The sequence below is a fragment of the Brevibacillus sp. SIMBA_040 genome (genome assembly GCF_046535075.1).
Taxonomy (GTDB): domain Bacteria; phylum Bacillota; class Bacilli; order Brevibacillales; family Brevibacillaceae; genus Brevibacillus.
The window spans coordinates 230,686-346,028 of record NZ_JAWRXI010000004.1 but is presented as its reverse complement, the minus strand read 5'-3'; the positions used below and the strand labels follow the sequence as shown (position 1 = coordinate 346,028).

The 115,343-nt window shown below is 48.9% G+C and carries 110 protein-coding genes, 1 riboswitch and 1 other annotated feature (2 of these 112 only partly in view); of the genes, 85 read left to right on the top strand and 25 right to left on the bottom strand.

Annotation, left to right across the window (positions count from 1 at the left end):
* Nucleotides 1-944, top strand: the 3' portion of a protein-coding gene (locus SB752_RS09550) for a DUF2087 domain-containing protein (protein ID WP_410715422.1). Its footprint begins 217 nt before the window's first position; 944 of the gene's 1,161 nt are visible here — the last part of the coding sequence; the start codon falls outside the window, past its left edge; its stop codon occupies nucleotides 942-944.
* 45 nt (nucleotides 945-989) lie between these two features.
* Here SB752_RS09550 and SB752_RS09545 read toward each other — a convergent pair whose 3' ends face one another.
* The 3 genes from SB752_RS09545 to SB752_RS09535 all read right to left on the bottom strand — a co-directional run bounded on the left by SB752_RS09545 (nucleotide 990) and on the right by SB752_RS09535 (nucleotide 2,322).
* Nucleotides 990-1,298: a hypothetical protein gene (locus SB752_RS09545; protein ID WP_410715421.1), complete on the bottom strand. Its 309-nt coding sequence runs from the start codon at nucleotides 1,296-1,298 to the stop codon at nucleotides 990-992.
* 120 nt (nucleotides 1,299-1,418) lie between these two features.
* Nucleotides 1,419-1,871: a spore coat protein GerQ gene (gerQ, locus tag SB752_RS09540; RefSeq protein ID WP_410715420.1), complete on the bottom strand. Its 453-nt coding sequence runs from the start codon at nucleotides 1,869-1,871 to the stop codon at nucleotides 1,419-1,421.
* A 28-nt stretch (nucleotides 1,872-1,899) separates the two neighbouring features.
* Nucleotides 1,900-2,322 carry a cell wall hydrolase gene (locus SB752_RS09535; protein ID WP_103105719.1) on the bottom strand — a complete coding sequence of 141 codons (423 nt, stop codon included), beginning with the start codon at nucleotides 2,320-2,322 and terminating at the stop codon, nucleotides 1,900-1,902.
* Between the two features lie 182 nt (nucleotides 2,323-2,504).
* On the opposite strand from SB752_RS09535, the gene SB752_RS09530 reads away from it, so the two are divergent.
* From SB752_RS09530 to SB752_RS09520, 3 genes are read left to right on the top strand one after another with little or no spacing between them, the layout of a single operon-like run.
* A complete protein-coding gene (locus tag SB752_RS09530; protein WP_410715419.1) occupies nucleotides 2,505-2,966 on the top strand; it encodes a MerR family transcriptional regulator in 462 nt (153 codons plus the stop codon).
* A complete protein-coding gene (locus tag SB752_RS09525; protein ID WP_410715418.1) occupies nucleotides 2,917-4,479 on the top strand; it encodes a class I adenylate-forming enzyme family protein in 1,563 nt (520 codons plus the stop codon). The genes SB752_RS09530 and SB752_RS09525 overlap by 50 nt, the downstream gene beginning before the upstream one ends.
* Before the next feature lie 2 nt (nucleotides 4,480-4,481).
* Nucleotides 4,482-6,290, top strand: coding sequence for an acyl-CoA dehydrogenase family protein (locus SB752_RS09520; protein ID WP_410715417.1), 1,809 nt, complete (start codon nucleotides 4,482-4,484; stop codon nucleotides 6,288-6,290).
* 81 nt (nucleotides 6,291-6,371) lie between these two features.
* On the opposite strand, the gene SB752_RS09515 is transcribed toward SB752_RS09520, so the two are convergent.
* The gene (locus SB752_RS09515; protein WP_410715416.1) at nucleotides 6,372-6,944 is read right to left on the bottom strand and encodes a YqaA family protein; all 573 of its coding nucleotides are present in this window, start codon (nucleotides 6,942-6,944) and stop codon (nucleotides 6,372-6,374) included.
* Between the two features lie 369 nt (nucleotides 6,945-7,313).
* On the opposite strand from SB752_RS09515, the gene SB752_RS09510 reads away from it, so the two are divergent.
* The 4 genes from SB752_RS09510 (at nucleotide 7,314) to thrS (ending at nucleotide 12,189) form a co-directional block, all read left to right on the top strand.
* Nucleotides 7,314-7,532, top strand: coding sequence for a hypothetical protein (locus SB752_RS09510; protein ID WP_410715415.1), 219 nt, complete (start codon nucleotides 7,314-7,316; stop codon nucleotides 7,530-7,532).
* Between the two features lie 152 nt (nucleotides 7,533-7,684).
* Nucleotides 7,685-8,791 (top strand): cyclic dehypoxanthinyl futalosine synthase, encoded by a 1,107-nt coding sequence (mqnC, locus tag SB752_RS09505; RefSeq protein WP_410715414.1) that lies wholly within the window; start codon nucleotides 7,685-7,687, stop codon nucleotides 8,789-8,791.
* A 211-nt stretch (nucleotides 8,792-9,002) separates the two neighbouring features.
* Nucleotides 9,003-9,923, top strand: a complete 921-nt coding sequence (gene ytxC / locus SB752_RS09500) for a sporulation protein YtxC (RefSeq protein ID WP_410715413.1) — start codon at nucleotides 9,003-9,005, stop codon at nucleotides 9,921-9,923.
* Nucleotides 9,924-10,275: 352 nt separating this feature from the next.
* Complete coding sequence (thrS, locus tag SB752_RS09495; protein ID WP_410715412.1) at nucleotides 10,276-12,189, top strand: threonine--tRNA ligase; 1,914 nt, start codon at nucleotides 10,276-10,278, stop codon at nucleotides 12,187-12,189.
* A gap of 60 nt (nucleotides 12,190-12,249) precedes the next feature.
* On the opposite strand, the gene SB752_RS09490 is transcribed toward thrS, so the two are convergent.
* Genes SB752_RS09490 through SB752_RS09470 form a run of 5 tightly spaced genes read right to left on the bottom strand, consistent with a single transcriptional unit; the run spans nucleotide 12,250 to nucleotide 16,557 of the window.
* Entirely contained in the window at nucleotides 12,250-13,281 is a 1,032-nt protein-coding gene (locus SB752_RS09490) for a ThiF family adenylyltransferase (RefSeq protein ID WP_410715411.1), read from the bottom strand.
* A gap of 19 nt (nucleotides 13,282-13,300) precedes the next feature.
* Nucleotides 13,301-14,041: an ABC transporter ATP-binding protein gene (locus SB752_RS09485; RefSeq protein WP_410715410.1), complete on the bottom strand. Its 741-nt coding sequence runs from the start codon at nucleotides 14,039-14,041 to the stop codon at nucleotides 13,301-13,303.
* Between the two features lie 4 nt (nucleotides 14,042-14,045).
* Nucleotides 14,046-14,708: an ABC transporter permease gene (locus SB752_RS09480; protein WP_410715409.1), complete on the bottom strand. Its 663-nt coding sequence runs from the start codon at nucleotides 14,706-14,708 to the stop codon at nucleotides 14,046-14,048.
* 12 nt (nucleotides 14,709-14,720) lie between these two features.
* Entirely contained in the window at nucleotides 14,721-15,596 is an 876-nt protein-coding gene (locus tag SB752_RS09475) for an ABC transporter substrate-binding protein (RefSeq protein ID WP_410715408.1), read from the bottom strand.
* A 34-nt stretch (nucleotides 15,597-15,630) separates the two neighbouring features.
* Nucleotides 15,631-16,557, bottom strand: coding sequence for a substrate-binding domain-containing protein (locus tag SB752_RS09470; RefSeq protein WP_410715407.1), 927 nt, complete (start codon nucleotides 16,555-16,557; stop codon nucleotides 15,631-15,633).
* Nucleotides 16,558-16,796: 239 nt separating this feature from the next.
* Here SB752_RS09470 and SB752_RS09465 point away from each other — a divergent pair, with 239 nt between their 5' ends.
* Nucleotides 16,797-18,605, top strand: coding sequence for an aldehyde ferredoxin oxidoreductase family protein (locus tag SB752_RS09465; protein ID WP_410715406.1), 1,809 nt, complete (start codon nucleotides 16,797-16,799; stop codon nucleotides 18,603-18,605).
* Between the two features lie 58 nt (nucleotides 18,606-18,663).
* Here the strand turns inward: SB752_RS09465 and SB752_RS09460 are convergent, their stop codons facing one another.
* Both SB752_RS09460 and SB752_RS09455 read right to left on the bottom strand, forming a co-directional pair.
* Nucleotides 18,664-18,936, bottom strand: coding sequence for a MoaD-like domain-containing protein (locus tag SB752_RS09460; protein WP_410715405.1), 273 nt, complete (start codon nucleotides 18,934-18,936; stop codon nucleotides 18,664-18,666).
* A 1-nt stretch (nucleotide 18,937) separates the two neighbouring features.
* On the bottom strand, nucleotides 18,938-19,213 hold the full coding sequence (locus SB752_RS09455; protein ID WP_410715404.1) for a ubiquitin-like small modifier protein 1: 276 nt from the start codon (nucleotides 19,211-19,213) through the stop codon (nucleotides 18,938-18,940).
* 68 nt (nucleotides 19,214-19,281) lie between these two features.
* Between SB752_RS09455 and SB752_RS09450 the strand changes: the two genes are divergently transcribed.
* From SB752_RS09450 to leuB, 14 genes are all read left to right on the top strand, one after another.
* Complete coding sequence (locus SB752_RS09450) at nucleotides 19,282-20,514, top strand: molybdopterin molybdotransferase MoeA (protein WP_410715403.1); 1,233 nt, start codon at nucleotides 19,282-19,284, stop codon at nucleotides 20,512-20,514.
* A 52-nt stretch (nucleotides 20,515-20,566) separates the two neighbouring features.
* The gene (locus SB752_RS09445) at nucleotides 20,567-22,486 is read left to right on the top strand and encodes a molybdopterin biosynthesis protein (protein ID WP_410715402.1); all 1,920 of its coding nucleotides are present in this window, start codon (nucleotides 20,567-20,569) and stop codon (nucleotides 22,484-22,486) included.
* Between the two features lie 40 nt (nucleotides 22,487-22,526).
* Nucleotides 22,527-23,546: a GTP 3',8-cyclase MoaA gene (moaA, locus tag SB752_RS09440; protein WP_410715401.1), complete on the top strand. Its 1,020-nt coding sequence runs from the start codon at nucleotides 22,527-22,529 to the stop codon at nucleotides 23,544-23,546.
* 266 nt (nucleotides 23,547-23,812) lie between these two features.
* Nucleotides 23,813-24,319: a translation initiation factor IF-3 gene (infC, locus tag SB752_RS09435; protein WP_103105858.1), complete on the top strand. Its 507-nt coding sequence runs from the start codon at nucleotides 23,813-23,815 to the stop codon at nucleotides 24,317-24,319.
* Between the two features lie 26 nt (nucleotides 24,320-24,345).
* Nucleotides 24,346-24,543: a 50S ribosomal protein L35 gene (gene rpmI / locus SB752_RS09430; protein ID WP_012685334.1), complete on the top strand. Its 198-nt coding sequence runs from the start codon at nucleotides 24,346-24,348 to the stop codon at nucleotides 24,541-24,543.
* A gap of 87 nt (nucleotides 24,544-24,630) precedes the next feature.
* A complete protein-coding gene (rplT, locus tag SB752_RS09425) occupies nucleotides 24,631-24,990 on the top strand; it encodes a 50S ribosomal protein L20 (protein ID WP_103105736.1) in 360 nt (119 codons plus the stop codon).
* Nucleotides 24,991-25,276: 286 nt separating this feature from the next.
* A complete protein-coding gene (locus SB752_RS09420; RefSeq protein WP_410715400.1) occupies nucleotides 25,277-25,513 on the top strand; it encodes a hypothetical protein in 237 nt (78 codons plus the stop codon).
* 155 nt (nucleotides 25,514-25,668) lie between these two features.
* The gene (locus SB752_RS09415; protein ID WP_410715399.1) at nucleotides 25,669-26,370 is read left to right on the top strand and encodes a phosphoadenylyl-sulfate reductase; all 702 of its coding nucleotides are present in this window, start codon (nucleotides 25,669-25,671) and stop codon (nucleotides 26,368-26,370) included.
* Between the two features lie 23 nt (nucleotides 26,371-26,393).
* Nucleotides 26,394-27,545 carry a sulfate adenylyltransferase gene (gene sat / locus SB752_RS09410; protein WP_410715398.1) on the top strand — a complete coding sequence of 384 codons (1,152 nt, stop codon included), beginning with the start codon at nucleotides 26,394-26,396 and terminating at the stop codon, nucleotides 27,543-27,545.
* 601 nt (nucleotides 27,546-28,146) lie between these two features.
* Nucleotides 28,147-29,883, top strand: coding sequence for a biosynthetic-type acetolactate synthase large subunit (ilvB, locus tag SB752_RS09405; protein ID WP_410715397.1), 1,737 nt, complete (start codon nucleotides 28,147-28,149; stop codon nucleotides 29,881-29,883).
* A gap of 1 nt (nucleotide 29,884) precedes the next feature.
* A complete protein-coding gene (gene ilvN, locus SB752_RS09400) occupies nucleotides 29,885-30,391 on the top strand; it encodes an acetolactate synthase small subunit (protein WP_410715396.1) in 507 nt (168 codons plus the stop codon).
* A 57-nt stretch (nucleotides 30,392-30,448) separates the two neighbouring features.
* Nucleotides 30,449-31,471: a ketol-acid reductoisomerase gene (ilvC, locus tag SB752_RS09395; RefSeq protein ID WP_410715395.1), complete on the top strand. Its 1,023-nt coding sequence runs from the start codon at nucleotides 30,449-30,451 to the stop codon at nucleotides 31,469-31,471.
* A 58-nt stretch (nucleotides 31,472-31,529) separates the two neighbouring features.
* On the top strand, nucleotides 31,530-33,065 hold the full coding sequence (locus tag SB752_RS09390; protein WP_410715394.1) for a 2-isopropylmalate synthase: 1,536 nt from the start codon (nucleotides 31,530-31,532) through the stop codon (nucleotides 33,063-33,065).
* Nucleotides 33,066-33,149: 84 nt separating this feature from the next.
* Complete coding sequence (leuB, locus tag SB752_RS09385) at nucleotides 33,150-34,244, top strand: 3-isopropylmalate dehydrogenase (RefSeq protein ID WP_289134783.1); 1,095 nt, start codon at nucleotides 33,150-33,152, stop codon at nucleotides 34,242-34,244.
* A gap of 62 nt (nucleotides 34,245-34,306) precedes the next feature.
* On the opposite strand, the gene SB752_RS09380 is transcribed toward leuB, so the two are convergent.
* Entirely contained in the window at nucleotides 34,307-35,653 is a 1,347-nt protein-coding gene (locus SB752_RS09380; RefSeq protein WP_410715393.1) for a TrkH family potassium uptake protein, read from the bottom strand.
* A gap of 89 nt (nucleotides 35,654-35,742) precedes the next feature.
* A complete protein-coding gene (locus tag SB752_RS09375) occupies nucleotides 35,743-37,185 on the bottom strand; it encodes an aminotransferase-like domain-containing protein (protein WP_410715392.1) in 1,443 nt (480 codons plus the stop codon).
* 301 nt (nucleotides 37,186-37,486) lie between these two features.
* Here SB752_RS09375 and SB752_RS09370 point away from each other — a divergent pair, with 301 nt between their 5' ends.
* The 23 genes from SB752_RS09370 to SB752_RS09260 all read left to right on the top strand — a co-directional run bounded on the left by SB752_RS09370 (nucleotide 37,487) and on the right by SB752_RS09260 (nucleotide 61,182).
* The gene (locus SB752_RS09370; protein ID WP_410715391.1) at nucleotides 37,487-37,993 is read left to right on the top strand and encodes a MogA/MoaB family molybdenum cofactor biosynthesis protein; all 507 of its coding nucleotides are present in this window, start codon (nucleotides 37,487-37,489) and stop codon (nucleotides 37,991-37,993) included.
* 129 nt (nucleotides 37,994-38,122) lie between these two features.
* Nucleotides 38,123-39,901 carry a B12-binding domain-containing radical SAM protein gene (locus SB752_RS09365; protein WP_410715390.1) on the top strand — a complete coding sequence of 593 codons (1,779 nt, stop codon included), beginning with the start codon at nucleotides 38,123-38,125 and terminating at the stop codon, nucleotides 39,899-39,901.
* A gap of 22 nt (nucleotides 39,902-39,923) precedes the next feature.
* Nucleotides 39,924-40,589 (top strand): DNA alkylation repair protein, encoded by a 666-nt coding sequence (locus SB752_RS09360; protein WP_410715389.1) that lies wholly within the window; start codon nucleotides 39,924-39,926, stop codon nucleotides 40,587-40,589.
* A 172-nt stretch (nucleotides 40,590-40,761) separates the two neighbouring features.
* Complete coding sequence (locus SB752_RS09355) at nucleotides 40,762-41,379, top strand: DedA family protein (RefSeq protein ID WP_410715388.1); 618 nt, start codon at nucleotides 40,762-40,764, stop codon at nucleotides 41,377-41,379.
* Nucleotides 41,380-41,383: 4 nt separating this feature from the next.
* Nucleotides 41,384-41,740: a DUF1294 domain-containing protein gene (locus SB752_RS09350; RefSeq protein WP_410715387.1), complete on the top strand. Its 357-nt coding sequence runs from the start codon at nucleotides 41,384-41,386 to the stop codon at nucleotides 41,738-41,740.
* Between the two features lie 164 nt (nucleotides 41,741-41,904).
* Nucleotides 41,905-42,669, top strand: coding sequence for an IclR family transcriptional regulator (locus SB752_RS09345; RefSeq protein ID WP_410715386.1), 765 nt, complete (start codon nucleotides 41,905-41,907; stop codon nucleotides 42,667-42,669).
* Nucleotides 42,670-42,831: 162 nt separating this feature from the next.
* On the top strand, nucleotides 42,832-44,190 hold the full coding sequence (locus SB752_RS09340; protein ID WP_410715385.1) for an MFS transporter: 1,359 nt from the start codon (nucleotides 42,832-42,834) through the stop codon (nucleotides 44,188-44,190).
* Nucleotides 44,190-44,729: a 3-hydroxyanthranilate 3,4-dioxygenase gene (locus SB752_RS09335; protein WP_410715384.1), complete on the top strand. Its 540-nt coding sequence runs from the start codon at nucleotides 44,190-44,192 to the stop codon at nucleotides 44,727-44,729. Before SB752_RS09340 ends, SB752_RS09335 begins: the two co-directional genes overlap by 1 nt.
* Nucleotides 44,714-45,712, top strand: a complete 999-nt coding sequence (locus tag SB752_RS09330; RefSeq protein ID WP_410715383.1) for an amidohydrolase family protein — start codon at nucleotides 44,714-44,716, stop codon at nucleotides 45,710-45,712. The genes SB752_RS09335 and SB752_RS09330 overlap by 16 nt, the downstream gene beginning before the upstream one ends.
* A 14-nt stretch (nucleotides 45,713-45,726) precedes the next feature.
* Nucleotides 45,727-46,188 carry a RidA family protein gene (locus tag SB752_RS09325; protein ID WP_410715382.1) on the top strand — a complete coding sequence of 154 codons (462 nt, stop codon included), beginning with the start codon at nucleotides 45,727-45,729 and terminating at the stop codon, nucleotides 46,186-46,188.
* Nucleotides 46,189-46,202: 14 nt separating this feature from the next.
* Nucleotides 46,203-47,654, top strand: a complete 1,452-nt coding sequence (locus tag SB752_RS09320; RefSeq protein WP_410715381.1) for an aldehyde dehydrogenase — start codon at nucleotides 46,203-46,205, stop codon at nucleotides 47,652-47,654.
* A 32-nt stretch (nucleotides 47,655-47,686) separates the two neighbouring features.
* On the top strand, nucleotides 47,687-48,466 hold the full coding sequence (locus SB752_RS09315; protein WP_410715380.1) for a 2-keto-4-pentenoate hydratase: 780 nt from the start codon (nucleotides 47,687-47,689) through the stop codon (nucleotides 48,464-48,466).
* A 14-nt stretch (nucleotides 48,467-48,480) separates the two neighbouring features.
* A complete protein-coding gene (locus SB752_RS09310) occupies nucleotides 48,481-49,380 on the top strand; it encodes an acetaldehyde dehydrogenase (acetylating) (protein WP_410715379.1) in 900 nt (299 codons plus the stop codon).
* A gap of 16 nt (nucleotides 49,381-49,396) precedes the next feature.
* Nucleotides 49,397-50,395: a 4-hydroxy-2-oxovalerate aldolase gene (gene dmpG / locus SB752_RS09305; RefSeq protein WP_410715465.1), complete on the top strand. Its 999-nt coding sequence runs from the start codon at nucleotides 49,397-49,399 to the stop codon at nucleotides 50,393-50,395.
* 3 nt (nucleotides 50,396-50,398) lie between these two features.
* The gene (locus SB752_RS09300) at nucleotides 50,399-51,190 is read left to right on the top strand and encodes a 2-keto-4-pentenoate hydratase (RefSeq protein ID WP_410715378.1); all 792 of its coding nucleotides are present in this window, start codon (nucleotides 50,399-50,401) and stop codon (nucleotides 51,188-51,190) included.
* Between the two features lie 48 nt (nucleotides 51,191-51,238).
* Nucleotides 51,239-51,430, top strand: coding sequence for a 4-oxalocrotonate tautomerase (locus SB752_RS09295; RefSeq protein WP_410715377.1), 192 nt, complete (start codon nucleotides 51,239-51,241; stop codon nucleotides 51,428-51,430).
* A gap of 26 nt (nucleotides 51,431-51,456) precedes the next feature.
* Entirely contained in the window at nucleotides 51,457-52,740 is a 1,284-nt protein-coding gene (gene kynU, locus SB752_RS09290) for a kynureninase (protein WP_410715376.1), read from the top strand.
* A 57-nt stretch (nucleotides 52,741-52,797) separates the two neighbouring features.
* Nucleotides 52,798-54,201: an amino acid permease gene (locus SB752_RS09285; protein ID WP_410715464.1), complete on the top strand. Its 1,404-nt coding sequence runs from the start codon at nucleotides 52,798-52,800 to the stop codon at nucleotides 54,199-54,201.
* A 56-nt stretch (nucleotides 54,202-54,257) separates the two neighbouring features.
* Entirely contained in the window at nucleotides 54,258-56,012 is a 1,755-nt protein-coding gene (locus tag SB752_RS09280) for an LVIVD repeat-containing protein (RefSeq protein WP_410715375.1), read from the top strand.
* A gap of 159 nt (nucleotides 56,013-56,171) precedes the next feature.
* Entirely contained in the window at nucleotides 56,172-57,707 is a 1,536-nt protein-coding gene (locus tag SB752_RS09275) for a spore germination protein (RefSeq protein WP_410715374.1), read from the top strand.
* Nucleotides 57,704-58,864, top strand: coding sequence for a GerAB/ArcD/ProY family transporter (locus SB752_RS09270; protein WP_410715373.1), 1,161 nt, complete (start codon nucleotides 57,704-57,706; stop codon nucleotides 58,862-58,864). Before SB752_RS09275 ends, SB752_RS09270 begins: the two co-directional genes overlap by 4 nt.
* Entirely contained in the window at nucleotides 58,857-60,017 is a 1,161-nt protein-coding gene (locus SB752_RS09265) for a Ger(x)C family spore germination protein (RefSeq protein WP_410715372.1), read from the top strand. Before SB752_RS09270 ends, SB752_RS09265 begins: the two co-directional genes overlap by 8 nt.
* A gap of 13 nt (nucleotides 60,018-60,030) precedes the next feature.
* Entirely contained in the window at nucleotides 60,031-61,182 is a 1,152-nt protein-coding gene (locus SB752_RS09260) for a GerAB/ArcD/ProY family transporter (protein WP_410715371.1), read from the top strand.
* Between the two features lie 34 nt (nucleotides 61,183-61,216).
* Here the strand turns inward: SB752_RS09260 and sspI are convergent, their stop codons facing one another.
* Nucleotides 61,217-61,459 carry a small acid-soluble spore protein SspI gene (gene sspI / locus SB752_RS09255; protein ID WP_103105768.1) on the bottom strand — a complete coding sequence of 81 codons (243 nt, stop codon included), beginning with the start codon at nucleotides 61,457-61,459 and terminating at the stop codon, nucleotides 61,217-61,219.
* 169 nt (nucleotides 61,460-61,628) lie between these two features.
* Here sspI and SB752_RS09250 point away from each other — a divergent pair, with 169 nt between their 5' ends.
* The gene (locus tag SB752_RS09250) at nucleotides 61,629-62,282 is read left to right on the top strand and encodes a potassium channel family protein (RefSeq protein ID WP_103105769.1); all 654 of its coding nucleotides are present in this window, start codon (nucleotides 61,629-61,631) and stop codon (nucleotides 62,280-62,282) included.
* A 2-nt stretch (nucleotides 62,283-62,284) separates the two neighbouring features.
* The gene (locus SB752_RS09245; RefSeq protein ID WP_410715370.1) at nucleotides 62,285-63,109 is read left to right on the top strand and encodes a TrmH family RNA methyltransferase; all 825 of its coding nucleotides are present in this window, start codon (nucleotides 62,285-62,287) and stop codon (nucleotides 63,107-63,109) included.
* On the opposite strand, the gene SB752_RS09240 is transcribed toward SB752_RS09245, so the two are convergent.
* Nucleotides 63,106-63,822, bottom strand: a complete 717-nt coding sequence (locus SB752_RS09240; protein WP_410715369.1) for a DUF2225 domain-containing protein — start codon at nucleotides 63,820-63,822, stop codon at nucleotides 63,106-63,108. The genes SB752_RS09245 and SB752_RS09240 overlap by 4 nt on opposite strands.
* Nucleotides 63,823-64,040: 218 nt before the next feature.
* Nucleotides 64,041-64,325, top strand: a binding site (T-box leader).
* A 50-nt stretch (nucleotides 64,326-64,375) separates the two neighbouring features.
* Here SB752_RS09240 and pheS point away from each other — a divergent pair.
* The 5 genes from pheS to larB all read left to right on the top strand — a co-directional run bounded on the left by pheS (nucleotide 64,376) and on the right by larB (nucleotide 69,883).
* A complete protein-coding gene (gene pheS, locus SB752_RS09235) occupies nucleotides 64,376-65,410 on the top strand; it encodes a phenylalanine--tRNA ligase subunit alpha (RefSeq protein WP_410715368.1) in 1,035 nt (344 codons plus the stop codon).
* 15 nt (nucleotides 65,411-65,425) lie between these two features.
* On the top strand, nucleotides 65,426-67,849 hold the full coding sequence (pheT, locus tag SB752_RS09230) for a phenylalanine--tRNA ligase subunit beta (RefSeq protein ID WP_410715367.1): 2,424 nt from the start codon (nucleotides 65,426-65,428) through the stop codon (nucleotides 67,847-67,849).
* Nucleotides 67,850-67,930: 81 nt separating this feature from the next.
* A complete protein-coding gene (gene zapA, locus SB752_RS09225; RefSeq protein WP_410715366.1) occupies nucleotides 67,931-68,206 on the top strand; it encodes a cell division protein ZapA in 276 nt (91 codons plus the stop codon).
* 74 nt (nucleotides 68,207-68,280) lie between these two features.
* Nucleotides 68,281-69,144, top strand: a complete 864-nt coding sequence (gene larE, locus SB752_RS09220) for an ATP-dependent sacrificial sulfur transferase LarE (RefSeq protein WP_410715365.1) — start codon at nucleotides 68,281-68,283, stop codon at nucleotides 69,142-69,144.
* Nucleotides 69,137-69,883, top strand: a complete 747-nt coding sequence (gene larB / locus SB752_RS09215) for a nickel pincer cofactor biosynthesis protein LarB (RefSeq protein WP_410715364.1) — start codon at nucleotides 69,137-69,139, stop codon at nucleotides 69,881-69,883. The genes larE and larB overlap by 8 nt, the downstream gene beginning before the upstream one ends.
* A gap of 105 nt (nucleotides 69,884-69,988) precedes the next feature.
* On the opposite strand, the gene SB752_RS09210 is transcribed toward larB, so the two are convergent.
* Nucleotides 69,989-70,363 carry a phage holin family protein gene (locus SB752_RS09210; RefSeq protein ID WP_103105776.1) on the bottom strand — a complete coding sequence of 125 codons (375 nt, stop codon included), beginning with the start codon at nucleotides 70,361-70,363 and terminating at the stop codon, nucleotides 69,989-69,991.
* A gap of 201 nt (nucleotides 70,364-70,564) precedes the next feature.
* Between SB752_RS09210 and SB752_RS09205 the strand changes: the two genes are divergently transcribed.
* From SB752_RS09205 to SB752_RS09175, 7 genes are all read left to right on the top strand, one after another.
* A complete protein-coding gene (locus SB752_RS09205) occupies nucleotides 70,565-72,922 on the top strand; it encodes an endonuclease MutS2 (protein WP_410715363.1) in 2,358 nt (785 codons plus the stop codon).
* Between the two features lie 23 nt (nucleotides 72,923-72,945).
* A complete protein-coding gene (locus SB752_RS09200) occupies nucleotides 72,946-73,356 on the top strand; it encodes a DUF350 domain-containing protein (protein ID WP_410715362.1) in 411 nt (136 codons plus the stop codon).
* A 41-nt stretch (nucleotides 73,357-73,397) separates the two neighbouring features.
* Nucleotides 73,398-73,718 (top strand): 2Fe-2S iron-sulfur cluster-binding protein, encoded by a 321-nt coding sequence (locus SB752_RS09195; protein ID WP_410715361.1) that lies wholly within the window; start codon nucleotides 73,398-73,400, stop codon nucleotides 73,716-73,718.
* A gap of 247 nt (nucleotides 73,719-73,965) precedes the next feature.
* Nucleotides 73,966-75,264, top strand: coding sequence for a nucleotide sugar dehydrogenase (locus tag SB752_RS09190; RefSeq protein WP_410715360.1), 1,299 nt, complete (start codon nucleotides 73,966-73,968; stop codon nucleotides 75,262-75,264).
* Nucleotides 75,265-75,423: 159 nt separating this feature from the next.
* Entirely contained in the window at nucleotides 75,424-76,011 is a 588-nt protein-coding gene (locus SB752_RS09185; protein WP_410715359.1) for a sigma-70 family RNA polymerase sigma factor, read from the top strand.
* On the top strand, nucleotides 75,990-76,769 hold the full coding sequence (locus tag SB752_RS09180; RefSeq protein WP_410715358.1) for a DUF4179 domain-containing protein: 780 nt from the start codon (nucleotides 75,990-75,992) through the stop codon (nucleotides 76,767-76,769). Before SB752_RS09185 ends, SB752_RS09180 begins: the two co-directional genes overlap by 22 nt.
* 103 nt (nucleotides 76,770-76,872) lie before the next feature.
* Nucleotides 76,873-77,073: a cold-shock protein gene (locus SB752_RS09175; protein WP_410715357.1), complete on the top strand. Its 201-nt coding sequence runs from the start codon at nucleotides 76,873-76,875 to the stop codon at nucleotides 77,071-77,073.
* Between the two features lie 142 nt (nucleotides 77,074-77,215).
* Here SB752_RS09175 and SB752_RS09170 read toward each other — a convergent pair whose 3' ends face one another.
* The gene (locus SB752_RS09170; protein WP_410715356.1) at nucleotides 77,216-78,043 is read right to left on the bottom strand and encodes a M55 family metallopeptidase; all 828 of its coding nucleotides are present in this window, start codon (nucleotides 78,041-78,043) and stop codon (nucleotides 77,216-77,218) included.
* A 150-nt stretch (nucleotides 78,044-78,193) separates the two neighbouring features.
* Entirely contained in the window at nucleotides 78,194-79,327 is a 1,134-nt protein-coding gene (locus tag SB752_RS09165; RefSeq protein ID WP_410715355.1) for a glycosyltransferase, read from the bottom strand.
* 202 nt (nucleotides 79,328-79,529) lie between these two features.
* Between SB752_RS09165 and SB752_RS09160 the strand changes: the two genes are divergently transcribed.
* Together SB752_RS09160 and SB752_RS09155 are read left to right on the top strand one after the other, a co-directional pair.
* Complete coding sequence (locus tag SB752_RS09160) at nucleotides 79,530-80,891, top strand: glycosyltransferase (RefSeq protein WP_410715354.1); 1,362 nt, start codon at nucleotides 79,530-79,532, stop codon at nucleotides 80,889-80,891.
* 193 nt (nucleotides 80,892-81,084) lie between these two features.
* Nucleotides 81,085-82,233 (top strand): MFS transporter, encoded by a 1,149-nt coding sequence (locus tag SB752_RS09155; protein WP_410715463.1) that lies wholly within the window; start codon nucleotides 81,085-81,087, stop codon nucleotides 82,231-82,233.
* Between the two features lie 41 nt (nucleotides 82,234-82,274).
* On the opposite strand, the gene SB752_RS09150 is transcribed toward SB752_RS09155, so the two are convergent.
* Genes SB752_RS09150 through SB752_RS09140 form a run of 3 tightly spaced genes read right to left on the bottom strand, consistent with a single transcriptional unit; the run spans nucleotide 82,275 to nucleotide 85,981 of the window.
* Nucleotides 82,275-83,093, bottom strand: a complete 819-nt coding sequence (locus tag SB752_RS09150; RefSeq protein WP_410715353.1) for a hypothetical protein — start codon at nucleotides 83,091-83,093, stop codon at nucleotides 82,275-82,277.
* Nucleotides 83,086-84,714 (bottom strand): hypothetical protein, encoded by a 1,629-nt coding sequence (locus SB752_RS09145; RefSeq protein WP_410715352.1) that lies wholly within the window; start codon nucleotides 84,712-84,714, stop codon nucleotides 83,086-83,088. The genes SB752_RS09150 and SB752_RS09145 overlap by 8 nt, the downstream gene beginning before the upstream one ends.
* A gap of 4 nt (nucleotides 84,715-84,718) precedes the next feature.
* Nucleotides 84,719-85,981 carry an O-antigen ligase family protein gene (locus tag SB752_RS09140; RefSeq protein ID WP_410715351.1) on the bottom strand — a complete coding sequence of 421 codons (1,263 nt, stop codon included), beginning with the start codon at nucleotides 85,979-85,981 and terminating at the stop codon, nucleotides 84,719-84,721.
* Nucleotides 85,982-86,339: 358 nt separating this feature from the next.
* Between SB752_RS09140 and SB752_RS09135 the strand changes: the two genes are divergently transcribed.
* Complete coding sequence (locus tag SB752_RS09135; protein WP_410715350.1) at nucleotides 86,340-87,977, top strand: polysaccharide biosynthesis protein; 1,638 nt, start codon at nucleotides 86,340-86,342, stop codon at nucleotides 87,975-87,977.
* Between the two features lie 59 nt (nucleotides 87,978-88,036).
* Here the strand turns inward: SB752_RS09135 and SB752_RS09130 are convergent, their stop codons facing one another.
* Both SB752_RS09130 and csaB read right to left on the bottom strand, forming a co-directional pair.
* Nucleotides 88,037-88,885, bottom strand: coding sequence for a class I SAM-dependent methyltransferase (locus SB752_RS09130; protein ID WP_410715349.1), 849 nt, complete (start codon nucleotides 88,883-88,885; stop codon nucleotides 88,037-88,039).
* A 20-nt stretch (nucleotides 88,886-88,905) separates the two neighbouring features.
* Nucleotides 88,906-90,009, bottom strand: coding sequence for a polysaccharide pyruvyl transferase CsaB (gene csaB, locus SB752_RS09125; RefSeq protein ID WP_410715348.1), 1,104 nt, complete (start codon nucleotides 90,007-90,009; stop codon nucleotides 88,906-88,908).
* A gap of 375 nt (nucleotides 90,010-90,384) precedes the next feature.
* Between csaB and SB752_RS09120 the strand changes: the two genes are divergently transcribed.
* The 18 genes from SB752_RS09120 to SB752_RS09035 all read left to right on the top strand — a co-directional run bounded on the left by SB752_RS09120 (nucleotide 90,385) and on the right by SB752_RS09035 (nucleotide 108,922).
* The gene (locus SB752_RS09120) at nucleotides 90,385-91,308 is read left to right on the top strand and encodes a 50S ribosomal protein L11 methyltransferase (RefSeq protein ID WP_410715347.1); all 924 of its coding nucleotides are present in this window, start codon (nucleotides 90,385-90,387) and stop codon (nucleotides 91,306-91,308) included.
* A 66-nt stretch (nucleotides 91,309-91,374) separates the two neighbouring features.
* A complete protein-coding gene (locus SB752_RS09115; RefSeq protein ID WP_410715346.1) occupies nucleotides 91,375-92,550 on the top strand; it encodes a thiolase family protein in 1,176 nt (391 codons plus the stop codon).
* Between the two features lie 170 nt (nucleotides 92,551-92,720).
* On the top strand, nucleotides 92,721-93,713 hold the full coding sequence (locus tag SB752_RS09110; protein ID WP_410715345.1) for an LCP family protein: 993 nt from the start codon (nucleotides 92,721-92,723) through the stop codon (nucleotides 93,711-93,713).
* Between the two features lie 178 nt (nucleotides 93,714-93,891).
* Nucleotides 93,892-95,595, top strand: a complete 1,704-nt coding sequence (locus SB752_RS09105) for a long-chain-fatty-acid--CoA ligase (protein ID WP_410715344.1) — start codon at nucleotides 93,892-93,894, stop codon at nucleotides 95,593-95,595.
* A gap of 144 nt (nucleotides 95,596-95,739) precedes the next feature.
* The gene (fadR, locus tag SB752_RS09100; protein WP_410715343.1) at nucleotides 95,740-96,330 is read left to right on the top strand and encodes a fatty acid metabolism transcriptional regulator FadR; all 591 of its coding nucleotides are present in this window, start codon (nucleotides 95,740-95,742) and stop codon (nucleotides 96,328-96,330) included.
* Nucleotides 96,331-96,440: 110 nt separating this feature from the next.
* On the top strand, nucleotides 96,441-97,214 hold the full coding sequence (locus SB752_RS09095; protein ID WP_410715342.1) for an enoyl-CoA hydratase: 774 nt from the start codon (nucleotides 96,441-96,443) through the stop codon (nucleotides 97,212-97,214).
* Nucleotides 97,215-97,265: 51 nt separating this feature from the next.
* A complete protein-coding gene (locus SB752_RS09090) occupies nucleotides 97,266-98,033 on the top strand; it encodes an electron transfer flavoprotein subunit beta/FixA family protein (RefSeq protein WP_410715341.1) in 768 nt (255 codons plus the stop codon).
* A 20-nt stretch (nucleotides 98,034-98,053) separates the two neighbouring features.
* Nucleotides 98,054-99,013, top strand: coding sequence for an electron transfer flavoprotein subunit alpha/FixB family protein (locus SB752_RS09085; RefSeq protein ID WP_410715340.1), 960 nt, complete (start codon nucleotides 98,054-98,056; stop codon nucleotides 99,011-99,013).
* 119 nt (nucleotides 99,014-99,132) lie between these two features.
* Nucleotides 99,133-99,483 (top strand): hypothetical protein, encoded by a 351-nt coding sequence (locus tag SB752_RS09080; RefSeq protein ID WP_410715339.1) that lies wholly within the window; start codon nucleotides 99,133-99,135, stop codon nucleotides 99,481-99,483.
* Between the two features lie 169 nt (nucleotides 99,484-99,652).
* Complete coding sequence (trxA, locus tag SB752_RS09075; protein ID WP_212964625.1) at nucleotides 99,653-99,970, top strand: thioredoxin; 318 nt, start codon at nucleotides 99,653-99,655, stop codon at nucleotides 99,968-99,970.
* A 270-nt stretch (nucleotides 99,971-100,240) separates the two neighbouring features.
* A complete protein-coding gene (locus tag SB752_RS09070; protein ID WP_410715338.1) occupies nucleotides 100,241-101,425 on the top strand; it encodes an ABC transporter substrate-binding protein in 1,185 nt (394 codons plus the stop codon).
* A 212-nt stretch (nucleotides 101,426-101,637) separates the two neighbouring features.
* Entirely contained in the window at nucleotides 101,638-102,504 is an 867-nt protein-coding gene (locus SB752_RS09065; protein WP_212964626.1) for a branched-chain amino acid ABC transporter permease, read from the top strand.
* A gap of 4 nt (nucleotides 102,505-102,508) precedes the next feature.
* Nucleotides 102,509-103,480 carry a branched-chain amino acid ABC transporter permease gene (locus tag SB752_RS09060; protein ID WP_410715462.1) on the top strand — a complete coding sequence of 324 codons (972 nt, stop codon included), beginning with the start codon at nucleotides 102,509-102,511 and terminating at the stop codon, nucleotides 103,478-103,480.
* 1 nt (nucleotide 103,481) lies between these two features.
* Nucleotides 103,482-104,243, top strand: coding sequence for an ABC transporter ATP-binding protein (locus SB752_RS09055; protein ID WP_410715337.1), 762 nt, complete (start codon nucleotides 103,482-103,484; stop codon nucleotides 104,241-104,243).
* Between the two features lies 1 nt (nucleotide 104,244).
* Nucleotides 104,245-104,958, top strand: coding sequence for an ABC transporter ATP-binding protein (locus SB752_RS09050; RefSeq protein ID WP_410715336.1), 714 nt, complete (start codon nucleotides 104,245-104,247; stop codon nucleotides 104,956-104,958).
* 149 nt (nucleotides 104,959-105,107) lie between these two features.
* On the top strand, nucleotides 105,108-105,356 hold the full coding sequence (locus SB752_RS09045; RefSeq protein WP_410715335.1) for a DUF2164 domain-containing protein: 249 nt from the start codon (nucleotides 105,108-105,110) through the stop codon (nucleotides 105,354-105,356).
* Between the two features lie 28 nt (nucleotides 105,357-105,384).
* Entirely contained in the window at nucleotides 105,385-107,166 is a 1,782-nt protein-coding gene (uvrC, locus tag SB752_RS09040) for an excinuclease ABC subunit UvrC (RefSeq protein ID WP_410715334.1), read from the top strand.
* An 87-nt stretch (nucleotides 107,167-107,253) separates the two neighbouring features.
* Nucleotides 107,254-107,441: riboswitch (Lysine riboswitch) on the top strand.
* A gap of 242 nt (nucleotides 107,442-107,683) precedes the next feature.
* On the top strand, nucleotides 107,684-108,922 hold the full coding sequence (locus SB752_RS09035) for an aspartate kinase (protein ID WP_410715333.1): 1,239 nt from the start codon (nucleotides 107,684-107,686) through the stop codon (nucleotides 108,920-108,922).
* A gap of 68 nt (nucleotides 108,923-108,990) precedes the next feature.
* Here the strand turns inward: SB752_RS09035 and SB752_RS09030 are convergent, their stop codons facing one another.
* Complete coding sequence (locus tag SB752_RS09030; protein WP_410715332.1) at nucleotides 108,991-109,443, bottom strand: DUF2507 domain-containing protein; 453 nt, start codon at nucleotides 109,441-109,443, stop codon at nucleotides 108,991-108,993.
* A 402-nt stretch (nucleotides 109,444-109,845) separates the two neighbouring features.
* Here SB752_RS09030 and SB752_RS09025 point away from each other — a divergent pair, with 402 nt between their 5' ends.
* The 3 genes from SB752_RS09025 to sdhB are packed head-to-tail and all read left to right on the top strand — an operon-like array spanning nucleotide 109,846 to nucleotide 113,001.
* Complete coding sequence (locus SB752_RS09025; protein WP_410715331.1) at nucleotides 109,846-110,457, top strand: succinate dehydrogenase cytochrome b558 subunit; 612 nt, start codon at nucleotides 109,846-109,848, stop codon at nucleotides 110,455-110,457.
* A gap of 18 nt (nucleotides 110,458-110,475) precedes the next feature.
* Nucleotides 110,476-112,233 carry a succinate dehydrogenase flavoprotein subunit gene (gene sdhA, locus SB752_RS09020; RefSeq protein WP_410715330.1) on the top strand — a complete coding sequence of 586 codons (1,758 nt, stop codon included), beginning with the start codon at nucleotides 110,476-110,478 and terminating at the stop codon, nucleotides 112,231-112,233.
* 18 nt (nucleotides 112,234-112,251) lie between these two features.
* Nucleotides 112,252-113,001 (top strand): succinate dehydrogenase iron-sulfur subunit, encoded by a 750-nt coding sequence (sdhB, locus tag SB752_RS09015; protein ID WP_012685406.1) that lies wholly within the window; start codon nucleotides 112,252-112,254, stop codon nucleotides 112,999-113,001.
* 76 nt (nucleotides 113,002-113,077) lie between these two features.
* Here sdhB and SB752_RS09010 read toward each other — a convergent pair whose 3' ends face one another.
* Nucleotides 113,078-113,524 carry a MarR family winged helix-turn-helix transcriptional regulator gene (locus SB752_RS09010; RefSeq protein WP_410715329.1) on the bottom strand — a complete coding sequence of 149 codons (447 nt, stop codon included), beginning with the start codon at nucleotides 113,522-113,524 and terminating at the stop codon, nucleotides 113,078-113,080.
* A 199-nt stretch (nucleotides 113,525-113,723) separates the two neighbouring features.
* Here SB752_RS09010 and SB752_RS09005 point away from each other — a divergent pair, with 199 nt between their 5' ends.
* Nucleotides 113,724-115,343, top strand: partial view of a S8 family serine peptidase gene (locus SB752_RS09005; protein ID WP_410715328.1) — the 5' end (the start) only. 2,142 nt of this gene lie beyond the right edge of the window; the window shows 1,620 of its 3,762 coding nt (coding positions 1-1,620); it begins with the start codon at nucleotides 113,724-113,726; its stop codon lies off the right edge, out of view.

Genomic DNA, 115,343 nt, shown 5'->3' with positions numbered 1-115,343 from the left:
ATAAACGATTGACAGGCTTGTCCGATCATCAAACGAGTCTCTTGCGTTTGTTTTACCAAGGAAAAAATGATAGCGAGGTACAGGCGGAAATGGGGATCGGAAGTGCATCTACGATCCGAAATCACCGTTTTGCCTTAAAAGAAAAGGAACGTCAAGCAAAGGTGTTTCTGGTCATGATGGAGCTGCTTCGAGAACCAGATAAACAAACCTCCTTCTCGGCATCGTCGGGAGTAAAAAGCAGTAAGGCGTCGAAGGAACTTCCAGACTCATCCGCAGCAATGGAGGAAAAGGAAGCGGCAATGCTTGCAAGCAAGTACTTCCCGGAAGGAACAGATGGTCCATTGGCTAGTTTTCCACGCAAGCATAAGCATCGACTGTTTGTTTTGAGGCAAATTGCAGAGCGGTTCGACCCTGAGCGCTTTTACAATGAAAAAGAAGTAAATGCCATTCTCGAAGCCATTTACGCAGATCACGTTACGTTGCGCAGATATTTAATCGATTATGCATTGCTAGATAGAAAGCCGGATGGCAGCCAATATTGGGTGAACGAGCAGGAACGAAGTGAGGAACAGGAGGTAGCACCGATGAATCGAAAACAAGAGCTGAAGCAGATGTATAAAGAAGTGAAGACGGAAGCTGGCGTCTATCAAATAAAAAATACGAAGAACGAGAAAATCTTTGTCACGAGTAGCCGTAACCTAAAGACAATGAATGGAAAAAAATTCATGTTGCAGCATGGCTCGCATACAAACCGTGCCTTGCAAAAAGAGTGGAATGAATTTGGACCGGAAGCATTTGAATTTGAGGTGCTTGAAGTATTGGAGAAGAAAGATGTGCCTTTCTTTGATGAGGCGGATGAATTAGAAAAATTGGAAGACAAATGGCTGGAAAAACTCGCTCCTTATGGTGAGCGTGGATACAATCAGGAGAAAAAACGAAAATAGGCTGCCGATGGGCAGTCTTTTTTCATTCACACGGGGATTTGCCCTCTACCTGTCAAGTAAGCCAAAGCGTTCTAGCTGATCCCACTGCCCTTCCAGCTGCAAAATTTCCTTTTGCCGGGGACCAAGCAGATCAAAATGGGGGAAAGGAGGGCGGTCATGAATGTAGACGGGATTCAGTCCATGTGCGTGGCACCATTCCGTTAAGCGTTGACGGTTCGCGCAGCCTACCTTTGTGACTGTTTTTACCTCTGGGAAGCGTGGATCGAGCCAGTAATGCGTCAAAAAAGCGATCTCTTCCCGGATTACCGCCTGCTTCCACTTGTTCAATTCCTCTCTAGTTACCCCGAATGCCAATGCTCGTCATCCTTTTTCCGCTTTTATTTTCGTGCTCTTTATTATAACAAAGATCAGGACACACAAAAGAGGCAGCCTTTCTTCAAAGGAAAAAGAAGAAAGGCTGCCTACAAGCGGTACTTAACGAATACCTTGTGGGAGAGTGGGGGGAATGTAGTTCAATTCCTCATCTGCTGTAATATAGTCCGTATTAACCATGAGAAGCAGATAACGTTTTCCTGTTTGAGGATCGCTCAAAATGATATGGTCGCGTCCAGCCGTTTCCAGAACGCCGCGGAAAATCTTAGCGTTCCATTGACTGTTGTTTTCAAAAGTTTGATATACAGTGATGACTTTACCGCGATTCAAACGCAAAATGTTCTCGATATACGATTCCTCTACGAGTTGGCCTGGAGTGATGGGCATGCCCGGAATCCAGGCGCCGCTTGGCTGCATTGGTACCAATTGCGGCTGTTGCTGTTGAGGCATTCCAAATGGCTGCTGCTGTTGAGGCATTCCCATTGGAAATTGTGTGGATTGGTACATATCATACCCGTATTGTTGGTAAGAAGGGTATGGCATTTGTTGACTCATGATGAACTCGCTCCTTTATCTATCCTTACTAGTAAACGCGTGGGCATTCTGATGCTTTTGGTACGAAGAAGCAGTGTGCTTTATAGCGACCAGAGTTTTGCTGATCCCACCAGGTAGCTGGGCAATTGCCTGTCGGACGGTAAAACCATAAGGCATTCGAAGCGGGATGTGTTCGTTCTCCATTAATGGCACGCTTGGCTAGACGTTTTTCGCGATCGCGTGCACGCTGATAAAAGTACGGCTTTTGGACGGATTCATATCCCCCAGGCGATTGATAAACCATGTCACTCATCGAACGGATATTTTTAAAGTCCAGACAATTGCCGAGAATCCGGTTCACGCCGACGTTTCCCACCATCAGCATGCCAAGCTCGCCTTCGCCTTCAGCCTCCGCACGCAGTAACCGTGCAAGTAGTGCAACGTCATTTGCGTTTGCTTTGATGACAGCCATTGCTTCACCTCCTCGTAAAACTCACAATTACAATATATGGGCGACCCGCAGATGGGTGATTGACTGGGGAAATTTTTCCGTGGGAGGAAGGCTTAGTTGACGTTAACGTAAACGACAGGTAAAATATGTATAATCAGTTATTTCTGAATTTTTACTAAATATTTCGGGAGGACCTCCAAAACATGACCAGAGAAGATAGTGGTAGACAAGAATCATGGCCCATCTCTGCTCTTGCTCACGAATTGGATGTCAGCACCAGAACAATACGCTATTACGAAGAGCTAGGCTTGATTTTGCCTGGTCGAACTGAGCGAGGGATCAGATTTTACAGCCGCGGGGACCGTGCGAGGCTGCGACTGATTCTACGCGGCAAGCGATTTGGCTTTTCACTGGATCAAATCCGCGAGATGATCGAATTGTTTGCAGAAGACCGCACTGGCCGGATGCAGCTTATGCGTACGATTGAGTATGGGAATCAGAAGCTGGCGGAGATTGACGAGAAGATCAGCGAGCTCATGCAGCTAAGAGAAGACATTCTCGTCTACAAGCAAAGCTTTGAACAAAAATTGCTTGAAGAGACTAGGAGGATGACGGATGAATGTAGCAGCTCTACTGGCAGCAAATGGACGCAAATTTCCGAATAAGCCAGCGTTAATTGCGGGAGACGAAGAAATCAGCTACTCCAGGTGGAATCATGTATCCAACGGGTGGGCTTGCCATTTGCGTGAACAAGGCGTTGCGCCTGGTGATCGCGTGGTTGTGATGATGCCAAACTGTTTGGAATTTGCCTTTATGTACATGGCCGTCATTCGCTCAGGAGCGATAGTGGTCCCGATCAATGCTCGCTCGACCCAGGAGGAAGTTCGTTTTATTTGTGCGAACGCTGAGGCAAAAGCACTGGTCGTCCATGAAGCACTGGTCCCGGCAGTTAACGAGCTAGTAGAGGTGAATAGAAAGCTCGTGGCGATAAAAACCGGAAAAAGTCAGGGCGATTGGACAGGAACGGCGAATTGGGAGTTGGATAACATTTCTGAAAAGCTTGCTGCCCATCGTATCGACCCTGAAGCAAACTGGGCGAACGAAGACAGCGATGTCAGCATTTTGTATACGTCTGGTACGACGGGTCATCCCAAGGGTGTTTTGTTTTCCCATCGCAGCCTGCTGACAGTAGCCAAAATGATGTCGATCGAAATGGGCATGACGCACCGTTCGCGGGTTTTACAGCTGATGCCACTGAGTCATTCTGCACCTCTACACCTCTTCTTTATCCCAGCTCTGATGCTAGGGGCAACCCAAGTCACCGCTCTCACTTTTTCACCGGAATTGCTGCTGTCTCTTGCCCAAAAGCACCAAATCACACATTTTTTTGGGGCACCTGTTGCCTATTTATTGACGATGAAGCACCCTGCGTTCAATGAGTACGATCTTTCCTCTGTGGAGCGCTGGATTTATGGAGGTGCTCCCTTGTCCCAAGAAATGGCTGCACACATGGAGCAGGCCTATTCACGTGACAAGCTGACGTGTGTCTATGGATTAACAGAGGCTGGACCTACGGGGACTTGTCTGTTCCATCGTGAATACCCCGAAAAAGTAGGAAGCATCGGCAATCGTGGAGTACTGCTTGCAGAAATCGAAGTAGTAGATGAACGCGGAGCACAGACCCCTGCCGGTGAAGCGGGCGAAATCCGTGTGCGCGGAGAAGGAACGATGAAGGGCTACTACAATAATCCCGAAGCGACAAGTGAGACACTGCGAGACGGCTGGATTTATACAGGGGATATTGGGCGTGTGGATGAGGATGGATTTTTGTGGATTGTAGATCGCAAAAAGGACGTCATGATCACAGGTGGCATCAACGTTTATCCAAAGGAAATCGAGCTTTTGCTGGAGCGTCATCCTGCGATTCAGGAGGTGGCGGTTGTTGGCTTGCCGCATCCAGAGTGGGGTGAAACGATTACGGCGTACGTCGTTTTGCGAGCAGAAGCGGAGCCTGGACAGGATTGGAGCCAGGAGGTTCGCAGCTTTTTGGGAGGGCGCTTGGCTGATTACAAGCTGCCGCGCCAGGTAGTGGTTCTCCCGGCATTGCCACGCAACTCAAGTGGAAAGGTGCTGAAGCATAGCTTACGCGAATCACATTCATTTCAGGGAGTGGAGTAGATATGAGCAGTCTGCAGTCTAAAATTGACCGTAGAACGTACAGAGACAATATCCCTCACCCAAGAATGGCGAATGAGCAAAATTTTTACACGGCCGATCCAAATCTGGAGTACTTGCTTACGCGTCATTTGCCAGCCGCGATGCACGAATGGGCAAAAAGCCAGCTAACCGAGCTGGGCGCCTATGTTGCAGGTCCGATGGATGAACGGGCAGCTTTTACCGATCGTGAGGGAAAGCCGCTTTTGCGTAAATACAACCGGCTTGGCGAAGACGTTTCCGAGATCATCACGAATGAAGGCTACAAAGAGACAGTTGCCCATATATATGGGGCGGGGATCGTAAGTCATCTCTATCATCCTGTTCCTGAGCTGGGCACTACCGTTCCGTATGCGTACTCTTTTCTGATGGGATATTTGGTAAGTCAGACCGAGCCGGGCTTTTATTGCCCAGTGACCTTGACGATGTCAGCAGCCTATCTGATTGATCGCTATGGGGACGAGGAGCAGAAGCAGCAATATTTATCGGGTCTGACCACTAGTGATCGCTCTCGCTTGTATGAAGGAGCCACATGGCTGACGGAACGACAGGGCGGATCAGATGTAGGGGCAAATGTAACGGTGGCGCAAGCGGTCGAGGAGCGTCCGGGGGTTTATCAACTGACGGGTGAAAAATTTTTCGCGAGTAACGCAGGTGCGATGGTAGCGACTGTGCTTGCGAGAATCGACGCTGACAAGTCTGGAACAAAAGGGCTGGGACTTTTTCTTGTACCATGGATCAAGCCGAATGGGGAGAAAAACCAGATTCAGGTCCGCCGTCTGAAGGATAAGCTCGGTGTCAATGCAGTGCCATCAGCCGAGGTGCTGCTGGAAGGAGCAGAGGGCTACCTGATCGGACAGCCCGAGAATGGCTTCAAGTACATGGCAGAGGCATTGAATTTATCCCGCATCTGCAATGCAGTCGCATCTATCGGGATTATGCGTAGGGCATTGTACGAGGCACAGTATTATGCCCATGAGCGGCGTGCATTTGGCCATCCGATTGACCAGTATCCAATGGTGAGACAAATGCTCATCCAGCTTTTGCTGGATGTCGAGGTAAGCAGTGGAGCCATTTTTGATATGCTCCAGGTTCATGACCGGTTGCAATCAGCCGAAGTGACAAAGGAAGATTTAGCATTTGCACGGCTGCTCATCCCCATACTGAAATATCGCACAGGGGAGGAGGCAGTCGAGGCGGCGCACACCGCCATCGAAATTCATGGAGGGAATGGCTTCATCGAGGAATATGTGACTCCTCGCTTGCTGCGGGATGCGCAAGTTTTGACTGTTTGGGAGGGTACCTCCAATATTTTGGCGTTGGACCTGTTGCGAGTAATGCAAAAAGAGAACGCCCATCAAGTCTTTATTCAAAAGATTCGGGAGCGAGTCACAGGCTGGAGTTACGAATTATCGAAGCCGTTTGGGCAGCTCGTGCTAGCTGAGCTCACTGTACTGGAAGAAAATATCGCCTACCTGATGGGCCAATCGCCGGATTATTTGAGCTATAAGCTCAAGTCGCTTGCTGATCACATGGTCGATATATATGCACTCAGCTGCATTGTGAATGAAGCGGAGGATCAGGCGGTGAACCAAGGAAACGTGCGCAAGTACATTCTTGCCCGGCTTTATGCAAACAAGCATTTGCAGACGCAGCAGAAGCGAGGTGTTCAGGGAGATCCGCTTCTCGATGTTCATTTTTTCACCGAGCTGATGGAGTATCAACCGGTTTCGGTTGAAGCATGGGAGAGCCTGAATTCAACCACAGTGCGTTAGCTTCTCTTCCTTGTTTTCTGAACAAAAACGAAAAGCGCTCATTGCCGCGATTTTAGCGGGCTTGAGCGCTTTTTAGTCCCTTTATTTCATTGCGTAGCGCTTCCGCCGTTTGTTCCAAATGAACCAGGCGATTGCAACAAGAGCGGCTACTCCAAGCAGTGTTACCTCCAAATATTCATCCAAAAGCACCTTGGCGTGTTTTCCATAGAAATGAAACAGCGTCCCGATGAGGAAAAATTTCAGGCCTCGTCCCACGATGGCGAAAAACATCAGTTTGGTTAGCGAGTAGTTGAATACACCGCTAAGCACGGTAAACACCTTGAAGGGAATGGGGGTAAAAGCGCCAATCAAGACAGCGGCATCCCCGTTTTTTGCAAACTTCTCCGTTGCCAGCACAACCCATTTTTCTGGGAGCAGCTTTTGCAAAAGTGGTTTCCCCAACCATTTTCCCAGTATGTAACCGATTGGCGCACCGAGTATCGAAGCAGTGAAGGCGACTGTAGCATATCGGAGTGCAGACCCAGGATCGATCAGACTCATCGCAATTTGCATAAAAAAAGGTGGAATTGGACTAATGAACGAGTCCAAAAATGCCATGCCAAAAAGTCCCCATATTCCGTAATTCATGAAAAGTTGCGTTATTTGTTCGAGCATGAGCATCTCCTTACGACGTTTCCTCTCGTTTATGATTATACAGGAAAGATTCGGGTTTCTGTAGTTAGGTTATGCCACTTTGTCCAAACAAAGACCGACAGATGGCTCCCATATGCTGCACAAAATCTTTCATGAAGTAAGTAACAACAATAACAGATACGGTTGCCGCCTAGGTTGGGTTACATGCTTGAAAATTTGTGAAAATGGTAACTTTGTCCCGGTTTTTATTCAGAGGCAAACGGGAATGAATGTAAATAGGATTGGTACAGTTGTCAAATTGTGGTCGTTTAGTCCTTCGTTTTTTATTGACGCTAGGAAAGATTATCCATTAGTATGGAAAAATAGGACAAACAGCATTGGGAGGAACCCATGAAGACATTGGGATCGGGGAAAGTCGTTTACTATGCGCCAAACGGGACCAGCTTGCAGCTATCAGGGGAAATTGATGTTCGCGGAGATCGTGTATCTGTAACGGAAATTATTTACTTCAACGGACAGCCAAATGGAGCTCGTGAAACAAATCTGCCGCTCGCTCAAACCGTAATTTATTGGGAACCGGAAGTGTATGAGTCGATCGGATTCGAATAGAAAAGACATTGGAATATACAGACAGCCCTTGCCATCAGCAGGGCTGTTTTTGTTTGGGGATCGCTTCGACGGACACCTGTGGTATAGCCGGGGTGTTTGGATTGTGATATCATGTGGAGTGGAATTTACGTATGGTACAAGGAGTGATCCTTATGATCGACAACATACTGGAACGTGCCTTGAAAGGTGAGCGCTTGGGCCTAGATGACGGCCTAGCCTTGTTCGCAAGCAACGATATTGAAAAAATTGGGCATTATGCTAACCAAGTGATGCTGAAGCACCATCCTGATCCGATCGCAACATTTGTGATTAGCCGCAACGTGAACTACACAAACGTTTGTGACACGTACTGCCGCTTTTGCGCATTTTATCGAGCGCCCGGTTCTCCAGAAGGATATGTTCTCCCAAGAGAGACCATTTTCCAAAAAATTCAGGAGACAGTAGATGTAGGCGGAACGGAAATCTTGATGCAGGGCGGAACCAATCCAAACCTGAAGCTGGATTACTACACCGATCTGCTGCGTGCGATTAAAGAACGTTTCCCACACATCACCATGCACTCCCTGTCTGTTGCGGAAGTAATCAAAATTGCTGAAGTTTCCAATATGACCGTCGAAGACGTTCTGGGGGAACTGAAAGCAGCAGGACTGGATTCGTTGCCAGGTGCTGGCGGTGAAATTCTGGATGATCGCACTCGCCGGAAAATTTCGCGTCTGAAAGGCTCCTGGACGGAGTGGATTGACACGCAAAAAGCGGCACACCGCGCGGGCCTGCCTGGTACAGCTACCATGGTAATCGGCTTTGGTGAGGAAATGGAAGAGCGCGTACTGTCCTTGATGCGCATTCGCGAAGCACAGGATGAGACAAACGGCTTCAAAGCGTTTATTGTGTGGACCTTCCAGCCTGACAATACCAACATGAAAGCGGTAAACAACACGCCGGAAGAGTATCTGAAGACATTGGCGATTAGCCGACTAATGCTAGACAATGTAGAAAACTTCCAATCTTCGTGGGTAACGATGGGCCCGCACTACGGACAGCTTTCTCTGTCTTATGGAGCAAACGACTTCGGTCAAACCATGATGGAAGAAAACGTGGTATCCGCAGCAGCGTGTACGCACAAAGTAAATACAAACCAAATTCTCGAGCTGATTCGCGGAGCAGGCAAAATCCCTGCACAGCGCAACACTCAGTACGACATCCTGCGCGTATTTAAAGACGGCGAGATGGCGGAGAGAGATTTTGTCATGCAAAACTAATTAAGGATAAGGAGCACGCTTTTCTGTCATGTTTCCGCCGACACTAGGCGGACAACATGGGGGAGAGGCGTGTTTTTTTTGAATGTATGATTTTAACAAACGCTTGATCTGATGACTTTCTGCAACCTTCCCGTAGTTTCCAACCGTTTAAAAGTATATCGCTCCTAACGGGACATATACTGTAACTACAATTGCGGTTGGGGGGATGGATATGCAGACGTTTCGCGTATTGCTGGAGAATGTCCCTGCGCATTGTGGCACGTATCGCGCCATCGTAAACGAGATGACGGAACGGGTCAACACGGCGCCAGTGCGCATTACATACAAGGAGCAAGAGCAGGATGGCTACCACCTGTTTTTCTTTCAAAGCTGGTGCGAACAGGAGTATGATGCGCAGACGATTGAGTGGGCGAGAGCTTTTGTAGCGCTCACATTGGCTGAATGGGTGATTCGGGTAAAAGACCCGGAAATCCTCGAGGAAATCGCAGCTGATTTGTTGCAAGCCGAGCAGATTGAAGAAGAGTGGATCGAGATTTTTCCATACATTCAGCGCATGTGTCAGGAAGATGACCTCTATGGGCGGGATTTGTTGACTGCAACAACCCGCAAGGCAAATGTTTATCGCAAAGCATTTAACTACCTCGAGCACGAACGGTCGATTAATGTACTCGGATTCGTCCGGTTTCGTCTCCAAGAGCATTGGAATGATCTGTTTGAACTCGTGGAGGCTAGCATCGACGAATACTTGGAAGACAAGCAATACCAGGAGTTCGTGGAGCTTCTTCGTTATTTCATTGCTGTTCAGGAAACCAAGCAGGAAGTTGTTCACGTCATTCCTAGTGTGGACAAACCTTTCCACCTTTATGATAAAAATGGGGATCGACTTTGGCTCGATCAGCTGGATGCGGTTCTGAGCATGGACGAGCAAAAATGTCGGGAAGAGGACTATTTGGTCAGCGCTTTGGTTACACTTGCACCTGAGAGCATTGTTTTGCACATGGCAGTGGAAAAGCCGGGGCTGGCTCAAACGATTCGCAGCATTTTTGACAGTCGGCTTACCACCTGTCATTCCTGTGGGCTTTGTGTGACGCAAAGACGTGTACTTGACGTGCACAATCCGACTAAACTATAATAGCAACAACAAAACTTTACATGCCTACAAATACGATGAGAAGGACATGGACAATATGAAGGTCGCTATAGAGAGGCGGGACTAGGCTGAAAGCTCGCTGCGAACCCATATGGATCTACCACCTTCGAGTAGCAGTCGGGAACGAAGCATGGTTTGCTTTTACTATCGGCTAGCCGGTTAAATACCGTTACAATGACTTGAGGAGTTTGCTTGCAGGCGATGTTTTTTGTCGACCGTGTCTTTCGAAGCAGACTTGAACTAGGGTGGTACCGCGAGAATACACTCGTCCCTTTTTGGGGATGAGTGTTTTTTTATTTTCTCAAAATCAATATACAGGAAGGAAGAATCCAAGGTGGCACAAATTAACGTAACTTTCCCAGATGGCGCAGTACGTCAGTATGATGCTGGGATCACCATCGAAGAGATTGCAGGCTCGATTAGCGCAAGCCTGAAGAAAAAAGCAGTAGCCGGCAAAAAAGACGGCAAAGTAGTAGATCTGTATACCCCATTGGAAGAAGATGCAGCGATTGAAATCGTTACACTTGATTCTGCTGACGGAGTGGAAGTATATCGCCACAGTACAGCTCACTTACTGGCTCAAGCGGTTAAACGCATTTATGGCAGTGAAGTAAAATTCGGTATCGGTCCTGTAATTGAGGACGGCTTCTACTACGATATGGACATTCCAGTTTCTATTTCGTCTGAAGACCTCGGCAAAATTGAAGCGGAAATGGAAAAAATCGTGAAGGAAGATTTGCCAATCCGCCGTAAAGTAGTAAGCCGTGCGGAAGCAACCGAGATTTTCCAAGGTATGAACGACCACCTGAAATTAGAGCTGATTCGTGATCTGCCTGAGGATTCCACTATCACTCTTTATGAGCAAGGTGAATTCTTTGACCTCTGTCGCGGACCGCACTTGCCATCTACTGGCTTCATCAAAGCATTCAAATTGATGAGCGTGGCTGGTGCTTACTGGCGTGGAAAATCAGAAAACCAAGTGCTGCAGCGTGTATACGGAACAGCTTGGCCGAAAAAAGCGGAGATGGATGAATATCTGCATTTCATCGAAGAAGCGAAAAAGCGCGACCACCGCAAATTGGGTAAAGAGCTGGAGCTGTTCATGTTCTCCGAGGAAGCACCTGGCATGCCTTTCTACCTGCCAAACGGCTTCACTGTTCGCAACGAGCTGGAGCAATTCTCCCGTCGCCTGCAACAACTGGCGGAGTACACAGAGGTACGCTCTCCATTCCTCATGAACGAGCGTCTCTGGAAAGAATCTGGTCACTGGGACCACTACAAAGAAAACATGTATTTCTCTGAGGTAGACAACGCGACTTACGCACTGAAGCCGATGAACTGCCCAGGGCACATGCTCATTTACAAAAATGCGATGCACTCCTACCGCGACCTGCCGATCCGCTATTCCGAATTTGGTCAGGTACACCGCCACGAGTATTCCGGCGCATTGAACGGTATGCTTCGTGTTCGGACTTTCTGCCAGGATGACGCCCACGTATTTGTTCGTCCTGACCAGATCGAGGACGAGATCAAGAGCATGATCCAACTGATCGACAAAATTTACAAAGTGTTTGGTTTCGAATACAGCGTAGCGCTCTCGACTCGTCCAGAGGATTCCATGGGCTCCGATGAGCTGTGGGAAACTGCGGAAAGCTCCTTGAAAAAGGTGCTGGAGAACTTGGAAATGCCTTACGAGGTCAAAGAAGGAGACGGTGCGTTCTACGGACCAAAAATCGACTTCCAAATCACCGATGCGCTGAAACGCCGTCACCAATGTGGTACTATTCAGCTTGACTTCCAGATGCCAGAGAAGTTCGACCTGACTTATGTAGGTCAAGACAATGAAAAACACCGTCCGGTTGTCTTGCACCGTGCGATGTATGGTTCCATGGAGCGTTTCATTGGTATTCTGATTGAGCACTATGCGGGTGCATTTCCAACATGGCTGACTCCAATTCAGGCGCGCCTGATGAACATCAGCGAAGTGCACGTGCCATATGCACAAGAAGTAAAAGCGAAGCTGTCAGCAGCCGGTATCCGTGTCGAGCTTGATGCGCGCAATGAAAAAATCGGCTACAAAATCCGTGAAGCGCAAGTACAAAAAATCCCGTATATGCTCGTTATCGGAGAAAAAGAGATGGCGGATGGAACCCTGTCTGTTCGCAGACGCGGCGTAGGTGACGAAGGTGCGATGACCGTAGACGAATTCGTAGAAAAAATTCGTGCGGAAATCAATGAAATGAAGTAATTGCGTAGACGATGAATGGGAAAAGGGCAGTCCGCTAAAAGTGGATTGCCCTTTTTGCTATTAGTGCCCAACATATTTCGCATAAAGTGTCCGGGCAGTAGCTGTATCATAAGTCCCTTGAACAAGCACACGTCCATCTGCAAAAAAGACGAGGGTGTAGCCGTCTACATAAAAACGCAGCAGGAATCGGTTTTGTTCCACTTTCCCAAGAGCGGTGAAGCGCTGTGCAAGCGAGGAAAAATCGACGGTATATGGCTGAACAGGAGTAATTTGTACCGTATCTCGACCACAGAGAGTGATGAACTCCTCTGCTCCTGTTTCATGGAGATCGAGGTAATCGAACTGGTGATGTCCACAGGCTGTGCAGCTTGGATTTTTACCCTGACTGATAGGGAGTGAATCAAAATCGTTTTGCCATAAATCGATTTGCTCAAGATGCGGATTAAGCTGATCTATAGCTCCTACCAACAGCTTGAGCGCTTCTGTGGCTTGGTACGAAGCGATGACATAGACAAGTGGTCCGATGACACCGACTGTATCGCAAGTTTCTCCCCTTCCTGTAGGAGCGTGAGGGAAGAGGCAGCGAAAACAAGGGGTAGCTCCTGGTCTGATTACGGCAAACATTCCACGGGAGCTGACCGCCCCGCCGTATACCCAAGGGATTTGATGCTTGATGGCGACATCATTCATAATATAGCGAATCTGGAAGTTGTCAGAGCCATCCAGAATGACATCTGCATCAGCAAGCAAGGCTTCGGCATTGCCCGCGTGTACATCAGCTACGATTCCTTCGACAATGACAGAGGAGTTAATGGCTGTAAGCTTTGTGGCAGCAGCCATTGCTTTAGGCAGATGCTGCTGGGCATCCTCTTCATCATAGAGCATCTGTCTTTGCAAATTGCTTTCTTCTACGAAGTCTCTGTCAATGATGCGGATATATCCAACTCCAGCTCGTACCATATGATTAGCGAGAACCGTGCCTAATGCACCTGCACCAACGATTACCACCTTTTTTTGGGCTAGCAGCTCTTGACCGTGCCTACCGATAGGAGCAAAACGCATTTGCCTAGAGTAGCGGGAGGAAAAATCCATGGATAGCTCCTTTCTGCTTTCAACAGATCATACGGCCGGAGACAAAATCCTGGAGCTCATGGCACGCAGGCCGGTTAAAAAACGTTTCGGTTTCACTGTATTCCACGATCCGTCCGTGAAATAAAAACAGGCAAACATGTGCAAGTCGTCTTGCTTGTGGCAAATTATGCGTAATCATGAGAATGGTTGTCTTCTTTTTCTGGTTAATCATTTGAATGACCCGCTCGAAAATTTTGATGTTGGATGGATCGAGGCTGGCGGTAGGCTCGTCAAGCAAGAGCAGGGTCGGTTCGTAAACAAGTGCCCTGGCAAGAGCGATTCGCTGGGCCTCTCCACCAGAGAGCGTATTTGCTCTTTGGTTTGCCAGATGCGACAGCTCGACGTACTGCAACGCTTCGTGGACTAGAGCGTGAATCTGTGACCGATCCAATTTGCGATAGCGCAGTCCCAATGCAACATTGTCAAAAACAGAAGCGTGAAACATAGATGGCTTTTGCGCGACATAGCCCATCTGACGTTGAATGGACAATCCTTTGGCATGAGTCAGGGACGACAGCGCTACCTGCGATCCGAAGAAACCCATGCTGCCTCGCTCCGGTTTTTCCAACAGGTTGATGACCCTCAGCAGTGTGCTTTTACCTGCTCCGCTAGGACCTACAATCCCGTACATTTTTCCTCGTTCAAATGAGATGTGATCTACGTCCAAAATGGTGCGTTCATCGTACGTTACCGCGATATTTTGCAGCTCCAACTGATTCATCCGATCACCTTTTCCTTGCTTTCATCTGGTTCAGCATTCCGACCATCATAAAGCTGTTGAACAAAAAGCTGATGGCCAAGAGAACAAACCCCATTTGTAGTCCGCCGGAGAAGTTACCCGTTCTCGTCTCCAAAATAATTGCGGTTGTCATGACCCGGGTGTGATGCTCAATATTGCCGCCGACCAGCATGACGGCGCCGACCTCAGAAATAGCGCGTCCATAGGCGGCAGCAATACCAGACCAGATCCCGCCGCGAGCCTCCTTGATGATGGTGACCATCAGTTGAGACGGGCTTGCCCCCAGGCTTTTGGCTGTCTCCCAGTAGGCGTTTTCTTTTGCCTGTACGGCGGCCATTGTCAAGCCAGCGATAATGGGGGTTACCAATATCACTTGCGCTATAATCATGGCCTCTGTACTGAACAAAAGGTCCAGCGAGCCGAGTGGACCATAGCGAGAGAGAAGCAGATAGACAACTACACCTACTAAAACAGGCGGCAGGCCCATACATGTGTAAATCAGGATGACTATCAAACGCTTCCCTGAAAAGGAATACAATCCGAGAAAGGCACCTGCCGGGATGCCGATGAGCATTCCGATCAGCACGGAAGTAGTCGTAACCTGCAAGGAGAGCCAGATGACCTCCCATACTTCAGGGGTAAACATCATCGTCAAAAACTCCTATCGTTTTTTGGCATCAGGCACGAACAGACCTTTTCCATAGGTGGCTTGTCCGAATTCGCCGATGAGCTTTTGACCTTCTTCGCCTGTGAAAAATTGAATCAATTGCAAGCCCTCCTCTTGTTTGGCAGAAGATTTGACCTGAATGATGCCATATGGATTCAAAAGAGACTTGTCTCCTTGCATGACAATTTGAAGACCGAGCTTGCGAGATAAGAAGGTTGCTTCGTCCGTCAAGGTATAGGCTTTCTTTTCATCTGCCATTTGCAAGGTTTCGCCCATTCCTTGCCCGGAGGAGAGATACCAACTGCCCTCAGGCGTGATTCCTGCTTCCTTCCAGATGCTCTTTTCTTTTTTATCTGTTCCAGAATCATCTCCGCGGGAGACAAAGCTAGACTTGTTCGCTGCTATTTTTTCCATCGCTTCCTTTGCCGTTTTCGCCTGCTTCAATCCGGCAGGATCATCAGAAGGGCCAACGATGTAAAACTGGTTGTACATGACATCGTAGGCGTTGATTCCCAAACCCTTTTCCATGAATTCATCCTCGGATTTGCGAGCGTGCACCAGTAGTACGTCGGCATTGCCGTCTTCTCCCAATTTAATAGCTTGTCCAGTGCCGACAGCAACGACCTTCACTTTGATGCCGGTCTTTTGCTCGAAGACGGGGAGGAGGCTATCGAGAAGTCCAGAGTCTTGTGTACTGGTGGTGGTAGCAAGCACGATCTCCTTGGCTTCCTTGGAAGCTGTGGCGGGAGTAGTGGCTTCAGGCGTTGGTGTCGCAGAACTAGGTTGTGAAGATTGCGGTGAACAGGCGGACAGTAGCATCAAAACAAGCGCTAGGACAAAGGGATAGAACAAAGAAAACCTCTTCATCATGACGGGATTGCTCCTTTACCAAGAGATAGAAACTTCAATTGATTCTGGAAATTTGTTTGCCAGTCATCGAAATGTTGTATCCGCCTTGTGCAACGACGCCTTGTTTAAAGACAGGGTCCTGCAGTATGTTCAGCAGATCTTGGAAACGCTCCTGCTTGCTCAGATGAGCGGGGATGACCAAGTCGTAGCGTTCCTCATGAATGGGGAAAAAATCAAGTCCAAGCCCGCGTGCCACACTCTCGATTCCCAAAGCAGCATCCGCGGTTCCCTGAAGGACTGCTGAGCCAGTAGCATAATGCGTGGTTAATTCCAAATCGTAGCCTGGAATTTCTCCTGGCAAGACCCCTAACTGCTGCATGTTGAAATCAAGGAGGACTCGCGTACCGGAACCGCGCTGTCTGTTTGCAATGCGATGATGTCCACTTAATAATTCGCTCCAGCTTGTAATCATTTTGGGGTTGCTCCTCGGAACCATAAAGCCTTGCCAGCGACTGACCAGATTGATGACCAATACGCCCTCGTTTGGGAGCAAACAGCGAATATACGGCAGATTATACTCACCGCTCGCACGATCCAGCAGATGAGTTCCGGCCATCTCTACCCTGCCTTTGTACAACTCGATCAAGCCATCCAGGCTGCCGCAAAAAGCAGGTAGGAGAGTGATTCCGCGCTCTGCCAATTTACGTGTGAGCAGGTCAATTGTGAGGTCGTGACTGCCGGCAAATAGGATTTCGAGAGGCTGCTTTTGCAAATGCACGGCATTGGTCAATTGATAAGTCGTATGCTCCTCTCGTGATTTGTTTTTGTGCATAAAGCTGTCTAAATCGGTCCGTAAAATTCGCAGCGCTCGTCCAATTTTAGCGGCTGGCAATTCACCACGTTTGATCATTTCATAAACAGTATAGCGAGTGAGCTTGAGTGCGACGGCAACCTCATCCGGAGTCAGATACTCATTCTCCAAAACGTCACCCCTTTTTTTAGTTTGGTTGAATTGGTTTGAGTTAGTTCGAGTTAGTTTTACATGCTTTTACCTATAAATAACATACTTTACCACTAGGGAACTAGGCAAGAAATTAATCGAAATATTGCTAATTTTGCTGAGTTTCACTGGTATTTAGGGAGGATTTCCCACATAATAGTCGAACTAGGTACTTATTATTAGCGATTTTAATAAGAATGAAGAAAGGGAGGAGTCAAACCATGAATCTCGGTGGGTTTAAAAATCGTGAAATTTTGGTCGATCTTTCATCGGGTGCAGTCGGATATCAGGAAATCAATGAGGAACTGGCAAAGAAATATATCGGGGGACGCGGGCTCGGGGTTAAGTATGTGTATGACAATGGCCCTGAAGTGGAACCGTTTTCCGCTGAAAACATCCTTTGTATCATGACGGGACCGGTAACGGGCTCACGTTCGTCCATGAGTGGCCGTTTGTGCATGGTTACGAAGTCACCTTTGACTGGAACAGTTACCGATTCGCACATGGGAGGTTGGTCGGCAGCGCGTCTCAAATGGTCCGGTATTGATAACGTCATCTTCAAAGGGACCAGTGACAAGCCTGTCTATCTCTATATCGAAAACGGCCAAGGCGAACTGCGTGATGCGAGTGATTTGTGGGGACAAGGTACGAGAGCGACTGTCCGTGCGATGCAAGACCGCTATGGCAAAGAAGACCTCAGCGTGATCTGTATCGGACAAGCGGGTGAAAATCTCGTACGCTACGCTGGTTTTATGAATGAGAATGATCGCGCAGCTGGACGTGGCGGGACAGGTGCAGTAGCTGGCTACAAAAAACTGAAAGCGATTGTCATCAAGGCTGCGCAAAAAGGAAATATGCCACAGCCTGCACAGGATGAGGAATACAAGAAAGCAAATCAAAAGGCGCTGAAAGCCATTATGGAGGGCGGACTGACCGCTCCGAAAAAAGGCGGTCTCTCCGTATATGGAACGAACGTTTTGACGAGTATCATCAACGAGGTAGGGGCTCTCCCGACGATGAACTCAAAGTTCACCCAGTGGGATGCTGCTGAGGGACACAGCGGCGAAACCGTAAACGCTACCCTGCTTGTAGCTGACAACACCTGTCACGCCTGTCCAGTCGCTTGTAAGAAGGAAGTAGAAGTGAAGGAAGGCAAGTACAAGACGCGTGTAGAAAGCTTTGAGTATGAATCAGGCTGGGCGCTGGGAGCAAACTGCGGTGTAGGTGACGCAGCACCTATTTCTTATATGATCAACCTGTGCAATGAGCATGGCATGGACACAATCGAGCTGGGGAATACGCTCTCCTGTATGATGGAGGCGTATGAGCGCGGGTTAACGGAGGAAAAAATCGATTGGGGCGATGCAGATCGCATGATCGAGCTGACAGAAATGATGGTCTTCCGTAGAGGAATCGGTGATGTGCTTGCTGAGGGGACCGCACGCGCTGCGAAGCATTTTGGGGACGAAAACCTCGCGATGTGCGTAAAAGGTCAAGCGATTCCTGCCTATGATCCGCGTGGTATCCAAGGGATTGGCCTCGGCTATGCAACAAGCAATCGCGGAGCTTGTCATTTGCGTGGTTATACGGTTGCGAGTGAGATCGCAGGCATTCCGATGCCAACGGATCGCCTCGTGCCAGAAGGAAAAGGTGAGCTGTTGATGGTGTTCCAAGACCTGCTCGCTTTCTCTGATTCCATGAATATTTGCAAATTCTCCTCCTTCTCCGAGAATGCAGAGAATTATGCAGAACAATATTCTACGATGACTGGTGTTCAGGTGACAGCCGATGATGTGATGAAAATCGGTGAGCGTATTTACAATCTGGAACGCCATTACAACAATATGGCTGGATTTAATAAGCGTGAGGATGATCACTTGCCAAAACGCTTTACAGAAGAGCCGGCAACAGGAAACAGCGCAGGGCATGTGAGCAGAATGGATGTCATGCTGGATGAGTACTATCAAGTTCGCGGCTGGGTTGAAGGTGTCGTACCAGAGGATAAGCTGAAAGAATTGAACATCGTGTAAAACAGGCAAAAAGAAGGTGGAAACCTGTTTCCACCTTCTTTTCTTCCACTCTTACCGATCATCCGCCGACTCTCAAAAGCTTGGTGCGAAAACGTTTCATAAAGTGAGCAAAACGGTCTTCATCATCAGACCTGAAGTGGACAAACACGGCGTTTACGTGAAAACGGGAAGTAATCGTTACAGTCTCTTCTCGGAGTAAATCTGCTTGCCAGCAATCGCCAAGTATGCTGATTGGCCAAGCTTCGGATTGGACTATTCCCCCGCACTCCACCAGGTACAAGACTAAATGATTGACCGGAATGCCTCTGATCTCCAAGGTTGTATCAATCATCCTATCCTCCTGCCACCGGCGGGAACAGCGCAAACTGATCACTTTCCAATACGCGGGTCTGCAGTCCATCCGCATGAATGATGTTGCGTCCGTTGATAAATACATGTACAAACGGTTTGAATGTTCGCTCCGGTGTAAAGATCTCCTCTTCTAAAGCAGGATACATTTTGATCAGTGTCTCCATAATGTCGATGACCCGATTGCCATTATCCATCGGTACCTCTACCGATTTGGCTTGGCAAATTTCACGGAAGTTAGCGAATACCTTTACGATCATTTTGGAATATTCCCCTTTTTCTTTTTATTATAAAGGATTTTGACAAGTAAGAAACGATGGAGGCACTCATGAAATTTTTCAATGTGAAAACGGTAGCGGAAACGTTGGGTGTGATTGCAAATCACTTTCATCCGATTGCAAAGCCTATCGAGTTACCATTGACGGAAGCACTGGATATGGTTCTGTCCGAAGATATTGTAGCTGATGAGCAGGTTCCGCATTTCGACCGATCTACAGTAGACGGATTTGCCGTCAGGGCTAAAGACACGTACGGAGCGTCTGATTCATTGCCAGCCTTCCTTACCGTCACGGGCAAAATTGAGATGGGAAAGGAAGCTGCTCTGGCTCTGAAAGAAGGCCAGGCACAGGCTATTCCTACAGGAGGCATGCTTCCGGCAGGCGCAGATAGCATTGTGATGATCGAGCATGTAGAAGAAATAAATGATTTGCTCAACGTGTATCGGCAGGTTGCGCCAGGAGAAAACATCATTCGAGCAGGTGATGATGTGAATAAGGGCAACTTGGTCATGGAAGCGGGACAGCGACTGCGTCCGCAAGATCTAGGGGTCCTTTCTGCGATTGGGTTAACGACTGTGCGAGTGTATCCACGCCCTGTTGTTGCGATTTTATCGACTGGTGACGAGATCGTTTCTCCTGACAAAAGAGAGCTCGCTCCCGGTGAAGTGCGGGACATCAACAGTATTACAATCGGTGCAGCTGCCAGTCAATGTGGCGCCAAGGTTATTTATGGAGGCATTGTAGCTGATGATTACGAAGCATTTGCCGCAAAGGCAAATGAGCTTTTCAGTCAAGCTGACCTCCTGCTTCTTTCTGGAGGCAGCTCTGTTGGGACGCGCGATTACACGGAGCAAGTCATGCAATCGTTGGGTGATCCGGGGGTTTTGGTCCACGGTGTGGCGATCAAGCCTGGAAAGCCAACGATAGTCGCCAAGGCAGGGGAAAAGCCTGTCATGGGATTGCCAGGTCATCCTGCATCGGCATTAATCATTTTTCACCTGTTTGTCGCACCGCTGTTGCAAAAATTGCAGGGGCAAGCGCCTGCGCAGATTGATCAGCGTATCCGTGCACGTATATCCCGCAACATCCCTTCTTCGGTAGGGCGATCGGATTATATTCGCGTCAAACTGGAAGAGCGTTTAGACGGATTGTGGGCCGTACCTGTTTTCGGCAAGTCCGGCCTGATTTCTACCTTGGTTCGAAGCGATGGTATGGTGGAAATAGAGGCGAACAAAGAAGGAATTTTAGAAGGCGATCTGGTACAGGTTCATTTGTTTCAATAATGGATCGGGTAGATAGCACGTATGAAAACGATGAAATTTCAGGAGGAGTAAGATGCGTAAAATCTACTTAGAAGATACGCCGCTGAAGGAAGCGCAGGAGAGAATCGCAAGCCGCATCCGCTTTACGCCTATTGTAGAAGTGATCCCGACAAGAGAAGCGCTGGGGCGAGTGACAGCTGCTTCTATCTATGCTAATGTGTCCATGCCTAATTTTCATGCCTCTGCCATGGATGGGGTCGCAGTTCGTGCAGAAAAAACGTATGGAGCGTGTGAGCAGCAACCTGTACGACTCATATATGATGTGGACTATGTAGAGGTAGACACAGGTGATCCGATCCCTGATGGCTATGATGCTGTTATTATGATTGAGCATATTCATCAGGTCGATGCGGAGACGATTGAAATTCTTGAGGCTGTAGCACCATGGCAGCATATTCGCCCGATCGGCGAGGATGTTGTCATAGGAGAGATGATTGTCCCCAACCGGCACAAGCTGAGGCCCGTTGATTTGGGAGCGCTGCTAGCGGGCGGGAACGTAACAGTACCAGTACTGAGGAAACCACGCGTAGCGATTATTCTTACAGGAACCGAGCTGATTGAGCCAACTGCGGAGGTCGCCTCTGGAGAAATCATCGAGTTCAACGGAACCGTCTTTGCGGCGTATTTGCAGGAGTGGGGGGCAGAGCCCGTTTACTGTGGCATTGTGAAAGATGACTATGAGCTGATCCAAAATGCAGTAAAAGCCGCCCTGGAGGACGCAGATATGGTACTCTTAAATGCAGGATCATCTGCAGGGCGAGAAGATTTTACAGTTCATGTAGTAGAGGAGCTTGGCGAGGTGCTGACGCATGGCGTAGCGACCCGTCCTGGAAAGCCGGTTGTGGTAGGCGTCGTGAATGAAAAACCAGTCATTGGCTTGCCTGGCTATCCGGTTTCCGCCTATCTGAATCTGGAGTGGTTTGCCCGCTCTTTGGTGTATCATTATTACGGATTGCTGGAGCCTGGGAGGCAGCGCGTCAAAGCGATCATGGGACGGCGGATTGTCTCCGTCATGGGCGCGGAGGATTTTATTCGCGTGACGATTGGCTCGATAGACGCGCGATACATCGCGAATCCTTTGACTCGCTCAGCCGGGGTAACCATGTCGATGGTGCGAGCGGATGGACTCTTGCGTATTCCCCCGGGAGATTTGGGATATGAGCAGGGGGAGGAAGTAGAGATTGAGCTGTATCGTCCGCTTGAGCAGATTCAAAATACCATGGTAGCAACCGGTAGCCACGATCTGGCGATGGACGTGCTTCATTCCTTGGTTCGCAAGACGAATCCAAAGCGTTTTCTCGTTTCGTCGCACGTAGGGAGCATGAGTGGCTTATTGGCGATTCAAAAAGGAGAGGCTCATGTAGCGGGTGTTCATCTGTTTGATGAACATACTGGGGAGTACAATCAACCCTTTATTGAAAAATACCTACGTGATAAAGAGGTTGTGCTGATTCAGTTGGTCTACCGACAGCAAGGGTGGTTTGTGAAGAAGGGAAATCCGCTTGGAATCACATCTGTTCAAGATTTGATCAAACCAGGCGTAACGTATATGAATCGACAGCGAGGAGCAGGCACACGACTGTTATTTGATTACTTGTTAAAAACAAGCGATATAGATCGGGAGCTCATCTATGGCTATTCGCGTGAAGCGGTATCTCATCTGAGCGTGGCTGCCGCAGTAGCAGGCGGGACGGCGGATGTCGGACTAGGCATTTATTCTGCCGCACACGCGATGGATCTCGATTTTATTCCTGTCTCTGAGGAGCGATACGACTTGGTGATGAGCGCCTCTTTTTACCGAAGCAGTCAAGGTCAGGAGCTGCTCGCTTGTATTCGCTCTAACGAGTTCATGGAAGAAGTCGAGACATTGGGTGGCTACAGCTGTCGAGATTCAGGAAAGATTCTCTATTCATCGTTTTCCTTGGGAGAGTAGTGAGGGTATCAAGGTAGTAGATAGAAAGGGGGACACTGCCATGCAAGATCAAGTGCTTGATTTACGAAAACGGCCTCTTCGGGATTTGCGCATTTCCGTAACGGACAAATGTAATTTTCGATGTCGTTATTGCATGCCTGCCGAAATTTTTGGTCCGGATTTTGAATTTTTACCACAACATAAGCTGTTGTCCTTTGAAGAGATTACCCGTCTGACAAACATTTTTACCTCCCTTGGTGTTGGCAAAATTCGCATTACCGGTGGTGAGCCATTAATGCGGAAAAATCTCCCTGATTTGATTCGCATGATTCGGCAGGTAAAAGGCGTTCACGATATCGCGATGACGTCTAACGGCTCTTTGCTGGCGCGTCATGCTCAGGCTTTGAAGGATGCAGGACTGGATCGGGTTACGGTCAGCCTGGACAGCTTGGACAACGAACGCTTTGGACAATTGAACGGTAGGGGCTATCAGGTTGAAACGGTATTGGAAGGAATCCGTGCGGCAGCAGAGGTAGGACTATCGATTAAAATCAATATGGTTGTTCAACGCGGCGTGAATGATCAAGACATTTTGCCAATGGCTCGCTATTTCCATGAGACGGGACATACCTTGCGCTTCATCGAGTTCATGGATGTGGGCAATAGCAACGGCTGGAAGCTCGATCAGGTCGTTCCATCCAGCGAGATCGTACGCATGATTCATGAGGAAATGCCGCTTGAGGCGATCGACCCTAACTATTTTGGCGAGGTGGCGTCGCGTTACCGCTATGTTGGATCAGATCAGGAAATCGGCCTGATTTCATCTGTGACTCAAGCGTTCTGCTCCACCTGTACAAGAGCACGCTTATCAGCAGAGGGGAAAATGTACAACTGCTTGTTTGCCTCTACGGGTGAGGATTTGCGTGAGCCTTTGCGTGCGGGGCACAGTGATGAAGAAATCAGGGAACAGATTCGCTCCATTTGGGAAATGCGCGATGATCGCTATTCAGAAGAGCGGCTGAAAGAAACGCCGGGTCTTGCCAAACGATCAAAAGTAGAAATGTCCCACATCGGGGGATAAATAGTGATATGCCTTGACAAAGATAATTTGACCCTGTATTATAAAAGGCGTGTATAAATTAACACTTCATACTTCGAGAACAAGCAGAGGCGCCCAGCTTCTCACCTGGGTCGACGTCACTACCGACTGTTGACAGGTAACTCTTATGCAAAGATCTTTGGATCTGATGAAATTGCTAGGTGAGATATGTGCGGGCGCAGAATGCGTTCGCACATTTTTGTTCCTTCTCGAAATTGACGGGGGTGGCAAGTATTAGCAAGGATCAAATGTTGATTAACGAAGCGATCCGTGCCCGTGAAGTCCGACTAATCGGCGCTGACGGGAGCCAATTGGGAGTTGTGCCCTTTAGAGAAGCACTACGCATCGCCCAAGAAGCCGAATTGGATCTGGTGAACGTTGCTCCTACAGCCAAGCCGCCTGTATGCCGTATCATGGACTACGGAAAGTTCAAGTACGAGCAGGCGAAGAAGGAAAAGGAAGCACGTAAAAACCAAAAGATCATCGAGCTGAAAGAAGTGCGTTTTTCTTCCAACATCGAGGAACACGATTTTCAAACAAAGCTTCGCAACGTCCGTAAGTTCTTGGAGGATCAGCACAAGGTGAAGTGTTCGATCCGTTTCCGTGGACGTGAAATCACCCACTCCGAAATCGGACTTGCCGTTATGGAACGTGTAGCTGCCCAGTGTGAAGATCTTGCTGCGCCTGAGCGCAAACCGAAGATCGAGGGCCGCAGCATGATCATGATTTTGGCACCGAAAGCGGAAAGTAAGTAAGTAGTTTAGACAGGAGGATTTTTCAGATGCCTAAAATGAAAACCAACAAGGCTGCTGCGAAACGTTTCAAGAAAACTGGAAGCGGCCAATTGAAGCGCGACCGCGCATTTGGTAGCCACTTGTTTGCCAACAAATCGACAAAAGCGAAGCGTCACCTGCGCAAAGCTGCACTCGTATCCAAAGGCGATCAAAAACGCATTGAGCAAATGCTCACATACCTGTAAGTATATTTATTACAACCATCACGCAGCATGAGCTCCCTAAGCGCCTAGCAATAGGCCGCCATGCTGGAAAGACCAGGAGGAGTTAGTATGCCAAGAGTAAAAGGTGGCATTGTTACACGCCGTCGTCATAAGAAAATCCTGAAGCTGGCGAAAGGTTATTTCGGTTCCAAACATCGCCTGTTTAAATCTGCAAACGCTCAGGTAATGAAATCCCTGATGTATGCATACCGTGACCGTCGTCAAAAGAAACGTGATTTCCGCAAACTGTGGATCACTCGTATCAACGCACAAGCTCGCATGAACGGTCTGTCCTACAGCCGTTTGATGCATGGCCTGAAAGTTGCTGGCATCGAAGTTAACCGCAAAATGCTGGCTGACTTGGCTGTTAACGACAAAGTTGCGTTCAACGAATTGGCAACTGTTGCTAAAGGCAAACTGAACGCGTAAGTAGCGTATCAAGTAAAAGTCGATCTTTCCTTTTGGAAAGGATCGGCTTTTTTTGTTGCCAAAATAAGCTTTTACCGAAAAGCATCTGTCCACACGTGAAAAGGAAAGCTGTCATACAGTGTGATGGAAGCCATTTATTACTTGCGCAATCAACAGGTTGGAGGGGGATTTTTGAATCAGACTTAAGTAGGAGAGAAAAACAATCCCCCGTCCGTGTCGAGCGGATTACCTGATGCAATACAATGAGAAGCGTAGAAGGAAAACATTGGATAGGGGAGATTAATATATGAAAAAACAAAAATGGATGATGATGGGTGCTACTGCAATCGTTTGTTCGGCGTTGCTCGCTCCGGGAGCATTTGCAAAATCTAAAGACAACGTAGACGCGCCACCTCTTTTCTTTGGCAGCGGACAGACTACACATGCAAAGCTTGTGGACACGACTCCAAATACGACTGTGACGACTCCTACTGGAGCAGCCTTCTTATTTCCGGCAACAGCTGAAAGCAAAAAAGATAAATAAGCCATGTACCTTCGAGAAGGCCGTCAGACACTTGTCTGATGGCTTTTTCATTTGGAAAGCACTTGTCGTCAAGATTTGTCAAAGGGACGAAGCGCCACTTCGGGCGAACCCACATATGATGATGGATGAATCCTCGCAAGAAAGGAGTTTCGCTGATGAGTAATCGCCACATGATGGCGGATGAGGAATTACAGGTGTGGGCGTACCGTCTGGAAGCGAAATCGCCGCAGGAAGTGTTGGTAAAAGCGGTGGAGAACTATGCCGGTGGACTTGTTCTCGCTTCTAGCTTTGGTGCAGAGGATGTTGTGCTCATTGATATGCTGCACAAGTTGGCGCCGACCATGCCTGTTTTTTACCTTGATACCAACAAGCATTTTACTGAAACGTATGCCACACGTGACAAGCTGCAGGAGAGATACAGTACGACGTTTATTCAGGTTTTGCCAAAGCTGACGCTGGCTGAGCAGGCGAGTGCGCATGGGGACAATTTATGGGAGAAGGATCCAAATCTTTGCTGCCAAATCCGCAAAGTAGAACCGCTGCAGCGGGTACTTTCGGGCTATCAGGCATGGATTACGGGGATTCGGCGCGAGCAGTCTCCCACGCGCGCGAATGCCAAAAAAGTAGAATGGGATGAAAAATTCAATTTGGTCAAGTTTAATCCGCTTGTGGATTGGACGGATGGCCAGGTGTGGGAATATATACATGCAAACGATGTTCCATACAATCCTTTGCATGACAACAACTATCCCAGTATTGGCTGCAGCGTCTGCACCCGGGCAGTTCTGCCTGGTCAGGACCCGCGTGCAGGACGATGGGCCGGCTTTGAAAAGACAGAATGTGGACTGCACAAATGAGAGAGACAGGAGGGGGATACCAGATGCATACAAGCTTGCCCCATGGCGGGTCTCTCGTTCATTTGCTGACAGACCGGCAGGATGCAAACAGGCTGCATGGGATAAAAAAAGCCATTACCGTTGACAGATGGACGTTATCGGACATTGATTGCTTGGCAATCGGGGCTTTTTCTCCATTGACGGGCTTTCTCGGTGAAGCTGATTATCATTCGGTTGTAGAGACGATGAGGCTTGCGGACGGTACGATTTGGCCGTTGCCAGTCACGCTGGCGGTAGATGCAGCGGAGCATGATGATATACAGATCGGTGATCAGGTCCTTTTGCGTGGAGAAAATGGTGTCGATTATGCGGTGCTTCAGGTAAAGAGCCGCTATCAACCAGATAAAGCCCGCGAAGCTGTGCAGGTCTTTCGCACGGATGATCTCGCTCATCCGGGTGTGAAGAAGCTATTTGACAAGCCTGATCTGTATTTGGGTGGACCGATCGAGGTATTGGAGCGACCACGCCCGGAGAGGTTCTCTGACTATTATTTGACTCCGCTCCAGACGAGAGAAATATTTCGTTCAAAGGGTTGGAAGACGGTAGTGGGCTTTCAAACGCGCAACCCCGTGCACCGTGCTCATGAGTACATTCAAAAGGCGGCACTGGAGATTGTAGATGGTCTCTTTCTTAATCCGCTGATGGGAGAAACAAAATCGGATGATGTTCCAGCAGAAGTACGCATGAACAGCTATCTGACGCTTCTTGAAAACTACTATCCGGCAAAGCGCGTGCTCTTGGCGGCCTTCCCTGCAGCGATGCGATACGCAGGTCCGCGTGAAGCTGTTTTTCATGCAATGGTACGTAAAAACTACGGCTGCACGCACTTTATCGTTGGACGTGATCATGCAGGAGTAGGCGATTATTACGGAACCTACGATGCCCAGCATATTTTTTCCGAATTTGCTGCAGAGGAGCTGGGAATACAGCTGCTATTTTTTGAACACAGCTTTTACTGCACGGCCTGCCAGGGGATGGCGACTACGAAAACATGCCCACACGAAGCGAATTACCATCTGACACTTTCTGGAACAAAAGTAAGGGAAATGCTGCGAAACAAGAAGACGCCACCCCCGGAATTCACTCGTCCAGAAGTCGCTAATATTTTGATCGAAGGTTTGCAAAACAAGGGGTAAAAAGCCTGAGAAAGTCGACGGAGGGACACCAAAGCCCCTCCTTTTTTCTGTACAGACGAGGGACAAGAATAAGATGAAATGTATCCGCTTACAGCTAAAACCCGCGCTGTTAAGCCGTTTCCTACTGAGCATTCGTTCGGACGAAAGTCTAGAAAAATCTTTTTGTTTCCGTTGACACCCCCTAGGTGCCTAGCTATAATCAGACGTAACACTTTATATTCTGACAACAGCAATATTGAAAATATTGTTTTAATAGTAGGCTAAGACGAGGATGGTGCACGTTACCCCTTTTACAGAGAGCCCTGGTTGCTGAGAAACGGGTATAGGGTACGATGCATTGCTCACCTCCGAGCCGTTTTGCTGAAATCTACATTACGTAGGCAGTAGGCCAAACCGATTAACACCCGTTAGCGTGTTACAGTCCACATTAGTTGTGACTGGCTGAGATCGGCTGCCGCGAGGCGTCGATAAAGTTGGGTGGTACCGCGAACCCTTTCGCCCCAAAAGACATGGAAAAAGAACCGTGTCGGGGCGAAAGGGTTTTTCTATGTGTCTATAGTTATTTACAATACCTGCTTAAGAAGTGGGAGGAGGAGAAGAAATGAGTGTTGAAATGGCCGAATTGCAGAAAAAGAACGGCATTCCACCGATTCAGTTCGGTGAAGAAGTGACAGGAGCAGAAACGCTCTTGCGCTGTCTCATTCTGGAGCAGGTTGAATACATCTTTGGTTATCCGGGTGGGGCTGTACTCCCCATTTACGACTCGCTGTACGGGAGCTACTTCAAGCACATCTTGACCCGACACGAGCAGGGAGCCATCCACGCTGCTGACGGGTATGCTCGTGCAACCGGCAAGCCTGGTGTATGTATCGCCACTTCTGGTCCAGGGGCAACGAACCTGGTGACCGGGATCGCTACAGCCCAAATGGACTCGGTTCCACTGGTTTGCATCACCGGTAACGTAGCACAGTCGCTCATTGGAACAGATGCTTTTCAAGAGGCAAATATCACAGGGATTACAATCCCGATCACGAAGCACAGCTATTTCGTTCGCGATATCCGCGATTTGCCGCGAGTCGTGAAAGAAGCATTCCACATCGCGACAACTGGTCGCCCTGGTCCAGTTCTAATCGACATTCCAAAGGATGTCGCCAATGCAAAAGCGCCGTTCACGTATCCGGACAAAGTGGAGATTCGCGGTTATCACGATACGCTTGTCCCAAGTGATGCAGAGGTGCAGGCATTTGTCCAGGCGATTGGTGAAGCGAAGCGACCTGTTATTTTGGCAGGTGGAGGGATCATCTCCTCCAAGGCGGAAGAAGTGCTCCTCGCTTTTGCAGAAAAAGCGCGCATTCCAGTGATCAACACCTTTATGGGACTGGGTGGATTCCCAGGTACACATGAATTGTCACTGGCGATGCCAGGCATGCACGGTAACTATACAGCAAACCAGGCATTGCTCAATGCAGACTGTGTGATAGGTCTGGGTGCTCGCTTCGATGACCGGATCACTATGGGTCGCACAAAAGAGTTCGCTCCGAAAGCGCGCATCGTACACGTTGACATCGATCCGGCAGAGCTGGGGAAAAACGTGGAAACACTCGTGACGGTAGCTGGCGATGTAAAAAGCACACTGGCAAAAGCCATCCCATTGGCGCGTACATGTGATTCCGCAGAGTGGATCAGTCAGCTGAAAGAATGGCAGGCACAGCACCCGTACAAGTATAAAAAAGATGGCGATGTATTAAAGCCACAAGCAGTTATCGAGCTCTTGTACAGCTCCACAGATGGGGAAGCGATCGTCACAACAGACGTTGGACAACACCAGATGTGGACAGCTCAATACTACAAGTTCAAGCATCCGCGCTCGTTTATCTCTTCAGGCGGTCTAGGCACGATGGGCTTTGGCTTCCCTGCTGCGATTGGCGCACAAATCGCTCACCCAGAACGCACGGTTATCTCCGTAGTTGGGGACGGAGGCTTCCAGATGACCAATCAGGAGCTGGCGATTGTCTCCCAATACAACATTCCGGTGAAGGTAGCGATTGTGAACAACCAATGCCTGGGAATGGTTCGTCAATGGCAGGAGCTGTTCTACGATAACCGCTACAGCCAGATCGACCTGACCTGCAGCCCGGATTTCGTCAAACTCGCGGAAGCATATGGTGTCAAAGGCTTGCGTGCAACCACTCCACAAGAGGCCGAAGCCGTTTGGGCAGAAGCACTGCGTCACGATGGTCCGGTAGTCGTCGACTTCCGTGTAGCACAGGAGGAAAACGTATATCCGATGGTAGCATCAGGCGACACATTAGATCAGATGGAATTGGGGGACGACTAGGATGCAGCAACATACCATTTCCGTTCTCGTCAACGACCAGCCAGGCGTTTTGACCCGAGTAGCAACACTGTTTGGTCAGCGCGGTTTCAACATCGACAGCATTACGGTGGGAGGCACAGAGGAACAAGGGCTTTCCCGAATGATCATTTCTACCGGGGCAGATGACCGTCAGATCCATCAATTAATGAAGCAGCTCTACAAATTAATTGATGTAATCTCCGTAGTCAACCTCAGCGAGAACCCTTATGTATCGAGGGAGCTTGCACTGATCAAGGTGAGTGCATCACCTAGCCAGCTTGCAGAGCTGAACGGGATTGTGGAGCCGTTTCGCGCAGCGATCGTTGATGTGGGCCCAAGCTCGCTGATCGTACAAGTAACGGGAGATACCGAAAAGATTGACGCGCTTCTTGTTCTTTTGCAAAGCTACGGTGTTCTCGAACTGACGAGAACAGGTTCTGTAGCCATGGCGCGTAGTATTGTTCCAGCAACAGCCGCAGCAACGGTTTAAATTGCAAAATTCAGAATTGAAATTCAAACTAACATTATTTTTAGGGAGGCTATACAAATGGTAAAAATGTATTATGAAGCAGACGTAAAACAAGAGGCACTTCGTGGTAAAACAATCGCAATCATCGGCTACGGTAGTCAAGGTCATGCGCAAGCACAAAACCTGCGCGAAAGTGGTTATAAAGTAGTAGTAGGTCTGCGCCCAGGGAAATCTTGGGATGTAGCGGTAAAAGACGGTTTTGAAGTACTGACTGTAGCAGAAGCTGCAAAACGTGCAGACCTCATCCAAATCTTGCTGCCAGACGAGCGCCAAGCAGATGTATACCGTCAAGAAATCGCTCCAAACCTGAAAGCTGGTTCTACTCTGTGCTTCTCCCATGGTTTTAACGTACACTTTGCTCAAATCGTACCACCAGCTGACATTGATGTTATCCTGGCAGCTCCAAAAAGCCCGGGTCACCTGGTTCGCCGTGTATACCAAGAAGGCTTTGGCGTTCCTGGCCTGATTGCAATCCATCAAGACGTGACTGGCAATGCGAAAGACATCGCTCTCGCATACGCAAGCGGTATCGGTTGCACACGTGCTGGCGTAATCGAAACGAGCTTCCGTGAAGAAACCGAAACAGACCTGTTCGGTGAGCAAGCAGTATTGTGTGGTGGCGCAAGCGAGCTGGTTAAAGCTGGTTTCGATACATTGGTAGAAGCAGGATATGCTCCTGAAATGGCGTACTTCGAGTGCTTGCATGAGCTGAAGCTGATCGTTGACCTGATGTATGAGGGTGGACTCGCTCGTATGCGTTACTCCATCTCTGACACTGCAGAGTATGGTGACTACAGCATCGGTCGTCGCATCATCACAGACGAAACTCGCAAAGAAATGAAAAAAGTTCTGACAGAAATTCAAGATGGTACATTCGCACGCAACTGGATCTTGGAAAACCAAGCTAACCGCCCTGGCTTCACTTCCCGTCGCCGCCTCGAATCCGAGCATGGCATCGAAGTAGTAGGTGAGCAGCTGCGTGGCATGATGTCTTGGCTGAACAAAGACACCAAAAAAGAAGAAGCGAAAATCGGTCAATAATAAATAGGCTCACAAGATATATATATCATGTAGGAAAAAATGTGGAGGTGAAAAGTTCATGCGGACCATTGAGATTTTTGATACAACACTACGTGATGGGGAGCAGTCTCCAGGCGTCAACATCAGCACGAACGAGAAGGTGGAGATCGCCCTTCAACTCGAAAAGCTGGGAGTAAACAGGATTGAGGCGGGCTTCGCAGCTGCTTCCCCAGGTGACCAAAAGTCTGTGGCCGAAGTGGCGAAGCGGGTGAAGAATTCCACCATCGTCAGCCTGGCACGTGCCGTCAAAGACGACATGGATAAGGCATACGAAGCGCTACGCAACGCGCAAAACGCATCCCTCCACGTCTTTCTTGCAACATCACCGATCCACCGTGAGTTCAAGTTGAACATGAGCAAGGAGCAAGTCCTTGCTCGTGCAGTGGAAGCAGTCACCTATGCGAAAAAGTACTTCACGGAAGTACAATTCTCCGCAGAGGATGCAGCACGTACTGAAATTGACTTTTTGGCGGAGGTAGTAGAGGCTGTCATCAAGGCAGGCGCTACGACAGTAAACATTCCGGATACGGTGGGCTACATGACACCGTATCAGTACGGAAATATTTTCCGTGAGTTGAGACAGCGTGTTCCTGCGACCGAAAATATTCGCCTGAGCTGTCACTGCCATGATGACCTCGGTATGGCTGTAGCAAACAGCTTGGCTGCGGTCGAAGGCGGGGCAACACAGGTAGAAGGTACGATCAATGGTATCGGTGAGCGTGCGGGTAATGCTGCTCTGGAAGAAGTGGCACTTGCACTCGAAACACGCAAGGATTACTATCAGGCAACTACTAAGCTGCATCTGAAGGAAATTGCTCGTACCAGCCAGTTGGTGAGCCGCTTGACAGGTATGATCGTTCCGGGGAACAAAGCAGTAGTAGGGGCGAACGCCTTTGCACACGAATCTGGAATTCATCAGGACGGCGTGCTGAAGGAAGTTACGACGTATGAAATTATTCGTCCTGAGTCCGTTGGCTTCAAGTCGAACAAACTGGTTCTTGGCAAGCACTCCGGACGCCATGCGTTCAAGGAAAAGCTTGTAGACCTCGGCTATCACCTCGAGCAGGAAGAGGTAAACGCAGCATTTGCAGCGTTTAAAGTGCTGTGCGACAAGAAGAAGGAAATCAGTGACGACGATATTCTCGCTCTCGTCGATGCCAAAATGGTACGCGGTCCTGAAGCATTCCAGCTGGAGTCCGTTCAGCTTGCCTATGGCAACATTTCTGTACCGACAGCGAGTGTACGTCTGGCTCGTCCGGACGGCTCTGTTGTGGAAGAGGCAGCGTGCGGCAATGGTTCGGTCGATTCGATCTACAAGGCGATTGACCGTGCAACAAGTGAAGATGTAACCCTTGTTGATTACAAAATCCTTTCCGTTACTCATGGAAAAGATGCACTCGGTGAAGTATTCGTCCGTCTGCAACAGGGTGATTTGACTGTAACAGGACGCGGTGTGAGCACAGACGTACTGGAAGCGAGCGCGATTGCTTACGTCAGAGCAATCAACAAGATTTTGGAGCGCCGTGGAGAGTCCGTGCCCGTAGCTGCGAACTAACACATATTGATCGGCAACTGGATACGAACGACAAGAGCCAGTAGGAACTGCAAACCACTACAGAAAAGAAAAGCGGGATAAACGATGAAGAAAAATTATCGCATCGCCGTTCTTCCGGGAGACGGTATTGGGCCGGAGATTATGCAGGAAGCGGTCAAAGTCCTCACCCTCGTTGGGGAACGGGAAGGCGTCACTTTTACATGTGAAGAAGGTCGTATCGGTGGTATCGCGATCGACACGGATGGAACACCATTGCCAGAAGAAACGATCACGCTGACCAAACAGGCAGACGCTGTTCTGCTTGGAGCGGTTGGCGGGCCAAAGTGGGACCAAAACCCGGGACATTTGCGCCCGGAAACAGGTCTGCTCGGTATCCGCAAGGCACTGGGGCTGTTTGCCAACATTCGTCCAGCTACCATGCACAGCTCTCTGGTAGATGCTTCATCTCTGAAACCAGAAGTCGTTTCGGGTGTAGATCTGATCGTCGTTCGCGAGCTGACCGGAGGCATTTACTTCGGTGAGAAAAAACGCTACGACGGTCCGAACGGTGAAGTGGCCGAAGACCAATGCATCTATAATGAAGCGGAAGTAGAACGGATTATCCGTGTCGGCTTTGACATTGCTCGCAAGCGTCAAAAGCGACTGGTATCTGTTGACAAGGCAAACGTGCTGGAAAGCTCCCGCCTCTGGCGCAAAGTAGCTGAGCGTGTAGCAAAAGACTATCCGGATGTTGAGCTTTCTCACCAGCTGGTAGACTCTTGCGCGATGCAGCTGGTACGTGCTCCAAAACAGTTTGACGTCATCGTGACGGAAAATATGTTTGGCGATATTTTGAGCGACCAGGCAGCCATGCTTACAGGCTCCATCGGTATGCTGTCATCCGCAAGCCTCGCTGCTGGTAGCTTCGGATTGTACGAACCGGTACACGGTTCTGCACCTGACATTGCGGGTCAAGGCATTGCCAACCCACTCGCAACCATCCTCTCCGTAGCGATGATGCTTCGTCTCTCCCTGGAGATGGATGAAGCAGCAGCTGCTGTCGAGAATGCAGTGTGGTCCGTGCTCGAAGCAGGTCATCGCACTGGCGATATCGCTTCTGACCGCAGCAAGGCCATCGGTACGCTTGAGATGGGACAGCTGGTTCGTGACGAGCTGGCGAAGCTACTGCCACAGAAATAAAAGCAAAGACCCTGCCAATCATCCTTCTCTTGAGATGGTCGGCAGGGTTTTTTCGTGCTCACTTACCCGATTGTGATCTTTCCTTTGGGGTAACGGTAGTATTCTTTTTGCTTACGCTGTGCTAGTGCAAAAGCGATAGTCAGCGGTCCAACCCGACCTGCAAACATCGTGAGGACGATCAAGCATTTTCCAATCGGCGAAAGCATCGGAGTAAGCCCCATAGATAGACCGGTTGTTGCAAAAGCTGACGTTACTTCAAACAGTACCATCTGGAACGTGGCTCCAGGCTCCGTGATAGACAGCACCATCGTCATCGCCATAACGATGAAGAGTCCGATCATCGTCACGGTTAACGATTTGTAAATTATGTGCGGTAAAATCCGCTGGCGAAAAAAGATCACGTCTTCTTTTCCTTTTATTTGCGCGATGACAGCACCAATCAAGGTAGCAAACGTAGTCGTTTTGATACCGCCCCCGGTCGAACCAGGAGAAGCGCCAATAAACATCAACAGAATGATCAGAAACAGGGAAGACTGATGCATGTCACCGATACTCAGCGTATTAGACCCCGCCGTACGTGCGGTGACAGACTGATATAACGAGCCGAGCACTTTGCCCATGGGCGACAGAGGCTGCAAGGTTTTTGTATTTGTATACTCAAGCAAAAAAATAAGGACGGTACCCCCAACTACCAAAAAAGCGGTTGTTGCCAAAACTACCTTTGTATGTAGAGAAAGTCGATGTGTGCGTGGGTAATCGTACACTTCGCTAACGACGAGAAAGCCGATCCCTCCCAAAACAATCAATGCGCACACAACGAGTGTGACGAGCGGATCATCTACATAGGCAGTCAGACTTGAAAATTCGCCCATCAAATCAAAGCCAGCATTGTTGAAATTGGAGATCGCATGAAAAAAGCCGAAGTAAATCGCCTTGCCGAGCGGAAAATCAAAGGCAAACCGGATGGAGAGAAGAACGCCACCGATAAACTCGGCCAAAGCAGTAAAAATCAAAATCATTTTGGCCAAACGAACAACACCCTCCATGGAGATATGATTCAACGATTCTTGAAGGATGAGTCGCTCGCGCAATGAGATTTTTTTACGCATGATCAGGGCAAAGAAGGTGGCTACCGTCATAAAGCCGAGGCCGCCAATCTGAATGAGTGACAGGATTACGAGCTGACCAAATACCGTAAAGGTCGTTCCTGTATCTACTACGACCAGGCCAGTCACACAGGTAGCCGATGTCGCGGTAAACAAAGCATCCAGCCAGGGCAATCCGAGCCCGTTTTCTGTCGCAGAGGGAAGCGTTAAGAGTGTAGTCCCGATAAGGATAATTAAAGCAAATCCAATCACCAGTGTCTTTGGGGGATCAAGATGAAGCTTCTCTACGATTTTTTTGATCATCGTTGGTTTTACCTCGACTTTTTATCGATTCATTGCTTGTAGCGGAATAGAAAATGCAAGCCTCTTAGTATGACACTTTTTTCAACAAATTACCGGATGAGTGCAGCACCTAACCGATGCAGCCAGTGCTTGAGCTCACGCTCCTCCATTGGTGCCAGCGGGAATCGAACGGCTGGGCGACGCAAGCAATCGTCTGGTTCATCTGCAACCCGAAACGCATGGCCGCCAGTCAGCTCAAGACCTTCTTCCTTGAGTATGGCAATCACTCGATCTTCCACTTCTGTAGCTTTGGAGGTAGGATTCCCCCATTCAATCCACGTATTTAATCCGCCTGAGATCGGATACATGCTTGCGTGGGAAGGGAGAGCCTGACGTTTTTCCTGCCAGAGACGTAAAAAGCGTTCATGGAACAAGGCGCGCCTGTCAGCAAGGTACACCTCGGAAAACCACGGATCGTCGAGCAGGCGGACAGCAGCCTCTACGACGAGCAGAGAAGGCTCAGCGCCTGTCATCGAGACGATTTGACGGTACCGCTCCAGCTCATCCTCTTTTAGATCAGAAGGCAGGAGCAGGACACCCAGCTGTAAGTCGCGGGCCAAAGTTTTCGATAAGGAATGGAGGTAGTATACCTCGACAGAGCTTTCCTTTTCTCGCGCCAATTGGTAGAGCGGGTGACTCGGCTGTTCAAACCATAAATCTCCGTAGTGATCATTCTCCACGAGCCTGACGTTATGCCGCTTGGCCCAGTCGAGAATCTCTTCCTTGCGTTCTTCGGAATAGCTGATTCCGGTAGGGAAGTGATAATGCGGGTTGATTAAAAGCCAGTTGGCAGGATAATGCTCCTGTTCGTTATCCAGTGCTTCGATCGATACACCCTGGTCATCCATTTTGATCGGACGCACCGTAATCCCGCATTGACTCAGCAAGCGTAGAAAGACAGGATAGCTGTATTCCTCGACGTAGACGACATCACGCGCATTCATGATGCGTTGCGCGAGAAAGGCAAAGCCGCTCGTGCTTCTGTTAAACAGCAGCAGCCGCTCAGGATAATGCGGCAGTCCGCGACGACGGAGGTGATCCGCAAACACCTTGGCAGCCTGAGCGCGTCTTATTTTCTTTTGGGCCGATGGTTCATCCAAGACTGTCAGACTTTCGTAAAAAGCTCCACGCAGACGCTTAACGAGCTCTTCGCCAGGCCTTGGGGACGAATCTGCGAGTGAAGCGATGGGGATATCTGTAAGCGGCAAGCGGTTTTCCAGACGAGCTTCCTTTGCCTGCTGAGTCAAATAGTACCCCTTGCCATGCACGGCCTCCAGCCAGCCCTCCATAGCGAGATGATCGTATGCTTTTTTTACTGTTTCCAGCGAGCAGCCGCTGACTGTTTTCATATCACGCAGCGAAATGAGCTGTTGTCCGTCCACGAGAAAGGCCCCACGTAAAATGGCTGTTTGCAATTGCTCTGCAAGCTGTACGTAAATGGGCGTGTGGGATTGTTTATGGAAATGAAAAGAGAAAAAAGGGCGGTTTGTCATCCGGCCACGCCTCCTTGTCGATCAAAAATAGCAGTCATCAGCATTATATAGGAAAGAGAACCAACTAGGGTATAGGGCTAGCATAATTTCTTAACGTGTAAGAAGGTTTAAGTGCCACGCCGTGCGAAAGCAATCTTTCTTAAACTTTCTGGAACGCATAAAAACTTTCCACTATAACGCGGTCGCTCCTCCTTGAGGAGGCATCGAAAGAGGTTTTTTTAGGGGATGTGCCACAGGTAACAGGCCTCAGAAAATGGTATCATAAAGGAAGAGAAAGCCCAAGGAGCAGGAGGATGGCAGGATGAGCACTCAGGAGCACAAGGCTCTTTCACCAAAACAAGTAAGCTGCATGGTCATTACAGTTTCAGATACACGAACAGAAGAGACGGACAAGAGTGGACAGTTAATGAAGCAGCTGTTGACGGAAGCAGGGCACGAGGCTCTCTTGTATCGAATCGTAAAGGACGAGCCAGCACAGGTAATTGCCGCCATAGAGGAAGGCATTTTACACAGCAGTGTTCAGGTTATTCTACTAAATGGAGGAACAGGCATTTCTCCGCGAGATAATACGTTCGAGGCAGTCTCGGGCCTGCTGGAGAAAGAGATGCCGGGATTTGGAGAATTGTTCCGCATGCTGAGCTTTACAGAGGACATCGGTTCAGCGGCTATGTTGAGTCGAGCAGTGGCTGGAACACGTCAAGGGAAGATGATCTTTTCTACACCGGGCTCGACGGGTGCTGTGCGTTTGGCGATGAACAGGCTGATTATTCCTGAGCTGGGACATGTCGTTCGAGAATTGAATCGGTAAGACGGAAATTTGCCGTTTTCTTGCTACGTATGGTACTGTTACGAAAGGAATCTGATCGGACATGCATAAAACCATCCATATAAGCGATGGTTTTTCGTGCCGGATAGCGCAAGGGGAGTAGAACCACACATGAAGATCTTACTATCAACGCTTAACGCGAAGTTTATTCACTCGTCGCTGGCATTGCGATATTTGCGCAGCTACGCACAGTCATCTTTTCCAACGATTGATCTGGTTGAATATACGATTAACGATGTGACCTTAAATGTAGTAGCGGACATTTACAAAAGACAGCCGGATGTTGTTGCATTTTCCTGTTACATCTGGAATATACGTGAGACATTAGACGTGATTCGCAATCTGAAAAAGATATGCCCGGATTTGCCAGTAATTCTCGGCGGTCCTGAGGTCACCTATGATGCAGACGAATGGATGAAAAAGCATCCTGAGATCGACGTGATTGCCATTGGCGAAGGCGAGCAAACCTTCCTGGAGCTTTTGCAGGTCTATCAGGAAGCTTTGGAGACTAAGCAGCCTCCTCGCTTGCAGGATGTAGCTGGAATCGCCTACCGCGACGGAGAATATGTACGTTTCTCCATGCCACGGGCACAAATCGAGGAAATGGACAGTATTCCTTCCCCCTACGCGGATCATTTGGACGAGCTCAACAATCGTGTCGTCTATTTCGAAGCGTCTCGTGGCTGCCCATTCAAATGCCAATACTGTCTGTCCTCCATTGAGGATGGCGTACGCTACTTCAGCCTGGAGCGGGTAAAGGAAGAGCTGCAACGATTGATTAACCATGGTGTTAAAACGATTAAGTTCGTTGACCGCACATTTAATATTAATAAAAAGTACGCTTTGGAAATCTTTCAATTTCTGATCGATAACCATAACGGAACGGTCTTCCAATTTGAAATCACAGCGGATATTTTGCGTGCAGATGTCCTGGACTTCCTGACCGAGAATGCACCGCCAGGCGTGTTCCGCTTTGAGATCGGGGTGCAGTCCACGAACGATGAGACGAATCGACTTGTTCAGCGTATCCAGCGTTTTGATCGTCTCTCCCGAACGGTTACCCAAATCAAGGAGTCGAAAAAAATCGATCAGCATCTGGACTTGATTGCAGGCTTGCCAGAGGAAGACTATCAATCGTTCCGCAAAACGTTTAATGACGTGTTTGCTCTGCGGCCGGAAGAGCTCCAGCTCGGGTTTTTGAAAATGCTGCGTGGAACAGGCGTGCGTGCGCGAGCAGCGAATCACGGCTACGTATTTATGGATGAGGCTCCTTATGAGATTTTGGGCAACAACGTTCTCTCGTTTGCCGATATGCAAAAGATCAAGCGGGTAGAGGATGTGCTCGAAAAATATTGGAATGCTCACCGTATGGATCATACGCTGGAATGGATTTTGGCAAATCAGTTTGAGTCGCCATTTGATTTCTTCCAATCGTTTGGCGATTATTGGGAAAATCAAAACTGGAGCCGCATCGGGCATCAGCTTGAGGATTTGTTTACCCGTCTTCAAAGCTTTTTGCAGGTTCAACAGCTGGAAGGGCTTGACCATGTTGTCAGTCTGATGAAATTTGACTTCCTGAGCAACCAGAAGCACCGCCCACGTAAGCTATGGTGGGAAGACGTGATGGAAAAGGAAGAAATGCAAGAGACGTTTTCGACGGTTTATGAGCAGCGGGATCGACTTCGTGAGGATTTCGCCCTGCACGCATCAGTGGAAAAGGACTACTTCAAGCATACGCTCGCGACAAAGGTTTCGTTTGATATCGAGGCTTGGCTAAAGACTGGGGAAGTCATCGAAGGTGATTTTACACTCGTTGTGTACTATCCGTACAAGGATGAGTTGCAAAATGCCTTTACCATCGTAGAGCCCAGCGTGAATGTAGCAGGCTAATGCGGCAAGGGGGGAGATAGGTATGTCCAGCCCATTTACAGATGCTGCCGTTCAAAAATTTCAGGCTCACGCTAACGCGGACTTGGCTGGGCCAATGGAAAAGTATATGAAAAATCTCTTCCCCTTTTTAGGGATCAAATCCCCCGTGCGCAAAGAACTGAGTACGCAGCTGTTTCGCGAGCAGGGGTTACCTGACAACTGGGAAGAGGTCGTGCTTCAGCTATGGGCGCTTCCAGAGAGGGAATACCAGTATTTGGCACTCGATGTAGTGAGTAAGGTAAAAAAAAGGATGACGGACAGGCACATTCATCTGCTTGAGGAATTAGTTACAACAAAGTCGTGGTGGGATACCGTAGATTTTCTTGCGTCCCATATGGCGGGTACAATTCTACGACGTCACGCTGAGAGAATCGGACCTCGTACCTCTGCATGGATGGAGAGTCAAAATATGTGGCTGCAACGGACTGCCCTTCTGTTTCAGCTTTCCTATAAACAGGAAACGAACCAAGAGCTCTTGTTCACCTATGTTTCAACATGTGCAGCATCCAAGGAGTTTTTTATCCAAAAGGCAATCGGCTGGTCATTAAGGGAATATGCCAAAACAAATCCCGAAGCAGTACGCGATTTTGTAGAAAAGACTCCTTTGGCGAGCCTCAGCAAGCGGGAAGCGCTCAAGCATTTGGCCTGAACGAGGATAGGCGATTTCTTGCTTGATAAAAAGCGTGCATCTATTGCAAAATAGACAAGTAGCTTTTTCGAGGGTTCGTACGTATTAAAAGGTGTCATATAGATCGCTAGTAGCCACTGACTGTCATCTTTGAAAGCAGCTGAAAAGTGGCGAGGATAGGGGATTTTGCCTGATGGAAATCAACCTGCTGATGTCAATCATAGAGCAATACGGTTACCTGGCCATTTTCTTTTTGCTATGGCTGGGAATTGTGGGTTTGCCCATTCCTGATGAGCTAGTCGTAGCTACAGGGGGATTTTTGGCATCCATCGGCCTGCTCAACCCATTTTACTCCTTTTTAGCGGGGTATTTAGGTGTGGCTTCAGGCTTAACAATCGGATTTTTGCTTGGAAAATACTTCGGAAGGCCCATATTACGGTGGCTTTCAAAGAGCGAAAAAATGCGCCATGCAGTAGACCGTTCGACAGTCATGCTGGAAAAATACGGGACGACGGCTTTGTGCATCAGCTACCTGTTCCCAGTCGTGCGTCACGTGGTACCCTATTTGGTTGCATTGGGTGGAATGAGCTATCGGCGCTACGCCCTGCTCTCCTATCCAATCGGTCTCGTTTGGACAACAGCCTTTTACTTTTTAGGCTACGTTTTTGGGAACAACGTGGAAGCGATCATCGGGATCATTCGGAAATATGGCTTTTACGCATTGCTCGTCGTAGTAGCAGTTTTGGCGATCGGTTTGATTGTGCGCAAGGTCGTTTTGGGGAATCGGGCTTACCGAGCAAAAGGAGAGTAAGCTTATGTTCCATAAACAAGTAACGCGGCATAGAAGGAATCGCAATCTGCTTCTTGGTATCGGGTGGGTCATGCTTTTGGCCGGGTCTGTTCTTGCTATCTGGTGGTTGGCAGTGGCTGGCGGCGTGCTCCTCAATGGATACGCATGGAGCCTGATGAAAATTGACAAGCACTTAGCCCCAAGAAGAGGATTTCGGATTCCGGAAGCGAGCTTATTGCTCGTTGCTTTTTTAGGGGGAGGATTAGGGGCGCTGGCAGGTATGCTCACCTATCGTCATAAAACGAAGCATGCCCGCTTCCTTATCCTCGTACCCGTATTCTGTATATTGCAAGTTGCGCTCCTCGTTTGGCTAATAGGATAGGCCTGAGTAATCCCGTGTCGATCTAAAGACGCGGGTTTTTTTGTGTGAAAATGACAGAAAACTCTAAATTGTGTATTGCGTAGTTGGAAAAGTCAGCCTATAATAAGAAATGTATTCAGTATTCACGAACGTCGTTCGATAATGTCGAACGAAAGGGAGGGATCATGAGCGAGAAGTTTATTCAGTCGGTGGACCGAGCGATTGACATTATGGAGTTGTTCTCACTAACCGATACGGAGCTGAGTGTCAAAGAAATCAGTGACCGACTCCAGCTATCCAAAAGCACGGTTCATGGGTTGATCAAAACGTTGGAAAACAGAGGCTACCTCGAACAAAAACCAACCGATCAAAAGTACAAATTGGGCCTTCGCCTGTTCGAGTTGGGCAATTTGGTTGGAGGAGGGATGGAGCTGCGGAATCTCGCCTATCCGGTCATCCACGATCTGGTGGCAAAGCTGCAAGAGACTGTCCATTTGGTTGTTCTCGACAAAGACGAAGTTGTGTACGTGGAAAAAGTAGAAGGGCCCGGATCACTTCGCATGTACTCGATGCTGGGAAAAAGAGCACCGCTGTACTGCACCGGAGTGGGAAAGGCGCTATTCGCTCATTTGGACGAGGAGACAGTGGATCGCATTTTAAACGAAGTCGAATTGAAAGCGTTTACCTCTCTTACTTTGACGGACCCGGAAGCGATCAAGAATGAGCTAGCAAAAATCCGGGAGCAGGGGTACGCAGTTGACGATGAGGAAATTGAGATCGGATTGAAATGCGTGGCAGCACCCATTTTTAACCATGAGGGCAAAGTCATTGCTTCTATTAGTAGCGCTGGGCCCAAGCATCGATTCTCCGATGAAAAAATGGCAACGTTCATCAGCGAAGTGAAACTTGCGGCATTAGCGGTTTCTAAACGGTTTGGTTATCGAGGCTGATGGACACGAAAAAGAGACTTCACCCCCTGTAGAGTCAGTTTTCAAGCGGCCAGCCGGAAAACACTACGGAGGGAAGTCAGAATACTACCATTCGCCGACCATGCCCAAACTACCTGCAACAGACAAAAAGAAATTTCATAATTCGCTGGGGGTAGGTTGTTCGTGCGATCAGTCAATGCGCAAACGGTCATGGCAACAAGCAAGTTTTCCAAGTTTCACTTAGGTGTTTTTTTCTGGTGTGCATTCAGCATCATTTTTGATGGCTACGATCTGAACCTGTATGGCGTGGTACTGCCTGTCCTGATGCAGGAGTGGAATTTGACTCCGGTGCAGGCAGGGGCAATGGGCAGCTACGCACTGCTTGGGATGATGGCAGGGGCTTTTGTCTTCGCTCCGCTTGCAGACAAGATCGGAAGGAAAAAGGTACTGATTATTTGCATCACGCTCTTTAGTATTGCAACAGCGCTGGTTGCCTTTTCTCCCAATCCTACGATTTTCTCCATACTGCGGATCGTGGCAGGACTTGGTCTGGGAGGACTGATGCCCAATGTCATTGCTTTGATGACAGAATACTCACCGAAAAAAATCAGAAGCATTTTAGTAGCTGCGATGTACAGCGGATATGCGATCGGTGGAATCATGGCAGCCCTGCTCGGTATGTACGTCATGCCGGTACTTGGCTGGCAGTCTATCTTTTGGGTAGGCGTGATCCCTCTGCTCGTGCTTCCATGGTTTATCAAGCACTGCCCGGAATCAATGAGCTTTTATATTTTGAAAAGGCAAAACAAAGAGCTTTGCCGGATACTGAACCAGGTCGATTCTTATGGACAGTACAAGGAGACGGACGAATTTCAGTTTGAAGCGGAAAAGGCAAAGGCACAAGGCTCACCTGTCAAAAAGCTGTTTGAAGAAAATCGGGCACGCAGCACGTTCCTGTTCTGGCTTTCCACCTTCTGCTGCCTGATCATGGTCTACGGTCTCAATACCTGGCTGCCAAAGCTGATGCTGCAAGCAGGTTACCCTATGGGCTCCAGCCTGTCGTTCATGCTGACACTCAATCTCGGGTCAATAGCAGGCTCGCTTATCGGTGGCTGGCTCTCTGACAAACTGGGTGCAAAGAAAGTCATCATCGCGTTTTACCTTATTGGTGCCCTGTGCTTTGTTCTCCTCGGCTTCAAATCTTCTACGCTGCTTTTGTACCTATTCGTTGGAGTGGGTGGCGCGTGTACGATTGGCACACAAAACCTCGCCAATCCTTACATCACAGAATTTTATCCGAAGGAAATGCGCTCTACCGGCATCGGCTGGTCACTTGGTATCGGCCGGATCGGTGCGATTCTTGGTCCAACACTAGGCGGATTTTTACTATCACTAAGCCTGCCTCTGCAAAGTAATTTCCTCGTGTTCGCGATCCCGTGCTTGTTCGGAGCAGTAGCGCTTACATTTATCCAAGAGAAATACGGAAGCTTTGATTCGAAAAAAATCGAAACCAATGAATGGTCAAAGGAGAGTGTCATCTAATGAGCAAAATCGTTAGTCCTGTTCATATTTGGAAATTTATTGAGGAAAATAAAGACAGCCTGAAACCACCTGTCAACAATAAAGTCGTTTGGAAAGACGCTGAGCTGATGATGATGGTGCTAGGCGGTCCGAACAAAAGACGGGATTTTCACGTAGACCCTTCGGAAGAGATCTTTTATCAGCTAAAAGGCGATTGCTATGTCGAAATCATTAATGAAGAGGGCAAACGCGAGGTCATCACCGTGCGTGAAGGCGAAATGTTCCTCCTGCCAGCAAACGTGCCGCATTCCCCTCACCGTGTAGCGGATACGATTGGGCTTGTCATCGAACGCAACCGCGACCACGGAGAGCTGGAGGATTTCGTCTGGTTCTGCGATCAATGTGACCAGGAAATGCACCGTACGCGTGTTCAATTGACTGATATTGAAAAGCAGGTAAAAGAAGCGATTTACACATTCAACAGCAGCGCCGATCTGCGCGCGTGCAAAAATTGCGGACATGTCATGTCAGAGGAAGTGAAAGAATGGCAACCAGAGTAGATTTTCATACACACATCATCCCGGCTGATTTGCCTGATTTTTCAGGGAAATATGGCGGTGATCGCTGGCCGGTACTGCAACCGACCTGCTCCTGCGGTGCCAATATCATGGTAGGCGGCAAGCTGTTTCGTGAAATTACCGATCAGTGCTGGGACCCGAAAAAACGCATCGAGGACATGATCGCAGAAGGTGTAGATGTTCAAGTGCTCTCACCGATTCCTGTGACCTTCTCTTACTGGGCGCCTGCTGAAGCAGCGGAAGCGATGGCTCGCCTGCAAAATGACTTTATCGCTGATACGGTGCGCATGTATCCGGATCGCTTCATCGGACTGGGAACCGTTCCACTGCAAGACGTGGAGGGCTCTATTCGAGAAATGGAACGCTGCATGCACACGTTGGGCTTGAAAGGGATCGAGATCGGTTCCAACATCAATGGCTTGAATTTGGATGATCCAGTTTTTCTCCCGTTCTTCGAGATGTGCGAGAAATGGGAGGTGCCATTGTTTGTCCATCCGTGGGAGACGCTAGGACGGGAGAGAATGCCCCGCCACAACTTCATGTATACAGTTGGGATGCCAAGCGAAACGGCACTTGCAGCAGCGAGTCTGGTCGGAGGCGGCGTCATGGAGAAATTTCCGAAGCTAAAGGTGTGCTTTGCACATGGCGGAGGCTCCTTCCCGTACATTTTGCCTCGTCTCGACCAAGGCTGGAAGGTTTGGCCGCACCTGCGCGTGACTGAACACCCACCTAGCTACTATGCGAAAAACTTTTACTTTGATTCTCTGAATTACGAGCCGAACAACATCAAGCTTCTGATTGAGCGATTTGGTCATGAAAAAATCTTGATGGGTACGGATTACCCGTTTTTGCTCCGCGAGCTTCCACCAGGAAAAGTCATTTATGATACCCCTGGACTGACAGAGGAGCAAAAGAGTGCGATGCTCGGGGGCAATGCCCTCGAATTCTTGAAAGTATCGCGATGAGAGGAGACATAGGAGTGGCAGAACAATTACAGACACCCGAACAAAATTTAGCTGAGCTGGGTCTTCTACTTCCACAGCTTCGTACCCCTGTTGGCAACTATGTAGCGAGCGTTCGTACAGGCAATCTCCTGTTTACCGCAGGACAGGGAGTCGATCAGTACAAAGGTAAGCTTGGTCATGACCTCACGATTGAGGAAGGATATTTGGCTTCTCGGCAATCCATGCTCAACCTGCTCGCGGCGGTCAAAGCGGAAATTGGCGATCTTGGCAAAGTGAAGAGAGTCGTCAAAATTTTGGGATTTGTCAATTCTACTGAAGATTTTACGGATCAACCGAAAGTGATGAACGGAGCTTCCGATTTGTTGGTAGCCGTTTTTGGAGAAAAGGGCAAGCATGGTCGATCCGCGGTCGGGATGGCGCAGCTGCCGGGTAATACAGCCGTAGAGATAGAGATGGTACTGGAGATCGAGGAGTAGACAGGAGGGGAAACATGAACAGCATTCAACTGCAAGATGCCAAACTGTTTATCAATGGTGAGTATGTAGACGCGATGTCTGGGGAAACGTTTGACACGATCAACCCGGCGACAAACGAAAAGCTCGCATCGGTAGCCTGCGCTGATGAGCGGGACACGAGCAAGACAATCGAGATCGCGCAGGCCGCTTTTGAGAGCGGGGTTTGGAGCAATAAATCAGTAGAAGAGCGCTCTGAAATCTTGTGCCGCATGTCTGATCTGGTTCTGGAGCGCGTCGAAGAGCTCGCGACGCTGGAAACGATGGATGTCGGCAAGCCGATCAAGGAGAGTCTCGGCTTTGACATTCCGCGTGCGGCCCAAAACCTGCGCTTCTTTGCAGAGATGGCGAAGTACGTGAACCATGAGCATTACGACAAAGGAAACTTCATGTCCTATGCCAAATATGCGCCAGCAGGCGTAACCAGCCTGATCATCCCGTGGAACCTGCCATTTATGCAGATGACCTGGAAAGCTTCGGCAGCATTGGCAGCAGGGAACACGATCGTAGTAAAACCAGCATCCTACACTCCGCTATCTGCGCTCATGCTGGGGGAAATCGCCAACGAAGCTGGTTTGCCACCAGGAGTTCTGAATATTTTGACCGGTCCAGGTGGAACCGTCGGCACAGCCATGACCACAAATCCGCATGTGCGACGTATTTCGTTCGTAGGAGAAACCACTACAGGCAAAACGATCATGCGCAATGCGGCTTCGGAGTTGATCCCGGTATCGCTGGAGCTGGGCGGCAAGTCCGCGAACATCGTTTTTGCAGATGCCGATCTCGATGAAACGGTAAAAGGCTCAGTGGAAGCGATTTTCCGCAACCAGGGCGAAATTTGCCTCGCAGGCTCGCGACTGCTGGTTGAGGAGTCTGTATACGAGAAATTCCTTGAAAAGTTTGTTGTCGCTGTACAAAAGATCAAGGTTGGCGATCCTCTGGATATGGAAACAGACATGGGGGCGCTCGTGTCAAAAAGTCATCTGGAAACCGTCGAGCAATATGTGCAGATCGGATTGTCCGAGGGAGCAAAGCTGGCGCACGGCGGAAAGCGCGTCGCTGGACTGGATAAAGGAAATTACTACGAGCCGACCGTCTTGTATGACGTCGATAACAAAATGAGGGTGGCTCAAGAGGAGATTTTCGGCCCTGTGCTGGTGGTCATCCCGTTCAAAACAGAAGAAGAGGCTATCCGAATCGCGAATGATTCGATTTACGGTCTGGCTGGTGTAGTCTGGACAAACGATCTGCGTCGTGCCCATCGCGTGGCAGCAGGCATCAACTCCGGCTTGCTCTGGATCAACTGCTGGTATGTGCGTGATTTGCGCACACCGTTTGGCGGCTCAAAGGCAAGTGGAATCGGCCGCGAAGGTGGTCGTCACAGCTTTGAGTTCTATACCGAGGCCAAAACAGTGACGATGAAGCTGTAATTGCAACGCGGAAGCGAAAGGATGGACATGACATGGAACAAATAATCGAAAGCGTAGCACAGGAACTGCTCGCAGCAGAACAGATCCGTCAGCCAGTAGCGCCGATTACCACGCGTTATGAGGGCTTGCAGACAATCGATGCTTATCGTATTCAGCTCAAGGTTTTGGAAAAAAAGCTGGACAGCGGAAGAGAAGTCATCGGCAAAAAAGTCGGTTTGACTAGCCTGGCTATGCAGCGAATGTTGGGGGTCGATGAGCCAGATTACGGACATTTGCTGGACAACATGGTCGTAAAAAATAACGACACGGTTCAAGTTGATCAACTGCTTTTGCCAAAGGTTGAAGCGGAAATTGGTTTCGTGCTTAGGGCTGATCTAGTTGGTCCAAATATCAACTACCTGGATGTATTGATGGCAACCGAGTATGTGGTGCCGACACTTGAGATTATTGATAGCCGCATCGCAGACTGGAAAATCAAGCTGGTCGATACCGTGGCAGACAATGGCTCTTCTGCACTTGTCGTCGTCGGGGATCAGCGCACTCGTCTGGATGGTCTCGATCTGAGAAGCGTAGGCATGGCGCTGTACAAAAATGAAGAAGAAGTCGGTACTGGAGCAGGCGCAGCAGCATTGGGTCACCCAGCCCATGCGGTTGCCTGGCTGGCGAATAAGCTTCATGAGTTTGGGATTGGTCTGAAAGCAGGCGAGTTGATTTTACCAGGTGCTCTTAGCGCTGCCGTAGCAGTCAGAGAGGGAGATTTCGTCACAGCCAGTTTCGGGTCATTGGGGTCCGTTTCTGTGACGTTTCGGTAGAGAGGAGACTTACTTTGAAAAAAATCAAGGCAGCCATCTTAGGATCAGGCAATATCGGCACCGACCTGATGTACAAGTTGGAGAGAAGCAGTGTAATAGAGATAGCAGCTGTTATCGGGATTGACCCGGATTCTGATGGTCTCAAGCGGGCAAAGGACAAAGGGTATCCTGTTTTTGCAAACGGTATTGAGGCGATTGTGAACCAGCCGGATTTGGCAGAAATCGTGTTTGATGCTACCTCTGCAAAAGCACATGTTCGTCATGCAAAAGTGCTGAAAGAGCTAGGCATACGAGCAATCGATCTAACTCCAGCGGCACGGGGACCATTCGTGTGCCCGGTCGTCAACCTTACGGAGCAGCTGGAATTGGAAACGACGAACCTCAACATGATCACATGCGGCGGTCAGGCGACGATCCCGATCGTATATGCGATCAATCGCGTAGCCAATGTCAGCTACGCAGAAATTGTAGCGACGATAGCAAGCAAGAGCGCTGGCCCCGGTACACGCGCCAATATCGATGAGTTTACAATGACGACTCGCCAAGCACTGGAACAAGTAGGCGGAGCAGATCAAGGCAAAGCGATCATCATACTGAACCCTGCAGAACCGCCAATTTTGATGCGGGACACCATCTATTGTGAAGTGGCTCAGATGGATGAAGCTGCGATCCGCCAGTCTATTTTGGATATTGTTCAGGAGGTTCACCACTATGTACCCGGTTATCGCCTCAAGCAGGAGCCGCTGTTCGAAGAGAACCGGGTGACGGTGTTTCTGGAAATCGAGGGAGCGGGAGACTACTTCCCTCCATATGCAGGCAATTTGGACATCATGACGGCAGCGGCTATGCGGGTAGGAGAACAGATCGCTCGTCATCTACTGGATGGGAGAGGAGTAAGCCTTGGAACGGAATAGGAATCTACCAATCAAAATGACAGAGGTTTGCTTGCGCGACGGAAGTCACGTCGTAGCTCACCAGTTTACTACAGCGCAAGTGAAGTCTATTGTAGCTGGTCTCGACGATGCAGGCATGCACTACATTGAAGTCAGCCATGGAGACGGATTGGGCGGCTCGACGATTCAATACGGGCGCTCTCGTGTAAACGAAATGGAATTGATTGAAACGGCTGTTGCAGCTTGCAAGCAGGCAAAGGTAGCGGTTCTGCTGATTCCCGGAGTGGGAACAGTAAACGAGCTGAAGCAAGCAAGACAGCTAGGGGCTAGTCTCGTTCGGGTCGCTACGCATGTGACGGAGGCTGATGTATCTGCTCAGCACATCCAGATGGCGCGCGAGCTGGGCATGGAAGTCTGCGGTTTTCTGATGATGGCGCATTCTGCACCAGTCGAAAAGCTCGTGGAGCAAGCAAAGCTGATGCAAAGCTATGGAGCAGAAGCTGTTTACGTGACGGATTCAGCGGGAGCGCTCTTGCCGGATCAGGTACGAGAGCGTATCCGCGCCATGCGTCAGGCTCTCAATATCGAAATTGGCTTCCATGCTCATAACAATTTGTCCGTAGCGATTGCCAATACGCTTGTAGCGATTGAAGAGGGGGCTACTCGAATCGATGGCAGCATGCGCTGTCTGGGGGCAGGGGCTGGCAATGCACAAACAGAGGTATTGCTTGCTGTTCTGGATCGGATGGGCATACAGCTCGGGATCGATCTCTACAAAATGATGGATGTAGCCGAAGACATCGTGGGTCCGATCCTGCCACAATCACAGGAAATTCGCAAAGGCAGTCTCGTCATGGGCTATGCAGGCGTCTATTCCAGCTTCCTTCTCCACGCCGAGCGTGCGAGCAAGCGTTTCGGTGTTGATGCCAGAGACATCTTGATGGAGGTCGGCAGACGAAAAGCAGTGGGCGGACAAGAAGACATGATTATTGATGTGGCAGCGGAGCTGGCGCAGATCCGAAGAGCGGGGGTATGACAAATGGCGATCACACAGGAAGTACGACGAGAGCTGGTCGACTATTTGCTTTCAGCGGAGAGGGAGAAGAGAGAGGTAGAGAAGATCACCTCCCGTTATCCTGATCTCCCGATTGAGGTAGCGTATGAGATTCAGCAGCAATTGATTGAGCGCAAGGAGCAGGCTGGTGAACGCTGCATCGGCTTGAAGCTGGGACTTACCAGCAGGGCAAAGCAACAGATGATGGGCGTGCACGAGGCGATTTACGGTTACTTAACCGACGGGATGCTTGCACTAGAATGGGAGCCTCTCGCTTATAGCCGCTTTATTCATCCAAAGGCGGAGCCGGAAATCGCCTTTATGATGGGAGAAGATTTTCAAGGGACAAATGTTACGGCAGAGGATGTGCTGCGGGTAACCAAATACGTTGCTCCAGCGATTGAGATTATCGACAGTCGTTATGAGAATTTCCGCTTTACACTGCCAGATGTTGTGGCAGACAACTGCTCCTCCTCCGCTTTTGTCGTAGGGAGCAAGTGGGTGTCTCCTCACGAATTCGATCTCGCTTTGACGGGCGTGGTCATGAGCAAAAATGGAATGATCCAAACGACAGGCTCAGGTGCAGCTGTGCTTGGTCATCCAGCGGCGTCCATGGCGTGGGCAGTCAATAAGCTGGGCGAAAAAGGTCTCGGCCTGAAAAAGGGCCAGATTGTCCTGAGCGGGGCCATTACAGAGGCGATCGCTTTTGAGCCAGGCGATGTCATTCAAGTAACGGTCGATGGGATGGGCAGTGTCACATTCGGCTGCCAAGGATAAGAGGTAACCTATCCCGATTCTAGAGTCAGTCAATAGCGAGGTGCTAGTATGCCGATTGTTCAGGTTTCCATCCTGCAAGGCAGAGATAAAGAGCAAATCAGGAATTTGATTGAGGGCGTGACCGCAGCAATCACTACAAGCTTGGATGTCCGGCCTGAGCAGGTTCGCGTACTGGTTACAGAGCTTCCCCCCTCCCACTGGGGTGTGGGGGGAGTCACCAAAGTAGTGCAAAGCCGGTAAATCAACGAATTTCCAAGGAGGTAGCTATGCCATACGCATCAATCCCACTTACCAAAAACTATGCCGGGGAGCTAGACGCACAGGATAAACTGGCGAAATACCGAGACGAGTTTTACCTGTTGCCCAGTATGTATCTAGATGGAAATTCGCTTGGTCTCATGTCCAAGCGAGCGGAAAAAAGCTTGTTTGATCTGGTGCAGTCATGGAAGGAGCTCGGGATCGAGGGTTGGACGACAGGGCAGCATCCATGGTTCTTCCTTTCTGAAAAACTGGGAGTGTTGAGTTCGTCTCTCGTTGGTGCAAATCCAGAGGAAGTGATTGTAACAGGCTCCACTACGATCAATTTGCATCAAATGGCAGCTACTTTTTATCAGCCAGAGGGGAAACGGACCAAAATCATCGCAACAGAGCTCGACTTTCCTACCGATATTTACGCACTGCAAAGTCATATCAAGCTGCATGGGCTAGACCCTGACGAGCATTTGATTCGAGTAGCCAGCCGCGATGGTCGCCTGATTGAAGAGGAAGACATCATTTCTGCAATGACAGACGAGGTGGCGCTTGTTGTCCTGCCAACGGTACTCTATCGAAGCGGTCAGCTACTGGATATCGAGCGCTTGACAACGGCTGCTCATGACAAAGGGATCTTGATCGGTTTTGACGGCTGCCATTCTGTTGGAGCAATCCCGCATTATTTCAGCAAGTGGGGCGTGGACTTTGCTTACTGGTGCAACTACAAATACGTAAACGCAGGCCCGGGAAGTGTCGGCAGCATTTATGTGAATCGCAAGCATTTTGGAAGAACTCCTGGACTTGCAGGGTGGTACAGCTCGAAGAAGGACAAGCAATTTGACATGGAACACACGCTGGATGTATGCGAGACAGCTGGAGCGTACCAGACTGGAACTCCGCATATGTTCAGCCTGGCACCGCTGCTTGGTTCGCTGGAAATGTTTGAAGAGGTGTCCGTCGAAGTGCTCCGCGAAAAGTCACTGAAGCTGACCCGCTATATGATGGATTTAATTGAGGTGGAGCTTGCTGGCATGGGATTTGTCATTGCGAATCCGCAAGAGGATGAGCGTCGCGGCGGCCACGTAAGCCTGGAACACGAAGAAGCAGTACGCATTTGCAAGGCACTAAAGGAAGCTGGAATCATTCCTGACTTCCGCGCTCCTAACATCATTCGTTTGGCTCCGGTTGCTTTCTACACGACATACACCGAGGTATGGGAAAGTGTGCAAATCTTAAAAACCATTATGCAAGAAAAGAGCTACGAAAAATTTGAAAACAAGCGCGGAGTTGTAGCCTAAGCGCTTGATCAAAAGGAGTGAGTGCATGTGTCAAGCAATAACAACTTTCAAGACATCATGGAGAGGGAGAAAGGGCTGCAACGCGGGTTAACTACCCGCCAGCTCGCGATGATTGCCATCGGCGGTGCGATCGGTACCGGATTGTTTCTCGGCAGCGGGATGGCGATTGGCTTTGCAGGACCGAGTGTCATTGTCAGCTATCTGATTGGTGCGGTCATTGCGTTATTACTGATGGGATGTCTGGCTGAGATGACTGTCGCTCATCCGACGACCGGATCATTTGGTGCCCACGCAGAACGCTACATTAATCCATGGGCAGGCTTTTCCGTCCGCTATGCGTATTGGTTTAGTCTGGTATGTGCAGTTGGGACAGAAGTATCGGCGATGTCCGTTTATATGAAGTACTGGTTCCCTGATGTACCAGGCATCATCTGGATCGTCATCTTTTCCGCAGTACTCCTTTATGTAAACGCTACCAGTGTAAACTTGTTCGGTACTGTTGAATATTGGTTCTCCATGATTAAAGTAGCAGCTATTATTTTGTTTATCGTATTTGGAGCTTATGTTGTATTCGGTACTTCAAACCCAGAAGTCGGTCCGCAGAACTTTACTAATAATGACGGCTTCTTCCCGAACGGGGTATGGGGCATGTGGATCGCTATCTTTATCTCCTTGTTCAGCTACCTCAGTATTGAAATGATCGCAGTCAGTGCCGGTGAAGCAAAAGAGCCGGAAAAAGCGGTTCCGATGGCTTTGAAAACGGCTGTTATCAGGCTAGTGCTGTTCTACATTTTGACTCTCGCCCTCATGCTCATGATTGTTCCGTGGCAACAGGCAGGAAGCGATGCCAGTCCTTTTGTAAAAGTTTTTGAAATTATCAATATTCCGGGCGCGGCTGGCATTATGAACTTCGTTGTATTGACGGCAGCCCTCTCTGCCATGAACAGTCAGCTCTACATTTCTACTAGGATGGTATTTTCTCTGTCTCGCGCAGGCTTTGCACCTGCCAAGCTCGGTGATTTAAGTAAAAAAGGCGTTCCGGTCAAAGCGCTGGCCCTATCCACGATCGGAATTGCGATTGCGACGATCATCAACATTGTCGCTCCTGATCAATCGTTTGTGGTCATGATTTCCCTCTCCAGCTTTGGTGCGATGTTCGCATGGTTCATGGTTTTCATTACACACCTGTTCTTCCGTCGTAAATGGGAAAAAATGGGCGGTCGAAAGCTGCCGGTGAGAATGATTGGCTTTCCGTATCTGACAATCCTGGGAGCAGTTCTCTTGGCTTGCGTCGTACTCTCTACATGGTTCCAGCCAGAATTTAAAGATACGCTGACTATGGGCTTCCCGCTTCTGCTCATCATTTCGATTGCCTATTTCATCTGGAAAAAGGCAAATCCGAGTGCTTATGAAGCATCTGCTAATCAAGGGAAGGAAGACAACAAAAACATTACCTCGTAACATCCAGACTTTCATATAGGGGCGATTCCATCTAGTAGATAAAGGGGATTGATTCAATGAAAAAAGAGAAGAAGCAGCGAGTAATGAGTACGTTTCTTGCCACGACCCTTGTATTAGGCTCACTTGTGCCGATTACAGCGGTAGATGCCTCGACGCCTGCAAAGTCAGATGCGTTTGTGGCACCGCGAACCGGACTCAATGTAAACGCACCAGATGCACCAGCAGCCTATCCGAAAGAAGAGCACAAGCTATTGCCGGGGGAGCCAGCCGAGCCAGCGCCTGGAACCTGGGGATATGATGGGAAGACAGGAATATTCACTCATCCAACGGCGACACCAGACAACGAGGGGCCACAGCCTTTCAATGGAAGCCTGCCTTATTTGGATCAGAACCAGTACGTGAAAAATATGAATGTCGAAGCATTTTACCCGTATGTGGCAGGGTGGGGCCACAGTTGGCAGGCGACTTTTGATCTGAATGGCAAGAGGTACCTGTATGACTATGAAACGACCATGTACAACGTCTTTGATATTACCGATCCGAAAAATGCCAAACGGATTGCGTACAAAAGCTTCGATACAAAAGTAGAGCATCAGTTTGGTCCCATGACGATCAAGTATAACAAAGAGCTGGGCAAGCTGATCGCCGTTCAGGTATACGAAGTGCCTCGCTATGGTGTGCTGTCTAATAAATACACCAATCCAGAAGAGGTTCAAGCGATTAAAGATCGAAAAATGCTGCGCGGATTCCGTATCTATGAAGTAACGAGCCCGCTGTTCACAGAATGGAAGCTGCTCTCCGAAACAGCACTTGATCCGAAAGCAAATCCGGGTGACGAGGTCCAGGAAGGCTCTGGTGGCTTGGATGTGCCTGTATACAACGGCGACAAGTATTTGTTCATTGCAGGTGCGCCGGATGACAGCTTTTCCAACACCGAGTACAAAAGCTATCTATACTCCGCAGGTCAAATGGCTTTTGACGTCTCTGATCCTACCAAACCAAAAAGATTAGATACCTGGTGGGTACCTGGACAGCGCAAGGGCGAGGAAGAAGCCTACAACAAAAACCCGCGTGCTGGTAACAAAACGACCTGGATGGGTGCCAGAATGCCGCTGTTCATTCCAAAGCCAGTGGAAAAAGGCGGAAAATACGGGTATGCAGCCATGGGAGGCTACGGCTTCTGGGTCGTCGATATTACTGATCCAAATAATATGAAAGCTGTTTCTCATATTGACATGCCGATCAGCGCAAGTGGTACTGAGGGAGACAATATCGATGTTACGAAGGTTGAGACGACAGGCATGGTTTACTACAGTGGCTACCCATTGGGTGAGGATTGCCACGAGCCATACAAAGACATTTATGCGATTGATGTCCGTGATCCACTGAATCCAAAAATTGCTTTCACTATGCCGCGTCCAACCCCACCTGGCGATGCGCCGTTCACAGATTACTGCCAACGCCGTGGAAGCTTTGGACCAAAGCGCAGTGGTTATGCTGCGATCCAGCCGGGAACACCGAGCCAAACGGTAATGCCGTATGCATTCTACAATGCTGGCGTGCAGGTGTTTGATCTGAAAAATCCGAGCAAGCCAACGATCGAAGCGTACTTTGTTCCAAAAATGTCTGGTGAATACTTGAGCAATGACGGCAGTGGCAAAGAAATGAGCGAGCATTCAAACCCGGTCCACAGTATTTTTGTAGAATGGGATCGTAATCTCGTATGGGCATTTTCTAATCACGGCATCTACGTCTTGTCTACGCCTCTCTTAGGTGAGGCGAAGAGCGGTGTGCCGATAGATAAACGCTAACATATAAAATGAAGGTTTATTCGATTTACAGGTCCGGCTTATTGCTGGATCTGTTTTTTGCTTTATGCAGAACATATAAAAAGGGATTTCATTTCCTTTCTTGGGTACACTATCCGTACTTGTAGACTACGCAGAATAAGGAACCGAGGGGGGAGTGTGTTGAGCCAATTTTGGAAAGCGTGGCAAAGACGGAAGGATACTCTTCAGGAGCAGACATTGCAGCAGCACTCCAATAAAAGCATGGAAAGCGTGTCAGATTTAGAACTCACGACTAGTGTAGACGACAACATTGCCTTGATAGAGCGACAGTTGGGAAAATGCGATGACTTGGTCGTCCGGCGTTTTCCAGATAAGTTTGGAGTAGATTGTGCCATCGTTTTTCTTGATGGAATGGTCGATCGGAATATCATCAGTGAGTTCATCATCACCAATATGACCAATCCCCAAATTACGTATGATCATCCAGCATCGAATGAACTGGAATCGACTGACGGTTTACGACAAGTCATTCGCAACATCCTGTCAGGAAGCGCCGTCCTCATGCGTAATGGAGAAAAAAAGGCGTACTTGAATAATACGCGAGGATGGGATCGCAGAGGTGTGGAGGAACCGCAAACGGAGTCAGTTGTTCGGGGGCCGCGAGACGGTTTCTCCGAGACTCTCTGTGTCAACTCTGCATTAATCCGATTTCGCCTGAAGGACCCGAATCTTAGGGTACGCCATCTCGTAGTAGGACAACGTACACAGACAGACATCTACGTAATGTACATCGAGGGCCTAGCTCATCCGCCTATGGTAAAAGAAGTGTTGTCACGTATCGAGAAAATCAATGTAGATTCGGTTCTGGAAAGTGGTTACATTGAGCAATTGATCCAAGACCGCAGATGGTCGCCTTTTCCCCAGATCCAGAATACGGAAAGACCGGATAAGGTCGTAGCCAACCTGTTGGAGGGCAAGGTTGGCATCCTGGTTGATGGGACGCCTTTTGGACTAATCGCTCCAGCTGTTTTCTCTCAGTTTTATCAGAGTCCCGAGGATTATTACGAAAGGTTTTACATTGCGACTTTAATCCGCTTAATCCGGATCATTAGTATCTCGATTGCACTTTTGCTGCCATCTCTGTACATCGCTTTTAGCGCTTTTCACCCAGAGATGATCCCGTCCCGTCTAGTGATCGCCATGGCGGCAGGCAGATCTACCGTACCATTTCCTTCTCTAGTGGAAGCTTTATTCATGGAGCTTGCGATCGAGATTTTGCGGGAAGCGAGTGTACGGCTACCTGGTCCCATTGGACCTACCATCGGAATCGTAGGGGCGCTGGTTGTAGGGGAAGCGGCCGTATCAGCTGGTCTAGTCAGTCCCGTCATGGTCATCATCGTGGCGGTGACTACAATCGGATCATTTGCCTCCCCTAGCTATAGCGCAGCTATTGCGATTCGGATGCTGCGCTTTCCGGTCATGCTCCTAGCGGGGATGTTTGGCCTGTATGGGATTATGCTTTTTTTGATCGTCATTCTGGTTCATTTATCATCGATCAAGTCGTTCGGTGTACCGTATATGTCCCCACTAAGTCCGCTTAATATGAAGGGGATGAGGGATCTATTCGTGCGCGTACCCCATCATTTGATGAAAACCCGCCCAACCATGTTCCATGTACATGATGAAGTACGTATGAGAGAGGATGAGAAACCGTGAGTAAGCAGGACGTGAGCAGCCAACAACAAACGTTTTCCTTATGGCAACTGACGTCCTTGATTACAAGCACACTAATTGGTGTAGGTGTTTTAACCTTGCCACGCTCTACATCTTCCGTCTTGTTTGAAGCAGGATGGATGTCTCCTGTTTTTGGTTCCGTTGTCGCGATAATATCCATCTGGATGATTGCCAAGCTAAGTCAACGATTTCCCGGAATGACGTTCATTGAATACAGCCCCATCGTCTGGGGGACGAAAAACTATCCGAAAATCGGAAAATGGCTCAGTATGCCATGGATTCTCGGTTACCTCGTCTTCCTTTATTCAACAACGGCCATCGTCGCCCGTATTTTCGGAGAAGTAGTGGTCACCTCCGTCTTGCTCGATACGCCGCTGGAGGTCATCATCATCTCCATGTTTCTTCTTGCATTTATCTTATGCCTTCATGACGTGGAAGTGGTAGCAAGAGTCAATGAGCTTCTATTTCCAATGATCTTGTTCCCAATCCTGTTTATCGCTCTTGCTTCCTTCCAAAAAGCGGAGTGGAATAATATCCTTCCGCTTTTTCGCGTACCAGCCAAGTCTCTTTTACAGGGTAGCTACGAAGCGATTTATTCTTTTTCAGGTTACGAAATCATGCTAATCTTCTTCGCTTACTCTCACGAGAACAAAAGCAAAGTAAAGGCAGGCTTTTACGGAATCGGCATTGCGATGATTGTATATACCTTGATTGTGGTAGCAGGCATCGTTGTGTTTGGGTACGAAGAGCTGCAGCGGGTTGCTTGGCCTACTCTTGAGCTGGTGAAGACCACTAAGGTTCCAGGGCTTATCCTGGAACGGCTGGAATCAGCCTTCCTGGCAGTATGGGTAACTGCCGTGTTCACTACGGTTGCAAATGCTTATTACGCTGCTATGTATGGTATACGCCAGCTGTTCAATAAAGGCATCGTGTTTCAGAGGGTCATCTCCGCAATCCTGTTCATCCCTTTATACTACATTGCCCTGTGGCCGCAAAATATCGTGGATATTTTTCGAGTGAGCTCCTTTGTGGGTATATTAAGCCTCTTCCTCAATCTTGGCATCCCTACTCTTTACCTGATGGTAATCATCATTAAAGATTTTGCATCAAAACAAAAGGAGAGAAATGCAGATGGCTAGATGGTGGCTTCATTTGGCAGTTCTGATGGTTAGTCTCTCTCTTCTGACAGGTTGCTGGGACAGGCGAGAGCTTGAGGAACGCACTTCCGTACTTGCTATCGCGGTTGATGTGGTAGAGGGAAGAGAGGATTTGTACAAATTGACGGTGCAGATTCCAATTCCAATCAAAATTGCAGGAAGCAGTGGGCAGGGCGGAGGAGGAAATGCCGATGCGGTGAAAATCATGAGCGTGACCGGTAAGACCATTCTCGATGCCAACAACAACTTGCAGCTGCGCTTGAACCAAAAGCTGTTCCTGGGTCATACCCGCGTACTCGCTCTCAGTGAGGAGGTGGCAAAAAAAGGAATTGGGGACATTATGGACAGCTTTCGGAGGGAGCCACAAATTCGTCGACTGATGTGGCCAATCGTCGTCAAAGGAGAGGCTGCAACCTTGCTGAAGATCAAACCCCAGTTGGCGCAAATCCCCGTTGTGTTCCTGATGGACTTAATTGAGAACGGTTCTAAAATGGGAACCATCCCCGATCAAACCCTGGGAGATTATTTCAACCAGACCTCCAACAAAACAATGCAACCGTTTCTCAATTATGTGCAGGCGAGTGAAACGGAGGTAAGGTGGAAGGGCATAGCTGTCTTTCGTGGGCATAAAATGGTGGGGGCACTTAATGATATCCAGTCATGGTCGCTGCTGCAGCTCAGAAATGAAGATCGCGGAGGAGATATCATCATCCCGTTGCCAAATCAAAAGGGTGGTTACGTCACTTTCCGTCCCCATTTCGTAAAAAAGAAACTAGAGCTGAAAGGAAGCCACATAGCAGGGGAAAAAAACCACAATGGACATGCAGCAACCTTTTTCTGCGAGCTTCAGGGGGATATCGTGGAAGTCACGGCAGATCTCATGTTGCCCCCTGAAAAATTCATTAAGCAAATGCAGGTTTTGGTCAAAAAAGAAATGGAAAGCAGAGCCAGAAAGCTGTTCCAGCAGTTGCAAAAGGATTACAACAGCGACATTCTGAAGCTCGGACTTGCTCTTAGAGCCCACCACTACCGAGATTACTGGGAAAAGCACGACTGGGAACGCGATTTCAAAAATTTCCCAGTTCGTGCTGTCTATACGATCAAGATTCGCCGCTTAGGTATGGAAATGCAATAGGAGCGCGATGGAAATGGGAAATCAAACGCGATACATCAGCACATGGCAATTAATATCCATTCTGATCAGCTCGATGATCGGGGTGGAGATCCTAACTATGCCGCGTACAACTAGCGCGACTTTGCATCAGATGGGATGGCTGGGTCCGATTGTTGGCGGGATGATCACCCTGTTTCCGCTGCTGGCGATCGTCTACTTAAGCAAGCAATATCCGGGGCTCACCTTTGTCGAATACAGCCCGCTTGTTCTTGGCGGACGTCGTAATCCCCGATTGGGAAGAATGCTCAGCTACCCCTTGATGTTTTTGTTCATCTCGTTTCAATTTATGAACGCTGGAATGGTGGCGCGCGGATTCGGGGAGGTAATCGTCACAGCGGTGCTGTTGGAAACGCCGCTTGAGATGATTCTGCTTACCTTATCCCTGATTGTTTTGTACCTTTGTATGTTCGAACCGGAAGTGTTGGTCCGGGTCAACGAGCTCTTGTTTCCGATCATGCTCATTCCCATCTTCCTCATCCCGTATGTGACATTCAGCTCCGCTAGCTGGTACAATTTACTGCCGCTGCACATTGATTCGTGGAAAGATGTCATCGGAACAGGGTTAGGTACATTTTCACTGTATACGGGGTTCGAGCTGATGATGATTTATTTCGGGTTGGCGATGCCGGGAGCCAGGATCGCTTTGACTAGCTGGATTGGCTTGTGTTTTGCTGTCCTGTCGTACGCCCTTACCGCAGCAGCGGGCATTGTCGTATTTGGCTACGAGGAACTGCAGCATCTCATCTGGCCCACGCTAGAGATAGTCAAGACCGCGCAAAGTACCGGGTGGTTTTTGGAAAGACTGGAGTCCGCCTTTCTCACGATCTGGATGGCGTCGGTGTTTACTGCCTTCGGAAATATGTATTATTCAATGATTTTCGCCATTCGTTTGTGGTTTGGAAAGGGGATAAGGTTTCAGCGAGTCACCGCCACTATCCTCATGTTCCCCCTCTTTTACTACTCGCTGTGGCCGCAAAACATCGTTACGTTTTTTTCTTACGCCAAAAAGCTGACTTACTATGGCTACCTGACAACGGTGTTTATTCCTATTCTCTTGGCTCTCCTGCACTGGAGCAGGCAGTCTACAGATTCTTCGGTGGCAGAAAGCAAAAAGGGAGAGACATAGCATCTCTCCCCTTGCTTTTTTTCCATATTCATCTTTATGATAAGATGGGTTTTTCCGCTTGCTCAGGCAGGTGGGAGGCAATAGTCTGTACGATCTCCTGGCGAGAGGAAGCATCACTGTTCTGCCACAATACTTCAAACAGGACGCCCAGCCCAGGCAAGGTCTTTTCCTGACCACTGCTGATAGCATCACTGATGGTCTCCTCCACAGCACCTGAATCTGAGCCCTGCATTTTGTACATAATGGCTTGACGCAAATTGAGTGAGGCAATGTTCATAACCGTTCTAACACCTCTCTTATCGGAATCAATTCTGGTTTAGTATTTGTCATGGGTAGTTTGCTCATACCCTTTTGTAGCACTGGTTTGGGTTATGCTATACTAACTGAACGTATGATGATTTCCTTGGCCCCTAGGGCAGTCGGCAAGATAAAGGAGTAGATAAGGGATGTCTAAGCAATTTGCCATTATTGGAATGGGGCGCTTTGGTGCCAGTGTGGCTCGTACCTTGTACGAAATGGATTATGAAGTAATGGGCATCGACGAGAATGAAGAGCGTATCAATGAAAATATACAATTCGTGACCCATGCGGTAGCAGCCGATTCCACGGATGAGCGAGCTTTAAAAGAAATCGGCATCCGCAACTTTGATGTGGTGGTCGTTGCGATCGGGGTAGATATCCAGGCAAGCATCCTGACTGTTCTCACGTTAAAGGAGCTTGGTGTGAAAAAGATTGTGGCAAAGGCGCAAAACGAACGCCATGGACAAGTCTTGTACAAGGTCGGAGCAGACCGAGTAGTGTTCCCTGAACGAGATATGGGTGTGCGGGTTGCCCACAATTTGATCTCCGCAAATGTCCTGGACTTTATTGAGCTGGCTGAGGATTACAGTGTGGCTGAGGTAGTGGTCTCGTCCAAAATGGTTGGGAAAAACATGCGCCAGCTCGACATTCGTAAAAAATATGAAGTGAACGTGATTGCGATCAAAAGCGGTGATAAATTCAACATCGCACCAAGCCCGGATGATCTCATCCAATATGGGGATGTTCTTGTCGTGATCGGAAATAACAAAGACCTAAAGGCATTTGAGGAGCGCGCGTAAGCATGGCACATGAACTGATAACTTCTGTACAAAATCCGCTGGTGAAAAGGCTGCATCAGCTATTGGATCGAAAAGGGCGAGAGGAGCAAGGGCGATTTCTCGTGGAAGGAGCCCACCTTGTGGAGGAAGCGCTGAAGAGTGGGGCACAGGTGGCTACTATTTTATATGACAACGATCGTGACCTGGACCCGGCATGTCGCCGCGCGATGGAGAATCATCCACAAGATGTTCAAGTAGTGGCGGCCTCTGCTGCAGTGCTGGGCAAGCTGTCCGAAACGAAGTCGCCACAGGGCATCGTGGCCGAAGTGAAAAAAACGGCAGCAGACTGGAGCGAGTGGCTGGCTCAACAGGGAAGCTCGGGGGATAATTTGCTGGTCCTGTTTCTCGACGAAATTCAGGACCCTGGTAATTTGGGGACGATTTTGCGAACTGCCGAGGCAGCTGCGATAGATGCTGTAGTGCTGGGCAAAGGAAGTGTAGACGTATACAACGGAAAAGTCGTCCGTGCTACGATGGGAGCGTTGTTCCGCTTGCCTGTGTTTACCCGCTCCTTACCGGAGACCGCATCGGAATGGAGAGCGGATGGAGGGCGTCTGCTTGTCTCTTCTCTGCAAAAGCAGAGTGTTTCTTATGACGAGGCAGATTATTCGAAACGGACTGCGATTGTTATCGGCAACGAGGGCAGAGGTGTTTCGCAGGCACTGATGGATGTGGCTGATCAATTCGTACATATTCCGATTTACGGACAAGCAGAATCGCTAAACGCTGCGGTGGCAGCAGGCATTTTTGTTTTTGAAGCGCAAAGAACAAAAGATCGGCTGCGTTAGCCGATCTTTTGTTCTTTTTTCTCTTTATACTCCTCGCGTGCAACCTGCCACTGATCCTGAGCCATCCGGATGATTCCGCTTTCGATCGTATGATTGCGGAAGGCAAGTGCTTTCCCGAAATACTTGATGGCGAGGTCAAATTTCTCCAATCGGCGGTACAGCTCGCCAATGAGATACAAGAGACGTACCTCCGACATTTCCTTGTCACTGCGCAAATAGTCGGTATGTATGTAAGATTGCTCGTATTCGTCGACGGCCATGTCGATAAAACGGATTTCTTCTTCTGTATTTTCCTGCGAGCGGTACAACCAGGCAAGTCGCAAATACAGTCCTGCTTTTACAGCGTGAGGCTGGTCTGTCAGCTCCGCAGCATATATCGCCAGCTTGTAGCTGACAATAGCTTCGCCCAGCGCTCTGATGTGACCGAAGTCCTTTGGGGTCCATTTGGCCGAAATTTGTTCGTCTACGACCTGCTTTTGCCAGGGGGCGAGCTTGTCTCTGAATTGATCGGTAAAAGCAAAGCCGCACTGCGGACAAACACTTACCGTATAATAAATCGGATTTAAGGATTGCTCCGTGAAGGTGGTGTAAAAATCGCTATCTCTTTTGACCATCGTCAACGTGCCGCTTCTGATGCGCTTGGTAGTAAAGGTAGCCTCACAATGACGACAGCGGCAATTCTTATCGTAGAGGGCGGAAACATTAACAATCATGTCAAAAGTCCCCTTTCTGAACGTATAGGAATTTATAAGCGTGACGCTTATGAATTCTGGAGCGCATGGAAACCTTCCACTAAAACGCGGTCGCTCCTCATGCAGGATGCCTCGTAGAGGTTTTCTGAATCAAAAAGATGTGACTCGGGCATACTAACAAGATGAGAATTGAAAGTTCCCTCTTGTTGCGCTATAATTTTTCTACGTCTTAATTATAACGCAAAGCGATGACGGAGACTAGTACGCAGGACCTATATGTTTTTCAGGGAGAAGATGCCGTAGACTGAAAGCATCTTTAACATCGTAGCTGCAGAAATTCACTCCAGAGCCGCACTCTGAACCGCTTTTGGCGCAGTAGGAGCAGCCGGGTCATTCCCGTTACCAATGATCTTAAGTGAGACAGAAGTCTTGCCCTGACTGGTGATATTGTCACAGACATGTCACAGCTGGAGCTTTTGTCTAACAAGGGTGGTACCGCGAGAAAAAAGTAACTCGTCCCTTTTTGGGGCGGGTTTTTCTTTTTTTCCAACACATGATAAAGGAGCGATATGAAGTGCAAACTCGGTTGCATGAAATGAAAGAGTCCGCACTGGGCCAAATCAGCCAGGTGACGGAAAGCTCACAGCTGCAGGATTTGCGTGTCAAATATCTGGGGAAAAAAGGGGAGCTGACAGAGCTGCTCCGCGGGATGGGAAGTCTGTCCCCAGAAGAGCGTCCTGTGGTCGGCCAACTGGTCAATGAAGTGCGCGAAGCTTTGGAAGCGGCTTTTTCTGGTAAACAGCAAGCGTTTGAACAAGCAGAGCTGAATGCCAAGCTTTCGTCCCAAACCGTAGATGTAACGCTGCCAGGCAGACCAGTCCCAGCTGGAACGGTACATCCACTCTCGCGCATTATTGAAGAAATCGAAGACATTTTCATCGGATTGGGCTTTGAGGTAGCAGAAGGTCCAGAGCTTGAGACAGACCATTTCAACTTCGAAATGCTCAACCTGCCAAAAGGTCATCCGGCGCGTGACATGCAGGATACGTTTTATGTAACAGACGAACTGTTGATGCGTACGCAGACCTCCCCGGTGCAAGCACGTACCATGCTGAAAAAAGAAGGCAAGACACCGCTCAAAATGATCTGTCCGGGTAAAGTGTATCGCCGTGACGATGACGATGCTACTCACTCCCACCAGTTCACACAGATTGAGGGACTTGTTATCGATAAAAAAATCGGGATGAGCGACTTGAAAGGAACCCTCTTGACCTTTGCTCGCCAAATGTTTGGAGAAAACCAACAAATTCGCCTGCGTCCGAGCTTCTTCCCGTTCACGGAGCCAAGTGCTGAGGTTGACCTGCAATGCTTCAACTGTGGTGGAGACGGCTGTCGTGTATGTAAGCAGACAGGCTGGATCGAAATTTTGGGCTCCGGTATGGTGCATCCGCGCGTATTGGAAATGGCCGGTTACAATCCAGAGGAAGTTAGCGGTTTTGCCTTCGGGATGGGTGTAGAACGGATTGCCATGCTGAAATACGGCGTAGAGGATATCCGCCATTTTTATACCAATGACGTGCGTTTCTTGCGTCAGTTCAACCGAGGATAGAGAGGAGAGGCGAAAATGAAGGTATCATATCAATGGTTAGCGGAATACGTGGATTTAAGTGATACGAACCCGCAAGAGCTGGCAGAGAAGCTGACTCGTTCCGGGGTTGAAGTAGATGCAGTGGAATCGCGCAATGCAGGGGTCTATGGCGTTGTTATCGGTTATGTAAAAGAGCGGAGCAAGCACCCGGACGCAGATCGTCTGAATGTGTGTGTGGTCGATGCAGGACAAGGAGAAGACCTGCAAATCGTGTGTGGCGCACCAAACGTAGACAAAGGACAAAAGGTACTGGTTGCCCTGATCGGGGCAAAGCTGCCAGGCGGCTTGAACATCAAGCGCTCCAAGCTGCGCGGTGTAGAATCCCAAGGGATGATCTGCTCCGCAAAAGAATTGGGCTTAAACGACAAGCTACTCGCAAAAGACCAGCAAGAAGGCATCATGGTCTTGCCGGGCGATGCTGAAATCGGGAAGGACGCGATTTCTTACCTCGGATTGGATGATTATGTATTGGAGCTTGGTCTTACACCGAACCGTTCCGACTGCCTGAGCATGCTGGGAGTAGCGTACGAGGTAGCTGCAATTTTGGGCAAAGAAGTACTGCTGCCACAGATTGAACTGAACGAAAATGGTGGAAACAACCCACTGCAAGTCAAAATCGAAGCGACAAACGAAAGCTATCAATATAACGGACGTCATTTCACGAATGCAAAGATCGCTTCTTCTCCACAATGGATGAAAAATCGTTTGATGGCTGCAGGCATTCGTCCCATCAACAACGTAGTAGACGTTACCAACTACGTATTGCTTGAATACGGTCAGCCGTTGCATGCATTCGACGCAGCTCAGGTAGAAAATCGCTCGATCATCGTGCGTCTGGCTGGCGAAGGCGAAAAGCTGGTAACCCTGGATGACCAGGCGCGTACGCTTGATGCTGGGACATTGTTGATTGCTGATCCGACAAAAGGCCTGGCGATCGCTGGTGTCATGGGTGGAGCCAACTCCGAAATTACAGGAGAAACAACCGAAATCATTTTGGAAGCTGCTTGGTTCACGCCACAAACCGTCCGCCGTACAGCCCGTTCTTTGGGAATGCGTACGGAAGGCTGCGTACGCTGGGAAAAAGGTGTTGACCAGACGCGAGTAGAAGAGGCTGGCGAGCGTGCTGCTTCCTTGATTCAGCAATTGTCTGGAGCAACGGTATCTAAAGGCATCGCAAAAGCAATCGTAAAAGAAGCAACACCTGCTGTCGTAAGCGTCTCTCTGCAAAAAATCAATCAGCATTTGGGCACCTCGCTGATTGCTTCTGATGTATCGCCGATATTCGATCGTCTGCAGTTCCCGTACGAGGCCTCCAATGATACATGGACAGTGACGGTTCCGACTAGACGCGGAGACATTACCCTGCCTGAGGATCTGGTAGAAGAGGTTGCGCGTCTGTATGGCTACGACAACATCCCGACCAGCTTGCCAACTGGCTCTACTACACAAGGTCAATTGACGCCCGAGCAGCAGCTGCGTCGCATTATCCGCCATCATTTGATTGGAGCTGGTCTGAACGAAGCGATTTCTTATGCATTGGTTCACCCGGATCGTGTAGAAGACGTATCAGGGCTGCATCAGGAAGCTATTAAGCCAATCAGCTTGCTCATGCCAATGAGTGAAGAGCATAGTGTACTGCGTACGAGCCTCATTCCGAGCTTGCTCCAGACCATCGCGTACAACAAAAACCGTCAGAACCATGACATCGCTATTTTTGAGCTGGGTCGTGTGTTCCTGACAGCAGAAGAGGCCCTGACACAGCTTCCTGACGAGCGACTCTATGTAGCAGGTGCCTTGACTGGCCAATGGCTGCCGCCAAATTGGATGGGTGCCAAGCAGCCTGTAGACTTCTATCAAGCAAAAGGCATTGTAGAGTCCCTGCTTGCACGTCTTGGAATCAAAGCTGCTGAATACAAGGCAACAGCTGAACTGGCTGGCATGCATCCAGGCCGAACTGCCGAAGTATGGGCAGGCGAGCAGCGTCTCGGATACTTGGGGCAGGTTCACCCGGGAACAGAAAAAGCGTATGATCTGTCCGAAACGTACGTATTCCAGCTGGATGTAGCAAAGCTCATCGCAGTTGCAGCTGAGGTAGGACATTACAATCCATTGCCGAAATTCCCGGCAGTGACGCGTGACCTTGCACTTGTTGTAGATCGCAGTGTACCTGCTGGAAGCTTGGAAAAGGCGATTCGCGGGGCAGCTGGCGACCTGCTTGAATCCTTGACGCTGTTCGATGTATACACGGGAGAGCGGATCGCAGAGGATAAAAAGAGCATGGCTTTTGCACTCGTTTTCCGTCATGCTGAGCGGACTCTTCAGGATGAAGAGATTCAACAAGTGACGACTGCTGTCATCGAAGCTTTGAAAAATGATACAGGTGCAGAACTCAGAATGTAGTATGGCTTGACGAAATCTGACATTTTCAGTAACCTAAATAGGATACAGTAGAGCAAAGGTCGCAGTAGGGAGGAACCCCTCGTGCAAGGTGATGGGAAAAATCGTTTGACGGTGGATATCTTCGGCCAACAATACCGGCTCAGTGGCAAGGCTAGTGTCAATCACATACGCATGGTGGCCGGTTTCGTTGATGACAAGATGAACGAAATCGCAAACGGCAATCATCGTCTAGACACGGCCAAGATTGCGGTACTCTCTGCCGTTAATATTGCGGATGAATACTTCCGCTTGCGTCAAGAGTACGAAGAACTGCTGAAGATCCTTCAGGAAGATGCAAATGGAAAAAAGATAGATTAAGGGAAAAGAGGGGCTTTTTGCCTCTCTTTTCACTTTATACATAAACCAGCTTGGAAGAGGGGGAGGAAAACGCCATGAGTGCAAATGACCAACAAGCGCTAGAAACTGTTGCGTCCCTCAGCGAAAAAAATAACCAGCTAGGCAGGATTTTACGAGAAATGGGTACAGTGCTCGTCGCTTTTTCGGGTGGTGTGGATAGTACGTTATTGTTGGCGCGGGCTGTAGAAGAGCTGGGAGATTGTGCCATTGCAGTGACAGCTGCATCCGAAACTTTCCCGACCCGCGAGTTTGAAGCAGCGAAGCACTTGGCAGCCCAGCTCGGTGCTCGTTTTGTGACCACCGAAATTCGTGAAATGGAAAACCCCAATTTTGTCTCCAATCCAGTAAACCGCTGCTTTTTTTGCAAGGATGGGCTATATGAGCACTTGGGATTACTAGCTGAAAAAAATCAATGGCAGGCCATCATATGCGATGGAGCAAACGTGGATGATCAGGGAGACTATCGTCCAGGGCGCGTAGCAGCAGCAGAGCGAGGCGTGCGCAGTCCACTGCAAGAGGCTGGTTTTTATAAGGAAGATATACGTGCAATATCAAAAGAAATGGGATTGTCAACGTGGAACAAGCCGTCGTTTGCCTGCCTTTCCTCCAGAATTCCCTATGGCTCGCAGATTACGCTGGAAAAAATCGATCAAGTCGATCGAGCAGAAGGGTACTTGCTCAGTCTAGGCTTTCATCAGGTAAGGGTCCGTCATCATGATACGATTGCCCGAATCGAAGTAAGTCCTGATGACTTCAGTCGAATCCTTGAACACCATGAACAGATTAATCAGGAATTGCAGAAAATTGGCTTTTCGTATGTGACACTTGATTTGTTTGGCTATTTAACTGGAAGCATGAACTCGGTACTAGCAAAGGACGTGAAAAAGCTGCATGGCTGATATCAAAGCGATCTTGGAGCAAGTAAAGGCAGGTCAATTGAGCATCGAGCAGGCCGAAGAACAGTTGACTGGAGCAAGTCGACTGGATTACGCCACGTTGGACCTGGATCGGGCAGGCAGAACGGGCTTTCCTGAAGTCGTATACGGAGCAGGAAAAAGTGTGGAGCAACTCATCGGGATCATTGACAGGCTGCAAGCCCATCAAGAGCTAGTTTTGGTTACACGGGTAAATGATGATCAGGCTAAGCAAGTGCTGGAGCGGTTGCCTGATGTACAATACATTGCGGATGCGGGGCTGCTTGTTTCAAGTCGTGGACCAATCGTCCCGCAGCGACCAGGCTATGTAGCGGTAGTTGCCGCAGGGACATCTGACTGGAAGGTAGCCCAGGAGGCTGCCTGGACGGTACGCTGCTTTGGCAGCGAAGCCAGGGTCATCGCAGATGTAGGGGTGGCTGGCATCCACCGCCTGTTTCACCGCTTGGAAGAGATCAGAGGGGCATCTGTCATCATCTGTATTGCAGGGATGGAAGGAGCGCTCACGAGCGTAGTGGCTGGCCTTGTAGACAAACCGGTAATTGCTGTCCCTACCAGTGTTGGGTATGGTGCCAATTTTGGTGGTGTGGCCGCACTTCTCGCCATGCTCAATTCCTGTGCAAACGGAGTTGCCGTCGTTAATATTGACAATGGATTTGGTGCAGGCTATATGGCTGGCATGATCCATCGCCAAACAGACAGATAATATCAGCTTAGAAAACCTGGCTGCGCCAAGCCTTTTGACGAAGCTTCAGTTTGTGCAAAAAAAGAGCCAACCCGTTTGATCCGGGTGGCTCTTTTTCCCATATCATTACGTTTCTTGTTTATTGCCGGCGTCTCCATTGTGCAGGTCCATATGTGTTTTGATCGGGATAAAGAGGTCGATAATCCCGATGACCAAAGAGGCAAGGAGCGCTCCCAATATGGTGACGTGGAAACCGGAAACAATAAACTGAGTCAGGTAAATAACTACGGCACTGACCAAAAAGCCGATGATGCCACGGTTATAAGGGGAGATGCGATCCCCGAACATGGCTTCTACGACCCAGCCCAAGAGGGCGATGACAACCGCGGCTAGAAACGCAGTCCAGAAGCTGCTTACAGAAAAGCCGGGAACTAAAAACCCGACAAACATCAGGACTACGGCAGCGACGATAAAGCGGACGATATGGCGCATGATCGTCAAGTGTACTCCTCCTTTGGGATTGTTTCATCTTCATTGTGGCTATTTGGGTGTCGAACTATGCTAGGGTCATGCGTGTAAAATTATCCTTCAAACGGTTGGCGTGATATAATGAAAAAATCATAAGGATTGCCGGGTTAAACCGCGGCCTTTTGTCTGCATGAAATGATCGGTCGCAAGCTTGCGGATATAAGGAGGATCAAAGTGGAACAACGGGTATTAAGAACGTTAGAGTACGATAAAATGGTTGCCCTGTTAATCGACAAGGCATCGTGCACATATGGAAAGGAAAAGGCAGCGGAGCTGGTTCCGTTTTTACGGCTGGATGAAGTAGTGACGGCACAGAAAGGAACGGCTCAGGCTGCAATAGTATTACGCTTGAAAGGTAGTGTTCCGCTCGGGGGAATTCGCGACATCCGTGGACCCGTGCAGCGGGCAAGACTAAATGCCATGCTTGCTCCTATGGAGCTTTTGGACATTGCCAGCACCATTATGGCAGGACGGAGACTCAAGTCGTTTTTGCTGGATATGTGCGATGACCACGAGCTGCCGCTGCTAGAGCAAGAGGCAGAGCGTATAGAAGGTTTGCGTGAGCTGGAAACAGAGATCCGCCGTTGTGTGGATGAGAATGGCGATATTTTAGACAGCGCGAGTATCGAGCTGCGTCAGGTGCGTCAGGAAATCAGACAGGTAGAGTCCAGAATTCGGGAAAAACTGGATCAAATGACACGCTCCTCCTCTTACCAAAAAATGCTAATGGAGAACATCGTGACCATTCGTGGAGACCGCTTTGTCATCCCGGTAAAGCAGGAGTATCGCCATGTATTTGGCGGAATTGTACACGACCAGTCTGCATCTGGTGCTACATTATTTATCGAACCAGAAGTTATTGTAACCATGAATAACAAATTGCGCGAGCTGCGTCTTCGTGAGGAGCGCGAGGTGGAGCGAATTCTTTACGTTCTCACTGAGCAGGTTTCCTTTGCTGTAGAAGCGCTGCTTGAAAACGTAGATGCGCTAACGGAGCTTGACTTTATGTTTGCCAAGGCACAGCTGGCTTGGAGCATGAAGGCCATTTGTCCGCGTTTTAATGACCTGGGCTATTTGCATCTGAAAAAAGCCCGCCATCCGCTCATTCCCCGGGAAGTAGTTGTGCCTGTGGATGTTGAGCTGGGCGGGGAGTATCAGGCCATCGTCGTGACTGGTCCCAATACAGGGGGAAAAACGGTTTCCTTGAAAACGATTGGGCTTTTGTCCCTGATGGCGATGTCCGGGCTTCACATTCCGGCTGAGGAAGAAAGTGAGATGACGGTCTTCTCCTCCGTATTTGCCGACATTGGCGATGAGCAATCCATCGAACAGAGCTTATCGACCTTTTCCAGCCATATGACCAACATCATTCACATTTTGGCGAACATGGATGAAAAGAGTCTGGTGCTGTTTGACGAGCTGGGAGCAGGTACAGACCCGACAGAGGGGGCAGCTCTGGCAATGTCGATTATTGATCATGTGATCGAATCGAAAGCTCGTCTGGTTGCTACGACTCACTACAGCGAGCTGAAGGCTTATGCCTATGACAGACCAGAAGTGATCAATGCGAGCGTGGAGTTCGATGTAGAGACACTCAGACCTACGTATCGGCTGCTGATCGGCGTGCCAGGACGCTCCAATGCATTTGCAATTGCCCGACGTCTGGGACTGCCTGAGCACATTATCGAAGTAGCTCGCGGCTCAATCAGCGAAGAAGATAATCAGGTGGAAAGCATGATTGCTTCGCTGGAGCGCAACCGCAAGACAGCAGAGGCAGAGCGCCAGCAGGCTGAAGCACTCAGACGCGAAGCCGAGGACCTGCGACGTCAGCTGGAGGAAGAGCGAGCCGAGTTCGCTGAGGAGAAAAACAAGCGGATGGAGCGTGCCGAGGACGAGGCGCGAATTGCTGTTCAGCTGGCAAAAGAAGAGGCAGATACCATTATTCGTGAATTGCGCGAAATGATGGCAGAAGGCATGGAAATCAAAGAACACCGTCTGATCGATGCCAAGAAGCGACTCGGCAATGCTGTCTTGGAGCTGGAAAAGGAAAAGGTCAAAAAGCCAGCGAAGGCTGTACGTGCGACTCAAATCAAAGTGGGTGATGAGGTTATGGTCACAAGCTTTGGGCAAAAGGGAACCGTACTGGAAAAGGCAGGAAACGATGAATTCCTGGTGCAAATCGGCATCATGAAAATGAAAGTAAAACGTGAGGACATGCACGTTCAAAATACGATGCAGCAAAAGCCTCAAGCTGCACCCTATACTTCTGTCAAACGCAGAAGCGACAATATTAAGATGGATCTCGATTTGCGCGGCTACAACGTAGAGGATGGTATCAGGGAGATTGATCAGTTCCTTGATGATGCTCTTCTCGCAGGTCTGCATTCGGTATCCATCATCCACGGTCATGGAACGGGTGTCCTGCGCAAGGGTGTTCATGAGTACTTGAAGCATCACAGAAACGTCAAGTCATTCCGCTTGGGCGGGCAGGGAGAAGGCGGCGTAGGTGCTACGATTGCCGAATTGAAATAACCAGATAAGTGGGGAGGGGTATTATGGCAGGCCTTCTGCACAATCCATACTTTGCTGCTGCCGCTTATTTTACCGTGACTGGACTGGCGATGATTTTATTTTTGTCGGTGTTTGAGCTGGTGACGCGTTATCGGGTTTGGCATGAGCTAAAGCAAGGGAATCTGGCTGTTGCAATGGCAACCGGAGGAAAAATTTTTGGCATCGCCAATGTATTTCGCCACTCGATCCAGGCTCATCAATCGCTTGGTCAGGCATTGATTTGGGGCACGTTCGGCTTTTTGCTACTGCTTGTGAGTTACTTCGTTTTCGAATTCATGACACCTACGTTCAAGATTGATGAGGAAATTGCGAGGGACAACAGAGCAGTCGGCTTTATTGCGATGGTTTTGTCCATCGGGTTTTCCTACATTATCGGAGCAAGCTTGGCGCGCTAGAGAAATAGCTTTTCACCTGCAGATTAGGGGAGGGAGAGCAGATGGATCAGGAAAAACAACCTCAGATTGTGATCACCGTCTGGGAAGGGAACAAGCAGCAGCAATTCTATGTGTCGCGTGGAGAGAACCTCCTCATGGCATTCGTGCGTGCCAAGCTACCCGTATCATTTTTCTGTACAACTGGTAAGTGCAGATCGTGTATGCTGCGCCTGCAAGCTCCAGAAGGCTCTGTCTCCTTCGCGTCTGAAACCGAGCAATATCGACTAGGGAAGGAAGCCCTTGAAAAAGGGTACCGCCTAGCCTGTCAGGTATATCTGAGCGGTCCGTTGACCGTTTATTTGGATGCACCTGCCTCTGTATGAAAAAGAAACCCTTATTGAACGATATTTTAATCAAGAGTATAATTAGGATTTGGCAGAGGCCAAGCCTAGACTATGAGCATGGGGAGGAACCGCCTTGGAAACTTTATACAAGGTCCTCATAGGATTGTGCGTCGTATTTATTGCAGCAGGTGTTTACTACCTGTCGTAAGCAGATTGTAACCTGGCCCTGTAACTATTCGTAGTTGCCTGGACCTTACCTAGAGAACGTGAAAGAGGAGATACGAGAATGACTCAGCCTGTACGCGTAGCTGTTGTAGGATTGGGGTTTGTTGGCTTACCGTTGGCGCTTACCTACGCTATGAAGGGAGCAAATGTCGTCGGTGTCGATGTCGTACCTCACGTTGTTGATGAGATCAATGCGGCCCGTTCCCATCACCTGGAGTCCTATCAGGGAAAGACACTAGCAGAAATTCTTCGCGAGCAAATTGAAGCAAAACGCTTCCGGGCGACGACTTCTTATGAAGAGGCTGCAGCGGAAGTAAATCACTATATTGTAACAGCGGGCTTGCCCGTTCATAATGGCGATCCTGATCTCGGACCGTTGAAAAACTGTGCGCACACCTTGGGTAGCGTACTGAAAAAAGGCGATTCAGTCATGATTCGCAGTACAGTCGTACCAGGAACAACGCAAGAGGTAGTCCTGCCGATTTTGGAAGAAGTGAGCGGTCTTACAGCAGGATTTGATTTTTACTTGACCTATTGCTCAGAGCGCATTGCCGAAGGACGAGCTTTCGAAGAGTTCATCCATATGCCGCTTGTACTCGGCGGAATTAATGAGGAAAGCGTTGTAAAAGGAAAAGAGCTGCTCTCCTTTATTAATGAAACAGAAATTACGATTTCGGACATTCGGGTTGTAGAAACAGCGAAGGTCATTGAAAATATTCAGCGCGACGTAAATATTGCAATGGTTCAGGAATTCGCCCGTTTTTCCGAGGCGTTTGGCATCGATACGTTCGAGCTGATCAAGGTTGCCAATACACATACGCGTGTGAACCTGTTGACGCCAGGACCGGGTGTAGGCGGCTTCTGCTTGCCTAATGCGCTTTACTATCTCCAACCAAAAGCGCGCGAGCTAGATGTGGCACTTCCGCTGATGCAGCAAGCTCGCTGCACGAATGACGCTGTTCCTGAGGTTCTGATCGGCATGCTGGAAAAAGCATTGCAAGAAAAAGGCAAGACACTGGCAGGCAGCCACGTAGCTGTTTTGGGGATGGCCATGAAGGACTTCTCCAATGACGACCGTGTCAGCCCTGTTCATGACATGATCAAGCTTCTTTTGGCAAAGGGCGTAGATGTGCGTTCGTACGATCCTGCTGTGCCGACCGCATACGAGCACAAGACAAGCAGTCTGGAGCAAGCAGTCAAAGGAGCAGACGCATTATTCCTGACAGCTGTACAAAAAGAATTCGCAGAAGCAGATTGGGCGGCTATCGCAAGCCAAATGTCTGACTCCCCCATCCTGTTCGATACGAAAAACCGCATCTCTGGCGAATTGCCTAGCCATGCTACGCTGATTCGCATCTAAGTTGCGCAAACTATTCAAGAGACTCTTACCGAAAACTTCTATAAACGTGCTACGGTGCGTTTATAGAAGTTTTTTTTGCAAAAAAAAGTTTGCAAACAAGTGAACGATTCAAAGTGAGAGAGCCAATACATGGTGTATACAATTTCAGGGGGCCCTCCGATGAATGATCAAATGTTAGACATATGGTTGGACCGATTGATGGATGGAGACCAGGAAGCATTTGAAGTGGTCTACAGCCTGACACGTACGAAAATCTACGGTACGGTGGCAGCCATGGTCAGTAATAAAGAAGATGTACACGATATCGTAAACGAAATTTACTATCAGCTGTGGAGAGCGTTGCCGAGCTACGACCGCAACAGGCCGTTTCTCTTCTGGCTGAATGGGATTGTCATCAGGCAAGTCAAAAACTGGCGTAGACAAATATGGAGAAGATTCCGTTTGCTTGAGCGGAAAAACCGCTTGCGTGAAGAACCACATGTCGAGACGCCGGATGAACCTTTGCTGGAAACAGAAGCATCACAAGAAATGCAACGCGCGATTATGGCACTGCCTTTTAAGCTGAGGATCGTCATTCTCTATCGATATTACTACGAGTACTCTTACGATCAGATTGGCGAATTGCTTCAGATTCCATCAGGTACTGCCAAATCGAGAAGTCATCTGGCGTTAAAGCGCATACGAGCATGGTTCAACACCGAAATGGACGGGGAGGAACTCCAACAATGTCTATCTCCAAAAAGCTGAAAAAATCATTAGCAAACCAAATAGAGAAAACCGTGGTTCCGGAAGAGCTCAACGAACAAATCAGAGCTTCCTTTCTTCGCTACCACGAAAAAAAGGAGAAGTTTTCGATGAAAAAAAGAGTCCTAACGATATGCTTGGCTGCTGCGATCTTGCTTCCAACAGGAGTGTACGCCGCACTGAACAGCTCCTCTTATTTTACGGGAGAGAACAATTTGAACGGACTGGTCAATGAGGGTGTCAAACGCGCGGTAAGCGAGGGGCTGTCTGTCCCGATCGATCAAAAAATAACGGATCAAGGCATTTCCATTCATTTTAAAGAAGTGTACGTAGAGGATACGAAAATCCTCATCCATTACAGCATTGAAAAAGAAGATGGCGGGCTGGTTCCTTTCGAGTTCGATACGTCTGGTCTGGATGTGATCTCGGGCGAGCCAGAGGGCAGCAAGTATGTGGAGAACCCAACCTACCAGGAAAAAGGCGTAGAAGGATTTAGTGTATTGGGCTTTATCGGAACAGCTCGGGAAGACAACATTCCATATTATTTGACAGATGCTGAAGGCAAAGAAATCATTACGGGAATTGCGGACCATGATCGACCAGAAGGCATTCTCGCGTTTGTGACAGATGGAAGCAAGCTGCCACAGTCAATTACGCTGAACGTTGATGCCAATCGGATCGGAAAAACAAAAGGAAAATGGAGTGGAAAGGTAGTCATCGATCAAAGCAAGGCGAAAGAAGCGACAAAGGTCGCGAAGTAATAAAATGCTCGGAAAAAAGTATAAGAACTAGTTTAGCTGGGGATACTAGCAGGGTAAGACAAAATTTCAACTTCATGTTATGGGTACATGCTAGGAGGCTAAAATGGAACGTGGTAAAGTAAAGTGGTTTAACAGTGAAAAAGGCTTTGGCTTTATTGAGCGAGAGGGCGGCGAGGATGTATTCGTCCACTTCTCCGCAATTCAGGGCGACGGATTTAAAACATTGGACGAGGGACAAGAGGTTACATTTGACGTAGAAAATGGTCAACGTGGCCCTCAAGCGACGAACGTTCAAAAAGCATAAAACCGACACCGACAAACAGACTCAGAAATTGAGTCTGTTTTTTTCATACGAAGGGAAGACGCAAATTAAGCACCAGAATGTTAAAAAGGAGGGCACAAGCCCGCCTGATGACGAGCCTGTGCCCTCCTTTTTGTTTACATGATTAGAAAAACTCAGCGCCGCCGGCTAGGTTCAGCATGGCACGCATCGTTTTATACATATCCTGTTGATTGGACGTACTGTAGTACAAGGTGTTCGTTTCCGTCTCATAGCGAGTGCCTGGAACAATTGCGGCCAGCTCAGCTTGTCCCGCGTGAGAAAATTCAACGGCAAGCTCCAGCGGGAGCGAGGTGCGGTACGGCTGAATTTGCTTCAGGCTGCCAAGTGCAAGCGCGGTTTGACGCTTCAACTCAGCAGTTGCTTCCTCGCGGGATAAACAGATGGCTGCTGTACGGGACACAGCTTCTTTCACGATGGCTGTATGGATGCCTGGAATCAAGTCACCCGCTTCTTTAGCGATGAGATTGTCACCGGAAACCATCACTACCGGAACATTGTACATGCCAGCATAGGCTGCGTTGAATCCGAATTCGCCGACGATTTGTCCATTGATATACATGTTGCGGATGACGCCTGACATCGTATGGCTGAGTACACCTGGAATGCCCTGACGTGTGTGGTACCCGATGAACATAGCTGCATCAAAGCTTTCATCCAAGCCCTGTACCATCGAGGAATCGCGGGGGGTACCTGCCAAAAGCTTAGCTTTTGGATGAAGAGACTCCCACAAAATGTTGTTCATAGTATTATGGCTGTCGGCTACGAGAATGTCCGTTACGCCATTTTCCAGAGCGGCTTCAATAACAGCGTTGGCGTCAGCTGTCATGAATTGGCGTCCACGCTGATAATTGACTCCAGAATCAGGGTTGATGTAGCTGGTGTCAACAATGCCGGAGATACCTTCCATGTCTACTGATAAAAATAGCTTCATCTTTTTCATCCTCTCACATGCGAATCAAAATCGTTCCAATTCTATGTAACCAGATTGCGAGAAAGTAGGCAACCATGAAAACTGATTCTTCAAACAAAAGCAGCAAGGAAAAAAGCACGACAACGCTGCAAAAAGCGAGTCGTGCTCTTGTTACTTCAACAGCTTGCGGTAGAGGGCAACAATTTTTTCTGTCATTTGCTGGATCGTGAACGTATCCTCGACTTTTTTCAAAGCGCGGCTTGTGAGTCTGTCACGCAGCTCTTCCGAAGCGTACAGTTCTTGCATGGCGTTCGCCAATAAGCCGGGATTGCCGGGCTCTACGACTAACCCGGTCTCCCCTTGAAAGACGAATTCCTTCACACCACCCACATTGCTTGCGACTACAGGCACCTCCGAAGCCATGGCCTCGATGATTGTGTAGCCAAGCCCTTCGTACAGGGAAGAATGAACAAAGCCGTCTAGCGCATGAAGACAAGTAGGGATGTCCTGGCGAAAGCCGGTAAACCGGACATGGGACTCCAAATTCAGCTCTCGTACCTTCGCTTCCAAAAGGCCTCGCTCTGCACCGTCGCCAATCATGACGAGAAAAGGAGCTTTTTCCTCTTCACGCACAACCTGTGCAAATGCATCGAGGAGAATAGGCAATCCTTTTACCGGAACGAAGCGAGCTACCGTACCAAACAAAAAGACGTCATCGGGAATGTCCCACTCGGCTCGGAGCAGGCTTCGATCGGAAGCGCGGTTCTGCTCTTGGCGGTAAGGAGATATGTCCATCCCGTTGTAGATGACACTGACATCAGAGGCAGGAACACCATGTCCGCGAAGATTTTCAGCGAGAGCCCTACTAACGGCAATATAATGCCGGTTCCAGAGTCTGGTCCCTCGTTCCATGATGCTCACGATCACATAGGCGAGTGCACTCGAATAATCGTAACGCAGGGCACTGTGAACGGTTGTCACGAGGGGCACATTCATACCGCGTGTGGCCAGCCGCGAAAAAAAGTTGGCTTTAATTCCATGCGTATGAATGATAGCCGGTTGAAACGAGAAAAACGTACTCCGCAGGGCACGGAGCAGTCGTACATCGAATCGCCCGAATTGATTCAGTGTGATGACCGTAATTCCTGTCTCTCGCAGTTTGCTCGCAAAAAGAGAGTCATAGAAACAAACTACTGCTACTTCTACTTCGTCCACAGGGAAGGTAGAGACCAAATTCAGTATATGTTGTTCCGCACCGCCAAATTCCCCCCCGCCAATCACGTGGAGGACTCGTAATTTGCTCATGTAAATTCACCCGAATCGTAATAAGAAAACCTCGATCGCAGTGGGCGCATATATAAAAAAAGCGCCTCTGTTCAAGAGGAAAGAAATGCCGAAACAAAACGAAGCCATTTTCACTATAGCAGATGCAAGGTAGATTCGCAATAAGACAGCACTTGTGGTATCGTTTATGAAGGAAAAGACAACGTGAAGGACGGTTACAGAAATGAATACGCGCAATGTGTTGATTATATGCTACAACTTCCCTCCAATCGGTGGTGGCGGCGTCCCGAGGCCACTCAAAATGGCAAAATATTTGGGGGAATACGGCTGGGGAGTGCATGTTCTTACAGTCGATCCTACCTACCATGCTACATTAGATCCGTCCTTGCTGGCACAATTGCCTAGTGAGGTATCGATTCATCGGGCAAAAGAGTGGTCTGTGTTCCCACGAGGTGGACAAGCAGCACAGCCTGACGCTGCCCCTGCTGCTGCGAGTGATGACGCAGCGGCTCCTCGAGTCTCTATGAAATCGCAAGTCAAGAAGCAGCTCGTTCAAGTATTAAAAAAGGCGAAGCCGTACCTTATGATTCCTGACGATCAAATACTGTGGATGCCAGGTGCGCTTAAAGTGGGTCGGGAAATCATGCGTCGTGAAAAGATCGATGTCATTTTTTCTACATCGGGCCCAGTGACGAATCATCTTGTGGCACGAAGGCTTGCTAGTGAGTTTTCTTGCAAATGGGTTGCGGATTTCCGCGATCCATGGACGCAAAACATGCATACCTCGGGAATCGCCTGGCGTGAAAAATGGGAACAGCGCATGGAGGAGCAGGTCATGGCTGATGCCGATGCGGTCACCACAGTCACGGCAACCTTTGCAACGAACTTCCTGAAGAAGCACAAGCAGCGGATCAAGCGCATGGAGCTTATCTACAACGGGTTCGATCAGGGTGATTTTGAAGGATTGGAGCCAAGCTATGAGGTTCCGGGCAAATTCCATGCCGTATATGCAGGCATCCTGTACAAAAAAAGAAATCCTCGTCTCCTCCTCCAGGCGATTCGAGAATTGATCGATGCAGGCGAAGTTAATCAAAAGGATCTCTTGCTCAGCTTTGCTGGTGTCTTTGATTATCCGGGCTATTCCGAAAACCGCGACTGTGTGGAAGCGCTCGGACTCGGAGAAAATGTCCGGGTGCTCGGAAATCTGCCGCACAAGCAGGCGCTTGGATTGATGAAGGGCGCGGACGCCCTGCTTTTAATTGGCGATGTCTCTGCAGATGCTGGTGCCTACATTCCGGGCAAGCTCTATGAGTACATGGGCATCGGGAATCCGATCCTCGCGCTGAATAAGCCAGGCGAAGCGACCGAGATCATTAAAAACTTCCGCTTGGGACAGGTAGCGGACCCTGAGCAAAAGGATGCGATCAAGCGTGCGTACCTGGAGTTGTACAAAGAGTGGAAGATAAGCGGTCAGACGAATGGGGAAGATCGCGGATCGGACTTTGCCGAGAGGGTTAGACCGTATGAGCGCCGCGAACAAGCGAGACAGCTTGCAAAGCTGATGGATGAATTGATCTCCAACTAAATAAAGGAAAGCAAGCCTCGGAGCCGCCAGTGGTTGCGGGGCATTTTTCAACGTATAGGAATTTATAAGCGGGATGCTTATGAATTCCGGAGCGCATGGAAACTTTCCGCTATAGAGCGGTCGCTCTTCCTTGAGGAAGCCTCGATAGAGGTTTTCTTATAAAAAACCATTGTGGGTGAGATGAAAGGTGAACATGGGAATTACTAGCTTACGCGCGTACAATTTTTTCTATTTTTCTTTGTTATCCATCTTCATATCGTTTTTGCCGGTCTACCTCACTTATCGAGGCGTAACACCCGCCCAGATTGGCATTTTAATTGGTGTCGGCTCCTTCATCGGCATATTGTCTCAGCCATTTTGGGGAATGGTAAGCGATCGTTATAAAACAATCAAGAGAGTCATTTTGTTTACACTCGGCTTCTCCATCGTAGCAGGTGTGCTCTTATTTATTTCTGCTCCGTTTTACTTGCTGTTTCTACTCGTTGGGGCTATGTACTTTTTCTTGCTTCCGACTGACCCGTTAACCGAAAGTCTTAATTTTCGGATTGCGGAAAAGCACGCGATCAGCTTTGGCTCCATCCGCACGTTTGGTGCGATCGGCTACGCCACGGCTTCCCTGATCATTGGATGGACGATTGATTTGGTCGGAATGGAGCAGCTGGTCTGGCTTTTCCTCGGCTATGGCATACTGGCATTTATATTTATCGCAGTAGTCTCTGACGCTCCGGCGAGCGGTAAAAAGCTGTCATGGAATGAGTTGAAGCAGTTTTTTCTCTATCGCAAGACATTGCGTTTTTTTCTGCTTGTATTGCTTGCAGCAACCCCGCACCGCACGAATGACAGCTTTCTCGGCGTTTATGTGCAAAGTCTGGGAGGGAGCACCGGTGACGTTGGGCAGGCATGGTTTTTGGCAGCGATGAGCGAGGTCGCCTTTTTTGCCATCAGCGCCAGAATTTTGAGCCGTTGGAGTGAAATTAAGCTGATTATGGTCGCTTCCGCTCTTTATACGATCCGTTATTTCCTTTGTGCGATCGTGCCGTCAGCCGAGTGGGTCGTTTACTTGCAGCTAATGCAGGGGATTACCTTTGTCATCTTTTACACGGCAACGATTCAATATTTGTACAAAATCATACCGGAAGAATGGAAAGCTACGGGACAAACCGTCCTGGCGGTGTTGTTCTTCGGGATTTCTGGGATTATCGGATCGATCGCTGGAGGTTGGGTCTTTCAGCAATTGGGAGGATCTGCTCTCTACATGGCGATGGGTGGCTTTTCGTTGGTTGCCTTCGCGTACAGTCTGTTTTTATGGAAGTCAAATGGGGTAGGCGAACGAATAGGTTAACGAAAAAAGGATCTGACTGTAAAAGCCAGATCCTTTTTGCTTTAGTACAACAAATATTTTTCGACGTCTTCAGGCTCACTGAGGTTGATGCCGCCTGTATCGCCGTACTTGAACATGTTGAAATGAACTTGCTGGTCCATCGTTCCTGCCCCTGGGAGCGGCAAAATGATCCAGGTCTCATACTGGTGAATCAAGTGGTCTTCCTTGCCGAACCAGAACGTCGTCTTGATCGTGGATTCCTTCAGGATGTAATCCAGATCAGGACGGTTGCCGAGTTGCTTTTTCAATGGCTCGAGCAGAGGGCTTTTGCTCGTTTTCAACCAATCTGCTCCAGTCATTTTTAATTGGAACGGAACAGAGAGGACGCCAATTATTTTTTCGTCTGGCAGCTGGACAGCCTGATCCATAAAGGGCAGCCAGTCATCAAAGCCTGCAAGCACATCAAAAGGGAGAGGCTCGTCTGTTGCAGTCACCCAATTGTCGTTTGCACGGATGTAGTGCTTGTCGTTGACGCGATAGTACGAATAAGGCTGAGCTGCGATGCGGGCATCCACATTGTAGCCTTTGCCGTTGATTACCGCACCGCTGAACATACTCGTCGTCGAGCGAGAGAGAATCATGTTCTTGACATGCCCCTTGTACCAATACGTTTGCGCCTTTTTATCCGTTTTTGCATTCGCTAATGCGTTTTTCAGCCACTCGGCACCCGATTCGGTTTGGGCTGTGGTCGTTTTTTCAGGTGTGGTGCCAAAATTGGTGGTGGCAAATGCCTTTGTTCCTGACTCGTATGTGCAGCCGCCGAGTAGGGACGCCGTGCAAATGGCAGCCAGCAATGCCCATGCCTTCGTCGATTTACGCATGACGAAACCTCCTTACCACGCCATATCCTAGCAGTCCGACAAAAATGATGATCGTCAGTGTCAGAACCGGAATATGATGCTGCTTGAACACGAGAATGCGATGTGTATTGTAAATGCTGGCGACGATTTCGTTTTCATTGTCGCCATCGATATCACCAATTTGTACATTGATCAGCGGCAAGTAAATCCGCCAGTTTTCTTTTAACCCATCAGGTGTGTATTCAAAGCCGGACAAGTAGCGAGTATCGTGACTGCTAACCCAGCTTCTGGCCTTTGCTACGATTTCTGGCTGCTTATTACCGCCGATCGCAGCAAAGTTGGAGAAGCGGAAGCTCTTATCCTTTTCGCCGCTAGCCCACTTGATATCCCATGTGCCATCAGGCATCGGCTTCAAGATGTAGGACGGCGTAGCTGCCACTAACAGCTCGTCTACCTTGTCGTTATCGATATCGCCAGGAATGAATTCTCCTGTCGCGAGCTCAGCTTGCTTACGCGTCAAGGTGTATGCTTCTGTAAGGGAACCATCTGGCTCTACAACCATTACGCTCAGATGCTCGCCCATAATGATCAGACCTTCACGACCATCCGGCACCATCATCGTTGTAAGAATTTTGGTTGCTTTTGTCGTGCCTGCAAAAGCCTTGCCATCGTAGGTTCCAGTCAGGATACCGTCCTTGATATGCAAATCCTTGTAGTTTTTCCCGAGCTCATGGCGAACGTCCATACTGCCTTTATTTTCTTCCAGCTTATCGGCGATGTTGGCCATGTCCAGCATGAAAGCACGGTAAGGCGCCGTTCCGATTTGCAGCATACCTTCGGCGTACGGCTGACGTTGTACGTTCGGTACGAGCTGATCGTCCTTCATGGTGTAATACGGGAACCCAGGGTAGTCAGTTGGCAATTTTTCCTTGATTAGCTCCAGCGTTTCAGGGGAAATCTGATCATTTGGCATGCGCACCATTTTGCCGTCTTGCCAGGTCAGTACGTAAAGGGTGACAGGCTCAGCATGCAAATGGCGCAGCTTTTCTGCCAAAGCTTTCTTTTCTTCCTCTGTTTCCGGTTTTTCTACCTTTTCAGGCAGTGGGAGTTCTTCAGCATTTCCGTAAGTGACGATCTCCATTTTGCCGTCATTGTTGACATCGTACAGGGCCATTGGGAAATAATCGACCCACTCACCGTTGTACAGGCGATCGGATTCATATTGAATCGTAAAGTGATTCAAGGCTTTGAGTGTATCCCGATTAAAGGTTACATTCACGAGCACAGCGATGAGCACAAGGGCACCAACAGCACGCCAATTCAGACGCCCATACCACTTGACTAGCAATGCCACGACAATGACAGCTACAGCTCCGCTAATGACCAAGGTTGCCGTCGTCCTTATGTTGACACGAGTCAGGGCAAGGTCCAAAAGCAGGAAGCCGATGGTAAATACGAGCACCTGGCGCCGTTCCGACGGGCGGATAATATAGTAGCAAAGTGCCAGCAAGGGTAAAAATATAAGCAAAGCGATCCAGCTCAAATCAAGGAACGCTGGCTTGACGAGCAAATGGTAAATCAGAAACAGGGCAATGGCGTACAGCGCCCAGCTCAGTGTGGATAAAATAGGATTGCGGCGCATGGGTTCACCACCTTTTTGTTTGTGTCTGGTCGGCGAATAACGCGCAAAGGAAGCCACCAAACAGCCAGAAATAGAGAGCCATGAATGGCACCTCGAAAATGTTTTCCGCGAAATTGTGCGCAGCTACTGCGACCAGTCCTCCGAGTACGCCAAGGACAGGGAAGAAGTGCGGCGAGCCGTGCATCTTGCTGACCGCTCGTGCGCTGTAGCGGAGCATGGTGAGGATCAGACCAACGAGCATGATGGTCCCGATCAACCCGTATTCAGCCAGGCTCTTGAAGAAGTAGCTGTCGGTGTAAGTCGTTCCAAAGCGTCTCGCTGCAACTGCTCCGCCATGGTGGCCAAGCCCGGCGCCAAAGAGCGGCTCCACCCGCATCTGGTCATACGCTTTGCCCCAACGTTCGACACGACCACCTTGACTGCTTGCATAGAAGTAGTCAGAAGTAAACAAGGTAAAGATACGGTTTTTGACAGTACCTACCATCGGAACGGACTCAGGCACAAAGAATAGGGCTACCATGCCGATGATCCCAGCCAGAACGAGATAGCCGGCGATCCGTTTTTTCCAAATGTAGCAGCAGACAAAAATAGCAAACGCCAGAGCAAACCAAGCTCCGCGTGAGCCAGTCAGGAGCAAAGCGAGCAATGAGGTCAGTGTGATGGCAGCCCAGAGCCACTTTTCTATGCGTTTGGGTGCTTTCATAAACAGGCCCGCTGCAACTGGCACAATCAACGCCATGTAGCTTCCGAGAACGTTCGGACTGGTGACGAAGGAAAAGGCACGCGTAGTAATCGCTTCGCCTTCCTGTACCCATGCTTCAGGTGTTTTTACACCTACCACAACCTGCAAGACACCGTACGCACCAGCTACAAAGCCGATCAGCACAAGTCCTTTCAAAAGCTTGTCCAGATCTTCAACAGACTTTAATAAATAAAAGCCCATTAAAAAGGCGATCAGATACTGGTAGACAGAGCGGAACCCTTCCACACTTGCCTGCCAGTTTGTCATGTCCGTAACCGTCAAGGCCAGACCCAGGACAAAAAAGGCGCTGAGCAAATGCTTGATTCCAGGCATGGTTCGATTCGTTTGCAAGAAAGCACCAAACGTAAACACCAGCAGGATGATGAGCAGAGCCTCATCCCAAAAAGACGAAACGACTGGAATCGGTAGAATTTTCCGCATGACAAAATCAATTACCGGATAGGCCAATAACAAATACAACCACGTAGTTGATTGGCTTCCCCACTTCAACACGGTTTCTCTCATTTTGATTGTAGTCCTCCTACACGCAGGGATTAACCCATCCATTATAATGAATACTTCATCCAAGTAGCAAGCCGGGCGGGAAAGAGGTTGGTAGGAATACTAGAAATAAGATATGATAGCAAGTGGTTAAAGCTGTTCACAGCAGGCTGTCCCCAGTATTCCTGTCAAATTCCATCGTTATACCTGTTTGCTGGAACGGTGATTTGATAGTAGGATAGAGAGTGGGTTCATGTCGATAGTGGCAAGCCTTACGTTTGGGATATAAGAGGATGTTCAAAAAAGTCCGGGAAGCATCTAGCGTATCGAGGTGTCGACACATTCCCTTTTTGAACGGGCTCTATAAGCAAAGGAGTTACCCATGCTGAAAAAAAGTCATTTTCTCGCAGGTGCGTTGATCTTAGCTATTGCGGGGATTTTGTCAAAAGTGATCGGGATGTTTTATCGTATCCCGCTCCAGGAAATCGTAGGTGATAATGGTCTTGGGCTCTATCAGGAGGTTTATCCACTTTACCTCACCTTCCTGATCCTCGCCACGGCGGGTGTGCCCGTGGCCTTGTCCAGAGTGATCGCGGAAGCATTAGCGGAAGGAAAGCAAAATTCGGTCGGTCAGATTCTTGCTCGCAGCATGGTGATGATGGGGGCAATCGGAATTGTCTTGTTTGCCATCCTGTACGTGAGCTCTCCACTGATTGCCAAATTGATGGGCAATCCGCATCTGGTGGAGCCGATCCGTGCCATATCGCTCTCCTTGCTGTTTGTTCCATTGATTGCGGTCATTCGCGGTTTCTTTTACGGTCATCAAAAAATGTTGTATGTAGGTCTTTCCCAAATCGTAGAGCAGACGCTGCGGGTGGCTTTTATCCTGATTGCGTCCATGTATCTCGTTTCACTCGGAGAGGATACAGATACGGTCATTACGGGCGTCAATTTCGGTACAATGATCAGTACACTGCTAAGCCTCGGTTTTCTGGCGCTTTTGATGTGGCTGCATAACCGGAAAAACTCGGTATTTACAGGAGCACAGTGGAGCCGATTGGACTATTGGTATGATCGGTCCTTCTTCCAATCCATGTGGCGCATTGCCTGGCCGATTTGTGTCAGTGCGCTAGTTATTCCGATCTTTAGCTTGACCGACTCGTTTCTTGCGATCAACATTTTCCGCTACATATGGAATGTCGATGGCTTGACGGCAGATACGTGGTTCGGGATTTACAGCCGGGGTGGTCCACTGCTCCAAATGGCGAGTTTGTTCGGTTCCTCAATTGCCCTCTCGATCGTGCCTGCTATCGCTGAGGCGAAGAGACAAGGGGATGAGGAGCGCGTCACGACGCTTACCAAGCTGTCACTGCGTTTCGCCTGGCTTATTGGTCTTCCGGCAGGTCTCGGTCTCACAGCCGTGGCTGAGGGCGCCAACCTGGCTCTGTACGGAGACATGGAAGGGACACGCGCAATGGCGATTCTAGGCGTCACAGCGATTCCGTTGTCATTGCTTTTGGCTACGAACGGTATTTTGCAAGGAGTAGGCAAAGAAAAAATTCCTGCGCTTCATTTGTTGTATGGTGTTTTGGTCAAGGTCGGAACGACACTGTTATTTACCTCGTTCTTGGGGATGGATGGTCTCTCGCTCTCGTGGCTGTGTGCGACAGCTTTTGTATGTGTGCTCAATATGCGGGCGATCAAAAAACTCGTCGTTGTACCTATCAACTGGCGTTTTGACACGCTGTATCCGCTCCTGGTAGCGAACCTGATGCTGCTTTTGGCATGGGGTGCTACAGAGGCAGTCGGCTTTTTGCTCGCAGGCAAAGAAAAGGTTCGTCTTTTGGGAGCAATGGAAACGATGGCAGGGGTAGGAGTAGGGCTGGTCGTCTATCTGGGACTGTTGCTCCTCATTCCGTTGATTGAAGACAAGGAGCTGGACTGGCTGCCGGGTGGCAATAAATTGCGCAGCTTTATGAATACGATCCGAAAAAAGCAGGCTTCGTCGAAAGCTCAATAAACAAACGAAAAGCCCCTTTCTCCAAATGATCAGGAGGAAGGGGCTTTCTGCGTAAGGTACTATTGTTTTTGATACACACATACGACCATTTTGACAAAGAACTCTCGGAATCCAGGGAGGTTTGCTAACCCTTTCAACTGATTGCGGAGAGGGATTTCCCGTTCATAGACAGCAGGCTGCACGACACCTTGCTGGATTCTGCGAAACCGCTTGATCGTCATCTGGTTGATGTAGGAGATCGTGTCACTGCCATCAGGACGTTTGTCAAAGCGGAAAGAAATCCGATCAGAGCCGTCCGGCAGATCGCGTACGAGTTGTTTGTAAGCATCGATCAAGGCTTGCTCCGAAAAGAGAGCGTGGACCCAAGGAATTCCGATGGCATCGGATAAATGCGCGCCGTATGGATGGTAGTACGGCGGGAAATTAATGTAGAGGTGGCCGCCTGGCTTCAAGATACGGAAGCATTCGTCCAGTGTTTTTTCCGGCTCGCCTACGTGTTCCATCGCATCGTTCATGATAATCGTGTCAAAGGTGTTGTCTGCGTAGGTCATGTTGGCAGCATCACCTGTTACGAAGGAAACGACGTCATACAGCCCTTTTTGCTTTGCAAAGGCATTCCCTTCCTCGGCATAGTGAGGAACGATGTCGATCCCAATCATTTTTTTTGGACCAAAGGTAGCGTAATAGCAGGTTTTGCCACCGCCGCCACAACCAATATCAAGGACTGTTTTATCTCTGAACATTTGCTCTTGACTGTGAAAGGGGAGGAAGAATTGAATCGTCTGATCCCCTTTTTGAAATTGCCATTCTGTATAGCTCATTTCCCCGTTGTTCGCTAGATTGAATGGATGAACGGGGAGCGGAAACATTCGATTTAAACCGATTAGCACTTGAGAGGAAATGGACATGGATGAGTCCTCCTTTCCGGTCAACTTTTTTTGCGAAGAGCTTGAAGCACCAATTCACTGCTTTTTGCAGCTTCTATTTCCAGCAGACGGGAGTGCTCCGTCACCACTTCGACTTCCTGTTCGAGCTTGTCCAGTCGCTGCTCGAGCAATTGCAGCAGGGAGACTTCATCCAGCTGCGTAATATGTCCGGCATTTGGCATACCGGCACGCTCGACAAAACGATCGATTTTGGGATCGTAGGAAATGCCGATAAAAGGAGTGCGAAGCATACAGGCGAGAATCAGGGAATGGAGCCTCATGCCTACCACATAGTCACACTGCTTTAAGACGGACATGATATCATGGAAAGTAACCGGTGCATCGAGCAGACAGGCTCCTTGCTGTTCCATCTGTTCCATGATTTCACGAGAAGGAGCCAGATCGCTAGGCACATGCATAGGCAGGAACAAGACATTCCAGCCACGCAAAATGAACCAATCTGCCGCTTTGGCGATTGTTTGCTTAAACTGCTGCTCCTGCTTCCAATCGCGCACAGAAATAGCAACAAGCGGTTTGGACGGATCAGCGAACATGCCATCGAGTAGCTCGCGGCCGCGCTCATCCGAGACATCGTCAGGTGAAATCGTAAGAGCAGGGTCAGCCGTTATATGAATGGGCGCTTTTTTGACGCCACAAGCTTTGAAGTCTTCTCCTGACTCATAATCGCGAACCGTGATCACATCTACGCGATTCACGACGCGCTTGATCATGGTGCGACTGAGAGATTTGAGGATGGGTCCAAACCCCTGTGCGTAAAAAACCACGGGTTTGCCCAGTAGCTTGGCAATGGTGACGATGCCCAGGTAGTAGAGAACGCTACGTGGACTGGTTACGTCCTGCATCAAGGTTCCGCCGCCCATTACAAGCATGTCACTTCGCGAAAGCTCGCGGACGATGGTTCCGAAGCTCCAGCGGTTAAAAGCCTCAATCCCAAACAATTCCGCCGTCCGATCGGGCTGATTGGACAAGACGGCCAGAGAGATATTCGGTTGTTCCCGCTTGAGGGAGCTGATGATGCCGTAAAGGACCACATCGTCTCCGGCATTATTAAAGCCGTAGTACCCGGAGATGAGAATTCGCGACATGGAGTGAACCTTCTTTCTATATCAAACGTACAGGAAAAATACATTCTCAAGTATAATCGAGTAAACAAGGGGAAGTAAAGCAACCCTAGAACAAATAGAGGAAGCCCATTGCGAACATGCCGATGCCGAGAATAATCAAGGCAATCATGACAAAGTAAAGTCCTTTGTTTTTACGGCGTCGGTAAAAAAATTCGTCGAACATGGTTAACCTCCCTGCGGTAAAATAGTCCATTCTACTATCATACCATGTATCCTATCATCCTTGCCATCCGCAGATGAAAGTAAGAGAATCTCGTTGTAAGAAAGTACGCTTCTTGCTGGAACAGGCAAGTGACAGTTGAAACTGGAATACATGAAAAGGAGCGCTCAGAAAGCATGGAAAGTATGTGGCTAAAATACACCTTACTTGTCGAACCGGATATCGAAGACTTGTTTGTGGCAGAGGTTTTGACCAGTCCGTATACGTTAGGCTGGATTGAGCCGCAAATTGAGGTGCTCACGACAGAAAATGGATACGATTATGCTGAAAATACCGAAGGCCCTGTCGTTGGTTACTTGTTTGAGCCCGAGCAGGATAGCGAGGAAGAGCATGTGGCAAGGCTCAAAGACTACCTGACCCGCTGGGGCGCCAAAGTAACCTTAAAAGAGGTGCAGCTGGTTCCAGAGGAGAACGACTCGTGGAAAGAGGAATTTCGGGAAGTGCAAATCGGCGAGTGGTGGGTAGCGCCGACCTGGACAGATCCAGCCCTGCTGGAAAATGCGGAGCATGTGCTGTGGATTGACCCGGGGGCGGCATTCGGTACGGGCTATCATGGGACAACACAGGATATGCTGCTCTTTTTGCAAGAGCTGGAGCTCACAGACAAAACCGTGCTCGATATTGGTGCAGGCTCTGGCATTCTTACCTTGTACAGCGCCTTGAACGGGGCGAAGCAACCAGTCTGGGCGGTCGATATCAACTCCCAAAGCGAGTACCAGGTACGGGTCAATGCGTCCAACAATCACTTGCCGCAGGAAGCCGTGCAGGTTGTAATCGGGGATGCGCAGGAATCAGCTGTCGCGGATCAGCTCCCCAAGCAGGCAGATTTGATTTTGGTCAATATCGGAGGGGATGAAATTATCGCGATGCTCCCTGTGATCTCTGAGCTCATTTCTCCGGAGGGACTGGTGATTATATCCGGTATTGTTGATTGGAATCGTGAAGCTGTTCTTGCAGCGTACGAGGAAGCTGGCTTTACAGCGGCAGGGGAACGTCACTCAGACGAGTGGGTTACCCTTTTAATGAAGCAAAAAGGGTAGAACCATTTGTAACTCACCTATGCGACAATAGAGAAAATACGTAAAGATGATGGAGGGGGAAACGAGATGGAGCATGTAGTCATTGCTGCTGCCGGACGGACGCCAATTGGCACGTTTGGTGGGGTCCTGAAAGATGTAAGCGCTCGCAAGTTGGCTGAAACGGTCATTCGCGGAGTATTGACGAAATCGGGTGTAGAGGCCGCTCAGATTGACGAGGTTGTCCTCGGCAATTGCATTCAGCGGTCGGATGAAGCGAATATCGCTCGTGTAGTGGCCCTGGACGCAGGTCTTGCCAAGGAAGTAACGGGATATACGATTCAGCGGCAATGCGCGTCTGGCATGCAAGCGATGGTCAGCGGAGCATCGCAGATCCTCTTGGGTGACAGTGAAATTGTCATCGCGGGGGGAGTAGAAAGCATGAGTAATGCGCCTTATGTGCTGAAAAATGCACGTTGGGGCAAAAGGCTCATGCACGGTGAAATGACAGACGCCATGTGGGATTTGCTCACCGACCCCCACCATAAAATCTTGATGGGCGAGACGGCGGAGCGACTGGCGGACCGCTATGGCATCACTCGCGAGGAGCAGGACGAGATTGCCGTGCGCAGTCAGCATAATGCGATTCAGGCGATTGACAACGGGTATTTCGTGGAAGAAATCATCGGAGTTCCTCTCAAAAAACGGAGTGAGGAAACAATGATTACCCAAGACGAGTTTCCGCGCCGCGGGGTAACGATGGAAACACTCAGCAGGCTGAAGCCGGGCTTTCGCGACAACGGCTCAGTAACAGCTGGCAACGCCTCGGGATTAAACGACGGGGCGTCTGCTACGATTTTGATGAAGGAAAGCAAGGCGAAAGAGCTGGGAATCACTCCGCTTGGAAAAATCATTTCTTGGGCGGCTGCGGGAGTCGAACCTGACCTGATGGGCTACGGTCCTGTTCCTGCCGTGAAAAAGGCGCTCGCCAAAGCTGGGATGACCTTGTCCGATATCGAGCTGATCGAGGTCAATGAGGCTTTTGCGGCCCAGTATTTGGCTGTTGAAAAGCTGCTGGAGCTCCCAAGAGAAATCACCAATGTAAATGGAAGTGGCATTTCGCTTGGTCATCCAGTCGGTTCCACAGGCTGCCGGATTGTCGTAACGCTCCTCCATGAAATGAAGCGTCGCCAGCTCAAACGCGGTCTGGCTACCATGTGTGTAGGTGGCGGTATGGGTATGGCGATGGTCGTGGAGCGATTCTAATAAAACAATACGTTTAAATAAGCCCTCCCCTGTTAAAAATGGAAGCAAGCCCCTGTCCTGATGAACGAGCAAGGCGGGACAGGTTTTTGTTTCTTTAAGCGGGTTCCAGTCATTTTCTCGGTGTAGAAAAGCCGACTTTTGAACTCGCATGATAAGGGGGAGGGTTTTTTGTGTTCTTTCTATCATTTTTGAAACGTTATAAAAAACAGATATTCTTCCATACTTTTTCCTGCCTCACAATCGGAGCTTTGCTGGTAGTAGGCTATAGTGCGTATCAATACAAACAGATGACGAGCAACTGGTATATGCCGATCGAGGGATCTGCCAAAGAGACGGCGAAAGAGGCTGGCGCTTCTTTACCGCCTCGCGATCTTTTGACGGGCACAGAGCCGTTGAAGCCGTTTGTGGTGCTGATGCTTGGTGTGGATAGCCGGGACGGAGAGAGGGCGAGATCGGACACGATGATGCTGGCTGCAATTCACCCTGCCAAGCAATCGGCCTACCTTATTTCTATTCCGAGAGACAGCTATATGGAGCTGCCGGGAAAAGGTTTTGACAAAGTCAATCACGCAATGGCATTTGGCGGACCCAAGCTCGTAAAAGAGTCGTTGGAGCAATTTCTGGATATCAAAATTGATCGCTATGTCTCGGTTGATTTCGACGGGTTCCGGCAAATTGTAGATGAGCTGGGCGGTGTCCAAATCGATGTGAAAAAGCGCATGAAATACAGTGATCCAAGCGATGGAACCTACATCGACATACAGCCTGGGCTGCAAACCCTCTCAGGCGAACAAGCACTGGATTATGCCCGTTATCGCAAAAGTGACCTGGGAAAAGAGGACAGCGACTATCAACGAATTTCTCGTCAACAAGAAATTCTCAAGGCTTTAGCAAACAAGGGAGCTTCTACGCAGACGTATTCCAAAGTATTTTCCCTGATGGAGATTTTGGGCCAGCATGTGAAAACGGATTTGACAGACCTCGAAATAGCTTCTCTGTTGCTCTCTTATGGTGATCCGACACCGAATGCCATCAAGACTGATACGCTGGTAGGGCAAGACGAGAGAATTTGGCATAATGGAATTCTTGGCTGGTACCATCTGGTTCCGAGTAGCGAACGGGAACGAGTCCAAAAACAAATCGTCAAGTCGCTCTCCCCATAGCATGGATGACTACAAACACAGGCGCTGGTCATAAACGATACAGCGCTTTTTTGCATACGTACTTTCGTTTAATTAGTTGGAAAATTATTTATTTTTCGAATAGAATAGATGAAGGGAGAGTTTATAAATGTCAATCATAGGGGGAGGCAAGGCCATTTAAGGGATGGAGGGAATGACCATGTCAATTGCCAAGCCTTGGATAGCCAATTACCCACCCGAAACTGCACCGTCGCTGGAATACCCCCGTGTTCCACTGACCTATTTCCTGGAAGAGTCTGCAGCCACCTATCCAGACAGCAATGCGATTTACTTCATGGGAAAGCGCATTACGTATCGCGAGCTTTTGCTTTTGTCGTACAGCTTTGCTAATGCATTGATCAAGCGAGGTGTGAAAAAAGGGGACCGTGTGGCGATCATGTTGCCCAATACTCCGCAGACTGTTATCAGCTATTACGGTGCCTTGTTTGCCGGTGCCACTGTCGTCATGACAAACCCCCTCTACACGGAACGTGAACTGATTCACCAGCTTACCGATTCGGGAGCAGAAACGATCATCACACTGGATTTGTTGTACAGTCGTGTATCTTCTGTCCGCTCGTCTACTCCATTAAAACGGCTGATTGTCACAAGTATCGGCGATTACCTTCCCTTTGTAAAAAAACTACTGTATCCAATGGTTCAAAAAAAGCAAGGTCAAAATCCGCAAGTTCCGTACGGCAAGGACGTGGAGTCGTTTCCTACGCTTATTGATGAAAACGATCCCACCGTTGTCTATTCGAGGGCGAACCCGGAGGAGGATATCGCACTCCTCCAATATACCGGGGGTACCACGGGTGTGGCCAAAGGCGTCATGCTGACCCATGCCAACCTCATCGCGAACGCCATACAATGCCAGGCTGTGCTCTACAAGCTCGTGAAAGGAAAAGAGCGCATACTTGGAGTTCTTCCCCTGTTTCATGTGTATGGTATGACGACTGTCATGAACAAAGGAATATCGATTGCTGCCGAAATCATTCTCGTACCGAAATACGAGGTCAAAGAAATATTTTATATGATTGATAAGAGAAAGCCTACTTTGTTTCCCGGTGCACCCACGATGTATATCGCCCTGATCAATCACCCCGATTTGCAAAAGCATGATTTATCCTCGATTGAGGCGTGTGTGAGCGGCTCTGCTCCTCTGCCTGTCGAAGTCAAAAACAAATTCGAAGAGCTGACTCGCGGCAAACTTGTCGAAGGCTATGGCTTGACAGAGGCTTCTCCGGTGACGCACTCGAATCCAATCTGGGGCAAAAGCATTACAGGTAGCGTGGGATTGCCGTGGCCAGATACGGATTGCCGCATTGTGGACACGGCGACAGGCGAGGTGCTCGCTCAGGGTGAAATCGGGGAGCTGGCGGTTTCCGGCCCGCAGGTCATGAGAGGATATTGGAACCGTCCTGAGGAAACGGCTGCCGTGCTGAAGGATGGCTGGCTATTGACCGGAGATATGGGCTACATGGACGAAAACGGCTACTTTTATATCGTGGACCGAAAAAAGGACATGATTATTGCGGGGGGCTTCAATATTTATCCGCGTGAAGTGGAGGAAGCGCTGTTCGAGCATCCCGCGATTCAAGAGGCAGCTGTTATTGGTGTCCCTGATGCGTATCGGGGAGAAACGGTCAAAGCGTTCATCGTGTTCAAGGAAGGCCAGGCAGCAGGCGAGGAAGAGCTCGAAGTACATTGTCGTCAACGGTTAGCTGCATATAAAATACCGCGACAATACGAAATACGCGATACTCTTCCGAAAACGATCGTTGGAAAAGTCCTCAGGAGACAGCTTCAGGATGAGGACAAAAAACGAAGAGAAGAAACCGCTGATGGAATCAAAACCAGCTAGAGGGAAGACGTGATACCAAAGGGTCGCTTTCCCGCAGGAAGGCGCCCTTGAACGGTGTTTGACACGTAGTTATGGCTGTATTACACTACATATGAATGAGCGATCATTCAGTTATTGTCAGTGCGAGTAAAGGTGGAGGTATGTATGGCAAAGAAAACGGGGGAAAAGTATCAAGCCATTATTGATGCTGCTGTTCGTGTCATCGCACGGCAGGGCTATTACAGCGCCCAGGTATCAAAGATTGCGAAAGAGGCGAAGGTAGCAGACGGCACCATATACCTCTATTTTGAAAACAAGGATGATATTTTGATCTCGCTGTTCAATGAAAAGATGGGGCGGTTTGTGGAGACGAACCGTAGGCGCGTCTCGGAAGCGAATACAGTCGAGCAAAAATTGTACGAACTCGTCCATACGCATCTCAGCCAGCTATCAGAGGATCATGACTTGGCAAAAGTGACGCAGATCGAGCTACGCCAATCCAATCAGGAGATCAATGAAGGAATCGGTACTGTGATGAAGCAATACTTCAATCTGATTGAAGAGGTGGTCAGGGAAGGGATGGAGCAAGGGATTTTCCGTCCTGACATTGAGGTGCGGATTGCCAGAAAAATGATCTTTGGAACATTGGACGGAGTGACGACATCATGGGTTATGAAGCAGTGTAAATACGACCTGGTCTCCCATGTTGATTCCATTTATAATCTCTTCCTGCTAGGAATGAAGGGAAAAGAATGAAAGAAAAGCTTTTTTTGCTTCCCAACGTTTGTTACAATAAGTAAAGTGATACTGAGCGGTCGCTCGGTAAGAGGCTGCTCCTTTATTTGATAGAGTCTGGGGGGAGAGGGATGGATTTGCAATGGAATGTGCAAGTAGTTGATCGTGTAGCGCTGGTGACAATCAACAATCCACCGGCTAATGCGCTTAGTAAATCCGTGATTGCGCAATTGAGCGAACTTTTGGATCAATGGGAAAACGATGAGCAAATCAAGGCGATCGTTTTGACCGGCGAGGGACGTTTTTTCATCGCGGGCGCGGACATTAAAGAATTCACCCAATTGCAAAGTGAAGACGCGGCAGCAATGTCCAAGCAAGGCCAACAGGTGTTTGACCGCGTGGAAAAATTTCCGAAGCCGATCATCGCAGCTATTAATGGCGCCTGCCTCGGTGGAGGACTGGAGCTCGCAATGGCTTGCCATATCAGGCTAGCTGCTTCAGATGCCAGATTGGGTCTTCCGGAGCTGAACCTGGGACTGATTCCAGGCTACGGTGGAACCCAGCGCCTGCCTCGATTGGTCGGCCGCGGAAAAGCAACACAGTTGATCCTCACCTCAGAAATGATCAGTGGAGAAGAAGCCCAGCGCATTGGACTTGTAGATGCGATTTATCCTGTGGAGCAAATCGTCGATGAGGCTAAAAAATTGGCCGAAGACATCGCTCAGAAGAGTGCTGTCACAATCAAGCTAGCACTGAAGGCCATCCATGCTCGCGAAGAGCTCTCCTTGTCAGAAGGCTTGGACTATGAAGCAAAGCTGTTTGGAGAGGCATTTGCCGCCGAGGATGTAAAAGAAGGCGTAGCTGCCTTTCTGGAAAAGCGCAAGCCGCAATTTGCAGATCGGTAGAAACCATATAGCGTCACCAGTATGAAGTACCACTTAGGAGGAGGCATCCTGATGAATATCGTGGTTGTGTTGAAACAAACCTTTGACACAGAAGAAAAAATTGTCATCCAAAACGGACAAATTTCTGAGGATGGCGTTGAATTCATCATTAATCCATACGATGAGTACGCAGTAGAAGAAGCGATCAAGCTAAAAGAAGAGCATGGCGGTGAGGTGACCGTAGTCAGCGTCGGTCCTGATCGTGCCGAAAGCTCCCTGCGTACAGCTCTGGCGATGGGTGCAGATAAAGCGGTATTGGTAGACGACGAGGATTTGTTCGGAGACGAATTTTCCACTGCAAAGGTGCTCGCTGCGGTTGCGAAAAAAATTGGCTTCGATATCATTATTGGCGGTCAAATGGCTGTTGACTCCGGTGCAGGTCAAGGCGGACCTCGTCTGGCTGAAGAGCTCGGAATCAATCACGTATCCACCGCAGTTAAGCTTGAAATAGATGGTACGACTGTACGTGTAGAGCGTGACATCGAAGGTGATCTGGAAGTTGTAGAAACCAGCCTGCCTGTTTTGATCACCGCACAGCAAGGTTTGAATGAACCGCGCTATCCTTCCCTCCCTGGGATTATGAAAGCGAAAAAGAAGCCTTTGGATCGCTTGTCCGCAGATGATTTGGGTCTTTCCCCAGCAGATGTGGCGGCAAAAACGGAGATTGCGGGTCAATCCTTGCCTGCACAAAAGCAAGCTGGTCGTATTCTCACTGGCGAGCTGGCGGCTCAAGCGTCGGAATTGGTGCAACTATTGCGCAATGAAGCAAAAGTGATCTAAGCGAGAGGGAGAGGATATCCATGAAAAAAGTACTTGTACTCACAGAAGTACGTGACGGACAGCTTCGCAACGTGTCACTGGAAGCATTGGCAGCTGCACAAACACTGGCTGAGGGCGGCGAAATCGTAGCGGCAGTATTTGGGGCGGATGCAAGTGCACATGCAGCGACTTTGGGTCAGCATGGTACGACTACCGTTTATACAGCAGATCACCAGGCGTTGGTTCAATATACGCCAGACGCCTATACACAAGCTTTGACTCAGCTGATCGAGCTGGCTGCTCCAGATGCTGTTGTACTTGGTCATACCGCAATCGGCCGCGATGTGGCGCCACGAGTAGCAGCAAGACTGGGTTACGGTCTGGTGTCAGATGTGACAAGCATCGAAGCGGGACCAGTATTTGTTCGACCTATTTATGCAGGAAAAGCTTTCCAGCAACGTAAATTTGTTGATGGAAAAACTTTTATTACGATTCGTCCAAACAACATTGCGATTGGAGCCGCTGATGCTGCGAAAACGGCTGTGATTGTTCCGGTAGATTTGGAAATCAAAGACCTGCGCACCATTGTAAAAGAAGTCGTGAGCAAAACAAGCGGAAAAGTAGATCTGTCTGAAGCAAAGGTAGTCATTTCCGGTGGACGTGGCGTAAAGAGCGCAGAAGGCTTCCAACCTTTGTATGATTTGGCTGAGGTTTTGGGGGCGGCAGTGGGGGCTTCTCGGGGAGCGTGCGATGCTGACTACTGCGATTACTCAATGCAAATCGGTCAAACAGGTAAAGTGGTAACTCCTGATCTGTACATCGCGTGCGGAATTTCCGGAGCGATTCAGCACTTGGCTGGTATGTCCAGCTCCAAAGTCATTGTAGCGATCAACAAGGACCCGGAAGCTCCGATTTTCCAGGTGGCTGACTACGGTATCGTAGGCGACTTGTTTGAAGTATTGCCACTTCTGACAGCTGAATTCAAAAAAGTACTGGTGTAAATATAACGATATAAATTCTGAGCAAGCACCCTTTGCAGAAAGGGTGCTTTTTTTGCCCCAGTCACTACCTCTACACTTAGAAAGATTGCTATAATAGGCGCTAAGGAGAGGTGAGCGGCATGAGTGAAGAACTGTTGCATCAGCTAATTCAGATGGTTGGCGAGAATAATCGTCTCGTTAAAGAAATGAAGGAAGAGCTCCGAGAATTTAAGACAGAAATGTATGCGTTTCGTGAAGAGATGTACACGTTCCGAGAAGAGATGTATGCGTTTCGTGAAGAGATGTACACGTTCCGAGAAGAGATGTATGCGTTTCGGGATGAAATGTATGAATTTCGCGATGACACTTACCGCAGGCTGGACAGCATCGATCGGCATGACAAGCTAATGGAAGCAGACCTTGACTTGCTACATCGAAAAGTAAACGACAATGAGCGAGAAATCCACCGGATTAAGCATGCCGGACAGTAATATGTTCTGGATGTCGTTGGAAACGATAAGGAAAGTATGGACTGGATACACTAACATGGAGAAGTGCGGATAAAGTGTTGCGTGCCGTAGTCATTTCAGATTTTGAATGATATACTGATTAGCGTATAAAACCTTTTTTTAGTAATTGAATTCGAGGAGGTAACTTTCCATGGCAATTGTAAATGGAACTGACCAAAACTTTTCCCAGGAAGTAGAGCAAGGCGGTACAGTCCTGGTTGACTTCTGGGCTCCATGGTGCGGCCCTTGCAAAATGATCGCTCCTGTACTTGAGCAAATCGACGGCGAAGTGGGCTCCCAGCTCAAAATCGTCAAAGTAAACGTTGACGAAAACCCAGATTCTGCTGGCCGTTTTGGTGTCATGTCCATTCCTACCTTGATCGTATTCAAAGACGGTCAACCAGTTGACAAAGTGATTGGTTTCCAACCAAAAGAAGCTTTGATGGCAACTGTAGGCAAACATCTGTAAGGATAAGGGATTATTGGCAGAGAAACGGTGTTTGCGCCTCGGTGCAGATGCCGCTTTTTCATGCTTAAGCTGGACAGAATAGTTAGAAATTTCTCGGGTACGAAAATGGCTTCATTCCAATCATGAACCACGTCTATGCAACAATTCTGAGCGGTCGTTTGTCAAAAAATTAAGTTTACTTAGAGAAAATTATTTGCGTTTTTATAATAGTTTTATTAAACTTCATATATTCCATATTCATTATTTAGAAAAATTAAGGGAGGCTTTTCAATGAAGGGGTTTCATTTATTACGATCTCTGGCAACCATCTCCTTGGGTGCAGTTTTAATGGTTGGATGTTCCAGCGGCAACACCAGCGCACCAGCAGCAAATGAGGGTGGAGCCAAGCAAGAAGCGAGCGCAGATGGACAAGAGTTCACAGCTAAAATCGGTGTAGTCGGATTCCTTTCCGGATCAGGTGCCGCTTATGGTGAAGCGCAAAAAGCAGGCTTGGAGCTGGCTCTAGGTGAGCTGAACGAAGCCAACAAAGGCAAACTCAAGATGGAATTAAAGTTTGAAGATTCTGGCGGAGAAAAAGAGGGAGCGATTAACGCGGTAAATAAACTGATTAATCAGGATAATGTTGTCGCAATCATCGGTCCTACCCTCTCCGGTGAAATGTTTGCTGCAGGACCTGTAGCGAACGAAGCGGAGACGCCAATCTTCGGTATTTCCAATACATCCGAAGGAATCAACGACATTGGTGAGTACGTGTTCCGTAACTCCTTGCCAGAATCCATCGCGATCCCAACAGCGATGAAAGCGGCTGTTGAGAAAAACAGCTTGAAAAAAGTAGCGCTCATCTATGCATCCAACGATGATTTCTCCGTGAACGGATACAAGGTGATGAAGGCAACTGCAGAAAAAATGGGTCTGGAAATCACTGGCGAAGCAACCTTCTCCAATGGAGATGTTGACTTCTCTGCACAGTTGACCAAGCTGAAGCAAACCAACCCGGATGCACTCTTGGTTTCTGCTCTTTACAAAGAGGGTTCCATGGTAGTGAAAAAAGCGCGTGAGCTGGGTATTACCGGTACGATCCTTGGCGGTAATGGCTTCAACAACCCAAAAGTATTTGAAATTGCAGGTCCAGCAGCAGAAGGCCTGATCGTAGCAACTCCTTTTAGCCCAGAAAAACAAGATGACAAAGTACAAGCCTTCGTAAAAGCGTTTGAAGCAAAATACAACAAAAAGCCAGACCAATTTGCTGCACAAGCTTACGATTCCCTGTACATCATGTCTCAATCCCTGCTCGCAGCAGGCAAGGCTGATCGAGAAGGATTGCGCGGACAACTGGCACAGCTGAAAGACTTTACAGGCGTGTCTGGAAACCTCTCCTTTGACGAAAAACGTAACCCGATCGGTGATGCGGTTGTTGTTGTAGCAAAAGAAGGAAAGTTCGTACCGTTTGAATAAGAGGACTGCCCGGGCTTCCCGGGCTCTTCTTTACCCTTGTGCAGTTGATGATCAGCTCTTCCTGGACTTACCATCTGCTCCGCCAATCTCGGCGGAGCAAAGTTTTCTCGCTGGATCAGAAAGGACGAGATCTCTACCATCACTTCCTGATCCAGCGAGAACAACTTCAAGCATTCAAACTATGTAAACGACTTTCAGTGAGGTGAGGCAGTTTGTTTTGGCAGCAATTAGTCAATGGTTTAACGGTAGGTAGCACCTATTCCTTAATCGCATTGGGCTATACTCTCATTTTTGGGGTTTTAGGCATCATTAACATGGCCCATGGTCAAATTTTTATTTTCGGATCGTTAGTTGGACTTGTCCTGATGACCAGCCTGAACTTGCCGCTCGGGGTGGCTCTTGTTGCGGCAGTAGTGATTTCGGCGGTATTGGGATTGGTTTTGGAGTATACAGCACTTCGTCCGCTTCGCAAGAAAAACGTACCTCATTTGGCGTCTCTGATCAGTACAATCGGGTTTGCCATTTTGGTCGAGGAAGCGATGCACAAATTGTTTGGTGCGGATTCTCGTGCTTTCCCGCAATCGTTTGGAGATACACCTTTTGATTTGGGCATTATTCAAATTCGCAGCGTCGATCTCGTTATTTTAGGGATATCACTAGTTTTAATGTTTGTTCTGCATTTTTGGATTCAGAAAACCAAAATGGGCAAAGCGATTCGTGCTACGGCTGAAAATACGGATACTGCAAACATTTTGGGGATCAATACCAACATGGTGATTGTCGTGACCGTGATGCTGGCATCAGCGCTCGGTGGAGTCGCAGGTATTTTGATCGGTATGGCATACTCTGCTCTTATTCCTACAATGGGGATGACTCTTGGATTTAAAGGTCTTGCTGTACTGATTCTTGGCGGAGTTGGGAGCATACCGGGAGCAATGGTGTGTGGCGTACTGCTCGGAATTATTGAGGTTTTTACGGTCGCTTATGGAGATTCGTCGTATCGTGATGCCGTTGCATTCGGCCTCATCATCATTATTTTGCTGCTAAAGCCAGAAGGACTATTTGGACGCAAAGCGTAAGGAGGTGCAAACATTGGATATTCTCAATCCGTATAATTTACAGGTATTCACTTTTATTTTAGTAAACAGCATTCTTGCTATCAGTATTTATATTACGCTCTCTACTGGGCAGCTTTCCTTGGGGCATGCCGGCTTTATGAGTATCGGTGCTTTTACCGCAAGTATTTTGACCAAGCAAGCGGATATGCCGCTATTTATTGCCATCATCATCGGCGGACTCGCAGCGGGGATCGTCGCTCTATTGATCGGCGCTCCTACTTTGAAGCTCCATGGCTTGTACCTGGCGATTGCGACCTTGGGCTTTGGAGAGGTTATTCGGGTTATTTTGCTCAATCTGGAAATCACTAATGGAGCGCTTGGGCTTACAGGTCTACAGTCCATTGGAAACTACTTGTACGATTTTGAAAAAGCGATCGGGTTAAAAGCCCAGACCCTTGGGGTTTCCGTAATGCAGATGAAGGCATTGTCCACATTTGTTTTCATGCTGCTTTTGTTTGCCCTCATTCTCTTTTTGACACTACGTTTGAACCGTTCCAGACTTGGCCGCGCCTTTGAAGCGATCAAAGCAGATGAGACAGCAGCACGTGCGATGGGCTTGCAGGTGTCTTATTACAAAATGCTCGCCTTTATTATCGGCTCCGTACTAGCTGGGATGTGCGGGGGGCTGTTTGCTCACATCACCACTACGATTACTCCGGACGATTTCAACTACCACAAGGTCGTAGAGATTCTCTCTTATGCGGTAATCGGCGGCAGTGAGGTGGTATGGGGGCCGTTGTTCGGTGCTCTTGTTTTGACGGCGTTGCCAGAAGTTTTGCGCGGTTTGGCAGAGTACAAAATGCTTATGTACGGCTTGATCATGGTAACAGTAATGGCTTTCCGACCTCATGGCTTGATTGGTACCGATACTTTCCAAAAGCTGTTCCGTCGCCGCAAGGGCAAACCGTCCGGAAATGAAGCGAAGGGGGGACTGTGACATGTTGCTGGAACTGACAAATGTAGGGAAAAGCTTTGGCGGCATCACCGCCCTGCGCGATGTTTCATTTTCGGTGCGTGAGGGTGAAATCGTTGGGCTGATTGGCCCTAATGGTGCGGGAAAAACGACGATTTTTAACATGGCTACGGGTATTTTTGAACCGACGACAGGTACTTTTTCGTTTGCTGGTCAGAAGCTGAACGGCATGCAGCCAAACAAAATTACGGAAATGGGCATTGCTCGTACATTTCAAAATATTCGTTTGTTTGGTCATATGAATGCACTGGACAATGTAAAGGTTGGCTGCCATTCGCGCATGAAGGCTGGCTTCTGGGCTTCCTTGCTCAAAACGCCGGGACAGCAGGCAGAAGAGAAAGCCGTAACGAAAAAAGCAGAAGAGCTGCTGGAGTTTGTAGGCTTGTCTGATGTCGCTGACGTGCGCTCTGATACGCTTGCTTACGGACAGCAGCGTCGATTGGAGATTGCAAGGGCGCTTGCTACAGAGCCAAAGCTTTTGCTTCTGGATGAGCCTGCGGCAGGAATGATTGAGACGGAGACCAAGGCGCTCATGGAGCTCGTGCGCAAAATCCGTGATGACGGAACGACTGTTCTGCTGGTTGAGCACGATATGGGACTCGTGATGAATTTGTGTGAAAAAGTCGTGTGCATTAACTTTGGAGTCAAGATTGCTGATGGAACTCCAGAAGAGGTACAAAATAATCCAGACGTGATTGAGGCTTACCTCGGCAAGGAGGACGAATAGCATGCTTAGCATACAAAACCTGACGACCTCCTACGGTCAAATCAAAGCGATTCGGGGAATTTCTCTGGAGGTGCCAGAAGGCAAGATCGTTTCGCTCATTGGTGCAAACGGCGCTGGGAAAACAACCACGATGCGCACGATTGCAGGTCAGCTGAGGCCAGAGGCAGGGACCATTACGTTTCGCGGGCAGCGCATCGAAGGCGCAAAGCCACACCAGATCGTAAGAACGGGACTGGCACTCGTACCGGAAGGCCGTGCCATCTTGGGCAAAATGACCGTGCTGGAAAACCTCGAAATGGGTGCGTTTCAACGCAACGACGCCCAAGGAATCAAGGATGACATGGAAAAAATGATGGTGTGGTTCCCAATATTAAAGGAGCGGCTGACGCAATTGGGTGGAACAATGTCGGGTGGACAGCAGCAAATGCTGGCGATTGCCAGAGCATTGATGTCCAGACCTAAGCTGCTGCTTTTAGATGAACCGTCGATGGGACTGGCGCCGATTGTCGTGTCCGATATTTTCAAGGTAATCAAACAGATCAATGCAGAGGGAACGACGGTGCTGATCGTGGAGCAAAACGTCAAGCAGGCTCTGAAAATCGCTGACCTCGGCTATGTTCTTGAGGCTGGGCAAATTGTACTCGAAGGCACGGCTGAGTCGCTGTTAAACGACGAGCGAGTAAAGGAAGCGTATCTGGGAGGACGGAAGCACTAGCTATTGTTCATTTTGAACACACATAGTAAGGAAAAAACTGTCGCTGGAAACACGAAGCGGCAGTTTTTTTCATTTGTCATCCATGGTACTATGAAGAGTGGAACGTATATTCCTATCACGATGTTTTTGAGGAAGGGTGCTTGATCGTCATGGCAGCAAAACTGTCCAGAGAACAAACCGAATATCTGGTTCATCAAGTGCAGCGATATTTTCATGAAGAACGATCTGAACAATTGGGGAATCTGGAAACAGAAGAACTCATTGCCTTTTTTGCCAAGGAGCTTGGCCCCTTCTTTTACAACCAAGGGGTTCAGGATAGCCGTAAGCTGTTGACTGAACGCATGAGCTCGCTTGAGGATGAGCTGTACGTGCTGGAAAAACCGATTAAAATGAAGTAAGAGAATATAGATCGAGGAGGGAGCAGCCATGAATAGCTCCTTAAAAGACAAACTGGCCGTCCTGCCAGAGAAGCCAGGCTGCTACCTGATGAAAAATGCGAGCGGGGAAATCATTTACGTCGGTAAGGCCAAAGTGCTAAAAAATCGTGTTCGCTCGTATTTTACAGGCAGTCATAATGGTAAGACGCAGCTTTTGGTCAGTGAAATAGTGGATTTTGAGTATATCGTTGTATCGTCAGCGATCGAGGCGCTCATTTTGGAGTGCAATCTGATCAAAAAGCATGATCCACGCTATAATGTCATGCTCCGTGATGACAAGACGTACCCGTACATCAAGATTACAAATGAGGACCAGCCACGTCTGGAAATTACGCGCAAGGTACTAAAAGACAAAGCAAAGTATTTTGGGCCGTATCCAAATGCAGGCGATGCCTCCGAGGTGAAAAAGCTGCTTGATCGGCTCTATCCACTGCGCAAATGCCGCAACATGCCCAAGCAGGTTTGTCTCTATTACCATTTGGGACAATGTCTCGCTCCCTGTGTATACGAGGTGACGGATGAGGAGAATCGGCGTCTGGTCGAAGAGATCAGCCGATTTCTGGATGGCGGTCACGAAGAGATGAAGCAGCAGTTGACCGAGAAAATGATGCAAGCCGCTGAGAGCATGGAGTTCGAACGGGCAAAGGAATACCGCGACCAGATCAAGAGTATCGAAGCGGTCATGGAAAAGCAGAAGATTACCTTTACCGATACCGTGGATCGGGATATTATCGGATTTGCTGTCGAAAAGGGCTGGATGTGCATCCAGATTTTTTACATGCGCCAGGGCAAAATGATCGAGCGTCAAACGACCTCTTTTCCTTATTATGGTGAGGAAAACGAGGATTTCATGTCCTACGTCAGCCAGTTTTACTACGATAAGCAAAACGCCCTGCCGAAAGAAATTCTGCTTCCTGAACAAAGCGACACCGAGCTTTTGAGCGACTGGCTCGGAATCAAAGTCCACGCTCCAAAACGTAGCAAAAAGCGAGAGCTGGTACAAATGGCATCTGAGAACGCCAGGATCGCCCTGCAAGAGAAGTTTGCGCTCATGTCAAAGGATGACGCGCGTACGGTTCAGGCTGTGCACAACCTGGGGCATATTCTCGGCATAGGTGTCCCCCATCGCATCGAGGCGTTTGATAACTCCAACATCCAGGGAACAGAGCCAGTATCCGCGATGATCGTGTTTACGGATGGTCGTCCGGACAAAAAGGAATACCGCAAATTCAAAATCAAAACAGTCGAAGGCCCAGATGATTACGGCTCCATGCGAGAGGTTATTCGTCGGCGTTACTCGCGCTTGCTCAAAGAGAATCAGCCGATGCCTGATCTCATCGTCATGGACGGTGGCAAAGGGCAAATCACTTCCGCCATGGATGTATTGGAAAATGAGCTTGGGCTCTATATCCCGGTCTGTGGCTTGGCAAAGGACGAGAAGCACCGTACTGCACAGCTTCTGTTTGGAGACCCGCCAGAGCCGGTCAATCTGAAGCGCGACAGCTACGAGTTTTATTTGCTGCAGCGCATTCAGGATGAGGTGCACCGTTTTGTAATCACCTTCCACCGGCAGTCCCGTACGAAAACGATGCTCTCCTCTCAGCTGGATGAGATTCCGGGCATCGGGGAAAAGCGCCGTAAGCTTCTCTTTACGCATTTTGGCTCGATGAAGAAAATGCGCGAGGCTACGGTAGAAGATTTCCGTCAGCTAGGAATCGGCGACAAGCTGGCAAGAGAAATAATCGCCCATTTGCGAAAGCTTGAGTCGTAGAAATAATCCGAAAAAACGATTGAACGATTTTTCGTCCCATGATATAATGCGATTCAAACAGAATAGTTAGCCTCACTTCCATATATGGAGTGAGGTAGAGGCGCGAAAACCAAGAGTACCACCCTGAGATCGGGTATCTGTGAAGGGTTTGGGAAAGGGGAATTCGCCGAAGTCTGGAGAAAAACCCGCTTTTCTCCATGCTGGGTCTGCATTGAATAAATGCAGGACTGTCATCTCGGCAATCACCAGTTGCCAGATGGAGAGCTATCTCACGGTGAGTCCGTGCGTAATCATGATGGTTGGTTCTGTCATGCTGCATGGACCGCGTGTATTGGAAGGGAGGAACCGGTATGTCGAAACAATAGGCAGCGGCAGGTCTTATTCCTAGTCGATGCCTTTTTTTAATAAAATTTATGATGTTTTTTTCCAATAGAGAGAAAATAGATAAACCATACAAAAAGAGAAAACCATAAAAAAACCGAACATCATTGGATATGAGAAAAGGGAGAGAAGCCGCATGGGGTTGATCGTGCAGAAATACGGAGGTACCTCTGTAGGTACCATTGAGCGAATTTTACGAGTAGCGGACCGAATCATCACATACAAAGAGGAAGGGCATGATGTGGTCGTGGTAGTCTCTGCGATGGGCAAATCTACTGATGTACTGGTGGATCTCGCTAGGCAGATTACCCCATTCCCATCGGAGCGAGAAATGGATATGCTGCTGACCACGGGGGAGCAGGTATCGATCTCACTTTTGGCCATGGCCTTGCATACGAAAGGCTACGATGCCATTTCCTTGACTGGATGGCAAGCAGGAGTTACGACTGAAGCGATTCACGGCAGAGCGAGAATCAAGCAAATTGATTCAGAGCGGATTCAAGCCGAGCTGGACCGTGGACGTGTCGTGATTGTGGCTGGCTTCCAAGGAATCAGTGATGAGGGTGAAATCACTACGCTCGGCCGCGGTGGATCGGATACATCCGCGGTTACCCTCGCAGCAAGCCTGGGTGCAGACAAATGCGAGATTTTTACTGACGTGTCAGGTGTGTACACGGCTGATCCACGGATGGTCCCGGCAGCAAGCAAGCTGGACACTATCTCCTACGATGAGATGCTGGAATTGGCAAATCTGGGGGCAGGTGTCCTACATCCGCGTTCGGTAGAGGCTGCTAAGAAATATAAAGTACGGCTGGTGGTCCGCTCCAGCTTTACTGCTGAAGATGGTACGTACGTTGAGGAGGTTGCCAACATGGAAACAGGAAGAGTAGTGAGTGGAGTCGCACATGACGAAGATGTCGCAAAAATTACGGTTGTCGGGATGCCTGCCAAGGTAGGTACACTCTCTCGCCTGTTTAATACACTGGCGGACAATCAGGTAAACGTGGACATTATTATCCAAAGCTCTTACGATGTGGCAGTGACAAACATTTCGTTTACGGTAACAGGTGACGATCTGACCAAAGCCATAAATACGTTGAATGCCAATCAGTCAGAGCTTGGCTTTGAAAAAGTCGATTTTGAAGAAAATCTGACCAAAGTATCCATCGTAGGCTCCGGTATGATCAACAATCCTGGAGTTGCAGCTGAAATGTTTCGCGTTTTAGCTGAAAAGGAAATTTCTGTTAAAATGGTATCTACTTCCGATATCAAAGTATCATGTGTCATACCAGCCAGCTTGACAGAGCTTGCCGTTTGCAGTCTTCATTCGGCTTATGGGCTCGATGTAGCTGAAACGGCTGTTGTTCACGGCTAATCGCTATCACCATCAAGAATCCCCCCTCTCCTCTACAGGTAGAGGGGGCTACTTATGTGAGCGGATGCTCACTTTTTGCTACGTGCAATGATATGAATGGTACTACTTCCATCTATTTCTAGTTGGGCTACGACTTCTGATTGCTTCCACGTCTCTAGTGCGCCGGCAATGATTCCTGCCTCCAAAGATAGCGTTCGGCACAGGCGTTCAGCGGATTGATACTGGTAAATGGAATGTGACAGCTTGTAGGTAATGCCTTGCTCTGATGACTCTACGAGGTCTAATTGACCCAGTCCCAGTCGCATGAACGGGTGAATGATGCCTGTTTCAGAGGCGATCCGAATTTTTCGGCCCATTTCTTTGCCTAGCCAGTACAGAATAGGGCTCTCGCTCTCGCCTAACAAGGCGTTGGTCAGCGTTTCACGTAGTAGATGGTAGCCTAAATAAGGCATGCTCATTCGCTCGGCATAAAGAATGGTTTGGGCAGGCAACAGGGCTGCCAGTTGATCCGTCTCTTTCATTTTGCTCCCTCCTGTCTGTACTAGACTATGAGAGAGTCGCTATTTTCATGACCAATCCTAGAGAGAAAAATAGCATAATTGAACAAAGTTATTCTATCAATGTATTTAGTCTATTGATTGTCTTGACGCTCTCAGTCGACAAGAGTACAATTGGATTTGGTCAAAGTTTTGCCCAACTTTTTTTCGTATTTTGACACATTCCGACAAGGTGGGACGAGACGAAAGACGGTTTTTTCGTCATGTCTAACGGGAATCGCAATGGGTTAGGATATTGGAAAGGTCGATACAAAAAGGTCGCAACCATTTTGTAGACCGTTTGCGGGCAGATCAGATTTTTTGAAAAACGTCGAGACGTTTTTCACAAACTACGAGCGTTACATACATTGAAAGGGGGACCATGGTATGGCGAAAGGCCATAGCTTTCTCAGCCACAAGCTGCACTCACTTCTCGGTTTGTTTCCGATTGGGCTCTTCTTGCTGTTTCACTTGACAGCTAACTATCAAGCGACCCACGGAGCCGAAGCTTTCAACCAGACAGTTGGTCTGATTGAAAATGTTCCACTTCTATTGGTAGTTGAATTTGTCTTCATCTACATCCCAATCCTGTTTCACGCTGTTTACGGTCTCTACATTGCGTTCCAAGCGAAGCAAAACGTAGGGAACTTCGGTTACTTCAGAAACCAAATGTTTCTGTGGCAACGGGTTACAGGTATCATTACCCTCATTTTCATTGTTTGGCACGTATGGGAAACCCGCATCGCAAAAGCAATGGGTGCACATGTAGACTTCGACATGATGGCTAACATTTTCAGCAGCCCTGCAATGATCGTATTCTACACTATCGGGATCATCAGCACGGTTTTCCACTTCTCCAACGGACTCTGGTCGTTCCTGGTTCACTGGGGAATTACGGTTGGACCGCGCTCCCAACGAGTTGCAACATATCTGACAATGGTCGTATTCGTTGTCGTAACTTTCATCGGCTTGCGCGCGATGTCGGCTTTCATTCTGTAGGGATAGGGGGACTAAATAATGGCAAAAGGTAAACTAATCATTGTCGGTGGTGGTTTGGCCGGCTTGATGGCTACCATCAAAGCAGCAGAAAAAGGCGTTCCCGTTGAGCTTTTCTCCCTGGTTCCCGTTAAACGTTCCCACTCTGTTTGTGCACAGGGCGGTATTAACGGCGCGGTAAACACGAAAGGGGAAGGCGACTCCACTTGGGAGCACTTCGACGATACAGTATATGGCGGCGACTTCTTGGCTAACCAACCGCCAGTTAAAGCAATGACCGATGCGGCACCTGGTATCATTTACATGCTGGACCGTATGGGTGTTATGTTCAACCGTACACCAGAAGGACTTTTGGACTTCCGTCGTTTCGGTGGAACCAAGCATCACCGCACTGCATTTGCGGGTGCAACGACTGGACAACAGCTGCTTTATGCACTGGATGAGCAAGTTCGCCGTTATGAAGCAGAAGGTCTGGTTACTAAGTACGAATATTGGGATTTCCTCGGAGCCGTTTTGGACGATACAGGAACCTGTCGAGGGATTACTGCACAAAACATGCGTTCCGGTGAAATTCAATCCTTCCGTGCAGATGCCGTTATTTTGGCAACAGGCGGTCCTGGTATCATCTTTGGTAAATCGACTAACTCGATTATCAATACAGGTACAGCGGCTTCTGCTGCATACCAACAGGGCGTTATCTACTCTAACGGTGAAATGATCCAGATTCACCCGACTGCAATCCCTGGCGACGACAAGCTGCGTCTGATGTCCGAATCCGCTCGCGGTGAAGGTGGACGCGTTTGGACTTATAAAGACGGTAAGCCATGGTACTTCCTGGAGGACAAATATCCAGCGTACGGTAACCTGGTACCGCGTGACATCGCGACACGCGAAATCTTCTCGGTTTGCGTAGATATGAAACTGGGTATCAACGGCGAAAACATGGTATACCTCGATCTGTCTCACAAAGATCCAAAAGAATTGGATGTTAAGCTGGGCGGTATCATCGAGATTTACGAAAAATTCGTTGGGGACGACCCACGTAAAGTTCCAATGAAGATTTTCCCTGCGGTTCACTACTCCATGGGCGGTATGTGGGTAGACTACAACCAAATGACCAACATCCCTGGTCTGTTCGCAGCGGGTGAGTGCGATTATTCTCAACACGGTGCAAACCGTCTGGGTGCAAACTCCCTGTTGTCCGCGATCTACGGTGGTATGGTTGCAGGTCCAAAAGCAATCGAATACATTAACGGATTAAACCAGTCCTCTGATGATCTGTCTTCCACACTCTTTGACAGCTTCACTGGCAAAGAGCAAGCGAAGTACGACAACATCCTGAAAATGGATGGAACAGAAAATGCTTACCTGATTCACAAAGAACTGGGTGAGTGGATGACTGACAACGTGACGGTAGTTCGTTACAATGACCGTCTGCAAAAAACAGATGACAAGATCGTTGAACTGATGGAGCGCTACAAAAATATCAATATCAACGATACAAACAAATGGAGCAACGCTGGAGCTTCCTTTACACGCCATCTGTGGAACATGCTTGTATTGTCCCGTGCGATCACAATCGGTGCGCTCAAGCGTGACGAGAGCCGCGGTGCTCACTACAAGCCTGATTTCCCTGAGCGCGATGACGAGAACTTCATGAAGACTACAATGGCGAAGTACAATGCTGAAACCACTGCGCCAGAAATCTACTACGAAGACATTGACGTTTCGTTGATTGCACCGCGTAAACGTGACTATACGTCTGACAAGAAGCACTAAGAGAGGAGGAAACTGATCATGGCAGAAAAATTGATTCATCTGATTATCACTCGCCAAGATAGCCCTGACAGCACTCCGTACAAGGAAGAGTTCAAGATTCCATACCGTCCTGGTATGAACGTAATTAGTGCGCTGATGGAGATTCAACGCAACCCGCTCAACGCACAAGGACAAAAAACGTCTCCAGTTAACTGGGAATCGAACTGCCTGGAAGAAGTTTGTGGTGCGTGCTCGATGGTAATTAACGGTAGACCACGCCAAGCGTGCTCTGCGCTGGTTGATAAGCTGGAACAGCCAATTCGTCTCGAACCAATGAGTACCTTCCCGGTACAACGCGACCTGTCGATTGACCGCAGTCGTATGTTCGATGCATTGAAACGCGTAAAAGCATGGGTTCCAATCGATGGTACACATGATCTTGGACCTGGTCCTCGTATGCCAGAAGTAGAGCGTCAATGGGCGTATGAGCTCTCCAAATGCATGACTTGCGGTGTTTGCCTGGAGGCATGCCCGAACGTAAATGCGAAGTCCGATTTCATTGGACCGTTCGCGATTTCCCAGGTTCGTCTGTTTAACCAGCACCCAACTGGTATGATGAACAAGCATGAGCGTCTGGAAGCATTGATGGAAGATGGCGGTATCGGTGATTGCGGTAACTCGCAAAACTGTGTACAAGCTTGTCCAAAAGGAATTCCACTCACTACTTCGATTGCTCATATGAACAAAGAAACAACCAAACATGCGGTGAAGAAATTCTTCTTCTCGTAATAAGTATGACGAAAAAAGGCGTGCGCCGGTTATCCGGTTTGCACGCCTTTTTTGATGGAAAAAGCTGCTGCTGTTTTTACTCCTTCTGGGCGGAAGCGGTTACCCCACGTGCTAATTTTTCAAAAGCTGTTACTAAGCTTTCTAACTCTTCAGGCGTAAGGCATGAAAAATGGTGCTCTAGCAGCTCCTGCCGTTTTTGCTTCGCTTGCTGCAAAATAGATCTCCCCGCGTCAGTCAGCCGGATATGAACGACTCGCCGATCTTCCTCGTCACGATCACGGATTACGTACTCATGCTTGTCTAAGCGATCAATCATGGCTGTTATGGCGCTGGGCTTGACGACCATGGAGTCCGCCAATTCACCGACTGTGCACTTTCCCTTTTGCTCCAATTGAAAAAGAATATAAAACTGTGGACCTGTTAATCCCGGGACGGGCTCAGACAATTGCGGTCCAATTACACGCATGGTTGAACGAAACGCCTCCTGGAGACGTTCGATAGCTTCTTGCAATTTAGATGACATGCTGTTTCAGCTCCTTGTACCCATAGGCATCAAACCTTATTATACCAAAAATATGTGAGAAGCATATTTGACGCCTTTTCGTACATTCCGTTTTTCCCTCAATCGAGAGCGTTCGTTCATTTGTTAAGAAAGGGAATACCTTAGAGCTTCCCTGTGAAAACTTAAAACAATGGATGCTTTACCATAAAGGGGGCAAACGATGAAAAAACAGGTACTCAGCTTAGGGTTGGCGTTGGTTTTGCTTCCCATAACGACAGTGAATACAGGCAGAGTCAATGCGCTTGCGGGGATAGACACCACAAGCTTTCAAACACAAATCATCCAGGATATGCAGGACGCTGCGTTTCCGGTACAAGTCAAGAAGCAAACAACGAAGGAAGGAAGCGAGTCACGCTTTTCTGTAGCGGATGAATGGCAACGTGCGGAGCACTCCTTTTTGGGCGAGCAGGTCTCGATTCCGCAGACCTCATCTCTGGATATGATTGAAGCTACCAAGGCTTGGCAGGATGCAGGGGTAAAAGGAGAAGGGATGCTTGTATCTGTAGTCGATACCGGAGTCAATCCGAAGCATCCGGATATGCCTGCCCCGCGTGACAAGCGATTGGCACAGCAAAAGTCAGGCTCTACGAAAAAAGTGATTCCCGGGTACAACTGGGCTGACCGCAATCAAACAACAGAGGACGTCGGAGAATCTCAGCATGGTGTGCATGTATCGGGGATAATTGCGGCAAACGGAAAAATGAAGGGTGTCGCTCCTGAAGCTCAAATTATGAGCCAAAAGGTGTTTTCCAATTATCAAGGAGAAGTGCCCGGATTAAGCGAATCCATCTTATTTGCCATTAACGATTCCGTCACGAAAAAAGCGGATGTAATCAATCTGAGCCTGGGCTCCTCGGCAGGCTATGTGGACGAGGTAAACACTGAGCAAATGGCGGTCAAGCGTGCCGTAGACAACGGAGTGATCGTGGTTGCAGCGGCGGGCAACGATGCCTATTTTGGCAGTGACAAGGTGCGTGCACAAAACCCGGACGTGGCTATGATCGGTTCACCTGGACTCGCACCTGACGCATTTGCGGTCGCCTCTGTCAATGCAACTTCGCTGGCAGGCTACAGCTTTGGTGTACAAGGTGTATCAGGTCTGGAACGAGTGGTTTACTTGCATGGACATGTGGCGACAGGAACGGCAATCAATCCAGTGACGACTTTGCTGAAGCCTTATCCGCTTGTCTATATGGGAAAAGGGAAAAAAGAAGATTACAACGTCTCGGTCAAAGACAAAGTCGTGCTTCTGGAGCGAGGAGACATTTCGTTCGATGAGAAGCTTCGTCTCGCCAAGGAGGCAGGAGCTGTGGGAGCGGTTATCTACAATAATGAGACAGGGCCAGTGATGATCAGCGCTGAGCATCTGAAGCAAATCCCGGCTGTAACGGTCTTGAAGCAAATGGGTGAGCAGCTGGCGCAGGCGATTAAAAAGGGGAAAAAGGTAAGCATCACCTTTGACGGCGAGTATGGGCAAAATCCGATGCCATATCCTGATGGCGGGACTATCTCTGCTTTTTCATCCTGGGGCCCTACGCCTGACTTGCAGTTCAAGCCAGAAATATCCGCGCCAGGCGGTGGGATTTTGTCGACGGTAAAAGACTCCGATTATGCGGTGAAAAGCGGAACCTCTATGGCGACACCACATGTAGCGGGAGGGATGGCGCTGCTTAAGCAGGCCTACCAAAAGCAAGGAAGAAATCTGCAGGGCAGGTCGCTTGTAGAGACGCTCAAAGCAGCAGCCATGAATACGGCACAGCCGATTATGGACCCGCGGCAA

Bases quoted from the DNA above. Each gene is read 5' to 3' on its own strand.
- gerQ (WP_410715420.1), bottom strand. From the start codon at position 1,871: ATGAGTCAACAAATGCCATACCCTTCTTACCAACAATACGGGTATGAT.
- SB752_RS09535 (WP_103105719.1), bottom strand. From the start codon at position 2,322: ATGGCTGTCATCAAAGCAAACGCAAATGACGTTGCACTACTTGCACGG.
- SB752_RS09530 (WP_410715419.1), top strand. From the start codon at position 2,505: ATGACCAGAGAAGATAGTGGTAGACAAGAATCATGGCCCATCTCTGCT.
- SB752_RS09525 (WP_410715418.1), top strand. From the start codon at position 2,917: ATGAATGTAGCAGCTCTACTGGCAGCAAATGGACGCAAATTTCCGAAT.
- SB752_RS09520 (WP_410715417.1), top strand. From the start codon at position 4,482: ATGAGCAGTCTGCAGTCTAAAATTGACCGTAGAACGTACAGAGACAAT.
- SB752_RS09515 (WP_410715416.1), bottom strand. From the start codon at position 6,944: ATGCTCGAACAAATAACGCAACTTTTCATGAATTACGGAATATGGGGA.
- SB752_RS09510 (WP_410715415.1), top strand. From the start codon at position 7,314: ATGAAGACATTGGGATCGGGGAAAGTCGTTTACTATGCGCCAAACGGG.
- mqnC (WP_410715414.1), top strand. From the start codon at position 7,685: ATGATCGACAACATACTGGAACGTGCCTTGAAAGGTGAGCGCTTGGGC.
- ytxC (WP_410715413.1), top strand. From the start codon at position 9,003: ATGCAGACGTTTCGCGTATTGCTGGAGAATGTCCCTGCGCATTGTGGC.
- SB752_RS09490 (WP_410715411.1), bottom strand. From the start codon at position 13,281: ATGGATTTTTCCTCCCGCTACTCTAGGCAAATGCGTTTTGCTCCTATC.
- SB752_RS09485 (WP_410715410.1), bottom strand. From the start codon at position 14,041: ATGAATCAGTTGGAGCTGCAAAATATCGCGGTAACGTACGATGAACGC.
- SB752_RS09480 (WP_410715409.1), bottom strand. From the start codon at position 14,708: ATGATGTTTACCCCTGAAGTATGGGAGGTCATCTGGCTCTCCTTGCAG.
- SB752_RS09475 (WP_410715408.1), bottom strand. From the start codon at position 15,596: ATGATGAAGAGGTTTTCTTTGTTCTATCCCTTTGTCCTAGCGCTTGTT.
- SB752_RS09465 (WP_410715406.1), top strand. From the start codon at position 16,797: ATGAATCTCGGTGGGTTTAAAAATCGTGAAATTTTGGTCGATCTTTCA.
- SB752_RS09460 (WP_410715405.1), bottom strand. From the start codon at position 18,936: ATGATTGATACAACCTTGGAGATCAGAGGCATTCCGGTCAATCATTTA.
- SB752_RS09455 (WP_410715404.1), bottom strand. From the start codon at position 19,213: ATGATCGTAAAGGTATTCGCTAACTTCCGTGAAATTTGCCAAGCCAAA.
- SB752_RS09450 (WP_410715403.1), top strand. From the start codon at position 19,282: ATGAAATTTTTCAATGTGAAAACGGTAGCGGAAACGTTGGGTGTGATT.
- SB752_RS09445 (WP_410715402.1), top strand. From the start codon at position 20,567: ATGCGTAAAATCTACTTAGAAGATACGCCGCTGAAGGAAGCGCAGGAG.
- moaA (WP_410715401.1), top strand. From the start codon at position 22,527: ATGCAAGATCAAGTGCTTGATTTACGAAAACGGCCTCTTCGGGATTTG.
- infC (WP_103105858.1), top strand. From the start codon at position 23,813: ATGTTGATTAACGAAGCGATCCGTGCCCGTGAAGTCCGACTAATCGGC.
- rpmI (WP_012685334.1), top strand. From the start codon at position 24,346: ATGCCTAAAATGAAAACCAACAAGGCTGCTGCGAAACGTTTCAAGAAA.
- rplT (WP_103105736.1), top strand. From the start codon at position 24,631: ATGCCAAGAGTAAAAGGTGGCATTGTTACACGCCGTCGTCATAAGAAA.
- SB752_RS09420 (WP_410715400.1), top strand. From the start codon at position 25,277: ATGAAAAAACAAAAATGGATGATGATGGGTGCTACTGCAATCGTTTGT.
- SB752_RS09415 (WP_410715399.1), top strand. From the start codon at position 25,669: ATGAGTAATCGCCACATGATGGCGGATGAGGAATTACAGGTGTGGGCG.
- sat (WP_410715398.1), top strand. From the start codon at position 26,394: ATGCATACAAGCTTGCCCCATGGCGGGTCTCTCGTTCATTTGCTGACA.
- ilvB (WP_410715397.1), top strand. From the start codon at position 28,147: ATGAGTGTTGAAATGGCCGAATTGCAGAAAAAGAACGGCATTCCACCG.
- ilvN (WP_410715396.1), top strand. From the start codon at position 29,885: ATGCAGCAACATACCATTTCCGTTCTCGTCAACGACCAGCCAGGCGTT.
- ilvC (WP_410715395.1), top strand. From the start codon at position 30,449: ATGGTAAAAATGTATTATGAAGCAGACGTAAAACAAGAGGCACTTCGT.
- SB752_RS09390 (WP_410715394.1), top strand. From the start codon at position 31,530: ATGCGGACCATTGAGATTTTTGATACAACACTACGTGATGGGGAGCAG.
- leuB (WP_289134783.1), top strand. From the start codon at position 33,150: ATGAAGAAAAATTATCGCATCGCCGTTCTTCCGGGAGACGGTATTGGG.
- SB752_RS09380 (WP_410715393.1), bottom strand. From the start codon at position 35,653: ATGATCAAAAAAATCGTAGAGAAGCTTCATCTTGATCCCCCAAAGACA.
- SB752_RS09375 (WP_410715392.1), bottom strand. From the start codon at position 37,185: ATGACAAACCGCCCTTTTTTCTCTTTTCATTTCCATAAACAATCCCAC.
- SB752_RS09370 (WP_410715391.1), top strand. From the start codon at position 37,487: ATGAGCACTCAGGAGCACAAGGCTCTTTCACCAAAACAAGTAAGCTGC.
- SB752_RS09365 (WP_410715390.1), top strand. From the start codon at position 38,123: ATGAAGATCTTACTATCAACGCTTAACGCGAAGTTTATTCACTCGTCG.
- SB752_RS09360 (WP_410715389.1), top strand. From the start codon at position 39,924: ATGTCCAGCCCATTTACAGATGCTGCCGTTCAAAAATTTCAGGCTCAC.
- SB752_RS09355 (WP_410715388.1), top strand. From the start codon at position 40,762: ATGGAAATCAACCTGCTGATGTCAATCATAGAGCAATACGGTTACCTG.
- SB752_RS09350 (WP_410715387.1), top strand. From the start codon at position 41,384: ATGTTCCATAAACAAGTAACGCGGCATAGAAGGAATCGCAATCTGCTT.
- SB752_RS09345 (WP_410715386.1), top strand. From the start codon at position 41,905: ATGAGCGAGAAGTTTATTCAGTCGGTGGACCGAGCGATTGACATTATG.
- SB752_RS09335 (WP_410715384.1), top strand. From the start codon at position 44,190: ATGAGCAAAATCGTTAGTCCTGTTCATATTTGGAAATTTATTGAGGAA.
- SB752_RS09330 (WP_410715383.1), top strand. From the start codon at position 44,714: ATGGCAACCAGAGTAGATTTTCATACACACATCATCCCGGCTGATTTG.
- SB752_RS09320 (WP_410715381.1), top strand. From the start codon at position 46,203: ATGAACAGCATTCAACTGCAAGATGCCAAACTGTTTATCAATGGTGAG.
- SB752_RS09315 (WP_410715380.1), top strand. From the start codon at position 47,687: ATGGAACAAATAATCGAAAGCGTAGCACAGGAACTGCTCGCAGCAGAA.
- dmpG (WP_410715465.1), top strand. From the start codon at position 49,397: ATGACAGAGGTTTGCTTGCGCGACGGAAGTCACGTCGTAGCTCACCAG.
- SB752_RS09300 (WP_410715378.1), top strand. From the start codon at position 50,399: ATGGCGATCACACAGGAAGTACGACGAGAGCTGGTCGACTATTTGCTT.
- SB752_RS09295 (WP_410715377.1), top strand. From the start codon at position 51,239: ATGCCGATTGTTCAGGTTTCCATCCTGCAAGGCAGAGATAAAGAGCAA.
- kynU (WP_410715376.1), top strand. From the start codon at position 51,457: ATGCCATACGCATCAATCCCACTTACCAAAAACTATGCCGGGGAGCTA.
- SB752_RS09285 (WP_410715464.1), top strand. From the start codon at position 52,798: ATGGAGAGGGAGAAAGGGCTGCAACGCGGGTTAACTACCCGCCAGCTC.
- SB752_RS09280 (WP_410715375.1), top strand. From the start codon at position 54,258: ATGAAAAAAGAGAAGAAGCAGCGAGTAATGAGTACGTTTCTTGCCACG.
- SB752_RS09265 (WP_410715372.1), top strand. From the start codon at position 58,857: ATGGCTAGATGGTGGCTTCATTTGGCAGTTCTGATGGTTAGTCTCTCT.
- SB752_RS09260 (WP_410715371.1), top strand. From the start codon at position 60,031: ATGGGAAATCAAACGCGATACATCAGCACATGGCAATTAATATCCATT.
- sspI (WP_103105768.1), bottom strand. From the start codon at position 61,459: ATGAACATTGCCTCACTCAATTTGCGTCAAGCCATTATGTACAAAATG.
- SB752_RS09250 (WP_103105769.1), top strand. From the start codon at position 61,629: ATGTCTAAGCAATTTGCCATTATTGGAATGGGGCGCTTTGGTGCCAGT.
- SB752_RS09245 (WP_410715370.1), top strand. From the start codon at position 62,285: ATGGCACATGAACTGATAACTTCTGTACAAAATCCGCTGGTGAAAAGG.
- SB752_RS09240 (WP_410715369.1), bottom strand. From the start codon at position 63,822: ATGATTGTTAATGTTTCCGCCCTCTACGATAAGAATTGCCGCTGTCGT.
- pheT (WP_410715367.1), top strand. From the start codon at position 65,426: ATGAAGGTATCATATCAATGGTTAGCGGAATACGTGGATTTAAGTGAT.
- larE (WP_410715365.1), top strand. From the start codon at position 68,281: ATGAGTGCAAATGACCAACAAGCGCTAGAAACTGTTGCGTCCCTCAGC.
- larB (WP_410715364.1), top strand. From the start codon at position 69,137: ATGGCTGATATCAAAGCGATCTTGGAGCAAGTAAAGGCAGGTCAATTG.
- SB752_RS09200 (WP_410715362.1), top strand. From the start codon at position 72,946: ATGGCAGGCCTTCTGCACAATCCATACTTTGCTGCTGCCGCTTATTTT.
- SB752_RS09195 (WP_410715361.1), top strand. From the start codon at position 73,398: ATGGATCAGGAAAAACAACCTCAGATTGTGATCACCGTCTGGGAAGGG.
- SB752_RS09190 (WP_410715360.1), top strand. From the start codon at position 73,966: ATGACTCAGCCTGTACGCGTAGCTGTTGTAGGATTGGGGTTTGTTGGC.
- SB752_RS09185 (WP_410715359.1), top strand. From the start codon at position 75,424: ATGAATGATCAAATGTTAGACATATGGTTGGACCGATTGATGGATGGA.
- SB752_RS09180 (WP_410715358.1), top strand. From the start codon at position 75,990: ATGTCTATCTCCAAAAAGCTGAAAAAATCATTAGCAAACCAAATAGAG.
- SB752_RS09175 (WP_410715357.1), top strand. From the start codon at position 76,873: ATGGAACGTGGTAAAGTAAAGTGGTTTAACAGTGAAAAAGGCTTTGGC.
- SB752_RS09170 (WP_410715356.1), bottom strand. From the start codon at position 78,043: ATGAAGCTATTTTTATCAGTAGACATGGAAGGTATCTCCGGCATTGTT.
- SB752_RS09165 (WP_410715355.1), bottom strand. From the start codon at position 79,327: ATGAGCAAATTACGAGTCCTCCACGTGATTGGCGGGGGGGAATTTGGC.
- SB752_RS09160 (WP_410715354.1), top strand. From the start codon at position 79,530: ATGAATACGCGCAATGTGTTGATTATATGCTACAACTTCCCTCCAATC.
- SB752_RS09155 (WP_410715463.1), top strand. From the start codon at position 81,085: ATGGGAATTACTAGCTTACGCGCGTACAATTTTTTCTATTTTTCTTTG.
- SB752_RS09150 (WP_410715353.1), bottom strand. From the start codon at position 83,093: ATGCGTAAATCGACGAAGGCATGGGCATTGCTGGCTGCCATTTGCACG.
- SB752_RS09145 (WP_410715352.1), bottom strand. From the start codon at position 84,714: ATGCGCCGCAATCCTATTTTATCCACACTGAGCTGGGCGCTGTACGCC.
- SB752_RS09140 (WP_410715351.1), bottom strand. From the start codon at position 85,981: ATGAGAGAAACCGTGTTGAAGTGGGGAAGCCAATCAACTACGTGGTTG.
- SB752_RS09135 (WP_410715350.1), top strand. From the start codon at position 86,340: ATGCTGAAAAAAAGTCATTTTCTCGCAGGTGCGTTGATCTTAGCTATT.
- SB752_RS09130 (WP_410715349.1), bottom strand. From the start codon at position 88,885: ATGTCCATTTCCTCTCAAGTGCTAATCGGTTTAAATCGAATGTTTCCG.
- csaB (WP_410715348.1), bottom strand. From the start codon at position 90,009: ATGTCGCGAATTCTCATCTCCGGGTACTACGGCTTTAATAATGCCGGA.
- SB752_RS09120 (WP_410715347.1), top strand. From the start codon at position 90,385: ATGGAAAGTATGTGGCTAAAATACACCTTACTTGTCGAACCGGATATC.
- SB752_RS09115 (WP_410715346.1), top strand. From the start codon at position 91,375: ATGGAGCATGTAGTCATTGCTGCTGCCGGACGGACGCCAATTGGCACG.
- SB752_RS09105 (WP_410715344.1), top strand. From the start codon at position 93,892: ATGTCAATTGCCAAGCCTTGGATAGCCAATTACCCACCCGAAACTGCA.
- fadR (WP_410715343.1), top strand. From the start codon at position 95,740: ATGGCAAAGAAAACGGGGGAAAAGTATCAAGCCATTATTGATGCTGCT.
- SB752_RS09095 (WP_410715342.1), top strand. From the start codon at position 96,441: ATGGATTTGCAATGGAATGTGCAAGTAGTTGATCGTGTAGCGCTGGTG.
- SB752_RS09090 (WP_410715341.1), top strand. From the start codon at position 97,266: ATGAATATCGTGGTTGTGTTGAAACAAACCTTTGACACAGAAGAAAAA.
- SB752_RS09085 (WP_410715340.1), top strand. From the start codon at position 98,054: ATGAAAAAAGTACTTGTACTCACAGAAGTACGTGACGGACAGCTTCGC.
- SB752_RS09080 (WP_410715339.1), top strand. From the start codon at position 99,133: ATGAGTGAAGAACTGTTGCATCAGCTAATTCAGATGGTTGGCGAGAAT.
- trxA (WP_212964625.1), top strand. From the start codon at position 99,653: ATGGCAATTGTAAATGGAACTGACCAAAACTTTTCCCAGGAAGTAGAG.
- SB752_RS09070 (WP_410715338.1), top strand. From the start codon at position 100,241: ATGAAGGGGTTTCATTTATTACGATCTCTGGCAACCATCTCCTTGGGT.
- SB752_RS09055 (WP_410715337.1), top strand. From the start codon at position 103,482: ATGTTGCTGGAACTGACAAATGTAGGGAAAAGCTTTGGCGGCATCACC.
- SB752_RS09050 (WP_410715336.1), top strand. From the start codon at position 104,245: ATGCTTAGCATACAAAACCTGACGACCTCCTACGGTCAAATCAAAGCG.
- SB752_RS09045 (WP_410715335.1), top strand. From the start codon at position 105,108: ATGGCAGCAAAACTGTCCAGAGAACAAACCGAATATCTGGTTCATCAA.
- uvrC (WP_410715334.1), top strand. From the start codon at position 105,385: ATGAATAGCTCCTTAAAAGACAAACTGGCCGTCCTGCCAGAGAAGCCA.
- SB752_RS09035 (WP_410715333.1), top strand. From the start codon at position 107,684: ATGGGGTTGATCGTGCAGAAATACGGAGGTACCTCTGTAGGTACCATT.
- SB752_RS09030 (WP_410715332.1), bottom strand. From the start codon at position 109,443: ATGAAAGAGACGGATCAACTGGCAGCCCTGTTGCCTGCCCAAACCATT.
- SB752_RS09025 (WP_410715331.1), top strand. From the start codon at position 109,846: ATGGCGAAAGGCCATAGCTTTCTCAGCCACAAGCTGCACTCACTTCTC.
- sdhA (WP_410715330.1), top strand. From the start codon at position 110,476: ATGGCAAAAGGTAAACTAATCATTGTCGGTGGTGGTTTGGCCGGCTTG.
- sdhB (WP_012685406.1), top strand. From the start codon at position 112,252: ATGGCAGAAAAATTGATTCATCTGATTATCACTCGCCAAGATAGCCCT.
- SB752_RS09010 (WP_410715329.1), bottom strand. From the start codon at position 113,524: ATGTCATCTAAATTGCAAGAAGCTATCGAACGTCTCCAGGAGGCGTTT.